At 67.9% G+C, this 108,749-nt stretch carries 107 protein-coding genes, 2 tRNA genes, 1 other RNA gene and 1 riboswitch; of the genes, 50 read left to right on the top strand and 60 right to left on the bottom strand.

The annotated features are described in order from the left end of the window. Window positions 1–113 precede the first annotated feature (113 nt). Both KQ310_RS02140 and KQ310_RS02135 read left to right on the top strand, forming a co-directional pair. Window positions 114–662: an ISAs1 family transposase gene (locus tag KQ310_RS02140; RefSeq protein ID WP_259720136.1), complete on the top strand. Its 549-nt coding sequence runs from the start codon at window positions 114–116 to the stop codon at window positions 660–662. Between the two features lie 299 nt (window positions 663–961). Beyond that, complete coding sequence (locus KQ310_RS02135) at window positions 962–2,140, top strand: HD domain-containing phosphohydrolase (protein WP_259720135.1); 1,179 nt, start codon at window positions 962–964, stop codon at window positions 2,138–2,140. A 162-nt stretch (window positions 2,141–2,302) separates the two neighbouring features. On the opposite strand, the gene KQ310_RS02130 is transcribed toward KQ310_RS02135, so the two are convergent. After that, window positions 2,303–2,854, bottom strand: a complete 552-nt coding sequence (locus KQ310_RS02130) for a manganese efflux pump MntP family protein (protein ID WP_259720134.1) — start codon at window positions 2,852–2,854, stop codon at window positions 2,303–2,305. 179 nt (window positions 2,855–3,033) lie between these two features. On the opposite strand from KQ310_RS02130, the gene KQ310_RS02125 reads away from it, so the two are divergent. The 3 genes from KQ310_RS02125 to KQ310_RS02115 all read left to right on the top strand — a co-directional run bounded on the left by KQ310_RS02125 (window position 3,034) and on the right by KQ310_RS02115 (window position 4,421). Beyond that, window positions 3,034–3,267, top strand: coding sequence for a cation transporting ATPase C-terminal domain-containing protein (locus tag KQ310_RS02125; RefSeq protein ID WP_259720147.1), 234 nt, complete (start codon window positions 3,034–3,036; stop codon window positions 3,265–3,267). A gap of 16 nt (window positions 3,268–3,283) precedes the next feature. Beyond that, the gene (locus KQ310_RS02120) at window positions 3,284–3,943 is read left to right on the top strand and encodes a DedA family protein (RefSeq protein ID WP_259720133.1); all 660 of its coding nucleotides are present in this window, start codon (window positions 3,284–3,286) and stop codon (window positions 3,941–3,943) included. A gap of 226 nt (window positions 3,944–4,169) precedes the next feature. Then, entirely contained in the window at window positions 4,170–4,421 is a 252-nt protein-coding gene (locus KQ310_RS02115; protein WP_259720132.1) for a hypothetical protein, read from the top strand. A gap of 1,129 nt (window positions 4,422–5,550) precedes the next feature. Here KQ310_RS02115 and KQ310_RS02110 read toward each other — a convergent pair. The 3 genes from KQ310_RS02110 to KQ310_RS02100 form a co-directional block, all read right to left on the bottom strand. Further along, entirely contained in the window at window positions 5,551–6,036 is a 486-nt protein-coding gene (locus KQ310_RS02110) for a hypothetical protein (protein WP_259720131.1), read from the bottom strand. Window positions 6,037–6,403: 367 nt separating this feature from the next. After that, window positions 6,404–6,476 (bottom strand) — tRNA-Ile (locus KQ310_RS02105). A 163-nt stretch (window positions 6,477–6,639) separates the two neighbouring features. Then, a complete protein-coding gene (locus tag KQ310_RS02100; RefSeq protein ID WP_311134683.1) occupies window positions 6,640–7,050 on the bottom strand; it encodes a hypothetical protein in 411 nt (136 codons plus the stop codon). Window positions 7,051–7,253: 203 nt separating this feature from the next. Between KQ310_RS02100 and pyrE the strand changes: the two genes are divergently transcribed. Together pyrE and KQ310_RS02090 are read left to right on the top strand one after the other, a co-directional pair. Beyond that, a complete protein-coding gene (pyrE, locus tag KQ310_RS02095; RefSeq protein ID WP_259720146.1) occupies window positions 7,254–7,847 on the top strand; it encodes an orotate phosphoribosyltransferase in 594 nt (197 codons plus the stop codon). A 130-nt stretch (window positions 7,848–7,977) separates the two neighbouring features. Next, window positions 7,978–9,018, top strand: coding sequence for a folate-binding protein YgfZ (locus KQ310_RS02090; protein WP_259720130.1), 1,041 nt, complete (start codon window positions 7,978–7,980; stop codon window positions 9,016–9,018). 51 nt (window positions 9,019–9,069) lie between these two features. Here KQ310_RS02090 and KQ310_RS02085 read toward each other — a convergent pair whose 3' ends face one another. Further along, window positions 9,070–10,662, bottom strand: a complete 1,593-nt coding sequence (locus KQ310_RS02085) for a TM0106 family RecB-like putative nuclease (protein ID WP_259720129.1) — start codon at window positions 10,660–10,662, stop codon at window positions 9,070–9,072. Window positions 10,663–10,770: 108 nt separating this feature from the next. Here KQ310_RS02085 and KQ310_RS02080 point away from each other — a divergent pair, with 108 nt between their 5' ends. The 4 genes from KQ310_RS02080 to KQ310_RS02065 all read left to right on the top strand — a co-directional run bounded on the left by KQ310_RS02080 (window position 10,771) and on the right by KQ310_RS02065 (window position 15,070). Continuing rightward, window positions 10,771–12,237, top strand: coding sequence for a phosphoglucomutase/phosphomannomutase family protein (locus KQ310_RS02080; protein WP_259720128.1), 1,467 nt, complete (start codon window positions 10,771–10,773; stop codon window positions 12,235–12,237). 11 nt (window positions 12,238–12,248) lie between these two features. Beyond that, the gene (gene rdgB, locus KQ310_RS02075) at window positions 12,249–12,950 is read left to right on the top strand and encodes an RdgB/HAM1 family non-canonical purine NTP pyrophosphatase (RefSeq protein WP_259720127.1); all 702 of its coding nucleotides are present in this window, start codon (window positions 12,249–12,251) and stop codon (window positions 12,948–12,950) included. Between the two features lie 14 nt (window positions 12,951–12,964). Beyond that, complete coding sequence (locus KQ310_RS02070; RefSeq protein ID WP_259720126.1) at window positions 12,965–13,210, top strand: hypothetical protein; 246 nt, start codon at window positions 12,965–12,967, stop codon at window positions 13,208–13,210. Between the two features lie 87 nt (window positions 13,211–13,297). Continuing rightward, entirely contained in the window at window positions 13,298–15,070 is a 1,773-nt protein-coding gene (locus KQ310_RS02065) for a SpoIIE family protein phosphatase (protein ID WP_259720125.1), read from the top strand. Window positions 15,071–15,094: 24 nt separating this feature from the next. Here KQ310_RS02065 and KQ310_RS02060 read toward each other — a convergent pair whose 3' ends face one another. Further along, window positions 15,095–15,598, bottom strand: a complete 504-nt coding sequence (locus KQ310_RS02060) for a DM13 domain-containing protein (RefSeq protein WP_259720124.1) — start codon at window positions 15,596–15,598, stop codon at window positions 15,095–15,097. 335 nt (window positions 15,599–15,933) lie between these two features. Here KQ310_RS02060 and KQ310_RS02055 point away from each other — a divergent pair, with 335 nt between their 5' ends. The 6 genes from KQ310_RS02055 (at window position 15,934) to KQ310_RS02030 (ending at window position 19,851) form a co-directional block, all read left to right on the top strand. Then, window positions 15,934–16,518 (top strand): sigma-70 family RNA polymerase sigma factor, encoded by a 585-nt coding sequence (locus KQ310_RS02055; protein ID WP_259720123.1) that lies wholly within the window; start codon window positions 15,934–15,936, stop codon window positions 16,516–16,518. Next, window positions 16,515–17,246 (top strand): anti-sigma factor domain-containing protein, encoded by a 732-nt coding sequence (locus tag KQ310_RS02050; RefSeq protein WP_259720122.1) that lies wholly within the window; start codon window positions 16,515–16,517, stop codon window positions 17,244–17,246. The genes KQ310_RS02055 and KQ310_RS02050 overlap by 4 nt, the downstream gene beginning before the upstream one ends. 9 nt (window positions 17,247–17,255) lie before the next feature. Then, entirely contained in the window at window positions 17,256–17,753 is a 498-nt protein-coding gene (locus KQ310_RS02045; protein WP_259720121.1) for a hypothetical protein, read from the top strand. 183 nt (window positions 17,754–17,936) lie between these two features. Continuing rightward, complete coding sequence (locus KQ310_RS02040; protein ID WP_259720120.1) at window positions 17,937–18,776, top strand: hypothetical protein; 840 nt, start codon at window positions 17,937–17,939, stop codon at window positions 18,774–18,776. Between the two features lie 9 nt (window positions 18,777–18,785). Beyond that, window positions 18,786–19,184, top strand: coding sequence for a hypothetical protein (locus KQ310_RS02035; protein WP_259720119.1), 399 nt, complete (start codon window positions 18,786–18,788; stop codon window positions 19,182–19,184). 58 nt (window positions 19,185–19,242) lie between these two features. After that, window positions 19,243–19,851: a hypothetical protein gene (locus KQ310_RS02030; protein WP_259720118.1), complete on the top strand. Its 609-nt coding sequence runs from the start codon at window positions 19,243–19,245 to the stop codon at window positions 19,849–19,851. Window positions 19,852–19,887: 36 nt separating this feature from the next. Here the strand turns inward: KQ310_RS02030 and KQ310_RS02025 are convergent, their stop codons facing one another. Next, window positions 19,888–21,447, bottom strand: a complete 1,560-nt coding sequence (locus tag KQ310_RS02025) for a carotenoid oxygenase family protein (RefSeq protein ID WP_259720117.1) — start codon at window positions 21,445–21,447, stop codon at window positions 19,888–19,890. Between the two features lie 98 nt (window positions 21,448–21,545). On the opposite strand from KQ310_RS02025, the gene KQ310_RS02020 reads away from it, so the two are divergent. Continuing rightward, entirely contained in the window at window positions 21,546–22,193 is a 648-nt protein-coding gene (locus KQ310_RS02020) for a hypothetical protein (RefSeq protein WP_259720116.1), read from the top strand. Window positions 22,194–22,236: 43 nt separating this feature from the next. Here the strand turns inward: KQ310_RS02020 and hisB are convergent, their stop codons facing one another. Then, entirely contained in the window at window positions 22,237–22,878 is a 642-nt protein-coding gene (gene hisB, locus KQ310_RS02015) for an imidazoleglycerol-phosphate dehydratase HisB (RefSeq protein ID WP_259720115.1), read from the bottom strand. 96 nt (window positions 22,879–22,974) lie between these two features. Here hisB and KQ310_RS02010 point away from each other — a divergent pair, with 96 nt between their 5' ends. After that, entirely contained in the window at window positions 22,975–23,610 is a 636-nt protein-coding gene (locus tag KQ310_RS02010; RefSeq protein WP_259720114.1) for a carbonic anhydrase, read from the top strand. Here KQ310_RS02010 and fabI read toward each other — a convergent pair. Then, a complete protein-coding gene (gene fabI, locus KQ310_RS02005; RefSeq protein WP_259720113.1) occupies window positions 23,589–24,371 on the bottom strand; it encodes an enoyl-ACP reductase FabI in 783 nt (260 codons plus the stop codon). The genes KQ310_RS02010 and fabI overlap by 22 nt on opposite strands. A gap of 168 nt (window positions 24,372–24,539) precedes the next feature. Between fabI and KQ310_RS15920 the strand changes: the two genes are divergently transcribed. Next, window positions 24,540–26,081: an FAD-binding domain-containing protein gene (locus KQ310_RS15920; protein WP_399237415.1), complete on the top strand. Its 1,542-nt coding sequence runs from the start codon at window positions 24,540–24,542 to the stop codon at window positions 26,079–26,081. A gap of 40 nt (window positions 26,082–26,121) precedes the next feature. Here KQ310_RS15920 and KQ310_RS01990 read toward each other — a convergent pair whose 3' ends face one another. After that, window positions 26,122–26,703 carry a hypothetical protein gene (locus tag KQ310_RS01990; RefSeq protein ID WP_259720112.1) on the bottom strand — a complete coding sequence of 194 codons (582 nt, stop codon included), beginning with the start codon at window positions 26,701–26,703 and terminating at the stop codon, window positions 26,122–26,124. An 89-nt stretch (window positions 26,704–26,792) separates the two neighbouring features. Here KQ310_RS01990 and KQ310_RS01985 point away from each other — a divergent pair, with 89 nt between their 5' ends. Together KQ310_RS01985 and KQ310_RS01980 are read left to right on the top strand one after the other, a co-directional pair. Continuing rightward, window positions 26,793–27,392, top strand: a complete 600-nt coding sequence (locus tag KQ310_RS01985) for a thioredoxin family protein (protein ID WP_259720144.1) — start codon at window positions 26,793–26,795, stop codon at window positions 27,390–27,392. A gap of 53 nt (window positions 27,393–27,445) precedes the next feature. Then, window positions 27,446–28,708: a DegT/DnrJ/EryC1/StrS aminotransferase family protein gene (locus KQ310_RS01980; RefSeq protein ID WP_259720111.1), complete on the top strand. Its 1,263-nt coding sequence runs from the start codon at window positions 27,446–27,448 to the stop codon at window positions 28,706–28,708. Between the two features lie 60 nt (window positions 28,709–28,768). Here KQ310_RS01980 and KQ310_RS01975 read toward each other — a convergent pair whose 3' ends face one another. Beyond that, a complete protein-coding gene (locus KQ310_RS01975; protein WP_259720110.1) occupies window positions 28,769–30,304 on the bottom strand; it encodes an FAD-binding domain-containing protein in 1,536 nt (511 codons plus the stop codon). Beyond that, a complete protein-coding gene (locus tag KQ310_RS01970) occupies window positions 30,304–30,864 on the bottom strand; it encodes an NUDIX domain-containing protein (RefSeq protein WP_197157992.1) in 561 nt (186 codons plus the stop codon). The genes KQ310_RS01975 and KQ310_RS01970 overlap by 1 nt, the downstream gene beginning before the upstream one ends. Window positions 30,865–31,160: 296 nt before the next feature. Here KQ310_RS01970 and bchD point away from each other — a divergent pair, with 296 nt between their 5' ends. Continuing rightward, window positions 31,161–33,296: a magnesium chelatase ATPase subunit D gene (bchD, locus tag KQ310_RS01965; RefSeq protein WP_259720109.1), complete on the top strand. Its 2,136-nt coding sequence runs from the start codon at window positions 31,161–31,163 to the stop codon at window positions 33,294–33,296. A gap of 18 nt (window positions 33,297–33,314) precedes the next feature. Here bchD and KQ310_RS01960 read toward each other — a convergent pair whose 3' ends face one another. Both KQ310_RS01960 and KQ310_RS01955 read right to left on the bottom strand, forming a co-directional pair. Continuing rightward, window positions 33,315–34,355, bottom strand: coding sequence for an MlaD family protein (locus tag KQ310_RS01960; protein WP_259720108.1), 1,041 nt, complete (start codon window positions 34,353–34,355; stop codon window positions 33,315–33,317). A 3-nt stretch (window positions 34,356–34,358) separates the two neighbouring features. Continuing rightward, entirely contained in the window at window positions 34,359–35,102 is a 744-nt protein-coding gene (locus tag KQ310_RS01955; RefSeq protein ID WP_259720143.1) for an ABC transporter ATP-binding protein, read from the bottom strand. 427 nt (window positions 35,103–35,529) lie between these two features. Between KQ310_RS01955 and yvcK the strand changes: the two genes are divergently transcribed. Next, window positions 35,530–36,885 (top strand): gluconeogenesis factor YvcK family protein, encoded by a 1,356-nt coding sequence (gene yvcK, locus KQ310_RS01950; protein WP_259720107.1) that lies wholly within the window; start codon window positions 35,530–35,532, stop codon window positions 36,883–36,885. 209 nt (window positions 36,886–37,094) lie between these two features. On the opposite strand, the gene KQ310_RS01945 is transcribed toward yvcK, so the two are convergent. Genes KQ310_RS01945 through KQ310_RS01935 form a run of 3 tightly spaced genes read right to left on the bottom strand, consistent with a single transcriptional unit; the run spans window position 37,095 to window position 38,869 of the window. Then, the gene (locus tag KQ310_RS01945) at window positions 37,095–37,694 is read right to left on the bottom strand and encodes an NAD(P)H-quinone oxidoreductase subunit J (protein WP_259720106.1); all 600 of its coding nucleotides are present in this window, start codon (window positions 37,692–37,694) and stop codon (window positions 37,095–37,097) included. A 7-nt stretch (window positions 37,695–37,701) separates the two neighbouring features. Next, entirely contained in the window at window positions 37,702–38,472 is a 771-nt protein-coding gene (gene nuoB / locus KQ310_RS01940) for an NADH-quinone oxidoreductase subunit NuoB (RefSeq protein WP_259720105.1), read from the bottom strand. A gap of 34 nt (window positions 38,473–38,506) precedes the next feature. Beyond that, window positions 38,507–38,869, bottom strand: coding sequence for an NAD(P)H-quinone oxidoreductase subunit 3 (locus tag KQ310_RS01935; RefSeq protein WP_259720104.1), 363 nt, complete (start codon window positions 38,867–38,869; stop codon window positions 38,507–38,509). Between the two features lie 117 nt (window positions 38,870–38,986). Between KQ310_RS01935 and KQ310_RS01930 the strand changes: the two genes are divergently transcribed. The 6 genes from KQ310_RS01930 to KQ310_RS01905 all read left to right on the top strand — a co-directional run bounded on the left by KQ310_RS01930 (window position 38,987) and on the right by KQ310_RS01905 (window position 41,332). Then, window positions 38,987–39,400, top strand: a complete 414-nt coding sequence (locus KQ310_RS01930) for a rubredoxin (RefSeq protein WP_259720103.1) — start codon at window positions 38,987–38,989, stop codon at window positions 39,398–39,400. A 78-nt stretch (window positions 39,401–39,478) separates the two neighbouring features. After that, window positions 39,479–40,492: a photosynthesis system II assembly factor Ycf48 gene (locus KQ310_RS01925; RefSeq protein ID WP_259720102.1), complete on the top strand. Its 1,014-nt coding sequence runs from the start codon at window positions 39,479–39,481 to the stop codon at window positions 40,490–40,492. A gap of 104 nt (window positions 40,493–40,596) precedes the next feature. Continuing rightward, window positions 40,597–40,845: a cytochrome b559 subunit alpha gene (gene psbE, locus KQ310_RS01920; protein ID WP_197158008.1), complete on the top strand. Its 249-nt coding sequence runs from the start codon at window positions 40,597–40,599 to the stop codon at window positions 40,843–40,845. A 3-nt stretch (window positions 40,846–40,848) separates the two neighbouring features. Further along, window positions 40,849–40,986, top strand: coding sequence for a cytochrome b559 subunit beta (psbF, locus tag KQ310_RS01915; RefSeq protein WP_197158010.1), 138 nt, complete (start codon window positions 40,849–40,851; stop codon window positions 40,984–40,986). Window positions 40,987–40,996: 10 nt separating this feature from the next. Next, window positions 40,997–41,116, top strand: coding sequence for a photosystem II reaction center protein L (locus KQ310_RS01910; protein ID WP_197158012.1), 120 nt, complete (start codon window positions 40,997–40,999; stop codon window positions 41,114–41,116). Window positions 41,117–41,131: 15 nt separating this feature from the next. Then, window positions 41,132–41,332, top strand: coding sequence for a photosystem II reaction center protein J (locus tag KQ310_RS01905; protein ID WP_197158014.1), 201 nt, complete (start codon window positions 41,132–41,134; stop codon window positions 41,330–41,332). A gap of 132 nt (window positions 41,333–41,464) precedes the next feature. On the opposite strand, the gene KQ310_RS01900 is transcribed toward KQ310_RS01905, so the two are convergent. The 4 genes from KQ310_RS01900 to hisS all read right to left on the bottom strand — a co-directional run bounded on the left by KQ310_RS01900 (window position 41,465) and on the right by hisS (window position 46,410). Continuing rightward, window positions 41,465–42,496, bottom strand: coding sequence for an NAD-dependent epimerase (locus KQ310_RS01900; RefSeq protein WP_259720101.1), 1,032 nt, complete (start codon window positions 42,494–42,496; stop codon window positions 41,465–41,467). A gap of 132 nt (window positions 42,497–42,628) precedes the next feature. Continuing rightward, entirely contained in the window at window positions 42,629–43,594 is a 966-nt protein-coding gene (locus KQ310_RS01895; protein ID WP_399237407.1) for a UDP-glucuronic acid decarboxylase family protein, read from the bottom strand. Window position 43,595: 1 nt separating this feature from the next. After that, window positions 43,596–45,044, bottom strand: a complete 1,449-nt coding sequence (locus KQ310_RS01890; RefSeq protein WP_259720100.1) for a nucleotide sugar dehydrogenase — start codon at window positions 45,042–45,044, stop codon at window positions 43,596–43,598. Between the two features lie 49 nt (window positions 45,045–45,093). After that, a complete protein-coding gene (hisS, locus tag KQ310_RS01885; protein WP_259720141.1) occupies window positions 45,094–46,410 on the bottom strand; it encodes a histidine--tRNA ligase in 1,317 nt (438 codons plus the stop codon). 92 nt (window positions 46,411–46,502) lie between these two features. Between hisS and galE the strand changes: the two genes are divergently transcribed. Both galE and KQ310_RS01875 read left to right on the top strand, forming a co-directional pair. Beyond that, complete coding sequence (gene galE, locus KQ310_RS01880; RefSeq protein WP_259720099.1) at window positions 46,503–47,573, top strand: UDP-glucose 4-epimerase GalE; 1,071 nt, start codon at window positions 46,503–46,505, stop codon at window positions 47,571–47,573. Beyond that, window positions 47,563–49,767, top strand: coding sequence for an AIR synthase-related protein (locus KQ310_RS01875; RefSeq protein WP_259720098.1), 2,205 nt, complete (start codon window positions 47,563–47,565; stop codon window positions 49,765–49,767). The genes galE and KQ310_RS01875 overlap by 11 nt, the downstream gene beginning before the upstream one ends. Before the next feature lie 1,348 nt (window positions 49,768–51,115). Here KQ310_RS01875 and KQ310_RS01870 read toward each other — a convergent pair. After that, complete coding sequence (locus KQ310_RS01870; RefSeq protein WP_259720097.1) at window positions 51,116–52,504, bottom strand: CCA tRNA nucleotidyltransferase; 1,389 nt, start codon at window positions 52,502–52,504, stop codon at window positions 51,116–51,118. 64 nt (window positions 52,505–52,568) lie between these two features. On the opposite strand from KQ310_RS01870, the gene KQ310_RS01865 reads away from it, so the two are divergent. Together KQ310_RS01865 and KQ310_RS01860 are read left to right on the top strand one after the other, a co-directional pair. Then, window positions 52,569–53,591, top strand: a complete 1,023-nt coding sequence (locus KQ310_RS01865; protein ID WP_259720096.1) for an SIS domain-containing protein — start codon at window positions 52,569–52,571, stop codon at window positions 53,589–53,591. Beyond that, complete coding sequence (locus tag KQ310_RS01860; RefSeq protein ID WP_259720095.1) at window positions 53,588–54,163, top strand: HAD family hydrolase; 576 nt, start codon at window positions 53,588–53,590, stop codon at window positions 54,161–54,163. Before KQ310_RS01865 ends, KQ310_RS01860 begins: the two co-directional genes overlap by 4 nt. Here the strand turns inward: KQ310_RS01860 and kdsB are convergent. Both kdsB and KQ310_RS01850 read right to left on the bottom strand, forming a co-directional pair. Beyond that, window positions 54,124–55,002 (bottom strand): 3-deoxy-manno-octulosonate cytidylyltransferase, encoded by an 879-nt coding sequence (kdsB, locus tag KQ310_RS01855; protein ID WP_259720094.1) that lies wholly within the window; start codon window positions 55,000–55,002, stop codon window positions 54,124–54,126. The genes KQ310_RS01860 and kdsB overlap by 40 nt on opposite strands. Window positions 55,003–55,007: 5 nt before the next feature. Further along, on the bottom strand, window positions 55,008–55,718 hold the full coding sequence (locus KQ310_RS01850) for a glycosyltransferase (RefSeq protein ID WP_259720093.1): 711 nt from the start codon (window positions 55,716–55,718) through the stop codon (window positions 55,008–55,010). 57 nt (window positions 55,719–55,775) lie between these two features. Here KQ310_RS01850 and kdsA point away from each other — a divergent pair, with 57 nt between their 5' ends. Then, the gene (gene kdsA, locus KQ310_RS01845) at window positions 55,776–56,585 is read left to right on the top strand and encodes a 3-deoxy-8-phosphooctulonate synthase (protein WP_259720092.1); all 810 of its coding nucleotides are present in this window, start codon (window positions 55,776–55,778) and stop codon (window positions 56,583–56,585) included. On the opposite strand, the gene KQ310_RS01840 is transcribed toward kdsA, so the two are convergent. The 14 genes from KQ310_RS01840 to KQ310_RS01775 form a co-directional block, all read right to left on the bottom strand. Beyond that, window positions 56,567–57,061, bottom strand: coding sequence for a hypothetical protein (locus KQ310_RS01840; RefSeq protein WP_259720091.1), 495 nt, complete (start codon window positions 57,059–57,061; stop codon window positions 56,567–56,569). The genes kdsA and KQ310_RS01840 overlap by 19 nt on opposite strands. A gap of 245 nt (window positions 57,062–57,306) precedes the next feature. Continuing rightward, a complete protein-coding gene (locus tag KQ310_RS01835; protein ID WP_259720090.1) occupies window positions 57,307–57,909 on the bottom strand; it encodes a glycosyltransferase family 39 protein in 603 nt (200 codons plus the stop codon). Beyond that, complete coding sequence (locus KQ310_RS01830) at window positions 57,893–60,292, bottom strand: UvrD-helicase domain-containing protein (protein ID WP_259720089.1); 2,400 nt, start codon at window positions 60,290–60,292, stop codon at window positions 57,893–57,895. The genes KQ310_RS01835 and KQ310_RS01830 overlap by 17 nt, the downstream gene beginning before the upstream one ends. Then, a complete protein-coding gene (locus KQ310_RS01825) occupies window positions 60,289–61,479 on the bottom strand; it encodes a glycosyltransferase (RefSeq protein WP_259720088.1) in 1,191 nt (396 codons plus the stop codon). Before KQ310_RS01825 ends, KQ310_RS01830 begins: the two co-directional genes overlap by 4 nt. Window position 61,480: 1 nt before the next feature. After that, window positions 61,481–62,812 carry a glycosyltransferase gene (locus KQ310_RS01820; RefSeq protein ID WP_259720087.1) on the bottom strand — a complete coding sequence of 444 codons (1,332 nt, stop codon included), beginning with the start codon at window positions 62,810–62,812 and terminating at the stop codon, window positions 61,481–61,483. Between the two features lie 14 nt (window positions 62,813–62,826). Then, window positions 62,827–63,999, bottom strand: coding sequence for a glycosyltransferase (locus tag KQ310_RS01815; RefSeq protein ID WP_259720086.1), 1,173 nt, complete (start codon window positions 63,997–63,999; stop codon window positions 62,827–62,829). Further along, window positions 63,999–64,931, bottom strand: coding sequence for a sulfotransferase (locus KQ310_RS01810; RefSeq protein WP_259720085.1), 933 nt, complete (start codon window positions 64,929–64,931; stop codon window positions 63,999–64,001). The genes KQ310_RS01815 and KQ310_RS01810 overlap by 1 nt, the downstream gene beginning before the upstream one ends. Beyond that, a complete protein-coding gene (locus KQ310_RS01805; RefSeq protein WP_259720084.1) occupies window positions 64,931–65,959 on the bottom strand; it encodes a hypothetical protein in 1,029 nt (342 codons plus the stop codon). The genes KQ310_RS01810 and KQ310_RS01805 overlap by 1 nt, the downstream gene beginning before the upstream one ends. Before the next feature lies 1 nt (window position 65,960). Continuing rightward, window positions 65,961–66,776, bottom strand: a complete 816-nt coding sequence (locus tag KQ310_RS01800) for a hypothetical protein (protein WP_259720083.1) — start codon at window positions 66,774–66,776, stop codon at window positions 65,961–65,963. A gap of 50 nt (window positions 66,777–66,826) precedes the next feature. Then, a complete protein-coding gene (locus KQ310_RS01795) occupies window positions 66,827–68,008 on the bottom strand; it encodes a glycosyltransferase (protein ID WP_259720082.1) in 1,182 nt (393 codons plus the stop codon). Then, window positions 68,005–69,861, bottom strand: a complete 1,857-nt coding sequence (locus KQ310_RS01790) for an ABC transporter ATP-binding protein (RefSeq protein ID WP_259720081.1) — start codon at window positions 69,859–69,861, stop codon at window positions 68,005–68,007. Before KQ310_RS01790 ends, KQ310_RS01795 begins: the two co-directional genes overlap by 4 nt. Before the next feature lie 71 nt (window positions 69,862–69,932). After that, window positions 69,933–71,027, bottom strand: coding sequence for a glycosyltransferase (locus KQ310_RS01785; RefSeq protein ID WP_259720140.1), 1,095 nt, complete (start codon window positions 71,025–71,027; stop codon window positions 69,933–69,935). Window positions 71,028–71,103: 76 nt separating this feature from the next. Further along, on the bottom strand, window positions 71,104–71,817 hold the full coding sequence (locus tag KQ310_RS01780; RefSeq protein ID WP_259720080.1) for a heme oxygenase (biliverdin-producing): 714 nt from the start codon (window positions 71,815–71,817) through the stop codon (window positions 71,104–71,106). 132 nt (window positions 71,818–71,949) lie between these two features. Continuing rightward, window positions 71,950–72,459, bottom strand: coding sequence for a hypothetical protein (locus KQ310_RS01775; protein WP_259720079.1), 510 nt, complete (start codon window positions 72,457–72,459; stop codon window positions 71,950–71,952). A gap of 138 nt (window positions 72,460–72,597) precedes the next feature. Between KQ310_RS01775 and KQ310_RS01770 the strand changes: the two genes are divergently transcribed. From KQ310_RS01770 to KQ310_RS01755, 4 genes are all read left to right on the top strand, one after another. After that, the gene (locus KQ310_RS01770) at window positions 72,598–74,028 is read left to right on the top strand and encodes an NADP-dependent isocitrate dehydrogenase (protein WP_259720078.1); all 1,431 of its coding nucleotides are present in this window, start codon (window positions 72,598–72,600) and stop codon (window positions 74,026–74,028) included. A gap of 518 nt (window positions 74,029–74,546) precedes the next feature. After that, window positions 74,547–75,260 (top strand): sulfotransferase family 2 domain-containing protein, encoded by a 714-nt coding sequence (locus KQ310_RS01765; RefSeq protein ID WP_259720077.1) that lies wholly within the window; start codon window positions 74,547–74,549, stop codon window positions 75,258–75,260. 35 nt (window positions 75,261–75,295) lie between these two features. Then, window positions 75,296–76,678 (top strand): (Fe-S)-binding protein, encoded by a 1,383-nt coding sequence (locus KQ310_RS01760; RefSeq protein WP_259720076.1) that lies wholly within the window; start codon window positions 75,296–75,298, stop codon window positions 76,676–76,678. 69 nt (window positions 76,679–76,747) lie between these two features. Then, a complete protein-coding gene (locus KQ310_RS01755) occupies window positions 76,748–77,746 on the top strand; it encodes a glutathione S-transferase family protein (RefSeq protein WP_259720075.1) in 999 nt (332 codons plus the stop codon). Here KQ310_RS01755 and KQ310_RS01750 read toward each other — a convergent pair. After that, window positions 77,694–79,190 carry a four-carbon acid sugar kinase family protein gene (locus tag KQ310_RS01750; protein ID WP_259720074.1) on the bottom strand — a complete coding sequence of 499 codons (1,497 nt, stop codon included), beginning with the start codon at window positions 79,188–79,190 and terminating at the stop codon, window positions 77,694–77,696. The genes KQ310_RS01755 and KQ310_RS01750 overlap by 53 nt on opposite strands. Before the next feature lie 14 nt (window positions 79,191–79,204). Here KQ310_RS01750 and KQ310_RS01745 point away from each other — a divergent pair, with 14 nt between their 5' ends. Next, complete coding sequence (locus tag KQ310_RS01745; RefSeq protein WP_259720073.1) at window positions 79,205–80,386, top strand: FAD-binding oxidoreductase; 1,182 nt, start codon at window positions 79,205–79,207, stop codon at window positions 80,384–80,386. Here KQ310_RS01745 and KQ310_RS01740 read toward each other — a convergent pair. Together KQ310_RS01740 and KQ310_RS01735 are read right to left on the bottom strand one after the other, a co-directional pair. Then, window positions 80,383–81,276: a galactose mutarotase gene (locus KQ310_RS01740; protein ID WP_259720072.1), complete on the bottom strand. Its 894-nt coding sequence runs from the start codon at window positions 81,274–81,276 to the stop codon at window positions 80,383–80,385. The genes KQ310_RS01745 and KQ310_RS01740 overlap by 4 nt on opposite strands. After that, a complete protein-coding gene (locus tag KQ310_RS01735) occupies window positions 81,257–82,216 on the bottom strand; it encodes an alpha/beta fold hydrolase (RefSeq protein WP_399237426.1) in 960 nt (319 codons plus the stop codon). Before KQ310_RS01735 ends, KQ310_RS01740 begins: the two co-directional genes overlap by 20 nt. Before the next feature lie 82 nt (window positions 82,217–82,298). Here KQ310_RS01735 and KQ310_RS01730 point away from each other — a divergent pair, with 82 nt between their 5' ends. Beyond that, window positions 82,299–82,652: a hypothetical protein gene (locus KQ310_RS01730; protein WP_399237395.1), complete on the top strand. Its 354-nt coding sequence runs from the start codon at window positions 82,299–82,301 to the stop codon at window positions 82,650–82,652. A 15-nt stretch (window positions 82,653–82,667) separates the two neighbouring features. On the opposite strand, the gene KQ310_RS01725 is transcribed toward KQ310_RS01730, so the two are convergent. Both KQ310_RS01725 and KQ310_RS01720 read right to left on the bottom strand, forming a co-directional pair. After that, on the bottom strand, window positions 82,668–83,192 hold the full coding sequence (locus KQ310_RS01725; RefSeq protein WP_259720070.1) for an isoprenylcysteine carboxylmethyltransferase family protein: 525 nt from the start codon (window positions 83,190–83,192) through the stop codon (window positions 82,668–82,670). 57 nt (window positions 83,193–83,249) lie between these two features. Next, a complete protein-coding gene (locus KQ310_RS01720; protein WP_259720069.1) occupies window positions 83,250–84,587 on the bottom strand; it encodes a cation:proton antiporter in 1,338 nt (445 codons plus the stop codon). Window positions 84,588–84,766: 179 nt separating this feature from the next. Here KQ310_RS01720 and KQ310_RS01715 point away from each other — a divergent pair, with 179 nt between their 5' ends. Continuing rightward, window positions 84,767–87,289, top strand: a complete 2,523-nt coding sequence (locus KQ310_RS01715) for a glycogen/starch/alpha-glucan phosphorylase (RefSeq protein ID WP_259720068.1) — start codon at window positions 84,767–84,769, stop codon at window positions 87,287–87,289. 38 nt (window positions 87,290–87,327) lie between these two features. On the opposite strand, the gene KQ310_RS01710 is transcribed toward KQ310_RS01715, so the two are convergent. Beyond that, window positions 87,328–87,792 carry a hypothetical protein gene (locus KQ310_RS01710; RefSeq protein ID WP_259720067.1) on the bottom strand — a complete coding sequence of 155 codons (465 nt, stop codon included), beginning with the start codon at window positions 87,790–87,792 and terminating at the stop codon, window positions 87,328–87,330. A gap of 76 nt (window positions 87,793–87,868) precedes the next feature. After that, entirely contained in the window at window positions 87,869–88,207 is a 339-nt protein-coding gene (locus KQ310_RS01705; protein ID WP_259720066.1) for a hypothetical protein, read from the bottom strand. Window positions 88,208–88,406: 199 nt separating this feature from the next. Here KQ310_RS01705 and KQ310_RS01700 point away from each other — a divergent pair, with 199 nt between their 5' ends. Further along, window positions 88,407–88,889, top strand: coding sequence for a hypothetical protein (locus tag KQ310_RS01700; protein WP_259720065.1), 483 nt, complete (start codon window positions 88,407–88,409; stop codon window positions 88,887–88,889). Window positions 88,890–88,901: 12 nt separating this feature from the next. On the opposite strand, the gene KQ310_RS01695 is transcribed toward KQ310_RS01700, so the two are convergent. From KQ310_RS01695 to KQ310_RS01665, 7 genes are all read right to left on the bottom strand, one after another. After that, on the bottom strand, window positions 88,902–89,117 hold the full coding sequence (locus tag KQ310_RS01695) for a hypothetical protein (protein WP_259720064.1): 216 nt from the start codon (window positions 89,115–89,117) through the stop codon (window positions 88,902–88,904). 128 nt (window positions 89,118–89,245) lie between these two features. Next, the gene (locus KQ310_RS01690) at window positions 89,246–90,064 is read right to left on the bottom strand and encodes an ABC transporter permease (protein WP_259720063.1); all 819 of its coding nucleotides are present in this window, start codon (window positions 90,062–90,064) and stop codon (window positions 89,246–89,248) included. After that, on the bottom strand, window positions 90,061–90,714 hold the full coding sequence (locus KQ310_RS01685) for an ATP-binding cassette domain-containing protein (protein ID WP_259720062.1): 654 nt from the start codon (window positions 90,712–90,714) through the stop codon (window positions 90,061–90,063). Before KQ310_RS01685 ends, KQ310_RS01690 begins: the two co-directional genes overlap by 4 nt. A gap of 68 nt (window positions 90,715–90,782) precedes the next feature. Next, window positions 90,783–91,745, bottom strand: coding sequence for an EamA family transporter (locus KQ310_RS01680; protein WP_259720061.1), 963 nt, complete (start codon window positions 91,743–91,745; stop codon window positions 90,783–90,785). Window positions 91,746–91,835: 90 nt separating this feature from the next. Beyond that, window positions 91,836–92,852 carry a retropepsin-like aspartic protease gene (locus KQ310_RS01675; protein WP_259720060.1) on the bottom strand — a complete coding sequence of 339 codons (1,017 nt, stop codon included), beginning with the start codon at window positions 92,850–92,852 and terminating at the stop codon, window positions 91,836–91,838. Beyond that, window positions 92,852–93,655, bottom strand: a complete 804-nt coding sequence (locus KQ310_RS01670) for a prohibitin family protein (RefSeq protein ID WP_259720059.1) — start codon at window positions 93,653–93,655, stop codon at window positions 92,852–92,854. The genes KQ310_RS01675 and KQ310_RS01670 overlap by 1 nt, the downstream gene beginning before the upstream one ends. 98 nt (window positions 93,656–93,753) lie before the next feature. Next, a tRNA-Arg gene (locus tag KQ310_RS01665) sits at window positions 93,754–93,827 on the bottom strand. A gap of 102 nt (window positions 93,828–93,929) precedes the next feature. Here KQ310_RS01665 and rnpB point away from each other — a divergent pair. Then, an RNA gene (rnpB, locus tag KQ310_RS01660) (RNase P RNA component class A) lies at window positions 93,930–94,344 on the top strand. A 38-nt stretch (window positions 94,345–94,382) separates the two neighbouring features. Continuing rightward, window positions 94,383–95,168: a ribonuclease III family protein gene (locus KQ310_RS01655; protein ID WP_259720058.1), complete on the top strand. Its 786-nt coding sequence runs from the start codon at window positions 94,383–94,385 to the stop codon at window positions 95,166–95,168. Between the two features lie 72 nt (window positions 95,169–95,240). Here the strand turns inward: KQ310_RS01655 and KQ310_RS01650 are convergent, their stop codons facing one another. Beyond that, window positions 95,241–95,420: an NAD(P)H dehydrogenase subunit NdhS gene (locus KQ310_RS01650; RefSeq protein WP_259720057.1), complete on the bottom strand. Its 180-nt coding sequence runs from the start codon at window positions 95,418–95,420 to the stop codon at window positions 95,241–95,243. A 64-nt stretch (window positions 95,421–95,484) separates the two neighbouring features. Between KQ310_RS01650 and rimM the strand changes: the two genes are divergently transcribed. Both rimM and KQ310_RS01640 read left to right on the top strand, forming a co-directional pair. Next, window positions 95,485–96,027, top strand: a complete 543-nt coding sequence (gene rimM, locus KQ310_RS01645; RefSeq protein WP_259720056.1) for a ribosome maturation factor RimM — start codon at window positions 95,485–95,487, stop codon at window positions 96,025–96,027. A gap of 103 nt (window positions 96,028–96,130) precedes the next feature. Next, window positions 96,131–97,648: a mannose-1-phosphate guanylyltransferase/mannose-6-phosphate isomerase gene (locus KQ310_RS01640; protein WP_259720055.1), complete on the top strand. Its 1,518-nt coding sequence runs from the start codon at window positions 96,131–96,133 to the stop codon at window positions 97,646–97,648. Between the two features lie 13 nt (window positions 97,649–97,661). Here KQ310_RS01640 and glmS read toward each other — a convergent pair whose 3' ends face one another. Further along, the gene (glmS, locus tag KQ310_RS01635) at window positions 97,662–99,674 is read right to left on the bottom strand and encodes a glutamine--fructose-6-phosphate transaminase (isomerizing) (protein WP_259720054.1); all 2,013 of its coding nucleotides are present in this window, start codon (window positions 99,672–99,674) and stop codon (window positions 97,662–97,664) included. A gap of 205 nt (window positions 99,675–99,879) precedes the next feature. Beyond that, complete coding sequence (psaC, locus tag KQ310_RS01630) at window positions 99,880–100,125, bottom strand: photosystem I iron-sulfur center protein PsaC (RefSeq protein WP_131592693.1); 246 nt, start codon at window positions 100,123–100,125, stop codon at window positions 99,880–99,882. Window positions 100,126–100,289: 164 nt separating this feature from the next. Between psaC and acpP the strand changes: the two genes are divergently transcribed. The 3 genes from acpP to tkt all read left to right on the top strand — a co-directional run bounded on the left by acpP (window position 100,290) and on the right by tkt (window position 103,856). Further along, window positions 100,290–100,532, top strand: a complete 243-nt coding sequence (acpP, locus tag KQ310_RS01625; RefSeq protein WP_197158099.1) for an acyl carrier protein — start codon at window positions 100,290–100,292, stop codon at window positions 100,530–100,532. 8 nt (window positions 100,533–100,540) lie between these two features. Continuing rightward, on the top strand, window positions 100,541–101,788 hold the full coding sequence (gene fabF / locus KQ310_RS01620) for a beta-ketoacyl-ACP synthase II (RefSeq protein ID WP_259720053.1): 1,248 nt from the start codon (window positions 100,541–100,543) through the stop codon (window positions 101,786–101,788). Between the two features lie 61 nt (window positions 101,789–101,849). Continuing rightward, window positions 101,850–103,856 (top strand): transketolase, encoded by a 2,007-nt coding sequence (gene tkt, locus KQ310_RS01615; protein WP_259720052.1) that lies wholly within the window; start codon window positions 101,850–101,852, stop codon window positions 103,854–103,856. Between the two features lie 281 nt (window positions 103,857–104,137). Here tkt and thiC read toward each other — a convergent pair whose 3' ends face one another. From thiC to KQ310_RS01590, 5 genes are all read right to left on the bottom strand, one after another. Beyond that, a complete protein-coding gene (thiC, locus tag KQ310_RS01610; RefSeq protein WP_259720138.1) occupies window positions 104,138–105,520 on the bottom strand; it encodes a phosphomethylpyrimidine synthase ThiC in 1,383 nt (460 codons plus the stop codon). A gap of 76 nt (window positions 105,521–105,596) precedes the next feature. Further along, window positions 105,597–105,712, bottom strand: a riboswitch (TPP riboswitch). 58 nt (window positions 105,713–105,770) lie between these two features. Next, window positions 105,771–106,397, bottom strand: a complete 627-nt coding sequence (locus KQ310_RS01605; RefSeq protein WP_259720051.1) for a HEAT repeat domain-containing protein — start codon at window positions 106,395–106,397, stop codon at window positions 105,771–105,773. Continuing rightward, window positions 106,390–106,623 (bottom strand): DUF3188 domain-containing protein, encoded by a 234-nt coding sequence (locus KQ310_RS01600; protein WP_197157640.1) that lies wholly within the window; start codon window positions 106,621–106,623, stop codon window positions 106,390–106,392. Before KQ310_RS01600 ends, KQ310_RS01605 begins: the two co-directional genes overlap by 8 nt. After that, window positions 106,620–107,897 carry an amidohydrolase gene (locus KQ310_RS01595; protein ID WP_259720050.1) on the bottom strand — a complete coding sequence of 426 codons (1,278 nt, stop codon included), beginning with the start codon at window positions 107,895–107,897 and terminating at the stop codon, window positions 106,620–106,622. The genes KQ310_RS01600 and KQ310_RS01595 overlap by 4 nt, the downstream gene beginning before the upstream one ends. A gap of 11 nt (window positions 107,898–107,908) precedes the next feature. Beyond that, on the bottom strand, window positions 107,909–108,694 hold the full coding sequence (locus KQ310_RS01590) for a tetratricopeptide repeat protein (RefSeq protein WP_259720137.1): 786 nt from the start codon (window positions 108,692–108,694) through the stop codon (window positions 107,909–107,911). Window positions 108,695–108,749 lie beyond the last annotated feature (55 nt).

The raw sequence follows: 108,749 nt of genomic DNA, 5'->3' as shown, positions 1-108,749 counted from the left end.
TTAAACGCAGCAGCATGGGGCGGTTTGGAGCCTGCCCCTGCAGGCCGGCTCCGGGAGGCCAAACTCCCATCCTCGATACAGTTGCGTCAGTGTTCATAGAGAACGTTTGACTCGTGGCACAAATAGACGAAGTCTTCTCCGAAGGAGTAGCCAACCAGAAGACGCTGCACCGCCAGATCCGCAGCCAGTTCCAGGGAAAGCAGAAGATCCCTTTCGTGGCAACGGATCACGAGATCAGCCATGGCCGCACCATCACCTGGACCCTGCGTGCCAAAGCGGCCCCAGAGCACATCGCTGAGGCCTGGATCGGCACCAGCTGGATCGTGGAGGTGGTGGCCACCGGCACCCGCGACGGCAAGCCCTTTCAGGCCATCCATCTCTTCCTCACCAGCCTGAGCACCACCCCAGAAGCCCTGCTGCAACTGGTGCGAGACCGCTGGAGTATCGAGGGCTGGCACTGGATTCGGGACACCCAGCTCCATGAGGACGGCCACCGCTATCGGGGCAATGGCGCCGGCGCGATGGCCACGCTGCGAACCGCAGCGATGAACCTGCTGAGGCTGGCCGGATGTCGGTCGATTCGGGCCGGGATGCAGGCGGTGATGCACGACATCACGGCATTGCTGGCGATGGCCACGCGCCAGCCATCCCCGGACCCATAGTGAGACTTTGAATCAGCCCTGCTGCTGAAGTAGACACCGAAACCGCTTCATTTGCCATGGCCACCTGATCAGGGGGCAGGGGCGTCATCTTTCCTGGTAGTCACCGCACCGGCCACCCGACCCCAGCTGGAAAAGCATCCGATCTCAGCCAACCCACCAAGAAGCGTTATCCGGCAGCATTCATCATTTCTCGATATGCCTGCTCACGACCTACAGCAGCCCATCGGTTTTCCGCAGATCGGACTGTTAAGTTTGACTGAACCTTTTACGCGGACCAGCAGGACGCTCCAAGACATTCAATGAAGAAAACTAATAATGACGAAGCATCCGATGAGCAATTAGCGCACCTTTACCAAGGGTTGCATCAAGTCTGCTCGGCGATAGTTAATAGCACAAGCGAAGATGAGCTGTTCCCAAGAATTTGTGAGGCGGTGGTGAATTCAGGCCTATTTCGGCTCGCGTGGATTGGAATGGTAGAGGATTCAACCGATCAGGTAAGGATTGTGGCCCAGTTCGGTGCCGGTTCGGAATATCTTGACAGTCTCTCGATATCAACCAATCCGGGCAGCAAATTTTCGAGGGGCCCAACAGGTACAGCGATCCGCGAGGGGCGTGCAGTGTGGTGCCAGGATTTCCAGAGCGACCCCACGACAGAGCCTTGGCACGAGCGCGGCATGAGATTCGGTTGGCGCTCATCTGCCGCTTTACCGCTTTTTCGCGACGGTAGGGCCGTTGGTACGCTTACTTTATATGCGCACACAACCAATGCATTTACCGAGCAAGCGCAAAAACTGCTTCTTGCGACTGCACGCGACGTTGACCAAGCATTGAAGCTGTTCTCAATTGAGATCCTGAAAGACAAGGCACTAGAGGATCTCAAGAATTCCTTCAAGCGTTTGCATCGAAGCTGGTTGCAAACGGTGGAGATGACAATGGCGATAACTGACGCGCGTGACCCATACACGTCAGGGCATGAGCGGCGTGTGGCTGAGATTGCAGTCGCAATTGCAAATGAAATGGGGCTGGATACCGGAACAATTGAAGGAATAAGAGTCTCTGGCTACCTGCATGACCTAGGAAAAATTGGCGTACCGGCAGAAATACTTACAAGGCCAGGAAGACTTAGCGAACCGGAGTTCGAATTAGTCAAGACCCATTCGGAAAGGGGTTACAAGATTCTGAAAGAAGTGGATTTCCCCTGGCCGGTTGCTGAGGTTGCCTACCAGCACCACGAGCGCCTAGACGGAAGCGGCTACCCGCGTGGGCTAAAGGGCGACGAGATTCTGCTAGAGGCACGCATCATGGCCGTGGCGGACGTGGTCGAGTCGATGGCTTCGCACCGGCCCTACAGGGCAGGACTTGGTATAGAAAGAGCACTTACGGAGATCGAGCGCGGGCGTGGCACGGCCTACGCCCCTACGGTAGCCGATACCTGCATGGCCCTATTCCGTGAAAAGGGCTTTCGGATTCCAGACTGACCGCAGCCCCGCGAACGGCAGCTTTCGGGCGAGTTTGAGGATGGCCGCGAAGGTCTGGTTGTCGCAGCAAGTAGACAAAATGGATCCATGGAGTACACGATCAATTGCCGTATAACGAACAAGGATAGATCGTGCGCAGCCACGATCATCTATTCTTGCTCGCTAGACGGAAAGCATCTTGAAGCCAAGAACAATCAGAACACCACCGCCAATAATCTCAAGTCGGCTACCGAATGCTGGGGGCATTCGCCTGGCAAGACCTAGGCCCAAATAGGTAGCAACAAAGGCAGCAAGAGCAATAGGAACTGAGTAATCAAGAATCGGCTTGCCTGCTAAACCAAGAGTTACGCCGACGCCCAGTGAATCAATACTGGTTACGGTTGAAATAAACAGAATCTTCAGAAAACTATGAGTACGAGAGTCCTCTGACTCAGTGGCCTCGTCCGAGCTATGGTGATATGCCTCCCAGCACATATGAGCACCAACGGAAACCAATAAGGTGAACGCCACCCAATGGTCATAGTTGACAATCAGGTCCTTTGCAACATGACCAAGGAAGAATCCAATAGCGGTTGCAGCGCCTTCAGCAAATGCTGAACTGAGCGCAAAGGAGAATGCCCGCTGCGCTGAAAAGCGACGAAAACCCATCGCAAAAGCAGCAGAGAATGAATCAATACTTAAAACCACTGCGAAAAGAATTATTTCCCAAGTCATGACAGAAGAAATTGGTCATGCCATACTATCTGCTCGTCCTCGCAGCAATCAGTGGGCGGTGGGCTCATCCGCCTTCTCACATCAGCCTTGACGGCCTCGCTGTAGCGACGCATTGATCCTTTCCATCAAGCCCCCAGGGGTACGGATGAGAGCGATGACATCTGTCCTGAACCCGGGGGCTGCTTCAGGTCAAACCTTTCTCCAACCCGGCTCTTCTGGCAGCTGTGGTTCTCACCACAGGACTTAAGCTGATGTTGCTCTACGTGGCGCCGATCGCACAGTTCTTCGGGGCCCAGCCCCTGGATGGAAACGACCTGCTGCTCTACAGCGGTTTCAGCCTGCTGTTGTTCCTGTACCTTGAGCGGGAGAAGCTCTGGCGGGTTCGACGACGCACGGCAAACACTCACGCCTGATCCTCACTCTTCCGTCATGTCGCTGAGCGATGCCATAGATGCGCTGCCGGGCCTGATCAGCCAGGCGGTGGACACCAATCCCCTGCTGGGCTATCTGGTGATTGCCGGTGTGATGCTGCTCGAAAATGTGATCCCTCCCATTCCCTCCGAGGTGGTGATGCCTCTGGCGGGTTTTCTGGTGCACCAGGGGAAGCTGCAACTGATCCCCGCCGTGTTTGCTGGATTGGTGGGCACCGTGCTGGGGGCCTGGTTCTGGTACGGCATCGGCCGGCTGGTGAATGAGGAGCACCTGGAGCGCTGGTTGAGCCGCCACGGCCGCTGGCTTGGTCTACAACCCCAGGATCTTGCCAGGAGTCGCCGCTGGTTCAACCGCCATGGTGCGGCGGTGGTGTTCTGGGGGCGGATCATCCCCGGGATCCGCACCCTGGTTTCGGTGCCGGCGGGCATGGAACTGATGCCGCAGCGCGCCTTCCTGGCCTGGACAACGGCTGGCAGCCTTCTCTGGGTGCTGATTCTCACGCTGATTGGCAATCTGCTGGGCGAGGGATATCAACGGGTGGCAATCTGGCTGGAACCATTTGCCGAACTCATCAAGCTGATGGTGCTGATGGTGCTGGTTGCAGGGGTGGCGTGGCTGGCGCTGAAAGCGGTGAAGCAATGGCAATCCAACCGCTGAAAACCTCTACCCCTGACTCAAAGCCTGGAGAAGATCGGCATAACGATCATCCTTAGGGACGGATTCACGGATCCTGCCGCGCGAGAAGACGCAGCACATCTACAGGCCTGAAGTGTCAGAAAGGATGACAAATGATCATTGGCCTGGATCTATGCCTTCAGACTTGAGCCAGTATTGAGAGTGCAATTCCATGTAGAATCGCCCTATCAATCTCTTGTCATCCTCTGTGAACCGACTGCTTCTCTTCACAGTCCTGCTGGGGGTCGCCGGCTGTGCGGCACCCGATGCGAAGGCTCTGAAGAAAATTGCCTGTGAGCATGCTGCCACCACAATCGATCTGCAATCCGTTGCGCAGCTCGATGCCCTGCGCAAGGCTCTTGGTGTGGCGCCGGATGTGGATCCGATCCGTACCTGCAGGGAGCTGGGAGCGAACATGGAGCCCAGCAAAGAGGCTCCGGTCAATTCCGAATCCAATTGAGAGCGTCTGTGGATGCAACGCTTTTCGCTCCTCTGGAGAGCTATGCATCAACGCAGGCTTGGAGCCGGGACGTGTCACTGGGGCTGGTGACCTGTTCGGACAGGTAACGGTTTAGCCGGTTATCTCGTCTCACCAGCACTTCTCTTGATGGCGCTGAGCAATGTCAGCCTGGCACCGGCCCATGCCACTCCCCGCCAAGTGATTCTGCTCCGCCATGGTGACAAGGTGGAGTCGGGGGACGGAAACAACAACCTCTCGATCAACGGTTTTGTGCGCGCGATCAATCTGGCCCGCCTGATCCCCTCCCTGCTTCGGGCCCGCTACCCACATCCGGACGTTCTTCCTCAACCCCGTTTCCAGCAAGAACGCTCGCAGTGTCCAGAGCGCTGTTCCTCTGGGTGTGGCTACCGGGATCAATAGTTCCATTGCCCAGGTGTCGCGGGTCGATTCCCTTCTGGATGGCCAGGAGCTCCTCCGGATGCCCGAGCTGGCCAGGGGGATTGGCTGGCCCTCGATGCCCACCATCGGACCGATGGAGTTCGACCAGATCTTTGTGCTGCGCTATGAGACGCCAGGTGCTCCCCCCTGCCTCCGGTTCCCTTGCCTCCATTTCCCCTGCCCACTGGAGACACAGCCCCATCGCTCGGCGCATGGGATTTCGACCGCAGCGCTGATGCAGATCCAGGTACGGCTTCCAGCTGCAATATTTTAATCCAGACCTGTTCCGATTGACAGCAGCGAAGGCCCTGACACCGCAAGACACTGAACGAACTGCTGGGCACCCATGTCGCCAAGCCGCCGTCGGATTCCACCTTCCAACTGCTGCTGGCTCAGTTGGACGTGGAGGGCTTTGAGAACCTGCTCCAGGACTGGATGAGCACCCAGCTCGGCGATGCCGAACCCGTCGGGTGGAGCTCGAGGGGCTGCTGGTCCAGGCGGATGCGCTGCATGCGAACCGCCCTTTTTTCTCGACCTTGAAGAGCGTGGAGCCGACGTCCTGATCGCGGTGAAACACAGCCGCCGCAAGGGTTTTCAGGTGATCAAGGATCGCCTGACTTACGGGAGGAGGGCACCGCTGCGGCTACCGGGCTGGCAAGAACTTCTGCGGCCACTGGCATCTGGATCACTTCTAATCAGCCCTGCCGTACGTGGCGCACACCCCTGCCACCCACTGCCAATCCGCAGGAAGCTTGTCGATCACCTCGACGATCACCGCATCGCTGGGCAGATCCCTTGGTGCCGCGTCCTTGCCGGGGCTGTAGCCCTTACCCAGATCCCGGAGTTGCTGCACAGACTCCAGTCCAAGTTCCATGGCCTGGGCAGTGGCAGAAGCCGCCTGGGCGGCTCTTCTCCGCGTACGGCTTCCTGGCTCGCACGCGCTGACGAGAGCCTTGAGGCTCTCCAACGTGACCACCCGCAGATCTCGCAAGGGTGCCAGTGGTTCGGCATAGTCCTTGGCCCAGGTCGTGGGCGCGCTGGGCCCGCGCTTGCGTTGCGCCTGCCACCACTGCTCAGTGAGACGGATCGCCTCCATGCCACTGATCGTGGATTCCTGTGCGCTCGCAGCGACTGCACCAGCCTTCCATTGCTGAAAGGGAAAGGTCTCAATCCCCATCCGATGCATCTGGAGGTCACGTCCAAGCTGCTCAGCCAGCTGCCTTTCTTGCTGAAGGCCCGCCGGGTAAGGCAATGGGGTGCTGATGCGTTGCCGTGTCCACTGGCCTTCGGGGGTAGGCAGCATGCCGCGAAGCCGAATGGTGCGTCCGGATGGGGAGACTTCCAGGCTCACCGCACACCCGAGGTCCTTGAGGGCCCGGTTCAACTTCGACAGGTAGGGGTCGCCAGCCACCGGTCACCGTGCCCGAAATCGTGATCACCATGCCCTCAAATGACCGCATTTGTGCCCGAATGGGAGGCCAAGGTGGGCGCTTCATCCAAGGAGAATCTGGCCGAAACCGCTTGCTATGAAGGAAAGACTTGAATGGGGGTCGCGAGGATCGAACTCGCCTAAGGCGGATTATGAGTCCGCTGCATTCACCAGATTGCTAGACCCCCGGATCTGGCCACGGCGTGCCGAAGCCCGCACCCTGGACAGAACCACGATTACCAGAGGCCGCGAATCGGCGGCGGCGACCAATAGGGTTCGGCCGGTCGGTCCACCGGAATCACCGCTGCACCGCCGGTCCCGATGCTGGAGGAAAAGCCGTTGTGCACGTCTTCAGTGCGCCAGTAGAGCGGGTTGCTCTGCTGGCGCAGAAGTTCGGTGTAGGTGTTGTTCAGCGCCGAGGCATCCCAGATGATCCGCTGATCCGGGAAGCCCAGACCCATTCACCCGCGTGCCGCCCTCGCCCCCCATGGCGATGCCGAACAGATCGGTGATCTGGTTGGTGATGTCAACGCTGCGGGCAAACGTGGGGGTGTAGGTGAAGAACCTGCTCTCCACCAGCTCGGCGGTGGTCTGCACCACGGCGCAGCGGGTCACCTCGACGGGCCCGGCGGCGTTCATCCCACCCGGGCCACTGCCCGCCAGCGGCGCCTCCAGGGTGGTGGTGCACACCACTGGGCCGGTCTGCGCCTGCGCCGGCAACAACGGCAGCACCAGAGTGGCAGCAGCACTGAAGCCAACCACTCGCTGCCCGAGGCGTGCTGACCAAGTTGTGGCTCCGATGCCTCCCCGATCGGGGGCTCGCCTGCGTTGCATCGCTCTACCGGCCTGTGCCGGGGGGACCCGTTTCGCGCTCAAACTAGGCAGGTTCGGGCTTCCCCACCAGCCCCCGTCAGCCACCTCCGCGACCGATGCCCTTTCCGTCCCATCCCGCCGCCGCCACCGCCATGGGCGCGATCGCCGGAACCACGGCGGAGCAACGGGCTGCCCTGCTGCCCCTGCTGGCCTCCAAGGCCTACCGGCACGGCACGTTCACCCTGGCCTCGGGCCGCATCAGCAACCACTACGTGAACTGCAAGCCGGTGAGCCTGGCCGGCACGGGGCTGGCCCTGCTCGGTGCCCTGCTGCTCGACCAGGTGGAACCGGAAGCGGTGGCGGTGGCGGGTCTCACCCTGGGGGCCGATCCGCTGGTGAGTGCGGTGGCGATGCGCGCTGCCCTGAATGGCCGCGCGCTCGACGCCCTGATCGTGCGCAAGGAAGCCAAGGGCCATGGCACCGGCGCCTGGCTGGAGGGCCCGCTGCCGGCCGCGGGCAGCCGCATCACGGTGCTGGAAGACGTGGTCACCACCGGCGGCTCGTCACGCAAGGCCGTGACCCAGCTGCGCGAAGCGGGCTATGTGGTGGACCGGGTGGTGACGATCGTGGACCGGCAGGAGGGAGGCCTTGAGGCGATGACCGCCGCCGGCCTGGAGCTGCGCAGCCTGTTTCTGCTGGAGGAGGTGGCCGCCAGCGCCGCGGGCTCCAGCGCCGCAAGCAGCTGAACTGCAGGCACCTGGGCTGCTGCTCTGCCCGCTGTCGCAGGCTCGAACATTGCTGTCGCAGGCTGGAACCTTTGCGACCCGGTCATCCACCATGGCCGCAAAGCCGGTCCGCCATCCCCCACCCCCTCCCATGAGCACCGCCACCAGCCCCTGGGACCAGCCCCGCCACAGCGGTCGCCTCGTCCAGCCCGTCAGCCTGCTGCGGCTGGACGGGCCCGACACGCGTTCCTTCCTGCATGGCCAGACCAGCCAGGCGGTGGCCCAGGCCGCGCCTGGCCAGTGGCTGCGCACCTGCTGCATCAGCCCCACCGGCCGGATGCGGGCCCTGGCGGAGGTGCTGGTGGATGAATCCGGCGCCTGGCTGGCGATCACCGCCGGCGAAGGCGGCGCGGTTCGGGCCGCCTTCGATCGGGTGCTCTTCCCTGCGGATCAGGTCCACCTGGGCCCGCTGCAGTCGGGCTGGCTGATCACGCCGCTCAGCCCCGGCACCCCGGCGGAACGTCCAGAGCCGGAGGGGGGAAGCTGGAGGGCCGTTGGCGAGCCGCAGGCTGAACTGCAGGCCTGGCTGCTCGGAGAAGAGCGGCTGCTGGTGCAAGGCGACGCCCCCCTGCCACCCGCCCTGGCGGCGGATCTGCCCGCTGCCTTCTCCAGCGGCGATCAGCTCAACGCCAGCGACAGCGAGCACTGGCGGATCCAGCGGGGCCTGCCGGCCGCTCCCCATGAACTGAACGACGACACCAATCCTTTCGAGCTGGGCCTGGCCGAACGGGTCAGCCTCAGCAAAGGCTGCTATGTGGGCCAGGAGACCCTGGCCAAGCTCGCCACCTACGACGGCGTCAAGCAGCAACTGCGGCGCTGGCACCTGGCGGCTGCCACGGGGGCCACGGAGGCGAGGGCGGCGGCGGCCTGCACCGAACCCGGCAGCGACCTGCAGGGCGCCGATGGCAGCCGCGCCGGGCTGATCACCTCCTCCCTGGAGCTTGCCGAGGGCCAGGGGCGGATCGGCCTGGCCCTGGTGCGCCGCCGCCACCTGGAGGCGGTGGAGCTGCGGGCCCTCGGCAGCGCCGGCCAGGAGGAGGCTGGCCCTGAGGCTGGGGCGATGGTGACGCTGTCCTGCCCCGAGGCCTTCGCGCCACCACCGGTGGGAGCCGGCTCTGCCGCCAGGCTCTGAGCGGAACGCAGCGGGAGGGGCCGTGCCGGGCGGTCCAGTGGCGGGCGGGCGTCAGTCCCGATCCAGGAGCCAGCGGGCCACCGCCCAGGTGGCGAGGCTGTCGTCGCGGTTGTATTGGAAGATCCGCTGCAGCCGCCCGGGGCTGTGGCGACCGCGGACGCGATCCTGATGCCAGTGGCGCCACTGCCGCCACCACAGCAGGCAGCGGGCTCCATCAACGCCGGGCTGGCTCCAACGGAAACCGAGCCAGCCCGCCACCGGCTTGAGGCCATAGCCGTTCACCGGCAGGCGCCAGTGGCGCCGCAGCCGCGCATGCACGTCCACCAGGCGGCTGCGAAGACGCAGCACCTCCGCCTCGCTGGCGCCCTGGCGCTGGGCCAGGCGCACGAGGGCCAGCGACTCGGTTTCGCCGTAGTGGAGCAGGGGCCAGTCGGAGTAGCGCGCCAGCAGGCTCCTCAGCCGGGCCCAGAGCCGGGGCTCACCGTGTTCCTGCAGGGCCAGTACAGCCAGATAGCGGCCTGCACGGTCTGCGGCGGTTCCGTTTGCGGCGAATCCGTTTGCGGCGAATCCGTCTGCGGCGGTTCCGTCTGCAGTGGTCCCATCGGCCTCCGGAACGTTGGCCACCGGCCAGCACCCATCGGCGCCGCGGGGCAGCAGCAGGAAGCCGTGCAGGAAATCGTCGCGGGCGTCGGGGTCGGATTCGATGTCGTAGAGCAGAACCCCCGGAGCGCGTGCCAGCTCCGGCAGGGCCGGTGCGGGATCGAGCCGCTCCGGGATGCCACTGGCCTGCACCCGCGCCTGAGCCACCAGGGTGGCCGCGATCTCGCGGTGCTGCTCGCCATGGGCCTCGAGCTGATCGGCCAGGCGTTCGGGGTCGGTGGCCGCCAGGTCGGTGAGGCGGGCGATGCCGAGGCCCAGCAGCAGCTCGCGGCGTTTGCCGCCGATGCCGCTCACCTCACTGAGATGGCCCTCCCGGGCCGCCTCCCGGTCGCACAGCCCCCGCCAGCAGCAGAGGGTGCATTTCTTGCGGTCGTTCACCAGCGGCGGCGGCTGGTCGTGGTCCAGCTCCTGGCCAAGGCGCTCGAGGCTGTCGTCCAGTTGGCGCATCAAACCACTGCTGAGGGCGAGCCGCTCCCTCTCCAGGCGCCGCCCCTCACCCGCCACCACCAGCCCCTCGGGCACCGGAGCCTGCTGGTGCTCGGCCAGCAGCCGGCCCCAGAGGGCGAGCAGCAATCGGTGCTCACGCGTCACCCGGCGCCCCTGCCGAGCCAGCACCGGCCGGTAGCGAAAGGCGCCCCAGCGGCTGTCGCCCTCCAACCGCTGCAGCAGGCTGGGGTGGGCTTCAACGGCCTGGCCGTCGCGGGTCCGTCCCCGCAGGCGCACGCCCACCACGCCGGCCTCCCCACGGGCACAGGCCGCCTCACCGTGGCCGGGCCGGCTGGGCAGCAGGGTCTGGAAACTGCGCAGCTGGTCTTGCAGGGCCAAAGCCCGATGGGCGCTCCAGAGACGCTCGCCGCTGGGGCCGTGCCGATCGAGCCAGGCCCGCCGCCGGCAGCGCAGCCAGCCCCGCAGCAATCGGTCAGTGAGCGGAGCGCAAGTGAGCGGAGTGTCAGTGAGCGGAGCGGATCCAGTCGGCTGGGCCATCGCCGCAGGCTAGGGAGGCGGTGGCCTGCCCACCGGCCGGCACCCGGGAAGGCACCAGCAGGCGGACGGGCTGCTACGACCAGGGCAGCGCGCCTCGATTTCGCCCCCATGGTCTCTGCCCCCCTGCCCCTGGAGGCCAGCCCGATCGTCTTCGGCACCGATGGCTGGCGCGGCATCCTCGGGGTGGACATCACCGTGGAGCGCCTGCTGCCGGTGGCGGCCGCCGCGGCCCGCGAACTCGAGCATGCCGCGCCCGAAGGCCTCAACAGCCGCGAGGTGGTGATCGGCTACGACCGCCGCTTCCTGGCCCCTGAACTGGCCGAAGCGATCGCAGCGGCGGTGCGCGGCGCCGAACTGGTGCCGGTGCTGACGGACAGCGCCATCCCCACCCCCGCCGCCAGCTGGGCCGTGGTGGAGCGCGGCGCCCTCGGGGCCCTGGTGATCACCGCCAGCCACAACCCGCCCGAATGGCTGGGCCTGAAGATCAAGGGCCCCTTCGGCGGATCGGTGGAAGGCAGCTTCACCAAGCGGGTGGAGCAGCGGCTGGCGGCGGGCGGCATCACCGTGCCGATCCCGGGCGCCACCCTGCGCTTCGATGCGATGGGCACCTACCTGGCGGGCCTGCAGGCGAAGGTGGACACGGCCGCCCTGAGCTCCGGTCTGGAGCGGCTGGGGCTGCAGGTGATCGTCGACCCGATGCACGGGTCGGCGGCGGGTGGCCTGTCCCGTCTGCTGCCGGAGGCCGCAGCAGCAGGCCACCTCCGCGAAATCCGCTCCCATAGGGATCCCCTGTTCGGTGGCAACCCACCCGAGCCGCTGGCCCCCTACCTGGGCGAGCTGATCGCCGAGGTGCGCGCCTCCACCCTGGCGGGCCGGCCGGCGGTGGGCATCGTCTTCGACGGCGACGGCGACCGCATCGCCGCGGTGGATGAACACGGCCGCTTCTGCAGCACCCAGCTGCTGATGCCCCTGTTCATCGACCACCTGGCCCGTGCCCGCCAGTTGCCGGGCATGGTGATCAAGACCGTGAGCGGCTCGGATCTGATGCAGCAGGTGGCCGAAGATCTGGGCCGCCCCGTGCTGGAGAAGGCCGTGGGCTTCAAGTACATCGCCGCCGAGATGCTCAGCGGCACGGTGCTGGTGGGCGGCGAGGAATCGGGCGGGGTGGGCTTCGGCATGCACCTGCCGGAGCGGGATGCCCTGTTCGCGGCCCTGCTGCTGATCGAGGCCCTAGTGGAAGGCGGCTTGCCCCTGGGGGCACGCATCGATGCCCTGCAGCAGCGCTGCGGCGGCGCCGCGGCCTACGACCGCCTCGATCTGCGCCTGCCGGACATGGCGACCCGCGGCCGTCTGGAGGCCTTCCTGGCGGCCACCCCGCCGGCAGAGGTGGCCGGCGCCGCCGTGCAGGAGGTGATCACCACCGATGGCGTCAAGCTGCGCCTCGGCCCCAGCCACTGGCTGATGCTGCGGTTTTCGGGCACCGAACCGCTGCTGCGCCTCTACTGCGAGGCCCCGAGCCAGGACCGGGTGGCCGCGGTGCTGCACTGGGCGCGGCAGCTCGCCGAGGGGATCTGAGGCCACCGCCGATGGCTGCCCCTGTTCCCTCCCCCACGGTGCTCGTGATCGCCAGCGGTAACGCCGGCAAGCTGCGGGAGTTCACCACCCTGCTGGGGGACCTGCGCCTCGGCGTTCCCCTTGAGGTGCGGCCCCAGCCGCAGGGGCTGGAGGTGGAGGAAACCGGCACCACCTTTGCCGAGAATGCGCGGCTCAAAGCCGAGGCTGTGGCCCGCGCCACCGGCCACTGGGCCCTGGCGGATGATTCGGGCCTCTCGGTGCTTGCCCTGGGGGGTGCCCCCGGGGTGTATTCGGCCCGCTATGCCGCCACCGATGCCGGCCGGATCGAGCGGTTGCTGCGGGAACTGGCAGAGGCTGCTCCGCGCGGAGGCGATAACCCCGACCGCCGGGCCCACTTCACCGCGGCCCTGGCCCTCGCCGATCCGGCCGGTCGCACGGTGCTGGAGGTCGAGGGGGTGTGCGAGGGGGAGATCCTGCCGGCACCGCGCGGCAGCGGCGGCTTCGGCTACGACCCGGTGTTCCTGGTGCCGGAGCTGGGGCTCACCTTCGCCGAGATGGTTCCCGAACAGAAGCGGCAGCGGGGCCACCGCGGCCGAGCCCTGGCGGCGCTGCTGCCTCGGCTGGCGGCAGTGCTGAAGGCGCGGGGGGCGGCGGATCAGGGCAGGCCGGCTTCCCCCATGCCTGGCGTGAGGCCGCCCGCCACTCTTCGCTGAAGGTTTCCTCGGCCATGGCCCCGTCTTGTTTTCCGCTTCCCCTGCTGGTCCTGCTTCTAGCGGCGGCCCTGCCGGTGGAGAACGGAGTGCCGGTGTGCCTCGCCACTCCAATCAAGCTGGGCTACAAGCTCAGCACTTGGGTCACCGCGATGACGGTGGCGGCCACCCTCGGGGAGCGGCGGGGTGCCTGGGCGGTTCCCGCGATTCCGCTGAGGTCTCGCGTGGCTTTGCAACGGTTTCCCTGGGCCTTTGAACGGTGAACGTAGAGTTACCTTGGCACCAGGAGTCCTCGGTGATGGGCGATTGCCGGTCCCTGCTGCTCGTGCTGGCGGCCAGTGAGGGGATCCATGCCTTCTAGCGTTCCTGTTGATCGCCTGCGTGCCTATCTGCGGCACGAACTCTGTACTCCCATCAACGCAATCACGGGCTACGCCGAGATGGTGCAGGAAGATCTTCAGGACCTGGGTTCTCCCCTGGCGGAGGATTGTGGGCGCCTGAGGGAGGCGGGTCATCAGTTGCTCTCCCTGGTGCATCACGGCCTGCTCTCGGAGGATCCCGAGACTGCATCGATGCCCCTGCAGGAGCGGCTGGCGCGACTACCTGACCTGATGGCCGTTTCTCTGGAGGCCGTGAGGGCGGAGGTGAATCAACTGCTGGCAGCCAGCGAGGGCCTCGCCGTGGTCGCCGACCTTGTGAAGGTAGGTCAGGCGGCGCAGACCCTGGACCATCTGGTGCATCACCTCGACGTTCTGGCCGCAGGCTTTTCTCCTGCTTCTCCTGCTTCTCCCCCCGCCGGAGCAGGCACCCCCACCCAACCCAGCCCTTCGAAAGGCCCTCGGGAGCTGGAGGTCCCCCAGAAGAACGCGACCTGCCTGGAGGAATCGATCGCGGCCCACATCCTGGTGGTGGATGACACCCCCAGCAATCTTGAGGTGCTGGAGCGCCAGTTGATCCGCAAGGGTCATCAGGTCACCACCTGCCTGAATGCCGAGGCGGCTCTGGAGCAACTGCGCCAGCAGGCCTTTGATCTGATTCTGCTGGATCTGTTGATGCCAAGCATGAACGGAGATGAGTTCCTCCGATATCTGAAGAGTGATCCGGAATTGAGATTCATTCCGGTCATCATGATCTCGGCCCTGGAGGATTATGGCCAGATGGTGAAGTGCATCGAGATCGGTGCCGAAGACTTTCTGCCCAAGCCCTTTGAATCCACCCTTCTCAAGGCCCGCATCGGCTCCTCCCTGGAGCGCAAGCGAGCCAGGGACAAGGAGGCGATCTATACCAAGCAAGTGGAAGCCCTCTCGGCCCTTCTGCAGCAGGAACTGGATCAAGGGAGGCTGATGCAGAGAAATTTTCTGCCCGCCCAGCTGCTGGAGAAGCCCGGCTGGGAATTCGCTGCCTTCTTCAGTCCGGCAAAGCAACTGGCGGGAGACTTCTACGACCTGTTCGAATTGCCCGACGGTGCCGTGGGGATCATCATCGCCGATGTCTGTGACAAGGGTGTCGGTGCGGCGCTGTTCATGGGCTTGTTTCGCAGTCTGCTCCGCATCTTCTCGGGCCAGACGCTGCTGGACGGGCTGCCTCTGCATCGTTCAGAGACAACGGCTCCCCCGCCAGGCCCTGAGCCTGGCGGGGGAGCCCAGAGCCATCTCCGCCCTCTGGATGCGATCGGGCTGACGAACAGCTACATCGCCATAAATCATGGCGAAACCGGGATGTTCGCCACAGTCTTCTTTGGCATCCTTGAACTGGAGACGGGCCGGATGAGCTACATCAATGCCGGCCATGATCCGATCTATGTTCTCGATTCCGACGCCCGGATCAAGCAGGTACTGGACGTCACGGGCCCAGCGGTGGGAATGCTGGCCCAGACGCGCTTCGCCGTGAAGGAGATGCATCTCGATCGGGGGGATCTGATGCTCGCCTACACGGATGGGATCACCGAGGCCAGGGCCACCAGCGGCGAATTTTTCGGCAACACCCGCCTGCAGACTCTCCTGAGCCAGGGCCATGCGTCTGCTCGCAGGCTCACCGAGGCGATCACCGAGGCGGTGTTCGCCCACACCGGCGAAGCCGAGCAGTTCGACGACATCACCCTGGTGGCCGTCAAGCGCCTGTAGCCGGTACCGTGGCTGCGGCCCGGATCAGGGCTTCAGCGGCGCCCAGGCCATTGTGGCGTTGAACTTCTGGCACCAGATCAGCACCGAGCCCTGCTTGCTGAGGTCAATCGAGGCGGGAATGGTGTAGCTCTGTCCCCCCATGCTGGTTTTCAGCGGCGCCAGGATCGTGTAGGTACCGGGCTTGAGCGGGTAGCCGGGGGCCTTGGTGCTGGCCAGGGGCTTGGTCGAGGGGCTGAAGACGATCTTCAGATCGGGGGCCATGTCGCTGGTCTTGAAGTCCTTGCTGAGCGTGAGGACCTGCTTGCCGCCTTCGCTGTGGATCGAGAAGCCACCGCTCACGGGTTTCTCCGCCATCCGGAAACTTCCCTTGGCCATGTCACCGGCCATCGCCCCGGCAGCCTCTTTCTGCATGGGTTTGGTCATCGGCTTGGACATGGATTCGGCGTGGAGCGCCGCACCCGAGAGCAGGGAGGCACCGACCAGAACCAGGGCAGCGGAGCGGGCCAGGGTGGATGACAACACGGTCATGACGAACGAGGAGTGGGGGCGTGTGTGGTGCGCAGAGGGGGTGACCCAACGGGGTTGAACCGAACGGGCTCAGCCCCTGCGTCCAGAGATACCGATGGGCCTCGGGTTCGGATTGGAACGTCCTTCACTCCCGACTCCAGGTCCCAGGTTCAAGGTCGTCCTGCAGCCGCTGCTCGTTCCCTCAATCCGATCAGCCTGCTCAGCGGTATCCCCATCAGACGGTGCCCGTTGACGGCACCTACTGACAGCAACAGCTGGCAGCGACTGCTGGTAGTGCCCGCTGACTGTGCCTGCTGACTGTGCCCGCCGAGAGTGCCTGAACGGCCATCCCCCCTGTGGACTTTCCTCCCCAACAACCGGATGCCGCTGCCACCAGGCCGCTGCTGCAGGGGCTCGCGTCCGATCCGCCGAGCACCACCGATCTCGGCGCGCTCTACGACGCCTACGGCGGGCCCGTGTACCGCCTGGCGCTGCGGTTGTGCCGCTCGAGCCAGGAGGCGGAAGACCTCTGCCACGACGTCTTCCTGCGGTACTGGAAGCAAGACCGCTACGAGCCCTCCCGCGGGCCGGTGCTGGCCTATCTGCTGCTGCTGACCCGCTCGATGGCGATCAACCGCCTCAACCAGCGGAGCAATCGCTGGCAGCTGGTGCAACGCTGGTCGGAGCAGCTGTTTCCGCAGGCCGTGCGCAGCCCCCAGGAGTCCGCCGAAGCGGATGACCTCAGCCAACAGGTGCGCCATGCCCTCGAGACGATCCCCGCCAATCAGCGGCAGGTGCTGGAGCTGGCCTACTACGAAGGGCTGAGCCAGTCAGCGATCGGGCAGCGGCTGAACCTGCCCCTGGGCACCGTCAAGACCCGTTCCCGCCAGGGCCTGATCCGCCTGCGGGAGTTGCTGATCGATTTCCGGAGCACACCATGACACCGCACGACGCCAACGCAGGGGCCGCCAACCCTGACGCCGCCATCGATGCCCTGCTGGCCGGCCATGCCCTGGGGGATCTGGACGAAGAGGAACGGGAGCAGCTGACGCTGCTGCTGCTGCAACGCCCGGAGCTGCGCCAGCGGCTGGAGGAATTCCGCACCACACTTGAGCTGCTGCCCCTGGCCCTGCCGGCGACAGAGCCGGCACCAGAGGGCGTGCGCCGCCGCCTGCTGAGCCCGGCAACAGAACCCCAGGTCAGCCGCCGCGTGGCCGCTCCGTCCTGGCTGGTGCCTGGCCTGCTCTCCCTGGGGCTGCTGATCCTCGGCATGGAGCTGCACCAGACACGCCAGCAGCTGGCGCAATTGCAGTTGAGGATGGATCCGGCGCCTGCCTTGACGCCGGTCAGCCGGCGTCTTCCCCTGCGGGCGATGCAGGGGAACGACCAGGGGTTCGGCGAGGTGCTCGTGACTGGCAGTCCCACCAACAACATCCTGATGCTCAATGATCTGCCGCCGCCGCCGCCGAACCACGTCTATCGGCTCTGGGCCACTGTGAACGGCCGGCAGGTGGGCTGCGTTGCCTTCAAACCCACCGCCCAGGGCCATGTGGCCATGCTGATCCCCCCCTTCCCCACCAGCCAGGCCAGCAGCCTCAGTGTCAGCGTGGAGGCCGACCCCCTCGGCGCTGAACCCACCGGCCCTCGGGTGTTGACCAGCACGATCTGAGAGAACGCGATGCTTCCCGGCTATCTCCATCAGGTACGGCGCCAGCCCCTGCCTCCGCAGCTGAGCCGACTGCTGCGCCGGCCTCCAGGCCACCTTGCTTGCCCCCTGCTGCCGGCCCTGATGCTGCTACTGCCGGCCCTGGCTGCGCCGCTCACCGCCTCAGCGGAGCCCCTGCCCCTGAAACAGGGGGAGTGCCGCCGCACCACGGTGAAGGAGGTTCTCTACCGCCTCAGCTCCATGGATGACAACGGGGTGTACATCCCGCTGCCCGACTCTGGCTCGGCGATCTCCTACACCAACGGCGGCTATCAGGTGTCGTACGACATGGTGCCCGCCATTCACCGCAGCCGCGAAGACGACCCGATCGAACTCTGTCTGGAGATGATTCCGGATTGCAGCGAGGCCCCCAAGGGCGACGTGCGGGGCCGCATCTACGGGGCCCGCAATCTGCGCACCGGCGAATCGTGGTCGCTGCCGGACAGTCAGCACAGCTGCGGCGGGGCCTGAATGGAATCACCCAGGCGGGAGATCACCCTGGCAGGACCGTCATCACAGCAGACAGCCTTTCGGCAAACAGCCTTTCGACAGCTCACTGAAACTCTTCATCTCCCCTTCACCCTCCTCATTTTGCGTAAAGGCCTAGTCGCGAGCTACTGTCAAAAATAAAATCAATCCTGGGCGGAGAGGCGAATGGGACAGCTCTTGGCGGTTTTAATCGCAACGGTGATCATGGGCCTGATGGCGCCGCCGATGATGCGGCTGGCCCTTTTACCCGTCGAGACGGCTCGGCAGAAAAGCAATTTCTCCCTGGCCGAATCCAACGCGATTGCCGTTCGAAAGCAGGCTGCAGCCTCCGACAGCCTCCAGGGACTCACCCTGCCCGAGGGTTGCATCCAGAAGGCCAATGCGATTCCCACCGGTGCGAACAAGGTGGTGGATCACTTTGTGGAATGCAGCTCCGGCGAGGACAAATTCACCGCTCTGGCCTGGCAGCCCCTGTACCTGAGCAGCGAACTCAGCGCAGACAACAGCGACGAAACCGAGGACGAAGCCACCATCTGCTACAGCCTCTACGACAATACCGGTGACTGGCAAAGCGACTCCAACGCCAAAAAGCGCCTGGAGTTCGGTGGCCAGAACGTGTTCCGCGGCTCAGCATCAGAGGTTGGCAGAGTTGCCTTGGCCGCCAAGGTCACTCCCGGGGAAAGTGTTTCCAGCCAGAAGCCCTTGCTTCTACGGGTTCACGACATCAGCGACAGCGAGTGCTCCAAGGTGGATGCCTCGGTCAAGCCGCCACAGATCAGCTCCGGAAGCGATGATGACAATGACGAGAAAAAACTCTGCGAGGTGCCTTACTACGAAGGCGACAAGTTCGACAAGGACCCCGCCGGCACCATCTGGAACAAAGATGGGCCAGGCTTTATTTTAACCGAGAAATGGCCGTCGAAGAAACGCGAGGTTGACAAACAGGATCCATCCCCAGGGGGCAAGGTGAATTGCAAGGACAATCTCACTCTGAACTTCAAATGAGACCAGGATATGAATCTTGTCGCCCTGCTGATCGCCGCCGCCCTGCTGGGCATCGGAGCCCCCTTCATCGTGCAGTTGCTGTCGACGCCGATGCGCAGTACCACCGACCTCACCGGCCAGACCGCCGCCGATGCCTTCGCCCAACGGCTGCAGATCGAGCTGCGCCGCTCCGAAGGCCAACTGGATCTGAAGGATGGAGCTCTATCGCTGGACCACAACGACGGCAGCAGCGAGGTGATCGCAGCCCCTGAAGGCTGCAGCTTCACCAACAGCCACAACGGGGCCATCGGGATCTTCGTGAGTTGCCCCAACGCAGCACGGCCCGAGACCCCTCCTGGCGTAGCCGCCTTGGTCACGGCAGCCCCCTGCGAGTCCGACCTCTTTCCCGGCAGCTGTCCCAAACCCTGAAGTCTCGGTTTGATTCCGCCATGGCAGAGCAACATGACCCCACTGCGGCAACACTCTGATGACTGCGGACCGATCCCCTGGCTGTGTGATCTGTGGCAAAGCAGAGGCGACGCCGGGAGCGCCGCTCTGCCGGAACCACCTGCAGCGTTGGCATACCTATCTGGTCGACTGTGACGCCTCCTGCCGGCCGGTGGATCCAGGCCGCTGGCGGCGTGATGTGCTTCTGCCTGGCCGGCAGAAAGCAGGCGGGCTCCCTGCCTGGCTGAAGCGGATCGTGGTGCTGGGGGGTGGCGACTTCCGCAACTGGAACAAGAGTGAAGATCCCCCGTTGCAACTGGAGGCCAGTCCCGATCCCGCCCTTGCTCACTGGTGCGACAAAACGGTGACAGATCGCATCCGTCTGGCCGAGACCTGGTCGAGTGTGCTGGTGTACGTGGGCGGCGTCGTACTGGCGCTGTTGATGCTGCTCGCGATCGTCTACGCCTTTGGGCCGGAACCCAACCTGGCCTTGGTGCAAGTGGCGCTGATGGGCTTCGGGGCCGGACTCTTGCTGTTCTACGGCGGCATCTACAAAGAACAGCTCTGTCACATGCGCTATCACCGCACCCGATTGACACGGGAGCTGATCGACGCCTTGCAGCGCCCCCCGCTCCGCGAAGACAACTGAATGGGATCCCTGAATCAATGGGCCCCGGGCCTGGGCCTAACCCAGAGCAGCCCAGCTGCCATGCAGCCCATAGGGGATCGCCAGTGGCAGTTCCAGCACGGCCTGCTCGCTCAGGTCGGCGGCATTGAGGATGACCAGATCGCTGGCAGAGCGGGCCCCGTTCCAGACCAGGACCAGCACCCAGCCGTCGTCTTCTGAAGGGGCGGCACTGGTCTGGGTCGCAGGGCGCGGCACCATCACCGGCTCGCTCACGAAGCCCCGCGGCGCCGCACTCCAGACCCGGCGCTCGCTGGTGTGCAGATCGAGCTTCTCGATCGCCTGCAGGGGAGCGTTGCCCCGCTCGCATTCGGCCACCGCCGTCCAGCCGTAGCGGGCATCGAGACCCTGGCGCTCGGGGTTGACCATGGCGAACTCGCAGCAGCGCTCCTCCAGCACGGTGCTGGTGGCGGTGCGGTGCTCCAGATTGAGGCGGGTGCGCACCAGACGGCCGGCGGGGAGGGTGTCGAAGTCCACGGAGCGGAAATCCACGCCCGGACCGATCGACGGGAAGTCGTCGTAGAAGATCGAATCGACCACCAGCTCGCCCGTGGCGGCATCCTCGAAGGCGTTGAGGTGGTGGAACACGAAGCCCTCAGGGGCCGGCACCACGATCGGTGCCGCGGGTTCCGCGCTGGAGTCGCCGGCGCCAGGACGCGGCACGATCAGGAAGTGGCCCTGCTCGCCGGGCTTGGAGGCCAGGCACTGGGCCGCACCCTTGAGGCCCACCACGAAGGGGATGGGGTTGAAGGCGACGGCGTTCTGGAGGAACACGGCGTAGCGCGGCGTGATCGCAAAGTCGTGCAGGAAGGCGAAGCCGGCCACGCTGTCGTGACGCTCAGCCAGCAGCTGGCCGGCTCGCGGTCCGCTGGCGGCGAATTCCATCACGCGGATCGTGCTGCGCGGGCCGGCCTTGACCCCGAAGGTGACCATGCGGGGCTCGCCGTGGTGACCGGGATCGAAGCGGGGATGGGCACTGAAGGCCTCACCCTTGCCCAGCACCCCGTCCAGCAGGGTGAGGCCACGGGTCTCGAGCGTGTCGGGATCGAGGGCGTGGGGGGAGCTGGCTTCCCACAGGGCCAGTAACTGATCGCCGAGCCGCACCACATGGGTGTTGGCGATGTTCTTCATGCGCAGATCGAAGGCATTGGCCAGCAGGCCGCCGGGCTTCTGGCTGCCGAAGACGCCGCGGTAAAGGAAGCGGCCCGCAGCCTCCTCCTCCAGCCAGCCCTCGGTGCGCACATAGCGGTTGGTGAGCACGGCCTGCCCCGCCTCGAAGCGCAGGGCGGTGATCATGCCGTCGCCATCGAAGGGATGGTGCAACCAGTGGCCACCACGCTCCAGCCGGCCCGGCCCGTTGCGATAGAGGCTGCCGGCCAGGTCCGGCGGGATCGTGCCGCGCGCGGCGACCAGCGGCACCTGATCCAGTTCGCCGAGCACATTGCGGAAGGAACTGGCCCAGTCGGCACGGTCGTAGGCAGCTCCCGATCGGCCGGCGGCCGTTTCGGCAGCAGCCGATCCTGTGGGGGATCCGGAATCACGACTGGGGGCGATGGTCATGGGGAGGCGGGAGACGCGGGGGTATGGAGCGGGCTGACACCATCATCCCGTAACGGAGTGTGACAACGCGAGGCCGCGCCAGGCGGTCGGTCGCGGCCATGATTCCCCGCAACGGCATCGGCGCCATGCAGCAGAGCAGCGAGTCCCCTGCCGCAGCGGATTCCCCGCCTGGGGCGGCGATCGACTGGGACGCCCTCGGCCGGATCCGGGAACTGGAGGAGTACTTCTCCGCCGACGCGGAAGGTTTCCAGGCGGCCATCAGCGCCGAGATGGCCACCATCACCGCCCTCCCAGCGGAGCAGCTCGACAAGCTGGCATTGCTGCGGGTGCTGGAGGTGACCAATGGCTGCCTGCAGTGGGGCTTCCGCCGCGGTGACGCTGAAGCCCTGTCCGCCGACCGCACCCGCGACTGCATGCGGACCGTGATCAGCTTCATCAACGACCGCAGCATCACCCTGCCGGATGGCAGCCGCGTCAGCTTTTCGCCGGCCGTGATCCGGATGATCGGCGAAGGCCAGGCCCTCTACCGCGAAGCCTTCAAACGCAACGATGCCGAGGCCCGGCGCCGCTATTTCGCCGCCTCCACCGCCCAGTTCCTTGTCTACGGCAAGCCCCGCATGGAGGCCGCCATGGAGCAGATCGCCACGGCCTTCGAGCCCCTGTTCGATCGCTTCTGGCTGGAGCGGGGCCAGCGTTGGATCCGCCCCTATCTGGCCGCCCAAACCGCGGGAGACACGGCGAGCTGAACACCGCCCGAGCCGCCTGCGACTTCGCGGCCCGATCAGCCGCTCAGGCGCCGGCGCGCTCGAGCACGCCCTTGCTGCTGGGCACGGCCCCGGCGCGGCGTGGGTCAATTTCCACCGCCAGCCGCAGGGCGCGGGCAAAGGCCTTGAAGCAGGCCTCGACGATGTGGTGGGAATTGGCGCCATCGAGCTGGCGGATGTGCAGGGTGAGGCCGGAGTTGTTGACCACGGCCACGAAGAACTCCTTCACCAGTTCGGTGTCGTAGCTGCCGATCTTCTGGGCTGGGATCTGCAGGCTGTAGCTGAGGTGAGGCCGGCCGGAGCAATCCAGGGCCACCTGCACCAGGGCCTCATCCAGGGGCGCCACGAAGTGGCCGAAGCGGTGGATGCCGCGCCGATCGCCCAGGGCCTTCGCCAGGGCCTGACCCACGGCGATACCCACGTCCTCGTTGGTGTGGTGGTCGTCGATGTGGGTGTCGCCCACGGCATGGATCTCCAGGTCGACCAGGCCGTGGCTGGCGATCTGATGGAGCATGTGATCGAGAAACGGCACCCCCGTGGCGGCCTTGCAGCGGCCGCTGCCGTCGAGGTTGAGGCTGACGCGCACATCGGTCTCGCCGGTGACGCGATGGACGCTGCCGCTGCGGCCAGTGGCGGCGACGTGATCAGGGTCCAGGGGGGCGGACACAGGGAAGAGCACAGGAGTGTGGCAATCATGCCGAAACCGGGGGCACCGATCAGCGCACAATCGCCGTCAGATCCGCACCGGCATGTCCTGGCCGACATGCCCCCCGCCCGCCCCATGAACAACTGCCCCGAAGCGGTGCTCGCGGACCTTCGCGGCGGGCACCAGCGCTTTCTCAACGGGGAGTCGCTGCATCCCCACAGCAGCCGGGAGCGGATGCTGGAGGTGGAAACGGGCCAGCACCCGATTGCGGCCGTGCTCGGCTGCGCCGATTCCCGCGTGCCGGTGGAGCTGCTGTTCGACACCGGCTTCGGCGATCTGTTCGTGGTGCGCAACGCCGGCACCCTCTCCACCACCGCGGCGATCGCCTCGTTGGAATACGCGGTGGCGCACCTGGGCGTGCCCGTGATCGTGGTGCTGGGCCATGAACGCTGCGGGGCTGTAGAGGCGGCCCTGAACCCGGGACTGCCGCTCACCCCGAGCCTGGCCCAGGTGGTGGGGCAACTGCGGATGGAGCTGTTCCACCTGGGGGCCCGTGAGGATCTGGAGCAGGCCTCCCGCCACCACACCCTCAACGCGGCCCGCAACCTGGTGGATTCCAGCGTGCTGCTCACCGATCGGATGCGCAGCGGCCGCCTACAGGTGGAGGCGGCCTTCTACAACCTCCATTCCACCACGATCGACTGGATGGGAACGGTGATGCCGATGCGGCCTCACATGCCGGTGATGCAGTAGCCGGCGTCGACGTAGAGCACCTGGCCAGTGATGCCGCTGGCCAGGGGGCTGGCCAGAAAGGCGGCGGTGGCGCCGACTTCGTCCTGCGTCACCGTGCGGCGCAGGGGGGCCTTCTCCTCGACGTTGTGGATCATGTCGAGGATGCCGCCGATGGCGGAGCTGGCCAGGGTGCGGATCGGGCCGGCGCTGATCGCGTTCACCCGCACCTGCTGCTCCGGGCCCAGCTCGGCGGCGAGATAACGCACCGATGCCTCCAGGGCCGCCTTGGCGACGCCCATCACGTTGTAGTTGGGGATGGCGCGCTCGGCGCCGAGGTAGCTGAGCGTGATCACGCTGCCGCCCGGGTTGAACAGGGGCTTGGCCCAGCGGCACAGGGGCGCCAGGGAATAGGCACTCACCTCCAGGGCCCGGCCGAAGCCCTCGGGGCTGATGTCGGAGTAGTTGCCGATCAGTTCGTCCTTGCCGGCGAAGGCGAGGCAGTGCACCAGCACATCGATCGAGCCCCACTGCTCCTTCACCCGCGCAAACACCGCCTCGATCTGGGCCGGATCCTGCACGTTCAGGGGCTCGAACAGACTGGGGTTCAGGGGCGCGGTGAGCTCCCGCACCTTGCCTTCGAAGCGGCCCTTCTCATCCGGCAGATAGGTGACGCCCAGCTCGGCCCCAGCCGCCGCCAGCTGCTGGGCAATGCCCCAGGCGATCGAGCGGTTGTTGGCGATGCCGGTGACGAGGGCCTTCTTGCCGCGCAGATCGAGGAGCATGCGGAGACGGATCGGGAGCGATCGGGGGATTCTCTCCCACCCGCTTCTCCAGCTCGCTCCTTCAGCCCGGCCCGCGCCAACATCAGCCGCCAGGGCCGGGCCACCGCCCAGGTCGCTCGCGGCCCAGGCCATCGCCGCCAGGATCAGCGCCAACCCCACCCTGCCGCCGTGGACGCGCGCGCCCCCACCCCCCCTGAGCCCGCCACCACCACCGGCGACGGCGACCTACCGCGCCACTTCACCTCCAGAGCCGCCCTGGCAGAGGAGCTGCGCCCCCTGCTCCCCAACCCTCCAGCGGACCTCAGCCCTGCGGGTGACCTGAGCCCCGCCAGTGGCCTGAGCCCCGCCAGTGGCCTGAGCCCAATCCATGGCGGCCGAGCCGCCGCCGAGCGACGCCTGGCAGCGATCGATCCAGGGGCCTATGGCCGCAGCCGCAATGCCCTCGATGGCGCCGTCACGCGCCTGTCGCCCTACATCCGCCACGGCGTGCTCACCCTGGCCGAGGTGCGCGACGCGGTGTTCGCCTGGCTGGAAACCAGCGGCGCCACCCACGCCGCTGCCGCCAAGCTGATCGCCGAACTGGGCTGGCGCGACTACTGGCAACGCCTCTGGCACCAGCTGGGCGACGGCATCTGGCACGACCGCGAACCGCTCAAGACCGGCCACCCCCCCGCCAGCTACGCCGCCGTGCTGCCAGCCGACATCCAAGGCGGCAGCACCGGCCTGACCTGCATCGATGCCTTTGCCGCCGAGCTGATCGGCTGCGGCTGGCTGCACAACCACGCCCGCCTCTGGCTGGCCTCCTATGTGGTGCACTGGCGCCGGGTGCGCTGGCAGGCCGGTGCCCAGTGGTTCCTGCAGCACCTGCTGGATGGCGACCCCGCCAGTAACGCCCTCAGCTGGCAGTGGGTGGCCAGCAGCTTCAGCGCCAAGCCCTACATCTTCAACCGGGCCAACCTGGAGCGCCACGGCGGCCAGAGCCTCTGCGCCCGCTGTCCTGCCGCCAGCCGCGGCGGCCCGGACGCCCCCGGGGGCTGCCCCTTCGACGCCGAGTACGAGCAGCTGCAGCAGCAGCTGTTCCCAATGGCCACTGAGGCGCCGCCGGCTCCAGCTCCAGCTCCAGCTCCAGCTCCGCAGACTCCCAGCCCTCCAACCCCGGCGCCAGAGCCTGCCGCTGCCACTCCCAATGCCTCTGGCCTCACCCTTTCAGCGGAACCACTGGCGCCAGCGGACACCAGCCGCCCCGCCCCGGATCCACCCCAGCGACCGATCCTCTGGATCCACGGCGAAGCCCTCGGCCCCGCCAACCCCGCCCTGCGGGCCTATCCGGGCCGGCCGGCCCTGTTCGTCTTCGACAGCGCCTGGCTGGCCGGCAGCACGACCAGCGGCCCGCCCCCCAGCCTGAAGCGGCTTGGCTTTCTGGCGGAGTGCCTGCTGGAGCTGCCGGTCACGATCCGCCACGGCGACCCAGCGGCCGAGGTGCTGGCGTTCGCGCAACGCCACGGCGCCGATGGGATCGTCACCAGCGCCGCCGTGGAGCCGCGCCTCGCGGCGATCCAGACCCAGCTCGCCGGCGCCCTGCCCCTCACGGTGCTGCCGCCCGAACCCTTCGTTGTGCTTGAGCAGGCGGTGGATCTGGGGCGCTTCAGCCGTTACTGGCGCCGCGCCGAGGCGAGGGTCTGGGCCGCCGCTGGCCGCGAAAGTCCCTGACCCGCAGGCCCCCGCGCAAACCGAACCCCGAGGCGGCAGCTCAGGGCACGCCCGCTGGCGGAGGCCCCATCGGCGGATCCTCGCCGAGCAGCTTGCGTTCCTGCTGCAGCACCGCTTCCGGATCGCTGAGCAGGTCGGCTTCCTCCAGCTGCGGGTAGGCCTCGGGCTTGATGTCCTGGGGGCGGCGGGGCGGTTCCACCCAGGTGAAGCTGCTGCGTGGGGCCCGGGCCGCACAGAGGGCCTCGAGCTCGCTCCTCAGCAGGCGCTGCACATCGGGGCGGGCCACCGCCGCGAAGAACTCCTGCTGGGTCGCCAGCCCGGAGCTGAACGGCGCCGTGCCGTTGCCGTTGAACAGCCGCGCCGGATTGGGATTCCAGCGCGGCTTGCAGACCCCCTCCTGGCGGGTGTCGGTGTCCAGCCAGAGATGGAGGCCGTAGCCATCGGGCTGGCTCACCACCGCCAGGCCGTCGTGGGGCACGCGGCGCTGCAGGGCATAGAGGGCCCAGCTGGGATGGCGATGGGCGGGAACACAGCCGCCGATCAACGCCACCAGCCCCCCCAGGCAGAGCAGAGCCGCCAGGCGGGAACGCTGGGGCGGCAGGTCACTGGGGCGGCAGGTCATCCGTCAATCCAGGCCGATCTCAAGTGGGCCGATCCTCCCCGAACGGCGGGCGACTGCTGCAGCATCGGCGTCAGAACGCCGCCCCGGCCATGGCCCTCACCCCCTCGACGATGCTGCCGCTGGGGACCCCCCTGCCCCGGGCGGAACTGGCCGAGGCCCTGACCAGCGGCAGCCTCGAGCCGGTCGCCGGTACCCCGTTGGAGCCGGCGGCCCTGGGTGGCCAGCCGCTGCTGGTGCTGTTTCTCTGCGCCCACTGCCCCTTCGTGAAGCACATCGAACCGGAGCTGAGCCGGCTCCAGGCCGACTACGGCGGGCGGCTGCAGCTGATCGGGATCTCGAGCAACAGCACCCTCACCCATCCGCAGGACGGCCCGGCGGGACTCCAGGACCAGGCGCAGCGCAACGGCTGGAGCTTCCCCTACCTGCTCGACCAGGACCAGCGACTGGCCCACGCCTTGCGGGCCGCCTGCACGCCGGATCCGTTTCTGTTTGATGCCGATCTGCGCCTCGCCTACCGCGGCCAGCTGGACGGCAGCCGCCCCGGCAACGCCGTGCCCCTCGATGGGCGGGATCTGCGGGCGGCGATCGAGGCGCTGCTGGCCGGCCGACCCGTCGCAGCGGAGCAGACCGCCTCGATCGGCTGCAACATCAAATGGCCTCCAGGCCAGGAGCCGGCCTGGGCCCGCTGAGGGGCCCGCAATCGCGGTTCCTGCAGGCTGGAACTGGCCTTAAGGTGTCCGCCATGCAAGTGCCTCCCTTCAGTCTCAGCGAGCAGCTCCAGGAGCTCGGGGAGGAACTCGACGCTGCCGTACTGCAGGTTCTGCGCAGTGGCCAATACATCGGCGGCGCCGGCATCGCCCGCTTCGAGGAGGCCTTCGCCAGGGCCTGCGGCGTGCCCCACGCGATGGGCTGCAACAGCGGCACCGATGCCCTGATCCTGGCCTTGAGGGCCCTGGGCATCGGTCCCGGCGATGAGGTGATCACCTGCTCCTTCAGCTTCTTCGCCACCGCCGAGGCGATCAGCGCCGTGGGCGCCACACCCGTGTTCGTGGACGTGGACCCGGACACCTATCTGATCGATCTGGATCAGATCGAGGCGGCGATCACCCCCGCCAGCCGTGCCCTGATGCCGGTGCATCTGTTCGGCCGCCCGGTGGACATGGAGCGGGTCTGCGCCATCGCCAGTCGCCACGGCCTGCGGGTGATCGAGGATTGCGCCCAGGCCACCGGTGCCCAGTGGGCCGGGCAACCGGTGGGCAGCTGGGGGGATGCAGGCTGCTTCAGCTTCTTCCCCACCAAGAACCTCGGCGCCGCCGGCGACGGTGGCGCCGTGACCTGCCGCGATGCCGCCGTGGCCCAGGCGGTGCGGGAGCTGGCCGTGCATGGCATGCCGCGCCGCTATCTGCACACGACCCTCGGCTACAACAGCCGTCTCGATGCCATGCAGGCGGCGGTGCTGAACGTCAAGCTGCCCCACCTGGAGCGCTGGATCGAGCGCCGCCGCGGCGTCGCCGCCACCTACGACGGGGCCCTGGCCGATCTGGAGGGCATCCAACTGCCGCAGACCGGGCCGGCGGGGCACAGCTGGAACCAGTTCGTGGTGCGGGTCCCCAGCTGCCCCGGAGGCCAGGCCGCCTGCGGCGGCCACTGCACCCCCGCCGCCGACAGCGCCGACTTCGGCCTGCCGGAGGCCTGCTGCCGCGACTGGCTCAAGCAGCAGCTCCAGGACGCCGGCGTGACCACGATCATTTACTACCCCATCCCGATCCATCGCCAGCCCGCCTACGCCGCCCTGGGCTACGGCCCCGGCAGCCTGCCGGTCACCGAGCGCCTCTGCGCCGAAGTGCTGAGCCTGCCGATCTTCCCGGAGCTGCGTGCGGAGCAGCAGCAGCAGGTGATCCGGGTTCTGCGCCAGCTGGTGGAGGCCTTCACCGCCGGCAGCAGCACCAGCTCCGAGGCCAAAGGCACCGCCGCCCCAGCGACCGTGACCTCTGCCGCAGCCTGAGAACTGAGGTCTGAGGTCAGAAGTCAGAAGTCAGAAGTCATCGTGGCGCGGAGCGATGCCCTAGGCGCTGTCGACCCTGACGCGCAGGGCCGCGTGGAGCGCCTTGAAGTGGGCCTGCTGCTGCTTGTGGCTCACGATCGGCGCGGGGTAGCCGCGACGCTCCAGGGGAGCGATCTCGCCGCGGATCAGATCGGCTGTGGCCACGTGGCGCAGCTCCGGCAGCCAGGTGCGGATGTAAACCGCCTCCGGATCGAACTTGGCGGCCTGGGTGGCGGGATTGAAGATGCGCAGCGGCTTGGGATCCATGCCGCTGCTGGCGCTCCACTGCCAGCCGCCGTTGTTGGCGGCCAGATCGCCATCCACCAGCCGTTCCATGAAGGCACGCTCCCCCAGGCGCCAGTCGCAGATCAGGTCCTTGACCAGGAAGGAGGCCACGATCATGCGGCAACGGTTGTGCATCCAGCCGCTGGCATTGAGCTGCCGCATCGCCGCATCGACGATCGGCACCCCGGTGAGCCCCTGCTGCCAGGCCTCGAGGCGCTCCGGGTCGTTCTCCCAGGGGAAGTGGCGCCACTGGGGCCGGTAGGGCCCCTCCGCCAGCTCCGGGAAATGGAACAGCGCCTGCTGGTAGAACTCGCGCCAGGCCAGTTCCTGCTCCCAGACGCTGATCGCCGTGCGCTCCTCCTCGCTGCGGATGAACTCGCGGGCTACGCCGGCCGCCGCCCAGGCCTGACGCGGGCTGAGGGTGCCGAAGGCGAGCGCGGCACTGAGGCCTGAGGTGCCGGCGATGCCCGGCAGGTTGCGCTGGGGCTCATAGGCCAGCAGCGGAGCCCCCTGGCCGCGGCCACTGGCAGGCCCCTGACAGAAGGCCTCAAGCTGGGCCAGGGCCGCCGCCTCGCCAGGACGGCAGGGACAGAGGTCGACTCCGGAGAAGGCCGCTCCGAAGCGGGTAGCCTCCGGAACCGCCCCCAGACGCGGCAGGGCCGCCCACAGATCAGGCCGGGGCAGCGTCGCCAGGTCCAGATCCAGCAGGCCGGTCGGTGCCGCCAGTGGCTCGATGCCCCCGGCGGTGCCCGGGGCCGCGAGGGCCTGCTTGCGCTCCACCTGGCCGCGCCAGTTGCGCAGGAAGGGGCCGTAGACGCGATAGGGATCCCCCGCCCCGGTGCGCAGCGCCTCCGGGGCGACCAGCAGCTGGTCCCAGTCGGCCAGCACGCCGCGGCCATCGGCCTGCAGGGCGGCGGCCACCGCCCGGTCGCGGGCTCGCCCGCTGGGCTCCACATCGCGGTTCCAGGCCACCACCTCGGCACCGAGGGCGGCAGCCAGCCGCGGCAGCAGCACCAGCGGGTCTCCCTCCAGCAGCACCAGCCGCGACCCGCAGGCCCGCCAGGAGGCGGCCAGCTCCCGCAGGCTTTCGAGCAGGAACCAGCGCCGGGCCGGTGCCATCACCGGGTCGGCCAGGATCGCCGGGTCCAGCACGAACACGCCGGTCAGGGCGGGGGTCGCCGCCGCGGCCGCCGCCAGGCCGAGGTTGTCGGCCAGCCGCAGATCCCGGCGATGCCAGAACAGCCAGCGGCGGGCGGCCTCTGGGGAGGCCATCAGAGCCCCAGCAGCTGCTTGGCCCGGAACCAGGCGGTCACGCTCTTGCCGTCGAGGGCCTCGTCGCCACTGGCGAGGGCCGCATCGAGCGCGGCGGGCTCCATCAGCAGCACCTCCAGGTCCTCGTCGTCGTCGCCGGCCGGAGGAGCCTCCAGGGGGGTGAGCCCCCGGGCCAGGAACAGGTGGATCACTTCATCGGAATAGCCGGGGCAGGGCAGCATCAGGCCGAGCGGATCCCAGCGGCAGGCGCTGTAGCCCGCCTCCTCCTGCAACTCCCGCTCCATCGTGGCCAGGGGCTCCTCGCCGGGATCCAGGGTGCCAGCGGGGAATTCGAGGATGCGGGCCGCCACCGCGAAGCGGTACTGGCGCAGCACCACCACGCGGCCGTCATCGAGCACGGGCACCGCCAGCGAAGCACCGGGATGGCGGATGATCCCGAAACTGCCCTCCACCCCCATCGGCAGCTCCACCCGGTTGATCTCGAAGCGGATCTTGCGGGCATCGAGGGCTTCGAGGGTCTCGAGATGGCGCGCGGGCTCGGGGGGCGGCAGGGGCGCCATGGCGGGGATCAACGGCTGCGGCGGACGCTAAACCGGCCAGCCGGAGCCAGGAGGCAGCAGCTCGGGCGGCCGGAGCCAGGCGGCAGCGGCGCGGGCGGCCGGCACCACGGCCTTGCAGCAGGGCTTTGCAGCACGGTCTTGCAGCAGGGCGCCAAGGCTCGGCAGGAGCCGATCCAGCAGGCTGGCCGGGAGAGTGAGGAGTTGCCTCGGCGACGTGTGGCCAAAGTGCCGCGGCGCAGCCGGTCAGCGAGACTGGACGTCAGACAACGTCCCCGCGCGGGCCCTCCTCATCCCCCATGGTCGCCAGCGCCCACGGCCCCTCCGGTTCCCCCACCACGGCCAGTGCCTGGGCCAGCGCCGACCAGGCCGCCCGCTCCTTCCCCCTGGCCGCGATCACGGGCCACGGCACCCTGAAGCTGGCCCTGCTGCTGGCGGCGGTGGATCCGGGTCTGGGCGGGGTGGTGATCGCCGGTGGTCGCGGCACAGGCAAATCGGTGCTGGCCCGGGGCCTGCATGCCTTGCTGCCACCGATCGACGTGATCGTGGACAGCCTTAACGCCGATCCGACCCGACCGGAGGACTGGGACGAGGCCACCCGCCGGCGCATCACCGAACTGGGGGGTGATGCCAGCGGCACCGATCCCAGCGCCCTGCTGCCCACCCGGGTGGTGCCGGCGCCCTTCGTGCAGGTACCGCTGGGCGTCACCGAAGACCGGCTTGTGGGCTCGGTCGACGTGACGGCCTCCCTGGCCAGCGGCCAGGCCGTGTTTCAGCCGGGCCTGCTGGCGGAAGCCCACCGCGGCGTGCTCTATGTCGACGAGCTCAACCTGCTGGACGACGGCATCACCAACCTCCTGCTGGCGGCGGTGGGCAGCGGTGAGAACCGGATCGAGCGGGAAGGGCTCAGCCTCAGCCACCCCTGCCGCTGCCTGCTGATCGCCACCTACAACCCCGAGGAGGGGGCGGTGCGGGACCACCTGCTGGATCGTTTCGCCATCGCCCTGAGCGCCAACCAGTCGCTGGATCTCGAGCAGCGGGTGGAGATCACCCGCTCCGCCCTGGACCACGGCGAATCCAGCGATGCCTTCCGCCAGCGGTGGCAGGAGGAGACCGACGCCCTCGCCACCCAGCTGCTGCTGGCCCGCCAGTGGTTGCCGGACGTGACCATCAGCCGCGAGCAGATCACCTACCTGGTGACTGAGGCCCTGCGCGGTGGCGTTGAAGGGCACCGCTCCGAGCTCTATGCGGTGCGGGTGGCCCGCGCCCACGCCGCCCTGAGCGGCCGCGACCGAGTGGAAGCCGACGACCTGCAGGTGGCCGTGCGCCTGGTGATCGCGCCGCGGGCCCTGCAGCTGCCGCCGCCGGATCCGGAGCAGCCGATGGAGCCGCCACCGCCGCCGCCCCAGGGAGAGCAACCGCCGCAGGAGCCGGAACAGCCCGTCGAACCCGACTCGAACGACGACAGCGACGACAGCGACGACAACCAGGATGACGACCAGGACGAGGACGACACGCCGGACGACCAGCCGCCTCCCCAGGTTCCGGAAGAATTCCTGCTCGACCCCGAAGCCGTCGCCATCGACCCCGACCTGCTGCTGTTCTCCACCGCCAAGGCCCGGAGCGGCGGCAGCGGCAACCGCACCGTGGTGCTCAGCGACTCCCGCGGCCGCTACGTGAAACCGATGCTGCCCCGCGGCCCGGTGAGGCGCATCGCCGTGGACGCCACCCTGCGGGCCGCCGCCCCGTATCAGAAAGCCCGCCGGGAGCGGGAGCCGCAACGCCGGGTGATCGTCGAAGACGGCGACCTGCGGGCCAAGCAACTGCAACGCAAAGCCGGCGCCCTGGTGATCTTCCTGGTGGATGCCAGCGGCTCGATGGCGCTCAACCGCATGCAGAGCGCCAAGGGGGCCGTGATACGGCTGCTCACCGAGGCCTACGAAAACCGCGACGAAGTCGCCCTGATCCCCTTCCGCGGCGAGCAGGCCGAGGTGCTGCTGCCCCCCACCCGCTCGATCACTGCGGCCCGGCGCCGGCTGGAATCGATGCCCTGCGGCGGCGGTTCGCCCCTTGCCCATGGTCTTTCCCAGGCAGCGCGGGTGGGCGCCAATGCCCTCGCCACCGGCGATCTGGGCCAGGTGGTGGTGGTGGCGATCACCGATGGCCGCGGCAACGTGCCGTTGAGCCGCTCCCTCGGCCAACCCGAGCTGGAGGGCGAGGAGCCGGTGGATCTCAAGGAGGAGGTGAAGCAGGTGGCCAGCCGTTACCGCGCCCTGGGGCTGAAGCTGCTGGTGATCGACACCGAGCGCAAGTTCATCGGCAGCGGCATGGGCAAGGAGCTGGCCGAGGCCGCCGGCGGCAAGTACGTGCAGTTGCCCAAGGCCAGCGATCAGGCGATCGCCGCCATCGCCCTGGAGGCGATCAACGGTGTCTGAGATCCAGCGGTCCCGGTATCACTGGCTCACGGTGCGAGCCTGGTTGGTTCGGGCCCGAGAGACCGACGGGCTGTCAGCTTTTTCACGATCCGCCTGTCCACGAACAGCCTGTTCGCGCTTCTCACGTTCGGCCTTCTCCCGGGCTGCCTTGTCCGGTGCCTGGCCGGTCTGGGCGGGGTAGAGCTCTTCGAAGAACTTGCCCAGGCCGATGGCCAGGCTGCGGATCCCATCGACAAACTGGGGATCGCCCGTGAGCTTGTTCACGTCGCCACCCACCGCCTCCCAGCGGGCCGTGAGCTTCTCGGCATTGGTCACGGTGCCTTTGAGCTGGCTCACGGTCTGGGGGTTGTCCAGGGCGGCGGTGAGGTTGCGCACGTGCCGGCCGGCCTGCGCCGCCTCAACGGTGGCGGTGTTGAGGTTGGCCAGAATCGGATCGGCCTTCTTCACGGCGGTGTTGAGTTCCTGCACCAGCTTCTGGGCCTCGCGCAGGAAGCGATCCGCCTCGTTGGAGGTGCGATCGAAACTCACGGTGGTTCCCACCAGCTTGTCGACCAGCTTCTGGCGCTCGCTCTCGGCCAGGATCCGCTGCATCGTCTCGGTGACGGTGCCGAGGCTCGCCTGGGCACCACCCTTGATGTGGCTGCCGTTGCAGAGCATCAGCTTGGTGTTGCACCCCGGACTCCGCGGCCCGGGCGTGCTGGCCGGCAGGGGCTTACCGCTGCTCACCAGCGCCACCACCGCATCCCCACCCAATAACGAGCCGGTGCCCACCAGGGCCTGGGTGGGCTGGGCCAGACGCAGCTCAGGATCGGTGATCTCCAGATCAGCCAGCACCGCCTCCGGGGTGACCCGCACCCGGCGCACATTGCCCACCAGCACCCCCCGGAAGGAGACCGGCGAGCGATCCGCCAGGCCGGCGGCATCCTGGAAGCTGGCCTGCACCGTCCAGGTGTCGCGGCGCAGGGAGATGCCCTTCAGCCAGAGCCAGAGCGCGCCACCACCCACGATGGCGGCGAGAAGGGAAAAGCCCACCAGGGCTTCACGGACACTGCGGCGCATCGTTCAGACCTCCTTGGGCTGCATGGGTCCGCGCAAGCTGCCGCTCCGGAACTGCTCGACGTAGGGATTATCGGTGCTGCGGAACTGGGCCACGGTGCCCTGCCAACGAAAGCGGCCGTCGTAGAGGAGCACGAGCCGTTCACCGGAGCGCTCGATCGTGCTCATCACGTGGCTCACCACCACCGAGGAGGCCTGGGCCATGTCGGTGGTGGTGACGATCAGATCCTCAATGCGGGTGCAGGCGACGGGATCGAGCCCGGCGGTGGGCTCATCGAACAACAGCAGCGGCTCCTGGACATCGGCCCGGGAGGGGTCCTGGATGATCGCGCGGGCAAAGCTGACCCGTTTCTGCATGCCACCGCTGAGTTCGCCGGGCATCTTCTCTTCAATGCCGGCCAGTCCGACGGCCGCCAGAGCATCGCCCACCCGGCGGCGAATCTCGGCCTCGCCAAGCCGCCCGTAGCGATAGAGCAGAAAGCCGACGTTTTCGCCCACCGTGAGCGAGGCCAGCAGGGCAGGGTTCTGAAACACCAGGCGCACATCCGGTGGCTGGCGCTGATCCAGGCGCAGGTAGCGCTGCTCCAGCCCGTGGATCCGCAGGCTGCCGGCGCTGGGCAGCAGCAGGCCGGCCAGCAGCCGCAGGATCGTTGATTTGCCCGATCCGGAGGGCCCCACCACCACCAGGCGCTCGCCCGGATGCACCACCAGGTTGATGTCGTCGAGCACGAGGCTCTCACCCCAGCGCATCGACACCCCCTGCATCTGGGCCACGGGCAGCTTCCCCACGGGCCCATCGACAGCCAACCCATCTACAGACAACCCATCAACAGCCGAGCCATCCGCCGCAGCCCCAGCGGCCTTCATCGCCACACCCCCATCAGGCTGGGAGCGTCGGGATGCCGGAGGAGGAACAGCATCCGGCACGGACGACAGCGCAAGGCCCCCATCCTGCCCACAACCAGCCAAGGTTTCACCCTCCCGCCGTTTCATCCGTACAGTTCGAACAGCCCGGTTTGCCGATGGCGTCCTGCTCCCCGCCCTTGCCCTGCCTCCTCATCTGCGGGGAGCCCTGGCGGAGCCGTTCGGGCCAGGCAGGCGGCCACAGAGACGACAGGGGAGGCCACGGGCGATGAGCACCCGGCACGCCCCACGCCCACCCCGACGACCCGGCTGGATGGGCCGGGGCGACATGCGCCGCCGTGATCTGGTGAGCCGCTCCCGCCGGGCCGCCCGCTGGCTCCAGCCCGGCCTGGTGGTGAAGCGCTGGGTGCTCACCTCCGGTCTGGGTCTGATGATCGCCCTGCTCGGAGCAGCGGTCTGGGCGGATTTCAAACCGATCTACTGGACGATCGAAACGCTCACCTGGCTGCTGGCTCAGCTCACCCAGGTGCTGCCGCGGGGCATCACCGGGCCGTTGGTGCTGCTCCTGGGGGCGGCCCTGGTGATCTGGGGTCAGAGCCGCAGCTTCGGGTCGATCCAGCGGGCCCTGGCCCCTGAGAAGGGCACGGTTCTGGTGGATGCCCTGGTGGCGCAGCGCCGGCTCAACCGCGGCCCGAACATCGTGGCGATCGGCGGCGGCACCGGGCTCTCCACCCTGCTCTCCGGCCTGAAGCGCTACAGCGGCAACATCACCGCGATCGTCACGGTGGCCGACGACGGCGGCAGCAGCGGCGTGCTGCGGCGAGAGCTGGGCGTCCAGCCGCCGGGCGACATCCGCAACTGCCTGGCGGCCCTGGCCCGCGAGGAGCCTCTGCTCACTCGCCTGTTCCAATACCGCTTCCAGGCGGGCAGTGGTCTCGAAGGCCATAGCTTCGGCAATCTCTTCCTCTCGGCCCTCACGGCCATCACCGGCAGCCTCGAATCGGCGATCACCGCCAGCAGCCGGGTGCTGGCGGTGCAGGGCCAGGTGGTGCCGGCCACCAACGCCGACGTTCGCCTATGGGCCGAGCTGGAGAACGGCGATCGGATCGAGGGGGAATCGGCGATCGGCCATGCCTCCAGCCCGATCGTGCGGCTCGGCTGCATCCCTGAACGGCCGCCCGCCCTGCCCCGTGCCATCGAGGCGATCGCCCATGCCGATCTGATCGTGCTGGGCCCCGGCAGCCTCTACACCTCCCTGCTGCCGAACCTGCTGGTGCCGGAACTGGTGGCGGCGATTCGCCAGAGCCGCGCCCCACGGCTCTACATCTGCAACCTGATGACCCAGCCCGGCGAGACCGACGGGCTCGATGTGGAAGGCCACCTTCGAGCGATTGAGGCCCAGCTCGCCACCCTGGGGGTGGACCAGAGGCTGTTCGATGCGGTGCTTGCCCAGGAGGAGCTCAGCCCTTCACCGTTGGTGGAGGCTTACCGCCGCCGCGGCGCCGAACCGGTGGAATGCGACACCCACCGCCTGACCAGTGAGGGCTATGAGGTGATGCTGGCGCCGATGCAGGGAAGCCGTCCAGGGGCCACCCTGCGCCACGATTCTAAGAGCGTGGCGCTGGCGGTGATGCGGTTCTACCGGCAGCATCAGCGACGGACGAACTGATAATTCAGTCGCCAAATCTTCAGGCGATTCGTGATGAACGTCTCCGCCAGGAACTGCCGGGCACCTAAACCAAGAACTGCCGGGCAGCTCAATAAATCCGATACCGAGGGATCCAGCGCTGGAAACGCATTGCCTCGTCAGGCGAGGATTGAGCACTCAGTCTTGGTTAAAAGCCATTTTTCAAGGTCTCCACTCAATCCAGAAAGGAATCAGTAAGCGTCCTGGAGTTCGTAGAAATCAGGCTGCACATAGTCTTTGCGCAGCGGGTAACCCTTCCAGTCTTCCGGCATCAGCAGGCGCTTGGGATGGGGATGGCCGGCATAGCGAATGCCGTACATGTCGAAGGTCTCGCGCTCCTGCCAGTCGGCGCCACGGAACAGACCGTAGAGCGTGGGGATGGTGAGATCGCCATCGCGGGCCAGGAACACCTTGAGACGAATCTCCTCCGGCTTCACATCGGCCGCGAGAACCCGATCCACCGCCATGGGATCAGCCAGCGCCGCAAGCTTGATCAGGTGGTAGAAGCTCACCAGCCGACCACCCGGGCCTTCGTCATAGCCGCCCTGGCATTGGAGATAATCAAAGCCCGTGGCTTTGAGCGCCGCCACGATCACCGGCAGGAAGTCGGGCTCCACGCCGAGCACCTCGACACCGAGATGGTCGGCCTCCAGCACGGCATGTTCAAAGCCCTGGCTGCTCAGCCACTGGCTGATCGGACCGGCCGCAGGGGCTGTGATCGCTGGCGTTATAGCTGGAGTGGCGGCTGCTGAACCGCTGGACTCGGCGGGGCTGATGATTTCCTCGGGCATGGTGTCCTCAGGCGTCGGCCTGGCTGGTGGTGGCGGCTATGACCGCCGCTGGATCGGAGACAGCAGCCCCCACCGGCAGACCGGCGGCGGCGGCAAGGGCGGCCTTCTGGGTCTCGGCCCGCAGGTAGCGGCCGTCGACGATCGGGGCCACCGCCTTGAGCTGATGTGGAATCGTGCAATAACGGTGCGTGGGACGCAGGTTGCCGCGCTCGGCCAAGGCTTCATTGCCAACCTTCTTGCGCAGCTTGATCACCGCATCAAAGATCGCTTCCGGTCGCGGCGGGCAGCCCGGCAGGTAGAGGTCCACGGGGATCAGCTTGTCGACGCCGCGCACGGCGGTGGTCGAGTCGGCCGAGAACATGCCACCAGTGATCGTGCAGGCCCCCATGGCGATCACGTACTTGGGCTCGGGCATCTGCTCGTAGAGCCGCACCAGGGCCGGGCCCATCTTCATGGTCACGGTGCCTGCCACGATCAGCAGGTCGGCCTGACGGGGGCTGGAGCGGGGCACCAGACCGAAGCGGTCGAAATCGAAGCGGGAGCCGATCAGGGCCGCAAACTCGATGAAGCAGCAGGCGGTGCCATAAAGCAACGGCCAGAGGCTGCTCAACCGGGCCCAGTTGTGCAGGTCATCGAGGCTGGTGAGGATCACGTTCTCGGACAGATCCGAGGTGATCGTGGGGGCACCCGTGGGGCTGCAGCTGGCGGCGCGCAGATCGCGCAGAGCCCCGATCGAGGGGAGCTCACCGCTGGAAGGGGAGGAAGGCGTGAGGGTCATGGCAACACGTCGGCGTCGGGGCCGTAACGACGAATCAGCTCCACTCGAGGGCACCCTTGCGCCAGGCGTAGGCCAGGGCCACCACCAGGATGGAGATGAAGATGAGGGCCTCGATGAAGGCGAGTAGTCCGAGGCGATGGAACGCCACGGCCCAGGGGTAGAGGAACACGGTCTCGACGTCGAAGACGACGAAGACAAGCGCGAACATGTAGTAGCGGATATTGAACTGAATCCAGGCGCCACCCATCGGCTCCATGCCGGATTCGTAGGTGAGCTCACGCTCGCCCTGCCGGCTCTTAGGAGACAGCACCTTGTTGGCCACAAGCGCCAGCACGGGAACGGCTGCTGAAATCAGCAGAAACCCCAGAAAAGCGTCGTAGCCGGAGAGCACGAACATGCGGGCTGGACCAACCTGGGCGGCAGTCTGGCATCCACCTCACGGCGCTGACGAGTTCCGGCGGGATCGGCGTTGGAACGCGGTCGATAGAGTTTTGCGACCGTCGGCTGGCAGGTGATGAGTCCGGAGTTCGAGAGCAGCGACAGCATCGCCTCACCAGGGACGGGCGCCACGGCCGAATCCCTCCCCACGACGGAGCCGCCAACGGCCTCCGACCCCGACACCCATCGCTACGAATGCCGCAGCTGCGGCTTCGTCTACGACCCCGCCGAGGGCGTGCGCAAGGTGGGCATCGAAGCGGGCACCCCCTTCACCGCCCTGGATCCCGCCAGCTTTCGCTGTCCGGTCTGCCGCAGCAAGGTGGGTGCCTTCATGGACATCGGCCCCCGTGACAAGCCGAGCGGCTTTGAGGAGAACCTCAACTTCGGCCTGGGGGTCAACCGGCTGACGCCCGGTCAGAAGAATGTGCTGATCTTCGGCAGCTTCGCCCTGGCGATCGCCTTTTTCCTCTCCCTGTATTCGCTGCGCTGAACTCCTCCGGCTGCCCTGATCTCACCGCCCCTCAGCAGCCGGCCCCGCGCCTCCCACCGCTCTTCCCTCGCCCCTGCCATGCACCTGCATCGTCTGACTCGACGCCTGCTCAGTCCCCTGCTGAGCCTGCTCCTGCTCGTGGGCCTCGGCTTCGGGCTCTCCGGTTGCGTCACCACGGGCCTGCCGATCGCCAGTGCCAGCCCCTGGCAGCCCGTGCCCCTCGACACCCGCGCCAATCCCCTCGATCTGGCCTTCACAGACCAGAGCCACGGCTTCCTGGTGGGCAGCAACCGGCTGATCCTCGAAACCGACGACGGAGGCGCCAGCTGGGCCAAGCGCGCCCTGGATCTGCCGGAGGAGGAGAACTTCCGCCTGCTCAGCATCGACTTCAACGGCAAAGAGGGCTGGATCGCCGGCCAGCCCGGCCTGCTGCTGCACAGCACCGACGCCGGCCAGAACTGGAGCCGCCTCTTCCTCGATACCAAGCTGCCCGGGGAGCCGTATCTGATCACCGCCCTGGGCAAGGGGGAGGCCGAACTGGCCACCAACGTGGGCGCCGTGTACAACACCCGCGATGGTGGCCAGAGCTGGCAGGCCGAGGTGAGTGACGCCGCCGGTGCCGTGCGTGATCTGCGCCGCAGCCCCGACGGCCGCTACGTGAGCGTCAGCAGCCTCGGCAACTTCTTCGCCACCTGGGATCCGGGTCAGGCCACCTGGCAACCCCACCAGCGGGTGAGCAGCCAACGGGTGCAGTCCCTCGGCTTCCAGCCGAACGGCAACCTCTGGATGGTGACCCGCGGCGCCCAGCTGCGCTTCAACTCCGATGCCGCCAACGTGGACGACTGGAGCAAGCCGGTGATCCCGATCACCAACGGCTACGGCTACCTCGACATGGCCTGGGATCCGAGCGGCGCCATCTGGACCGGCGGTGGCAGCGGCACCCTGCTCACCAGCCCAGACGGCGGCCAGACCTGGCAGAAGGATCCGGTGGGTGCCGCCCAGCCCACCAACTTCAGCCGCATCGCCTTCCTGCCGGACGGCAAGGGCTTCGTGCTGGGCGAGCGGGGATCGCTGCTGCGCTGGGTGGGCTGAGCCGCGCCAGGCAGAGCCCCGCCAACCTTTGTAACCAAGGCAGGCGGGGGCTCCCGTCCCCTGCCGCCATCCCCCTAGGATCGCCGAGCTGAACGCTTGTCGCCATGGCTGCCGGCTCTACAGGAGAACGCCCGTTCTTCGAAATCATCACGAGCATCCGTTACTGGGTCATCCACGCGGTGACCCTGCCCGCCATCTTCCTGGCCGGCTTCATGTTCGTGTCCACGGGCCTGGCCTATGACGCCTTCGGGACGCCCCGTCCGGATGCCTACTTCCAGGCCCAGGAAAGCAAGGCTCCGGTTGTGAGCCAGCGCTACGAGGGCAAGAGCCAACTCGACCTGCGCCTGCAGTAAGTCATGACCCAGACTCCCGCCCCCACCACGCCACGCAATTACCCGATCTTCACGGTGCGCTGGCTTTCGGTTCACGCCCTCGGCATCCCCACGGTGTTTTTCCTGGGCGCCCTGGCTGCCATGCAGTTCGTCCGCCGCTGAGGTCGTCCCCATGCAACGCAATCCCAATCCGAACAACCTGCCGGTCGAACTGAACCGCACCAGCCTTTATCTGGGCCTGCTGTTCGTGTTCGTCACCGGTGTGCTGTTCAGCAGCTACTTCTTCAACTGATCGGGAGGTTTCACGATGAGCGGCAAGAAAATGTCCATGCCCGACGGTCGGATCCCCGATCGTCTACCCGATGGCCGCCCTGCCGTGGCCTGGCGTTCCCGCTGGACCGAGGGAACCCTTCCCCTCTGGCTGGTCGCCACTGCCGGCGGCATGGCAGTGATCTTTGTGGTGGGCCTGTTCTTCTACGGTTCCTACGTGGGTGTCGGTTCCGCCTGAGCGGAGCTGAGCACTCGATTCATCTCGCATGGCCCATTGGGCCGATGCATGATCCAGGGGCCTGAGGGCCCCTTTTTTGATGGGATGACTCCCTGACTGCCACAAACCACCGGGCTGCCGGCCGAGGCAGGGTCAGAGCCCGTGGTACTCCCGATACCACTGGGCGAACCGCTCCAGCCCCAGCTCGATCGGGGTGGCGGGCTGGAACCCAACCCAGGCCTCCAGGGCCGTGGTGTCGGCGGCGGTGGCGGGCACATCACCCGGCTGCATCGGCTGCAGGTCCTGGATCGCCTGACGCCCGAGGGCCTGCTCCAGCACAGCGATGAAACGCAGCAGCTCGGTGGGCTGGGAATTGCCGATGTTGAACACCCGGTGCGGCACCGCCGCGGTGGCCGGGTTCGGATGAAGGGGATCGAAGTCGGGATCCGCAGTGGCCGGCTTGTCGCTGCAGCGGATCACCCCCTCGACGATGTCATCGATGTAGGTGAAATCGCGCTGCATGCGGCCGTGGTTGAACACCCGGATCGGCTCACCCGCCAGGATCGCGCGCGCAAACAGCATCGGGGCCATGTCCGGCCGGCCCCAGGGGCCATACACGGTGAAGAAGCGCAGACCGGTGGCCGGCAGGCCGTAGAGATGGCTGTAGGTGTGAGCCATCAGTTCATTCGCCTTCTTGGTGGCCGCATACAGGCTCACCGGATGATTGACGGCGTGCTGCTCCGAGAACGGCATCTCGCGGTTGCCGCCATACACCGAGCTGCTGGAGGCATAGACCAGATGCTCAACGCCGTGATGGCGGCAACCCTCAAGAATGTGGCCGAAACCGACCAGATTGCTCTGGATATAGGCGGCCGGATTCTCCAGCGAATAGCGCACCCCCGCCTGGGCGGCGAGGTGCACCACCCGCCGCGGCCGCTGCTCGGCGAACAGGCCCTCCATGGCAGCCCGATCCTCCAGATCCATCCGCACGAAGCGAAAGAAAGCGGCGGCGGGATGCTGCTGCAGCCGCTCCAGGCGGGCCTGCTTGAGGGCCGGGTCGTAGTAGGTGTTGAGGTTGTCGAGCCCCACCACCGGCTCACCCCGCTCAAGCAGCCGCAACACCACCTCGGCGCCGATGAAGCCGGCCGCGCCGGTCACGAGGGTGGGACGCTGGGCGGCGGGCATGGGCAGAGAAGGCAGGGGAAGGGCGGATCTCCGGCAAGTGCTCCGGCGACGGCCGCCCCTCAGCCTGCCACTCCGTGACGATGCCCGATCGAGGCCTCCTCCCCAGAGAACTCGTGCTCAGAAACCTCGTGCTCAGAGGGCGAGCTGGCGGCGGAAATCAGCGATGGTGGGCTCAAGGCCCTGTTCCAGAGAGATCGTGGGCTCCCAACCCAGCAACTCCCGAGCCCGATCGATCATCGGCTGACGTTGGCGAGGATCATCCTGGGGGAGGGGCTGCAGCACGAGTTCAAGGCCAGGATTGATGCGAGCGCGCACCAGTTCGGCCAACTCGCGAATGGTGAACTCGCCGGGATTGCCCAGGTTGATCGGGCCGGTGTGGGCACCGTTCATCAGGCGGATCAGTCCTTCCACCAGGTCATCCACGTAGCAGAACGAACGCGTCTGCTGGCCATCGCCGTAGAGCGTCAGGGGCTGACCCTGCAGCGCCTGCACGATGAAGTTGCTCACCACCCGACCGTCGTCCGGCAGCATGCGCGGCCCGTAGGTGTTGAAGATGCGCGCCACCCGCACCTCGGTGCCGTGCATGCGCAGATAGTCAAAGCAGAGCGTTTCCGCCACCCGCTTGCCCTCGTCGTAGCAGGAGCGAATGCCGATCGTGTTGACGCAGCCCCGGTAGCTCTCGGGCTGGGGATGGACCTCCGGATCGCCATAGATCTCGCTGGTGCTGGCGAGCAGAAGCCTGGCCCCCACCCGCCGGGCCAGGCCGAGCATGTTGTAGGTGCCGAGAAAACTCGTTTTGGCGGTCTTGATGGGATTGAACTGGTAGTGCACCGGCGACGCCGGACAGGCCAGGTGCCAGATCCGGTCCACCTCCAGCCGGATCGGCTCGGTCACATCGTGACGGATCAGCTCGAAGCGGGGATGGCCGATCCACTGGGCAATGTTGACCTTGCGGCCAGTGAAGTAGTTGTCGAGGCAGAGCACCTCCTCGCCCGCCTGCATCAGCCGATCGACCAGATGGGAGCCCACGAAGCCGGCACCGCCGGTCACCAGATGGCGCAGGGGACCAGAGCGCAGTGACGGGGTCGGGATCAACACCTCAGCCCTCGCCCACGCGCCACACCCGCAGGCCCGCGGCCCGGGCCGCCGCCGCATCGGCAATGGCGCGGGCATCGAACAACCAGGCCGGCTGCCGCATCCCAGCCACCAGGGCAGGCCAGTCGAGCTGGCGGTACTCACCCCATTCGGTGAGCAGCAGCACCGCATCGGCGCCCTGGACCGCCTCCTGGACGGTCTCTGCACGCCGCCAGCTCCCCTCCCCCGCCTGCGCCACGGCTGCCACCGCCTCCGGCGCCACCGCCGCCTGGCCCAGATCACGCTCGATCTGCTGGCTGCTCACCTTGGGGTCATGCAGGCTCAGCTGCGCCCCCTCCTCGAGCAGATCGCGGCAGATCCGGATCGCCGGCGCTTCGCGGGTGTCGTTGGTGTCGGCCTTGAAGGCGAAGCCGAGCACGGCCAGCCGCTTGCCGGTCACGGTGCCGAACAGCTTCTGCACCACCAGCCGGCTGATGCGGTGCTGCTGCCAGGTGTTGAGCTGCACCACCTGCTCCCAGTACGCCGCCACCTCCGGCAGGCCGTAGTGATGGCAGAGGTACACCAGGTTGAGAATGTCCTTCTGAAAGCAGCTGCCGCCAAAGCCGGGGCCTGCCGCCAGGAAGCGGCCGCCGATGCGGCTGTCGGTGCCGATCGCCCGGGCCACCTCCTGCACGTCGGCCCCCGTGGCCTCGCAGAAGGCGGCGATGCTGTTGATCGAGCTGATCCGCTGCGCCAGAAACGCATTGGCCGTGAGCTTGGACAGCTCGCTGCTCCAGAGGTTGGTGCGCAGGATCTTCTGAGGGGCCACCCAGTGGCCATAGATCGAAGCCAGGGCCTCGATCGCCTCTGCATCCTCACCGCCGATCAACACCCGATCCGGCTGCTCCAGATCGCCGATCGCCGTGCCTTCCGCCAGGAATTCGGGGTTGGACAGCACCGCAAAGCTCTTGGCGGCCGGTCCACCGGCATCCTCGCGGGCCTCGGCCTCACCCTCGGCTGCCTCCAGGATCGCCTTCACCGCCTCGGCGGTGCGCACCGGCAGGGTGCTCTTCTCCACCACGATCGTGTGGCCCCGGGCGCAGCGGGCCACCTGCCGGGCCGAGGCTTCGATCCAGCGCAGGTCACTGGCCTGGCCCGCCCCCAGGCCGCGGGTCTTGGTGGGGGTGTTCACCGAGAGGAACACCATGTCCGCCGCCGCGATCGCGGCGTCCACCTCGGTGCTGAAGTGGAGGTTGCGGCCGCGGGCGCGGCCCACCACCGCATCGAGACCCGGTTCATAGACGGGCAGCCGGCTGAGATCGGCATCGTTCCAGGCGGCGATGCGGGCAGCGTTGAGATCCACCACCGTGACCTGCAGGTGGGGGCAGCGATCGGCGATCACCGCCATGGTCGGGCCGCCCACGTAGCCCGCACCGATGCAGCAGATGGTGCGGATCCCTGAAGCGGCAGTCATCGCAGCGGTTCGCGGTGGGGCGAGGTTAAGGGGAGCTGAGGCCCGGAGCTCAGCCAGCCAGCAGATGCGCCAACTGCGCTGGAATCTCGGCCAGGTCCAGCCGCTGACCCGGACCCGCCCGATCTGGCGCCGCTCCACCCTCGTCTCCAGTCTCCTCTGCGCGCCGCAGGTCCTTGAGCAGGGCCACACCGCCGGCCGCTTCCTCGTCGCCGATGACCAAGGCCCAGGCGGCTCCCTGACGATCCGCCCGGCGGAGCTGCTTACCGAAAGCAGAGCCACTGGCATCGAGCTCTACCGCAATTCCCGTGCGGCGCAGTTCACGGCACAACTGCAGCGCCACCGCCTCGGCCCGCTCGCCGCGGTTCACCAGATACACCTGCGGCGCTGCGGCCGCCATCCAGGGCTGGGCCTCCGATTGCTGCAGCAACAACACCAGCCGCTCCATGCCGAGGGCCCAGCCGATCGCCGGCGTCGCCGGCCCGCCCAGTTGCTGCACCAGGCCGTCGTAGCGGCCGCCGCCACAGACGGTGGCCTGGGCGCCCAGCTGGTCACTGGTGATCTCGAAGGCGGTGTGGCTGTAGTAATCGAGGCCGCGCACCAGCCGCGGGTTGAGGGTGAAGGGAATCCCGAGCGCCTCGAGCCCATGGCGCACCTGGCTGAAGCGCTCATGGCTCTCACCACTGAGGGCGTCGGCCAGTTCCGGAGCACCCGCCAGCAGCTCCTGGGTACCGGGGTGCTTGGAATCGAGCACCCGTAGGGGGTTCGTCTGGATGCGGGCCTGGGAGTCGGGATCGAGCTGCTGCCGATGGGCCTCCAGCCAGGCCACCAGCTCGGTGCGGTAGCGGGTCCGGTCCTCGGGGGCTCCAAGGGTGTTGAGCTCCAGGGCCAGACCCCCCACCCCCAGAGCGGCGAGCAGATCCCAGGCGATGGCGATCGCCTCCACGTCGCTGCGGGCGTCGGCGAAGCCGAGCAGCTCCACGCCGATCTGATGGAACTGGCGCTGCCGGCCCGCCTGGGGGCGTTCGTAGCGGAACATCGGGCCGCCATACCAAAGACGTTGCGGCCCCTGGCTAAGCAGGCCGTGCTGGATCGCGGCGCGCACCACCGAAGCAGTGCCCTCGGGACGCAGGGTGCAGCTGCGCTCGCCCCGGTCGAGGAAGGTGTACATCTCCTTGCCCACCACATCGGTGGCCTCGCCGATGCCGCGGGCGAACAGCTCCGTCACCTCCAGCAGGGGGGTGCGGATCTCGGCGATGCGGGCGCGGCGGAAATGGTCGCGGGCCGTGGCCTCCACGTGCTGCCACAAGGCGATGGAAGCGGGCAGCAGATCAACCATGCCCCGCAGACTCTGCAGCTTCTCCGCCATCGCCCCTTGCCGGCCCGCCCCGTCGTTGCGGCCAGTCTGCGGGATCACCGGCTGTCCGTACCCTGAAGACAGGCCCGCTTCCCCTGCCCGCCATGGCCCATCTGCTGATCACTGGCGGCGCCGGCTTCATTGGCAGCCACTGCTGCGTGGCCCTGCTCGAGGCGGGGCATGGGCTGGTGGTGCTCGACAACTTCGACAACAGCTCGCCGGAAGCACTGCGGCGGGTAGCGGAGCTGGGCGGCCTGCAGGGAGAGGCGCGCGGACCCTGGCGCGATGGCCACGGCGCGGTGCGACTGCAGCTGGTGGAAGGGGATGTGCGCTGTGCCGACGATCTGGACGCGGCCTTCACCACCAGCCCGGAGGGAATCGGGGCCGTGGTGCATTGCGCCGGCCTCAAGGCGGTGGGGGAATCGGTGGCGGAGCCCCTGCGCTACTGGGACACGAACCTGGGCGGCAGCCTGCGGCTGCTGGAGGCGATGCGCCGTCATGGCTGCCGCACGATCGTGTTCAGCAGCAGCGCCACCCTCTACGGCTATCCGGACACGGTGCCGATCCCGGAAACGGCCCCGATCCAGCCGATCAACCCCTACGGCCACTCCAAGGCGGCGGTGGAGCAGGTGCTGGCTGATGTGGCCGCCAGCGAGGCGGGCTGGCGCATCGCCCGGCTGCGCTACTTCAACCCGGTGGGGTCCCACCCCAGCGGCCGCATCGGCGAGGACCCCGAAGGGATCCCCAACAACCTCTTCCCCTACCTCAGCCAGGTGGCGGTGGGCCGGCGCCAGGCCCTGCACATCTTCGGCAGCGACTGGCCCACCCCGGACGGCACCGGCGTGCGCGATTACATCCACGTGATGGATCTGGCGGATGGGCACCGGGCCGCCCTCGACACGCTGCTGCGGGAGGAGCCCCAGCTGCTCACGGTGAACCTCGGCAGTGGCCAGGGCCATTCGGTGCTGGACGTGGTGCACGCCTTCGAGGCGGCCTGCGGCCATCGCCTGCCCTATGAGCTGGTCGATCGCCGACCGGGAGACGCCGCCACCACGGTGGCGGATCCAGGCCTGGCCAGCGCGCGGCTTGACTGGCGCACCCGCCGCAGCCTGGCGGACATCTGCCGGGATGGCTGGGCCTGGCAGAGCGCCAACCCCCGCGGCTATGGCCCCTGAGAGCCGCAGACTCCCGCAGCAGCACCTGGTGATGGCCGGCGGCGGCCACAGCCATGCCCTGGTGCTGCGGAGCTGGGCGATGCGGCCCGAGCGGCGACCGGCCGCCCTGGTCACCCTGGTGAGCCGCTCCGGCACGGCCTTCTATTCGGGCATGGTGCCGGGGCTGGTGGCCGGCTGGTACGACCGCCACGCCTGTGCCATCGACCTGCGGCGACTCTGCTACCTGGCGGGGGCGGCCTTCGTGGAGGCGGAGATCACAGGGCTGGATCTCCAGAAGAAGGAGGTGCAACTGGCCGGCCGGCCGGCGCTGCGCTGGGACCGGCTCAGCCTCGATGTGGGAGCCGTGACCGCATCAGCGGCAGGCGTGGAGGCTGTCGATGGAGGGGTGACAGAGGCTCCCGTGCCAGTGAAACCATTGGAGCCCTTTCTCGACTATTGCGACGGCCTGACCCCCAGCGCCGGGGGCACCCTACGGATTCGCGGCGGTGGTGCCGCCGCCGTGGAGCTGGCCCTGGCGCTGCGAGGGCGGGGGATCGCCTGCTCACTGCTGCTGCGCGGAACGGAGCTCCATCTCGGCTCAGGCGCCGCCAACCGTCTGGGCGAACGGCTGCTGGCGGCCGCCGGCATCGGCGTGCAGCGCCATCAGCCGGAGAACGCCCCGGCCGATCTGGCCTGCACCGGCAGCCGGGCTCCGGCCTGGCTGGCTGCCGCGGGACTGCCGGTGGAGCCGACCTCGGGACGGGTGATCACCAATGCCTGCCTGCAGGTGATCGATGAGGCGGCAATTTTCGCCAGCGGCGATTGCGGCCTGATCGGAGCGGATCCGCGCGCGGCCTCGGGGGTCTGGGCCGTGCGGGCCGCGCCGGTGCTGGCCACCAACCTGGAACGCGCCCTGCGCGGGCGGCCCCTACGGCCCTGGCGACCCCAGCGGCGAGCGCTGCAGCTGCTGGGGCTGCCCGGGCCTCCCCCCCAGGCCGTGGCGCTGTGGGGCCCTCTTGCGATCGGGCCGGCGGGGTGGCTCTGGCGCGGGAAGGAGCAGATCGACCGGCGATTTCTGGATCTGTTCACGGCCCTGCAGCCGATGCAGACCGCTGATGGCGAGCCGATGGCCTGTCGCGGCTGCGCCGCCAAGCTGGCCGCCGCACCACTGACCGCCGCCCTGGCCCGTGTCAGCGGCAGCCGCCATCCACCGGCCCCGGAGGATGCGGCGGAGCTGGGCCGCGGCGCCAACGGTGAGCACTGGCTGCAGAGCGTGGATGGGTTCCCGGCCCTGCTGAGTGACCCCTGGCTGAATGCCCGACTCACCACCCTGCATGCCTGCAGCGATCTCTGGGCCTGCGGTGCTTCGGTGCGCAGTGTTCAGGCGGCCGTGACCCTGCCGGCTGTGGGGTCGACCCTGCAGGAGGAGCTGCTGGTCCAGTCTCTGGCCGGGATCCGTTCGGTGCTGGAGCCGATGGGAGCCTGTCTGATCGGCGGCCACACCCTTGAGGAGCGCCAGATGCCTGCCAGCAGGGCCGCTGGGACGGGGCAGCCGCAGACCAACGGCCCGCCCAGCCAGCAGATCACCCTGGTGCTCACCGTGAACGGCTCAGCGCCGCCGGAGCGGTTGTGGCCCAAGGGCGGCCTGCGCCCTGGCGATCGGTTGCTGCTGACGCGTCCGATCGGCAGTGGCGTGCTGTTTGCCGCCGCCATGGCCGGCGCGGCCCGGCCGGAGTGGATCGCCGCGGCCCTGGCCGAGATGCAGCGCAGCCAGGCGGATCTGGTGCCACTGCTGGCGCGCCACGGCTGCCGGGCCTGCACCGACATCACCGGCTTCGGCTTGCTGGGGCATCTGGGCGAGATGCTCGGGTTCGGTCGTGGCGCCTCGCCTCTCCCCCTGGCCGTGCGGCTGAGGGCCACCGCGGTGCCGGCCCTGGCCGGAGCCCTGGAGCTGCTGGAGCAGGGCTTCGCCAGCAGCCTCGCCCCCGCCAATGCGGCCGCCCTAGCCGCGCTCGACGGCCCAATCCGGCTGGACCAGCCAGCCCCAGGCTCCCGGCTGGGGCTGCTGATCGATCCGCAGACCTGTGGTCCCCTCCTGGCCGCTCTGCCGGCCGCAAAGGCCGCCGATGCCCTCGAGGACCTGGCAGCAGCCGGCTTTGGCCAGGCCAGCGTGATCGGCGAAGTGATCGAAGCCCAGGCTCCCGAGCAGATGTGACCGCAGAAGCGGCGCCCAGGGCCTGTGCTGGAATCCTCCGAGATCGAAGCGTCCAGACCTGATCTCCGCGCAGCTCCGCCTATGGCCACGACGACTGCCGCGATCGCGTCCCGGGACGCCGCTCCGCACGGCAGGAGTCCACGCCGGTGGGGTTGGCCGGGCGAGGGGGCGACGGATTGGCTGGATGCCCTGCTGCCGCTGATCTTCGCCCTGCAACTGTTCCGCTCCCAGGAGCTGCTCGCCACCGGCCTGCTGCTGATCTGGCTGGCCCTGCGGCTGGTCAGCCAGGCGGTGCGGCAGGTGCGGCAGAGGCCGGCCGGAACCCCCTGGGCGGCGCTCATGCTCGGGCTGCTGCTGGTGAACGTGCGGGTGGTGCTGTTCGGCGAGGAGAGCAGCCCCTCCGGTCCCAGCGACATGCTGATGGTGGTGCTGGGTCTGGCCGCCGGTGCCGGTCGGCGGCCAGCCTCCTGGCGGGCCTCGCTGCAGTGGATCGGCCTGGCGACCGTGCCGGTGGTGCTGCTGCTGGCCCTGCACTGGCCCGGCAGCCTCGACTTCAGCACCCCCCTGGACGTCGTGATCCAACAGAAGAAGGTGGGGATCGGCGGGCTGAATCGCCTCGCCACCCTGGCGATGCTGTTCAGTGTCTGTGCCGCCTATGGCGGGCTGCTGGAAAAAACGGGCTGGAAGCGCCTGGCACTCCTGGCGACGGCGCTGCTGGGCTACGGGCTCTGCCTGCGCACGGGATCACGCCTGGCCCTGCTGGCACCGCTGCTGGCCATGGCGATGGCGTATCTGATCAGCCGGGCCAGGGGACGGCTGAAGGCCGGCCAGGCAGCGCTGCTGGCTCTTGGTGGCTCCGCGGCCCTGGCCGCCGTGATGAGCCTGTGGTGGTTCGTGCTGGCCCCCAGCAGCGGCCGCAATCTTCTCTCCGACCTGGGCCGCCTCAAAGCAGCTGCGTGCTACGGCGGCATCGCCTTTTCCGGCCAGAATCGCTTCCTGTACGGCATCGGCTTCGGCACGCGGGCACGGGAGTTCTGCACCGCAGCCACCGCCCAGGCGCGCGGCGACGGCTGGCGGCCGATGGGCCATGCCCACAACAGCGTCGCTCAGATCCTGGGCGAAACCGGCAGTCTCGGCCTGCTGGCGCTGGTGCTGCTGCTGGTGATCCTGGCGATGGCGATCCGGTTGCGGCTGCGGCACACACCCTTGCGACTCGCCTGGGGGCGCGAAGGCACCACCCTCACGGAAGCGGCGATCGCCCTGGATCTGCTGCTGCTGTTCAACGCCCTGGCCACCACGGTGTTCCTGATCAATCCCGCCAGCCAGTGCCTGATCGGCTATCTGGCCGTCACCGCCCTGTGGGGGCTGCCAGCCGCCGCTGCACCCGAGCCTGCTCCAGCTGGTCGATGGCCTCCAGCCGAGCCTGGCGCAACCGCATCCCCAGCTGGGGACCAGGCCTCACCCCCTGAGCCAGCAGATCCTCCGCTGACAACGGCGACCTGACATGGCGCCAGCGCAGCCACCAGCACAACAGCGGCCGCCGCTGGGTACTGCCGCAGGCCAGGGCCAGGGCGACCGCCTCGGCTGAGAGACCCGGACTCTCCAGCAGCTGGGTCCACTGGGATGCCGCCGCTGGGCCATCCGCCAGAGACGCTGCTGCATCCGCCAGCCGCTGCCTCAACAGCAGCCACTGACTGAGCAGCTTGTGCTGGCGATGGGGCAACTGCAGCCGCTCCGCCAGGGCGAGCGGATCGGCGGCGCCGGCCACCAGGGCCGCCGGCAGGGGCAACCCGAAGCGCTGGGCCCACGCCAGCCGCCGCGGCCAGGTTCGATCCGCCTGGATCCGGGCATCGAACAGCAGCAACGCCCCCCACCCCTGCAGCGCCGCCAGGGCCCGGCTCCAGGCCTCCCGCTCCAGCAGCAGCTCCAGTTCCATGCGCAGCCGGGTGCCCAGGGCCGAGGGAGCCTGCCCCGGCGGATCACCCGGCCGCCACCCCCAGGGCCAGGTGGCCAGGGTGCTCTGCAGCTGTTGCAGGCTCTCCGGGGCCAGCGTGAAACCGAGGCGGGCCACGTAGCGGGCACCGCGCAGCACCCGGGTGGGGTCATCGCGGACGCTGGCGGCGTGGAGGAAGCGCAGCTGGCGCAAAGCCAGATCCCGTTGGCCGCCATGGGGATCCAGCAGACAGCTGACATCCGGCGGGCAGGCGGGATCACCTCGGCAGGGCACCAGCAGCAGGGCCATCGCGTTGATCGTGAAGTCGCGCCGGGCCAGGTCGTCGTCGAGGCTGCCGTAGCGCACCCGGGGGTTCTCGCCAGGCACGGGATAGCTCTCCCGCCGCGCACTGGCCAGATCAAGCAGCAGCGGCTGGTCAACCGCCTGGAGGGCCGCACCGTGAAAGGCGCCGAGATCCAGCTCCAGCTCCACCGTGCCGTAGGCACCGTGCTCCTGGAGATAGGGCACCAGCCGCGGCCCCAGCTGCTGCCGCAACCGGCGGGCGAGCCGATGGGCCGCCGGCGGCTGAGGCTCCTCGCCGGAATCCTGATCCGGCTGGGAAACGTTGTCCAGACTGGCCTCCTCCACCACCAGATCCAGATCGGGCAGGCCCCGCCAGGGATCGTGGTGCACCCGGTGCAGCAGCAGATCGCGCACGGCACCGCCCACCAGGGCGAGGCGATGGTGGGCGGCGGCCTGGCGCAGCAGGGGCAGCAACTGGGGCGGCAGGCCCGGGATCTCCATGACGCGCAAGCTCCGTCCGGGATGGAGATGGGGAGAATGGGCGCATCATGGTGGAACTGCGCCGGTGTCGGCCCTGACGCGCTGTCTGGAGGAGGAGGCCGGGGCGATCGCCGCCGCGGCCGGTCGCCTCGATGCCGGCCAGGTGGAGGCGGCCCTCGAGCTGCTTGATCGCTGCGCCGAGCAGCGGGCCAAGCTGGTGATCACCGGCGTGGGCAAAAGTGGCATCGTGGCCCGCAAGATCGCGGCCACCTTCTCCTCGATCGGCCTGATGGCGATCTACCTCAGCCCCCTCGATGCCCTGCACGGCGACCTGGGGGTGGTGGCTCCGCAGGACGTGGTCCTGTTGCTCTCCAACAGCGGCGAAACCCAGGAGCTGCTGGAAATCCTGCCCCATCTGCAGCGCCGCGGCAGCGCCCGCATCGCCCTGGTGGGCCGGCTGGCCTCCAGCCTGGCCCGGGGCTGCGATGTGGTGCTGGATGGCTCGGTGGACCGGGAGGCCTGTCCGCTCAACCTTGCCCCCACCGCCAGCACGGCGGTGGCGATGGCGATCGGCGATGCCCTGGCGGCGGTGTGGATGGAGCGGCGCGGCATCTCCCCCCAGGACTTCGCCCTCAACCATCCGGCCGGCAGCCTCGGCCGCCAGCTCACCCTGCGCGTCAGCGATCTGATGGTGCCGGCCGCCCGTCTCCACCCCCTGGCTCCATCGGCGGACCTGCCGGCGGTGATTGCCCAACTGACCCAGGACGCGATCGGCGCCTGCTGGGTCGCCCACCCGGACGAACCCGAACGGCTGGCGGGGCTGATCACCGATGGTGACCTGCGCCGCGCCCTGCAGGCCCATGGCCCCGGCACCTGGGCCACGCTCACGGCCCGCGACCTGATGACCGCCGATCCGATCACGGTGGGGCCGGGCCTGCTGGCGGTGGAGGCCCTGGAGCGGATGGAGCGGAACCGCCGCAAACCGATCTCGATCCTGCCGGTGCTGGCCAACACCGGCGCCGATGAGGACAGGCAGCTGCAGGGGCTGCTGCGGCTGCACGATCTGGTGCAGGCCGGCCTCACCAGTGGCCGGAGCCCCCAGCCATGATCGCCGCCCTCGACAGGATGCGGCAGCGGCGGCGCTGGCGGCAGCTCGGGCCCCGCCTGGATCAGCTGCGCCTGGTGGTGCTCGATGTGGACGGGGTGCTGACCGACGGCGGCCTCTGGTACGGCCCCAACGGCGAGCTGTTCAAGCGCTTCGATGTGCGGGACGGACTGGGGATCCGCCTGCTGCAACAGGCGGGGCTGGAGGTGGCCCTGCTCAGCGGCGGCATGGGCGGTGCCACCGAGGCGCGGGCGCGCCATCTCGGCATCCGCCACTGCCTGGTGGGGGTGAAGGACAAACCCGCCGCCCTGACGCGGCTGCTGGAGCAGCTCGACCTGGAGCCGGCCAGCACCGCCTTTGTGGGCGACGACTTCAACGACCTGGCGGTGCGCCCCTGCGTGGGGCTGCTGCTGGCCCCGGCCGATGCGGCCCCGCCCCTGCGGCGGCAAGCCGATGCCGTGCTGGAACGCTGCGGCGGCAACGGCGCCGTGCGGGAGCTGGTGGAGCGGATCCTGGGGCGGCGACCGCAGTGGCGTCAGCTCTGTGCCGAGGGCTGGCGCGACCGCAACGACTGAGCCGCGATCCCCTGAGCCGCGAGGCCTCCTGCGGCGATCTGGCGCGCCTGTTCGAGTTGCTCGGCCGTATCCACCGACAGGGAGTCGCCCTCCACCGGGAAGGTGCCGATGCCGATGCCCGCTTCGATCAGCCGCAGCTGTTCCAGCTTCTCGAACTGCTCCAGCGGCGAGTGGGGCAGCGCCGCCCAACCGGCCAGCACATCGGCGCGGTAGCCGTAGAGGCCCACATGCCCCCAGTACGGGGCGTGGTCGGGCCAGGCGGCGGGATCCACATCACGCACGTGCGGGATCGCCGAGCGGGAGAAGTAAAGGGCCCGGCCATCGGCGGCCAGCAGGGTCTTCACCACGTTGGGATTGTGGACCTTGGCGGCGCTGAGGCGATAGACGGGCGTGAGCACCTGCGGCAGCGGCCGGCGCCGGCCGAACTCGGCCGCCATGGCATCGATCACGGCGGGATCGAGGAAGGGCTGATCGCCCTGCACATTGATCACCAGGGCGGTTTCGGCGTTCAGGGGCGCCGTCTCGGTGCCGGCCATGGTCAACAGGGTCTGCACCACCGAGGCGATCCGGTCACTGCCGGAGGGGCAGTCGGCGGCGGTGAGCAGCGCCGGGAAGCCCCAGGCGGCGGCGGCCTCCACCAGCTCCTGGCTGTCGGTGCAGAGCACCACGGCGGCGGGGGTCTCGGCGGCGGCGCAGCGCTCCAGCACCCGCCGCAGCATCGGCTGGCCGCCGATGTCGGCCATCACCTTGCCGGGCAGGCGGCTGGAGGCGAGCCGGGCCGGCACCGCCACGATCGTGGGCAGCGGTGAGGCGGGATCAGGACTGACGGAACGAGGCACGCGGATCACTCCCACAGACGGGAGGCGGCATCGCGGGCCGCGAACCACTCCGCCGCCAGGGCCTCTCCCATGGTGCGTTGCTCCCGGAACCAGGGACCGCCCAGGGTCCAGTGCAGCAGCACAGGTCCCCCCTCGCCGGCCGATCGCTGCGGCGGCGGCTGCACGGCCACCAGATGGTTCCAGCGATCGGGAAGGGCGCCGATCTCGTGGTCACCGGCCAGCCAGTGGAAGCGGTGCAGGTCGAGGCCCGTGGCCGTGTTCACGTACTCGGGCGTGAGGGCGGTGCAGCGGCCGGCCTGGAACAGCATCAGCGAACTCCAGTTCTTCTTCGGGTAGGCGCTCTGCACTTCGCCCTGGAACTTGCGGGTTTCGGCCGGCACGTGCTCGTGCTGCACACACATCACGGCATAGCGCTCGTCGCGCAGCGCCCAGAGTTCGGCGATGTCGCCGCGGCAGAGTATGTCGCAGTCCATGAAGATCCCCCAGCCGCGATAGTCCATCAGCCGCGGCACCAGGAAGCGGCTGAAGGAGAAGGCGGTGCTCTGCTTCGAATCCCGGGCGCGCCAGTAGAGCCCTTGGGCCTCCAGCTGCGGCGTGACCAGCGGCGTGATCGCCAAGGGAGCCGAGCTGTGCTGATACAGGCTGTCGATCAGCACAGTCACGGCGGCCCGCTCCCGCGGATCCACGCCGATGAAGATCGGGATGGGCTGGGTCATGGGGCGAGGCTAGGGCGATCATCCACCTGGCCCGACCTGAGGCCCGCCCCTGCCGCCATGACCTTCACCCTGATCGCCGGCCCCTGTGTGATCGAGAGCCGCGAGCTGGTTCTGGAGATCGCTGAGCAGGTGAAGGCCATCACCGACCGGCTGGGCATCCGCTACATCTTCAAGGCCAGCTACGACAAGGCCAACCGCAGCTCCGGCGGCTCCTTCCGCGGTCCCGGCGTGGGCGATGGCCTGGAGGTGCTGGCGGAGGTGAAGCAACGCTTTGGCCTGCCGTTGCTCACCGACATCCACGAGAGCCACCAGGCCGCGCCCGTAGCCGCCGTGGTGGACGTGCTGCAGATCCCCGCTTTTCTTTGCCGCCAGACCGACCTGCTGCTGGCCGCCGCCGCCGCGGTGCAGGGCACAGACAAGACAATCAACGTCAAGAAAGGCCAGTTCCTCGCCCCCTGGGACATGGCCCAGGTGGTGCGGAAGCTGCGGGAGGCCGGCGTGGAGAACCTCTGGCTGACCGAGCGCGGCACCAGCTTCGGCTACAACACGCTGGTGGTGGATTACCGCAGCCTGCCCCAGCTGCGGGAGCTGGGCTGCCCGGTGATCTTCGATGCCACCCATTCGGTGCAGCAGCCCGGCGGCCGGGGCAGCAGCACCGGCGGGCAGCGGGAGTTCGTGGCGCCCCTGGCCCGGGCGGCGGTGGCCGTTGGAGTGGATGGGCTGTTCATGGAGGTGCATCCCGACCCCGATCAGGCCCTCAGCGACGGGCCCAACATGGTGCCGCTACACCGCCTTGAGCCGCTGCTGGAGCAGCTGCTGGCGATCCGTGCGGCGGTAGCGGCAGGCTTTCAGCCCTCCAGCCTCTGAGCGGCTGCGGGCCAGCGGCAGCGATAGAGGCGCAGGTGGGGCCGGCCGGGCAGATCGCGGCGGCAGGCATAGCCCAGCTCCTCGACCCAGGCCAGGGCCGGATCGATGCGGCGCTGCACCGAGTCCGGGCCCCCGGTCTCGGCCAGCACTAGGCGATCTGGAGGGTGCTGGCGGCGCAGCAGGCGGCGCAGATCGCGCAGATCGCCCCAGGAGTCCAGGCCCGGCGGGGCAGCACTGGACAGCACGGGGCCTGGTGACACCTGGGCTGGATTCACCGTGCCGGCGTTGCGCAGCAGCCGCTCGGCCGTGCGGAAATGATGGGCCCGTGGGCTGATCCGAACGGCCGTGTCCTGACTGGCCAGCACCAGCAGGCGAAAGTCGTTCGTCTCGCGCGATCCCTGGAACACCCCGCCCGGTTGCAAGGGGGGGAAGGAATCGGCCCAGAAGGAGAGCACCAGGGCTGCAGCCAGGGCCAAACGACACCCCCACCACCATCAACACCAGCACGCCGCCGGAGAGCAGGACAGACCCGTCCAGCCAGGCCAGCCAGGGGCGTTGGTTGCCAACTGGAAGGCCAACCTCCGCCGTGACACGCCGGCGGCACAGCACCAGATCAAACGCTCCCATCACCAGGAGCAGGGCCAGCTTCGGCAGCGGCCAGGGTCCCAGGGCCCGCGCCAGCACCTCCTCAGCCATGCCGCCATCGGGCCTGCCGATCCAGTCACCGGCCTCCGATCCCTCCAGCAGATAGCGGCGGCTGTGCCAGATCCAGGCCAGGCAGGGCAGCGCTGTCAACAGGCAGACTTCCCACACTTTGCAACCGCAGTCGCAGGGGCCGCCAGGTCGCCGCCAGCTCGGTGAGCGCCAGGGCGATCCCGTAGAAGAGGCCGTAGTAGTGGGTAAGGCCGGCAGCGGCCAGGGCCAGTCCGTAGCCGATGCCATCAGCCAGCTTGCCCTCCTGGTGCCAGCGGCGCCGGCAGAGAAGGGCCAGGGCGATCCAGAGCACCAGCAGCGCATAGCCCTTGGCCTCGATCGAGAAGCGAATCGGGAAGGGACTGCAGAAGGCCAGGATCACGACCAACCCCACAGCCAGATGGCGCCGTGGGGGCGCCAGGGGCCGGGCCATCTGAGCCACCTGGGCCACGATCACCCCCTCGCCCAACAGGTAGGCCCCCCAGGAGAACAGCCGCAGGAACCGGGCCGTGCCGGGCACCAACTGGCCCAAGAGCCAGAGCAGGCCGTAATAGAGGGGCGGGTGGCAGGCACAGGCGGATCCGAGTGCATGGCCAGATCTCCGCAATCGCCGCTCAGACCAGCGGCTCAATCGGCGCCAGGCGCGGATCGAGGATCTTCGGGCCCATGCCTTCGAACTTCACGGCGATCGAGATCTTCTCGCCACTGCCGAACAGATGGGTCACATGGCCGTCCCCGAAGGCGGCATGGCGCAGCCGGTCACCCACCACCCAGCTCCGGGCCACACCGGCGCGGCGCCGCACCGCATTGGCGGCGACGCCGGCCTCCCCACCACCCTCCACGCGGCGGGACTCCACTCGATCGACACGGGTGAGCCGATCAAGCCGCTGCTCCCGGCGCAGGGCCGCACCGCCGGAGCGCGGGATGTCGCCCTGCACCAGTTCCTCAGGCAGCTCCGAGAGAAACACCGAGGGCACCGCCGGCTCGCGCATGCCGCCCCAGAGGCGCCTTTCGCTGGCATGGGAGAGAAACAGACGCTCCTTGGCACGGGTGATGCCCACGTAGCAGAGGCGGCGCTCCTCCTCCAGGGCGGCGGGATCCTCCAGAGAGCGGTAGCTGGGGAAGAGGCCCTGCTCCATCCCCACCAGAAACACCACCGGGAACTCCAGCCCCTTGCTGGCGTGCAGGGTCATCAGGGTGACGCGGTCCTGGTCGGTGTCCTTGCTGTCGGCGTCGCTGGCCAGGGCGGCCGAGGCCAGGAACCCCTCCAGATCCCCCTCCTCGTTCTCCTCCTGATACTGCAAACCGGCATTCACCAGTTCGTTGAGGTTGCGGCGCCGGTCTTCGGCTTCATCGGTGCCGGCGGCGATCAGCTCGGCCAGATAGCCGCTCTGCTCCAGCACCCGCTGCACCAGCTCAGAGGGTGGAGCGTCCTGGACGCGGCGCTGCAGATCACTGATCAGTTCATGGAACTGCAGCAGCCCCTTGGCCGAACGCCCGCCGAGGGAGCGCACCGCCTCGGCATCGCTCACCACCTCCCACAACGGAATCCCCAGCTGATTGGAGGCATCAGTGAGCCGCTCGATCGTGGTCTTGCCGATGCCGCGGCGGGGCACATTCAGCACCCGCAGCAGGCTCACCGTGTCGGCCGGATTGACCAGCAGCCGCAGGTAGGCGAGCACATCTTTGATCTCGCGCCGGTCGTAGAAGCGCAGCCCACCCACCACGATGTAAGGAATCCCCCAGCGCACCAGGGCCTCCTCCATCGCCCGGCTCTGGGCATTGGTGCGATACAGCACCGCCATGTCGCCCCAGCGCAGATCGGGATGGGCGGCCTCGAGCATGCGCATGCGGTGCACCACCGCCTCGGCCTCGGCGATCTCGTCGTCACAGCGGGTGAGGGTGATCAACTCCCCTTCGCCGCGGGTGGGGCGGAGGATCTTGTCGATCCGCTCGCTGTTGTGGGCGATCAGGGCGTTGGCCGCCTCCAGGATCGTGGCGGTGGAGCGGTAGTTCTCCTCCAGCTTCACCATGGTGCTGGTGGCCTCATCGGCAGCGCCGTCGCCGAAATCGTCCTGAAAACCCATCAGGATCGTGAAGTCGGCGGCGCGGAAGCTGTAGATGCTCTGATCGGCGTCGCCCACCACGAACACCGAGCGGCCTGCCCAGTCGTCATAGGCGGCAGGGTCCCGACCATTGGTGACCAGCAGCTTGATCAGGTCGTACTGGGTGCGGTTGGTGTCCTGGTATTCGTCCACCAGCACATGGCGGAAGCGACGGTGCCAGTAGTTCCGCACCTGCTCGTTCTGGCGCAGCAGCTGCACCGGCAGCAGCAGCAGATCATCGAAATCGAGGGCGTTGTTGGCGGCCAGGGCGCGGCGATAGAGGCGATAGGCCTCGGCCTCCTTGCGGCCCCGCACCCCCTCCGCCTTGGCCTCCAGCTGCTCCGGCAGCCAGCCCTGGTTCTTGGCGTTGCTGATCGCCCAGCGCACTTTCTTGGGTTCGAAGCGCTTCGGGTCCAGCCCCAGCTCCTGGGTCACGATCTCCTTCACCAGCGTCTGGGCGTCGCTCTCGTCGTAGATCGAGAACTGCCGCGTCCAGCGCAGGCCTTCGGGGTCGTGGAACTTGTCGATATCGAAGCGCAGCAGCCGCGCGAACAGGGCATGAAAGGTGCCGATCCACAGCTCCTTGATCACCTCCCGGTAGATGCGGCTGCGCAGCTGCTTCTGCTGCACCAGTGGCAGGGTGCTCCAGGGCTGGCCGAACTGGCTCTGGGCCAGCTTCTGGGCCAGCAGCAGCTCCAGCCGCTCCTTCATCTCCCGGGCGGCCTTGTTGGTGAAGGTCACCGCCAGCAGATCGGCCGGATCGACGCCGTGGTGGCCGATCAGGTGGGCGATGCGATGGGTGAGGGCGCGGGTCTTGCCGCTGCCGGCCCCCGCCACCACCAGCAGGGGACCGGTGTGGTGGTCCACCGCCCGGCGCTGGGCGTCGTTGAGGCCGGCAAGAAAGCTCACGGGCTGAGGCTATCGCCGGGCGGCGACGTCGGCGCGGCAGCCACCTGCTCGATCAGGCCCTGCAGGGCCTGCAGGTGGTGCTGCACCGTGAAGTGCTCCTGGCAACGGCGCTGCCCCGCCGCCCCCAGCCGGCCGGCCAGGGCTGGGTCCTCCCCCAGACGGCGGATCGCCTCCGCCATCGCCGCCACGTCGCCCTCCTCCACCAGCAGGCCCGTCACCCCGTGCTGCACCACCTCAGGGATGCCGGCGTGGCGGGTCGCCACCACCGGCAGGCCGCTGAGCTGGGCCTCCAGCACCGCCACCGGCGATCCCTCCTGATCCCCGTCCGGTGCGGTGAGCGAATGCTGCAGGAAGGCCCGCGCCCCCCGCAGGCGCTCGGCGATGGCCGCCGGCGGCAGCAGGCCGGCGAAAATCACCCGATCGCCGAGGCCGAGGTCGCTGGCCCGCTGGCGGGCCAGGGCCAGCAGGGGCCCCTCTCCCACCATCTCCAGCCGCCAGTCGGGATGGCCTGAGCTGGCGCGGGCGAAGGCCTCGAGGCTGAGCAGCGGCCCCTTCTTGGCCACGAACCGGCCCACCGCCAGAAAGTGGGGCGGGGCCGCGGCGGGATCGGCGCCGGCGAAGCGGGCGGGATCGGCCCCCGAGGGACTGATCAGCACCGGCAGGGGTCGCTGGCGCTGCGTCGCCAGGGCCAGCAAGGTGACGCGCATCGGCTCCGACTTGACCACCACCGCCGCCACCAGCTGCAGCAGGCGGCGATAGCGGGGCCGCAGCGTGTCGAGGTAGCGGCGGGAGGAGGCATCGGAGCCACGGAAATGGACGATCAGAGGCAGGCCGGTGGCCGGCACCAGCTCCATCACCCGCACCGCGTGGAAGCCGAATTCGGCCAGCACCAGATCGGGCCTCTCGTAGCGGCAGATGCGGATCGCCACCCGGGAGGGCAGCCAGGTGCCGAAGCGCTGCAACACCTCCAGCGGCACCAGGGCGGCCAGGCGGTAGCAGGCCTTGCTGACCAGGATCGCCAGGCCGTAGGCGAGGCGCAGGGGCGGGCCACCCCAGGGCCGTTCGTCGCCGCAGTAGGCCACCGTGTCGCAGGCGAGGCCGGCCAGATTGGCGCGGATGAAGGTCTCCGAGGGCGCCCGCCGCGAGGGGGCGAACACCAGCAGGCGCAGGGGCGTAGGGGCGGCCACCTCAGGCGAGGTTGAGCAGGTCGCGCCAGACCGGCTCGAGCACCGGCCAGTCGTGCCGGCGCAGCAGCTCCGCCGCCGCCGCGCCGCAGCGCTGCTGCAGCTCCGGATCCTCCACCAGCTGCTGCAGAGCCGCCGCCAGAGCCGCCGCGTCGCCGCTGCGCACCACCAGCCCGGTGACACCCGGCTCCACCAGCTCCAGGGGGCCGGGCGAGGCATCGGTGACCACCGACGCCAAGCCGAAGCCCATCGCCTCCAGCAGGGCATTGGGCATGCCTTCGAAGCGGGAGGGCAGCACGAAGATCGGCGCCTGGCGAAAGAAGCGGGGCGGATCGCTGCAGAAGCCCTCGAAGCTCACCTGCGCGGCGATCCCCAGCTGGCGGGCCTGCCGCTCCAGGGCGGCGCGCTCGGGGCCATCGCCCACGATCCGCAACCGCCATTCCTGACGGATCGGCAGCGGCAGCAGGGCAAAGGCCTCCAGCAGCACGTCCACCCCCTTCTGGGGCACCAGCCGGCAGACCGTGAGGAACTCGCGCGAGCGCTCCGCCAGGGGCAGCCGCTCACCGGGGCGCTGGGTCTGGGGCAGGGGATTGGCCAGCAGCTCCAGCCGCCGGAACGGCTGCGGGAACTGGCGCAGCACCGCCAGCACCCCGCTGGTGTTGGCGGTCACCACATCGGCGCGGCCATAGAGCAGAGGCCGCAGCCGGTTCCAGGGGAAGGGCAGGTGCTGCAGGCGGGGATCGTTCCGCTCCGACACCACCAGATGGATCGGCAGATCCCAGACCGCCAGAGCGGACAACATGTTGGTGCGGCTCAGCAGGGCTAGCAGCCGCTGGGGCCGCTGCCGCTGCACCAGCTGGCGCAGGCGAGCCCCCTGGGGGCCTCCCACGTTGCGGGTCAGCCGCAGCAACAGGCGCTGCAGGCCGCCACGCCAACCCGTCGCGGGCGGCCAGAGGGGAAGCTGCAGCCCGAGCAGCAGGCGCAGGCCCAGCGGCGAAAGGCGGCGCCGGATCCGGCCGATCCAGAGGACCGCCACCCGCCGAGCGATCGCCAGCGGCGAGCGATCCGAGACATCCACCCAGGGGCCCTGCCGCTGCCGGTCGCTGGCCACCAGCGGGCCCAGGTCGATGTGCTCCACCCCGGGCGGAGGCTCCAGCACGGCCGGCTGATCGGGCAGCAGGGTGATCAGCCGCACCCGCAGACCGCAGGCCGCGAAGTGGCCCGCCGCCAGCACCGCCACCTTCTGGGCACCGCCGGGGCCCAGATGGGGCAGCACGATCCAGAGATCGTCACCCTGCGACGACGGGGGCGCGGTGATCGGTAGGGGCGCGGACATGGCGGAGGCGCGGCTCAGGGCATCAGGGGCTGAAGGGCTGCAAGAAACTGCTCACGCACCGTGGCGTCGCCGTAGCGCTGCCGCACGGCGCCGGCCTCGCTGCCGAGGCGGCGCCGCACAAGGGGATCGTCGATCAGCCGCTCCAGTTCACGCTCCAGCAACGCCGCATCGGCCTCGGCCGGCACCAGCCAGCCATCCTGCCCATGGCGCACGATCTCCTCCGGTCCGGTGGGGCAGGCGCAGGCCAGGCAGGCACAGCCGCTCACCATGGCCTCAAGCAACACGTTCGGAAACCCCTCGTAGCGGGAGCTGAGCACAAACAGATCGCAGGCCCCGTACCAATCGGCCACGTTGCCCACCGGGCCCGGCAGATGCACCCGCTGGCGCAGCAGCGGGTCGGCCTGCCACTGCGCCACCAGATCCGCCACGGCGCGGCGATGGCTGCCGCTGGCCGGATCGAGGCCGAGGATCACCAGATGCCAGCTGGGATGGCGCGGCGCCAGGCGGGCAAAGGCCGCCAGCAGCCGGTCGAATCCCTTCTGGTGGGGCTTGGTGCCCACCGCCAGCATCAGCGAGGCGCCGACGGGGATCAGGGCGGCGGGGGCGAGCCGTGGCGGGAAATCGGCCAGGGGCCAGCCGATCGGGTTGGGCACCAGATGGCAGCGCGACTCCGGCACGGCCTGGGTGGAGACCAGCCAGGCCAGGGTGCGGCGGGTCTGCACGAGATGGGCCGCCGCGCGCGGATAGGTGAGCCGGCGCAGCCAGCGCCAGGGCAGGGCGGGCGGCTTGGCCGGCGGATAGTTGCGCTCCGACACCACCACGGCCCAGGGCAGACCGGCGCTGACCAGCAGCAGCTTGATCGCCGGCAGGGTGGTGATCCCAAGCACCAGGCAGGGGCGCAGCTGGCGCAGCAGCCTGCGCAGCCGCAGCAATCGCCACGGGAAGCCCCACCAGCCGAGGGCCTTGAGCCAGCGGGGCTCGGGCGGCTCGACGCGGCGATCAAGCCCGGCGGGCAGGGGGTAGAAATCACGCTCCGGCCCGTGGCGGGTGAGCAGCAGCACCGGCCGGCCGGCCTGCTGCAACCACTGGGCCCACTGCAGCGTGATCCGCTCGGCACCACCGGCCTTGAGCGCATCGATGTACAGCACCACCGGCCCGGGCGACGGCTGCAACGGGGGATCGCCCATCAATCCGGCCGGCTGCCTGAGGCCATGGCAGTGGGCTTGTAACGCAGCCGCCAGAGCCGCATCAGGCGCCGACTGGTGAGCCGCCGCTGCCGCAGGCGCACCGGCAAGGTGAACCACAGCACCTGCAGGATCTGCAGCGGGGTGAGGCCAAGCCTCCAGGAGCGATCGAGCCGGATCGGTCCGCCCGCCTTGAAGCGCATGTCGTTGCCATGGATGTTGCGGCGCGGTCCGCGGCCCCAGTCCATCTGGGCCTGCTCGAAGGGCAGGCCGATCGCCGCCATCAGCCGCTGCAGTTCACGGCGCGGCTGGCCGGCGAGGCGCTCGTAGTGCACCAACAGATGGCGGCGGCGATGGAGCAGATCATCAGCACGAAAATAGCCATTGGCGTAGTTGTAACAAACCTCGCGCAGATCATCCCCCCTCCTGACATAGCTGTGCACCAGCCCCAGCGGCCCCCGCAGCAGATGAATCGGCAGCAGCGCATAGCCGCCGTAGAGCTCCTGGCCCTGGAGAAGATCACGCAACCGCGGCAGACTCTTGGAGGAATCCACGATGATTCGGCAACCGCTCACCGCCGCCACACTCTCGTAGAGCGCCAGGTTGTGGCCATGGTTCACCCAGGGGTCGACGCTGTCGAGCCGCAGGTCGGCGAAACGCAGGCCGGTGCTGGCCTGCAGCTGGTCCTGCACCGAACTCCAGTAGGGACACTCCAGCGGATCGAGGCCGTGGCAGCTGCAGCGCTTGCGGCTGCGATCGGCGGCGGTGAGCATCTTGATCTCGCCCACGCTGGTGAGGCCGGAGTGCCCACTGAGCAGCAGATCCAGCAGCGTCGAACCGCTGTGGCCGCGACTGGTGATGTAGAGCACCCGCAGGGGCGGGACCGAGAGCCGTGGCGAAGGCGGCGACAGAGGCGGCATCAACGAAACCGTCATCAGGACGAAGCGGGCAACCCGGGCAGAGCGGCATCGCGGTAGCGCTGCAGCGCCGGGGCGATCCGGGTGCGAAAGCCGTGGCCATCCACTTTTTTCTTGAACAGCAGCGCCACCAGGGGATAGAGGGGCTCCAGTCGCCGGTCCTCCAGGCTGAGCCCCTCCAGGGCAGCTGCCACCTGGCGCGCGAAACCGGCATGGTCTTCGCGGGCTGAGGAGTCCTGGTGCCGGGGCGACTGGGCCTCCCGCACCACCGCCTCGATGCGGGCCGTCACCTGGGCCAGAGCCGCTGCGTCCTGGCGCGACCAGGCCTCCAGCCAGGCACAGCCCAGGCAGCGCAGCAAATTGCTGAGCAGGCGGTAGCTCACATCGGCGTCGATCCGATCGGGATCGAGCTGCTCCGCCAACTGGGCAGAACGCCGCGCCACAGATGAAAAGGCCGGAAAATCCTCCAGGGAGAAGTGCAGCCGCCCCAGCACCGTGTAACAGGAGATCAGCAGCTTGGCCCTGTTCTCCCGATCCGCCCGCCCACAGCTGGGCGTTCCGGGATCCGCCTCCAGCTCTTCGGCCAGCCGGGCGATCGGCTCCACTGCCGCCGCCATCGACTCGGGATCCTGGGCTTCCAGGGTGCGGTAGGCCCAGGCGATGGCGCCATAGGCGCGGAAGTGGGCCGGCAGGGGCTCAGCCGCCGCGATCCTCTGCAGCAGAAGGGCATGGTCACGGGCGTGGGCGGAGCGGAAGCGGCGGCGGAACAGCAGGCGATACAACAGCTCGCTGCTGCCCCAGTCGCACCAGAGGCGGATGAACAGATCCAGAGCCACTTCGACGTCGCCATCAGCGCAACAGCGCAAGGCCAGGGCTTCCAGCAACAGGGGGGCAGCAGCGGGGGCGCAGCACCAGCGCTCCAGCCAACGCCGGCCCCGGCGCGGCTGATCCAGCCGCTCGCAGACGATCACCGCAGCCAGCCGCAGCCAGGCCAGTGCCCAGCTCCAGGGGGCCAGGCGCCGCATGCCGGTGGGCCTCACACCCATCTCAGAGGGGCCGCGGCCAGAGCCCGAACCGCAGCAGCAACCGCAGGCGGAAGCGCGCCTGGGCCAGCCGGATCGCCAGGCGCTGGCGGCGGGAAAGCTGACGACGCCAGCGCTCATCCAGACGGATCGTGGAGGCGCGGCTGGTGCGGGTGCGCTTGTTGCCGTTGACGTTGTGATGCTCGTGCCGGGTCCAGTCCAGCTGGTCGGGCTCAAAGGCAAGTCCGGCCGCCTGCATGATCCGTCCCAGCACCTGCTCCGGTTGGCGGCAGAGGCTCTCGTAGGACACGAGCAGATGGGGGTGATGGCGGAGCAGGTCGTAGCGGGGCCAGAGATTGCGGTGGTAGATCTCCAGCTCCTCACCCCAGGGGCGTCCCTTGGCGATGTTGGAGCACACCACGCCTTCCGGCCGCCGCACGATGTGCACCGGCAGCACCTGCAGATCGGGATCCTGAAGCAGCAGCTTCAGGCGGGAGAGTTTCTTGGAGGAATCGACGAACACCGCGCAGCCTGTCTTCTGCTGCAACACCGTGAGCAGGCAACGATTGGCATCACGAAACGCAACCGGATCGGTGGCATGAATCTGCAGGTCGGCCAAGGGTGGCGAGCCGGAGGCCTCAAGCCGGCTGGACACGTCCTGCCAGAATAGGCAGGTGGCAAAACTGGATGCCCCACAGGCACATTCCCCTTCCGATTTGGCGGTGAGCTTATGGATTTCACCCAGCGTCAGGCAGGCGGAATGGGAGCCGATCAACATGTCCAGCAAGGTGGAACCGCTATGGCTATTGCTGGTGATGTAGATCAGCTTTAACGGGGGCATCGACGCGCCAGTAACAGAACGAATGAACAGGAAATCGACAGCAGTGGAGGCTAGCAGTGCCCCTGCGGCTCGCTCTCCAGAAACGCCAGCATGCGGCGACTGCGCTCGCTGTAGGTGACGGTACCGGCAAGCCGCAGGCGCTCGGCGGCAGCCACAGGATCCGGCACCAGAGCCTTCGCCACCGCTGCGGCAAAGGCTTCGGCCTCGGCCGCCAGGGCCACCACACCGTCGTAGGGAGCGAGGGCCGGCAGCGGCGTGGCCACCACGGGCAGGCCAGCCGCCAGGTACTCGAAGAACTTCATCGGGAACATGGCCTGGGTATAGGCATTGATCCGCGCCGGGATCAACCCCACCGCCGCCCCCTTGAGATAGGCCGGCAAGGCCCCATAGGGCCGCGGGCCGAGGCGGTGGATGTTGGGGCAATCCAGCAGGGGGGTGATCAGCGTGGCGGGATCCCCTTCACCCACCGCCCCGATCAGCACGATCGACCAGTCCGGATGGCAGCGGGCCACTGCCGCCAGCAGCTCCATGTTCATCTTGTAGGCCGCGATCGCCCCCACGAACAGAAGCCGCGGTGCCGGGATGCAGGCCAGATCGGCCGGCAGGGGCAAGGCGGGATCCAGCGCCTGGCGGAAATGCTCCACATCCACCGCATTGGGCAGCAAGGTGCAGCGCCGAGCCAGCGGCCGGCAGCGTTCCAGCAACACCGGGGTGGTGGCAACGACCCCATCCACCTGGCGGCAGAGCTGCTGTTCGTCGCGCCGGATCCGGGGGCCATCCATCCCCGGCTGCGTATCGATCGCATCGACACAGTGATAGAGCGAACGCCGGTAGGCCTGCACCGGCAGCACAGTCGCCGTGCGGGGGTTGTAGGTCCAGAGCAGGTCGCGGCGCAGGCCCAGCTGCAGCCGGGCCAGGGCCAGGGTGGCGCGCAGCACCAGGCTGTTGAGGCGGTCCACCCATGGACCCGCTGGCAGGGGCAACTGCAGCGGCGAGATCACCCAGATTCCAGGGCGCACAGGCCGCGGCCTGGGAAAGGCCAACCGCAGGCGCCGCCACAGCCGGCCCCGATCCCGCTGCCCCAGGGTGGGGGGCCGCAGGCCGAGGGAATCCACGTAGAGCACCCGATGCCCCAGCTCCGCCAGACTCACAGCCACGTGCTGTTTGTTGGTCCAGAAGGGATGGTCCCAGTCGGCCGTGGCCAGCAGGGTGATATCGAGGCCGGGGCTCACGAGGCGGCCGCGAGGCTGCGCTCCAGGGTGGCCACCAGCTCTTCAAAGCTGGCGGAAGCAGCCCGCAGCTGTTCGAAATTGCCGGCTGCCTTGATCCGGCCCGCCTCGAATTCGTAGATCCGATCGCAGCGCACGATGGTGGAGAGGCGGTGGGCGATCACGATCGTGGTGCAGCGGCGGCCGATGATCTCGAGCGCCTCGATCACCTCCGATTCCGTCTTGTTGTCGAGGGCACTGGTCGCCTCATCGAGCAGCAGCACCTCGGTGCGTCGGTAGAAGGCCCGCGCCAGAGCAAGCCGCTGGCGCTGGCCGCCTGAGAGCCGCAGGCCATCGCGACCGATCGGCGTGTAGAGGCCATAGGGCAGTTCGGCCACCACCTCGGCGAGCTGGGCCGATTCCAGCGACTCCCAGACCAGGTTGAGATCCACCTGATCGGGATCTTCGCCGAAGGCGATGTTTTCCAGCACGCTGCCGCGGGTGAAGCTGACGATCTGGGGCACGTAGGAACAGCAGGACTGCCAGGCACGCCGATCCTGCGCATCCAGGGGGGTGCCATCGATCAGCAGCTGTCCTTTCTGGGGCGTGAGCAGCGAGAGCAACAGCAGGCCCGTGGTGGTTTTGCCGCTGCCGGTGGACCCCACGAAGGCCACGCGGGACCCCACCGGAATGGTGAGGGTGAGGTCGGTGATTGTGGAGTGGTTGGTTGCGGGATAGGCGTAGGTGATCCGATCCAGCCGGATCGTGCGGCGGGGAATGAAGGCCTGCCGGCTCATGGGGGTGCCTCCCGGCCCCAGAACCGCCGCGGGGATCTCACTGCCCTCATCGGCGATCTTCATCAGCTTCAGCAGGCTGGAGATGTTCGGCAGACCGGAGCGGAGCTTGGTGATCGAGGCGAAGGTTTCCTGCAGGGCTGGGGTGAGGCGCAGCGAGGCCAGGGCCAGGGTGGCCAGGAAGGGGATGACCTGCTTCAGATCAGAGAAACCACCGCCAAGCAGGGCCGGAAAGATGGCGAAGGAAAAAATCAGCGTGATGCCAAGCGGCTCAATCGTGAGCTTGGGGAACCAAGGCAGCAGAGTATTGAGGAACTCGAACTTCTTGGCCTCCTGAGCCTTGTCGCGGAAGGAATCGCCATAGAAATCTTCGGCGGCGTAAAGCTGGATCTCGCGGATCATCGTCATCGAGTCGATGAACGTCTGCTTCATCTGAGAAGCCAGGTAGAGCTTCTGCCGCTCGGCATGGCGCAGATAGGGCGTCATGAACACCGAGAACAGGCCGTAGGCGAGCGTGAGGCCAGCGAACAAACCGAGCGCATACCAGCGCCCCACGTAGAGGATGCCGCCAGTGAGCAACACCACCGAGAAGAACGACGAAAACAACGGCAGACAGGGCCGCAGAATACCGCGTGTCACCTTGGTGACATTGGTGAGCAGTTGCGTCGCCAGCTTGGAGTCATCCTGGGCGAGATGAAACTCGTAGGGAAGGTAGAGAATGCCGCGATAGAGATGATCGGTCAGATAGAGCCACATGCGTTCGATATACTGCTCCTGCGAAATCACCAGCCACAGACGCGCCAGAGAGCGTAGCCATGAGATCAGGATGAAGGCGCCGATCAGGAAGAGGACAAACTCAAAGCGATCTGAGCCGGGAATATGTATCGGAATAATCTGCCGCTTCGCCTTCGACATCAACAGCGAAGACATCAGCTGGGCCAGAATGCCCACCGACAAGATATCAAGAACGCCCGGCAACACTGCCAACGGCAGCAGCCAATAAAACTGCCGCCTGAGTGATTTCGGGAGGGTCAGAAGGAGCTGCCGAAGCTGATCGAGTGTCTGGCTTTTCGGCAGCCGCACGGGGAAGACCTTTGATCCGGTTCAGCCTATGGGAGCTCTCCTGCCCAGCCCCCAGGCAACGGGCCAGCCACTTAACCGATCGACCCAAGCTGGCGGGAAAGCAGGCGCCGCAAGCGATCCGCCCGCTGTCGCCAGCGCAGCTGCCAGCGGGGTGGAGCCAGTAGCGGCGGCTCGCCGGCGCCGATCCGGTCCCAGTGGCGGTTGATCTCCTCGAGGGCATGGCGCCAGCGCTGCCGCAGCACCGGCTCACTGCAGGCCTCCAGCAGGGGCTGGAGGCGGGCAGGGTCAGCGCGCCAGGTCGTGGGATGCTGCACGGCGGCAGTGATCCGCTCCAGGTCAGCGGCCAGGCTGCCGGCGCCGATCTGATGGGCGATCAGCCCGGGATCGAGGCTGTCGGCCAGGGCGTGGTTGAGGCTGCTGAACACAACACAGCCGCAGGCCAGAGCCTCCAGCGGCGGCAGCCCGAACCCTTCGGTCACGCCCCGCCCCCGCCAGTAGTCGGCCGAGTCGTAGAGCACCACCGTGGCCCGGTTGAACAGATCCACCAGATCGTCCACCCAGCCGCTCTGGACCTCCACCCGCAGCCCCTGGCGGCGCAGGGCCGGCACCAGTTGCGTGAGCACGTAGGCACTGCTCTTGCGCTGCTGCACCAGCACATCAATCGGGCGGCGGCCCTCCAGCCCATTGCCTTCGGTCCCGTCAGCACCGGTCCGATCGCCGCCAGCGGCAGGGCCGCCTGGCCGGAGGCCGCGCGCCATCCAGTCGCCCTCGAGGGCATTCGGCACCAGAAACAGGGGCTGGCGCGGCGCCGCATCGCCCCAGTAGCCGAGCGTGTTTCGGCTCACCGCCAACACCGGCACGGCGGCGGGCAAGGAGAACCCGTAACCGCTGCTGTGGGCGTGATAGGCCACAGGCCGGCCGCGCAGCTGGCGCAACTGGCGCGGCACCTCGAACCCCCAGCTCACGATCCAGAGGGCCTCACCGGGTGGCTCCTCTGCCGCCAGCAGATCATCCAGAAAGGCCAGACCCTCCTCCCGCTTGCGGTAGGTCACCACCTCCGCCGGCACGATCTCCTGCAGCAGGCGCAGGGTCTGCAGCTCGACCAGCAGGCCGCCGCAGCGGAACCGGCCGGTGGTGCCGGGCAGCAGGAATCTCAGGGGACGCAAGCGCACGGGCTCCAGCAAGGGCGAGTGTGTCGCATCCAGGCCCCGCCCAGCGGCAGGGCCCGCTCTGAGCCGAGCCTCAGGCCGCCACCACTTCGGTGCTGCCGCTGCGCTGGCGGCGGGTGAGGAAGCCGAACAGCACCTTGCCGATGGCGGCGATGAGGTTGCCCTCCAGTTCCTGGAACATCACCATGTTGAGGTGGAAAGCATGGTTGGCCTCCTCGACGATGCGATCGGCCGTGGCCTGATCGATCGGCAGATGATCCAGGGTGGCGCGGTAATTGACCTTGAAGGCCTTCTCGTCGTCGATGGCGTCGAACTCGTAGAAGCGGAGGCCGTCGTGCTCGCCCAGGTTCATCGCCTTCTGGGCGATGTTCTTGAGGATCTGCCCACCGGAGAGATCACCGATGTAGCGGGTGTAGTGATGGCCCACCAACAGCTCGGGGGTCTCCCGAGCCACCTGACGCACCCGGTTGACGTACTCCACGGCGCCGGGGGTGGGCTGCAGCTGCTGGCGCCAATCGGAGCCGAAGTAGAAGGCCATGTCCTGCTCCAGCACCGCCTTGCGGTTGAGAGCGTCGAAGGCGATCGGGCCCACCACCGGATGGTCCTTGAGGCGGCCGATCTCCTCTTCCATGGCGCTGTAGAGGACGTAGAGGTTGGCGACGAGCCGGCGATAGCTCATCTTGTCGACCACCCCCTTGAGGAAGCAGCTCACGAAACCGGTGTTCTCGGCCATGGTGTGGGACTTCTTGGTTCCCTCACGCAACTGAGAAGCAAGCGCGACAGACATCGATCCGGAAAGCTGCATAGCCAGACCAAGCAAGTTAGGCGCAGCCTTCCCAGCGGTGGCGACAAGGTTGCGAAGGATTACGTGAACAGCACCTGCCCCAGCCCTGCGCCGCAGCCCCAAACCCAGCGTGGATCAGGCGGCCTGGCGATCGTCACCGGCTTCCGGAGAGCCGCCATCGGCATCGGAGTCGCTGCCGCCCAGGGCCTGAGCGCCACCACCGAACAGATCGAACAGTTCGCGGCAGAGCAGCTGCAGGGTCTGGACCACCTCAGGACTGGGCAGGTGGCTGCCGGAGGGCTGCCACGCCCCCAGCGTGGCCAGTCGCCAGCGCTCCGATTCATAGGTGAGGCCGCGGATCAGCACCCCCAGCAACCGCGGTCGGCTGCGGGCGACCGCCGCCTCCGGCGCCCGCTCCAGCCGCAGCTGCAGCAGCAGCGAGCGGCACTGGGTGCGGGGGCTCCAGCCGGGGAAATGGAAGGAGAGATCCAGCGACTCCCGCTCGTCGAAGGCACGGGTGAGGGGATCGTCCCGCCAGGGGGTGAGGTTGGCGCGGGCCGCGGGGAAATGGCCCCGCACCAGGGTGACCACCGAGGCGATCGCCTGAGCCAGTTCCAGCGATCGTGCCTGATCGGCGGCGTTCATGCCGTTCCCCGGGAGCAGAACCAAATCATGGCCAAAACCTAGGCTCAGCCGGTCGGTCCATGCTGCTGCGCCCCGGACGGTCGCGCCAGCCATGGTGGGCTGATCCCCATCAACCCCGCTCCCCTCACCCCCTCGCGCATGGCCACGTACGAGAAGCTCACCGCCCCCAGCAGCGGCACCGCCATCCGCTTCGAGAACGGCCTGCCGGTGGTGCCCAGCGACCCGATCATTCCCTTCATCCGCGGCGACGGCACCGGTGTGGACATCTGGCCCGCCACCCAGCGGGTGCTGGATGCGGCGGTGGCCAAGGCCTACGGCGGTGAGCGCCGCATCGAGTGGTTCAAGGTGTTTGCCGGCGATGAGGCCTGCGAGCTCTACGGCACGTATCAGTACCTGCCCCAGGACACGCTCACGGCGATCGAGGAGTACGGCGTGGCGATCAAGGGGCCCCTCACGACACCGATCGGCGGCGGCATCCGCTCCCTCAACGTGGCCCTGCGCCAGATCTTCGATCTTTACTGCTGCGTGCGTCCCTGCCGCTACTACAACGGCACCCCCAGCCCCCACAAACGGCCCCAGGACCTGGATGTGATCGTCTATCGGGAGAACACCGAAGACATCTACATGGGGATCGAGTGGGAGGCCACCGATCCGGTCTGCATCGAGCTGATCGAGCACCTCAACGACACGGTGATTCCCGCCAACGGCAAGCTCGGCAAGCGCCGCATCCCGACCGGCTCAGGCATCGGCATCAAGCCGGTCAGCAAGGACGGCACCCAGCGCCACGTGCGCAAGGCGATCCAGCACGCCCTGGGCCTGGAGGGCGCCAAGCGCCACGTAACCCTGGTGCACAAGGGCAACATCATGAAGTTCACCGAGGGGGCCTTCCGCGACTGGGGCTACGAGCTGGCCACCACCGAGTTCCGCGATGTCTGCGTGACCGAGCGGGAAAGCTGGATCCTCGACAACCTTGCCCGCAACCACGGCCTCACGATTCAGGACAATGCCCGCCTGATCGAGCCCGGCTACGACAGCCTCACGCCCGAGAAGAAGGCAGCGGTGGATGCGGAGGTGAAGCAGGTGCTCGACGCGATCGGCGAGAGCCACGGCTACGGCAAGTGGAAGAGCATGGTGCTGGTGGACGACCGCATCGCCGACAGCATCTTCCAGCAGATCCAGACGCGGCCCCAGGAGTATTCGGTGCTCTGCACCCTCAACCTCAACGGCGACTACATCTCCGATGCCGCCGCGGCCGTGGTGGGTGGTCTGGGCATGGCTCCTGGCGCCAACATCGGTGACAACGCCGCGATCTTCGAAGCCACCCACGGCACGGCGCCCAAACACGCCGGCCTCGATCGGATCAACCCCGGCTCGGTGATTCTCTCGGGCGTGATGATGCTCGAATACATGGGCTGGCAGGAAGCCGCCGACCTGATCACCGCGGGGATCAGCGCCGCCATCGCCAACGGAGAGGTCACCTATGACCTGGCCCGGCTGATGGAACCGCGGGTGGAGCCGGTGAGCTGCTCGGGCTTCGCCGAAGCGGTGGTGCGACATTTTTCAGGCTAGAGCGGGCAGGCCAGATCAGCCAGGTTCGCCAATCGCGTCCTGGCCGAGGCTACAAAAGCACTGGGCCATCCTTGGCCCCAGGATCGTGTTGACGATCAATCACCCCCTGGATCTCAGGCGCAACAGCCTGCCAATCGCAGCTGCTGCATCAAGAGCGAGCGTCACCGAAACTCAGGCGAAAGGAAGAAGCATCGAGCATCCCAAGGATTCCAGACCTTCCGTGGCGCAGATCAGGGGGTCCTGATTGCCCATCGGGCCTCGAAATCAATCCGAGCAGAATCCCCGGAATTGCTGGCCAACATCACAGCGGAGGCATGGAGGAAGCCCGCCAGGCGCACCAGGCTCAGCGATCCACCATCCATCCGATGGGCACAATCCGACAGGACCTCATCTTGTGACCAACCAGAGCGGCGCCACTTCAACCGCGAACGAGAGAGCCCCCTGCCTCACCACCTTCCATCTAAGCCACCATCCTCAAAAGCGACCCATCAGACTCCAACAGCAAGCCTGCAGAGCCGATGATCATTTCTCATAGCAATCGCTTTATCTTCCTCGCCAACCGCAAGACGGCATCCACCTCGATCGGGATCGCCTTTTCCAGCTGCTGCAGCCAGAAAGACGTGATCGCACCGCTGGGCCGCGACGAAAAAATCCGCAGAGAGCTTGGCTATCCCTGCCCACGAAACTACATACCATGGCAGAGCCTACCCGCCCACATAGGATTAAGACTGCGCCGGAAGCTGGCCGGAAAGCCTATCGAAAGGGACTTGAAAAAGATCAGCTATCACACCCACATCACGGCCGCACAGGTTCTCGAGTACCTCCCGCGGCGGCACTGGGACTCCTGTTTCAGATTCTGCTTTGTTCGGAATCCCTGGGATCGAGCAATCTCTCACTATTTCTGGACCACCCGCTCTCAACCCGAGCCCATCAGCCTTGATCAATTCATCGAAGGAAAGCAACTGCGCAACGCCGCGGAGAAAAGCCGTGCCATCTATAGCCTTAACGGAGAAATTGCGGTACATCGTCTTTGCCAGTTCGAAAACGCCCAGTCAGAGGTCAATCGGATTTTTGAGGAGCTCAATCTCAGCGGTAATCCTCTTCTACCCGAGACCAAGCGCCAATTCCGCAGTGACCGTCGCCATTACCGCGAGGTGCTCAATGACAATCAGGCGGCCAGGATAGCCACCATCTTTGACCGTGAAATCGCCTTAGCGGGCTATACCTACTAAGCACCTCGCAAGACCTTGCGAGTCAGGACCAAGCAATGATGCTCCCATCCCCTGCGCAGACCAGTCGATTGACGGCCGTAACCGACCCCTGCGTGCACTGCGGCTTCTGCCTGCCCACCTGTGCCAGCTACCGGGTGCTGGGCACGGAGATGGATTCACCGCGGGGTCGCATCCACGCCCTCAAGGCGATCGCGGCCGGAGAACTGGAGCTCGATGCCACGGTGGCGAGCCATTTCGACAGCTGCCTCGGCTGCTTCGCCTGCGTCAGCGCCTGTCCCTCCGGCGTGCGCTACGACGAGCTGATCGAGGCGACCCGGCCCCAGCTCAACGCCCCGGAGCTGCGCACACCGGCCCAGCGCAGCTTCCGTCGTCTGCTGTTCGCCCTGCTGCCCTACCCCCAACGGCTGCGGGCCCTGCTCACGCCCCTGCGGGCCTATGCCGGCACCCCCCTGCAGGCGATGGCGCGCCGCAGTGGCCTGCTCCGCCTGCTGGGCCCCCAGATCGAGGCGATGGAGCGGCTGCTGCCGCCCCTGCCCGCCGAAGGCTTCGCGGACGGCTTCCCGGTGGTGGTGCCGGCGATCGGTCAGCGCCGCTACCGGGTGGGGCTGGTGCTCGGCTGTGTGCAACGCCTCTTTGATCCGGCGGTGAATGCGGCGGCGGTGCGGGTGCTGCGTGCCAACGGCATCGAGGTGGTGATCCCGCCGGCCCAGGGCTGCTGCGGCGCCATGACCCAACACCAGGGCGAAGAAGTGCTGACCCGCAGCCATGCCACGGCCCTGATCGACAGTTTCGCGGCGGTGGTGGGCCCAGGGCGGCCCGCCGGAGCCGAGCCGCTTGATGCGGTGCTGGTGGCGGCCTCCGGCTGCGGCCACACCCTCAAGCACTACGACGCGCTGCTGGCCAGCGAACCGGCCTGGGCCGCCCGTGGCTCCGCCTTCGCCGCCGGTGTGGCCGACTTGCAGGAGTTCCTCGAACGGGTGGGCCTGAGCGAGGCGTTCCGGCAAGGCCTGCAGCCCCTGGACCATGCCGACGGCAGCCGGGCCAGCGCCGATCGTCCCCTGCGACTGGCCTATCACGATGCCTGTCACATGCTCCATGGCCAGGGCATCCGCGAGCAGCCCCGGGCCCTGCTGCGCGCCATCCCCCATGTGGAGATCCGTGAGGCGGTGGAGGCGGGGGTGTGCTGCGGCAGCGCCGGCATCTACAACCTGGTCCAACCGGAGGAGGCCGCCGCCCTCGGACGGATCAAGGCCGACGACCTGCGCGGCACCGGGGCCGATCTGGTGGTGAGCGCCAACATCGGCTGCAGCCTCCAGATCCGCCGTCACCTCGACGACACACCCGGTGAGGCGGCCCCACTGCCGGTGCTCCATCCGGTGCAACTGCTGGAGCGGAGCTTTCGCGCCACCCCTGCCTGACACGGCTCGGCCTGGGCGGCTGCAACCCGCCTAGCTTTCACCTCCCCGATCAAGCAGACGGAGCAGCACGTGGGCGTTCTGGTGGATGGGGTGTGGAAGGATCGCTGGTACGACACCAGTGCCAGCGGCGGCCACTTCGTGCGGGACAGCGCCCGTTTTCGCAACTGGATCACACCGGACGGTTCCGCCGGCCCGAGCGGTGAGGGCGGTTTCCCCGCCGAAGCGGGCCGCTACCACCTGTACGTCTCGCTGGCCTGCCCCTGGGCGCACCGCACCCTGATCGTCCGGGCGTTGAAGGGCCTTGAAGATCTGCTGCCGATCTCGGTGGTGCACTGGTACATGGGCGAGCACGGCTGGAGCTTCGATCCAGGCCCCGGCGTCATCCCCGACCCTGTGCGCCAGGCGCGCTTCCTGCACCAGCTCTATACCCAGGCCGATCCTCACTGCAGCGGCCGCGTCACGGTGCCGCTGCTGTGGGACCGGCAGCGGGACACGATCGTCAGCAATGAGTCGTCCGAGATCATTCGGATGCTCAACTCCGCCTTCGACCAGCTCGGGGCCCGGCCAGGCGACTACTACCACGAGCCCCTGCGCCCCGCGATCGACCGGCTCAATGCCCGGATCTACGACACCGTGAACAACGGCGTCTACAAGTGCGGCTTCGCCACCAGCCAGGCCGCCTACGAGGAGGCATTCGAGCCCCTGTTCGCCACGCTCGACTGGCTGGAGCAGCACCTCAGCCAGCACCGCTATCTGCTCGGAACCGAATGCACCGAAGCCGACTGGCGCCTGTTCACCACCCTGGTGCGCTTCGATCCGGTCTACGTGGGGCACTTCAAGTGCAACCGCCGCCGCCTGGTCGATTACCCCCACCTCTTCGCCTACGTGCGCGAGCTCTACCAGATGCCCGGCATCGCCGCCACGGTGGACTTCGATCACATCAAGCGGCACTACTACCAGAGCCACGCCACGATCAATCCCTCCGGCGTGGTGCCCCTGGGTCCATCCATCGATTTCACGGCTCCCCATGGAAGGGAGAGGCTCGCCCCTCCATCCACAGCCAACTGAGGTGCAGGGTGTCCGCGTCGCCGAGATTGCCCGGGAAGGTGAGCAGCGGCAGCCCCGCCAGTGGACCACAGGCACCCGCCGGCTGCACCAGGGACAACCCCGGCATCAGCTGGCCGCGCAGGTCCACCGCCGCCAGATCCAGTCCATCGGCCAGCAGGGTGTGGGTGGTGATGCCGCCCTTGCTGATCAGATAGCCGAGATCCGGCGCCAGGGCCGCTGCCAGCCGGGCCATCAGGGCCGCCAGCGCCAGCCCGAAGGCGCGGCGCTCGGCGGCACTGCGGCAGACCAGCTCCCCGCGGCTGCTGAACAGCACCGGCGTGCGACCGCTGGCGAGGATCCGCCGCAAGGCCTGGTGCCAGTCCTGCTCGAGCGAGGCCAGCAGCGGCGCCGGCAGCGGCCCCTCCAGCACACGGGCCAGGCGGCGCACCTCCACCTCCACACCGGCGCAGGCCGGATCCGCCAGCAACCGCTCCAGCTGGGCATCGGCCAGGGGCACGTGGGAGCCCACCAGCACTAGCCCCGGCAGCGCTGTGCCGGCGCGATCGCAGCGGCGCAGGGCCGCCAGGCCGGCGGCATCGAGTGGTGGCGGCGGCAGCTCCGCCAGTCCGTTCAGCAGGCTGGCGGCCGACTGGAACAGGAACCGCCGCGGCCGCCCCCAACGCTCTGCCGCGGCTGGAGCCGTGAGCTCCCGCACCGCGGCTCCCAGGACCAACAGGTGCTGCGGCCGCTCCGCATCCACCACCACCACCGGATTCCCCTGCAACGCCGCAAGCCTCCGCAGCAGGGCCTCGTCTCCTCCATGCCCAGCACCATCCTCTGCATCACGTTCTTCTGCATCAAGTTCTTCTGCAGAACCCTCTGCTGCCTGAGCTCCTGCCGCCGCCTCCAGCTCCCGCCAGCCGATGCGCTCCACCTGATCAGCACGGATCCGCCCGGCGCTCTTCTCCTCCACCCAGGCCGGCAGGTCGCTGGTGCCATAGCCGAACAGGCCATCGCGGGCGAAGGCCGTGCGGTGCACCGGCTCCCCATGCAGGAGATGCACCCCATCCACCGTGGTGCGTCCCCCCGGCAGAAAGGCGGGTGCCAGAAGCGTGGCATCGAAGGGACCCAGTTCCGCCGCGATCACCTCCACCTCCAGGGGGAAATGGCTGCGCAGGGTGGAATCGCCGCGGCTCACGATCAGCCAGGCACCGATCCGGCCGGCAGCCACCGCCTCCGCCAGCAGCGGCCGCAGGCAGCGGCACAGCTCCGTCACGCGCTGCCGCGCCGCCTCGGGATCCAGGGCGCGGGTGTTGGCCAGCAGAAACAGCAGCGGCGAGGGGTGAGCCAGCGCGGCCCGCAGAGTCTCGGCGTCCCAGCGCAGCAGCAGGGGGCAGCTGTGCACCGTCTGGGATCCGGTGGGATCGTCGTCGAGCACAACGATCTTCAGGGGTGCGTCCGCCATGGCACCATCGTGCCGTGATCAGTCCTGAGCCCCACGAGCTGCCCGATCTGGTGCGGGATCTGCATCAGCGGGCGTTGCCGTGGCTGCCGGCGGGCCAGGCCAGCCGGCTGAGCTGGGGGCCAGCGGTAGAGCCGGGCAGCACGGTGCTGAGCTGCCGGCGGCTGAACCGGGTGCTGGAGCACAACCCCGGCGATTTCACCATCACCGTGCAGGCCGGCACACCACTGATGGAGGTGCAGGAGGCACTCAACCACCACCGGCAGTGGCTGGCCGTCGACTCACCCTGGGGCCGAGGCTCGTCCGGCTCGATCGGGGGCCTGGTGGCCCGCGGCCTGGCCGGCGGCTTCCGCCACCGCTACCTCGGCATCCGCGACCAACTGATCGGCATCGGCCTGCTGCGGGCCGATGGGGTGGCGGCCCGGGCCGGCGGCAAGGTCGTGAAGAACGTGGCCGGCTACGACCTGATGCGGCTGTTCTGCGGCAGCTGGGGATCCCTCGGCCTGATCACGGAGCTCACCCTGCGCACCCTGCCCCTGCCGCCCCAGCGCCGCGGGCTCTGGATCCAGGGGGATCTGGCGGCCCTGGGGCGGCTGAGCCGCTGGCTGCTGCGCTCCAGCCTCACCCCCGAGCGGGTCGACTGGTGGAGCGGCCCCCTGGCCGCCCAGGCCGGCCTGGCCGATCAACCGCTGTTGTTGCTCTGCCTGGCCAGCGTCAGCCCCCAGACCCTGGAGGAGCAGATCGCCTGCCTGAGCGAGCAGGCCCTGCAGGCCGGCCCACTGCACTGCCAGCCCCTCGATGGCGAGCGGCTCGAGGCCCTGCAGGCGATCGGCCAGGGCCAGACCGCCGCCGAACCGGCCTGGCTGCTGCGGCTGGGGGTGCTGCCCGCACAGGCGGAGCAGCTCCTGGCCGCCCCCTGCCTGCGGCAGCTGCCCCTGGTGCTGGGCGCCGGCAGCGGACTCGGCCTGGCCTGGGCCGCACCAGACGCGTGCCTGCCCGCTTATCGGGTCGAGGAGCTGCGCCGCCTCTGCAAGGAGCTGGGCGGTTACCTCACGGTGCTGCTGCAACCTCCCGGCGCCGGCCTGGCCGCCTGGGAAGATGCCGCCTCCCGCCCCCTGATCGAAGCGGTGAAGCGCCAGTTCGACCCCCGACAGCTGCTGGCCCGCGGCCGCCTGCCGGGGGTGAGGCCCCAGGCCTAGGTAGCCGCCGGCTGCACCACATAGCGGCAGCGCAGCGTCTGGGAGGTGCCGGGCGCCAGGTCCAGCCGCCGCTGGGAGGCCGGATGGCCGGGCTCCAGGGCGCCGCGCTCCGCCGTCCAGGGCTCCAGGCAGACCATCGCTCGCGGCGGATCGCTCCACACCACCGCCAGATCAAAGGGCGGCTCGGCCTCCAGCACCACCGCCGGCGCGCCGCCGCCGGGGTGGAGCGTCACCGGCCCCGCGGGATGGGCCAACAGATCCACCCCGGCCGCCATCCGGCCGAGCAGGGCCTCGGTGCTGGCCTCGGCGCCGGCCGCCTGGTCGCGGCAACGGGGTGGCAGGCCCGTGAGGCTCGCCTGGGCCAGGGCCGGCACCGCCAGATAGGGGTGCAGCCCGAAGGCGAAGGGCATGGGCGGCTCCAGGGGCCCGCCCGTGTGGGTGATCGTGACCTCGATCGCCAGGGCTCCTGGTTGCAGCCGCAGCTCCAACGCCAGCTCGAAGGCAAAGGGAAAGTGGGCTCGGGTGGTGCTGGGCCCATCCGCCAGGGTCAGGCGAACACCGCAGCCATCCGGCAGGGGATCGAGGCTCCAGGGCAGATCGCGGGCGAAGCCATGCTGGGAGAGCGGATAGCACCCTTGGGGCAGCACCAGTTCGTTGCCGGCCATGTTGCCGCAGATGGGGAACAGCACCGGCATCCCTCCACGCACCGACAGGGCGGGATCGGCGAACCGTTCAGCGTCGAAGTAGAGGATCTCGCGGTCGCCCCAGGGCCCATGGCAGAGCCAGCCGGTCAGCAGACCACCCCGTTCCGGCACCAGGCGCAGGGCATCGCCGCTGATCGGGTCGGTGAGGAGCCAGTGGGGATAGGGCTCAGAGCACGGGCGCAGCATCCGGCCGGGGATCCGCGGGCTCACAGACCGTAGGCGGAGCCAGCGCTGCCGGCAGCGAGGCCAGCCATTCGAGCAGGGCCCGGTTCACCTGCTCGGGCACCTCATCGTGGGGGCAGTGGCCGGCTTCCAGCACCACCTCGCTGGTGGCCGCAGGCGCGTGGCGCTGGAAGGCCGCGCGGCGACCGGCGGCGTTGATCCAGGGATCGCGGATGCCCCAGAGCAGCAGCAGGGGTGCTTCCAGCTGGGCGAACAGCTCATCCAGCGGCTGACCGCGGGGGATGTCGAACACGGTGCGGAACACGCCGAAGGCACCGGGATCGAGTGACGGGCGCCGGATCGCTTCGACCAGCTCCTCATCGACGTTGGTGCGATCCACATACACCTGCCGCAGGGTGCGGCGGATCGTGGACGGTCGCCGCAGATTCTCGAACAGCAGGCGCTGCAGCACGGGGCTGCGCAGCAGGGCGCCGCCGATGGTGCGGCGGGCAATCGCGCCCCAGCCGGCGGGGGGGACCTGCTCGTCGCTGAAGGGGCCTGCCGCATTCAGGAGCACCACTCCAGCGGCCTGATCCCCCAGGGCCACCCCAGCCGCCAGGACCGCGAAGCCACCCAGCGAGTTGCCCACAAGCACGGTGGGGCGTCCGATGCGCTCCTGCACGTAGGCGCAGAGCTGGTCGCGCCAGAGGGCGCCGCCGTATTCCGGCCCGGCCGGCTTGGCGCTGCGGCCGAAGCCCAGCAGGTCAATGGCATGCACCTCGTACTGCTCCGCCAGCACCGGGATGTTGTGGCGCCAGTGATCGGTGGAAGCCCCGAAGCCATGCACCAGCAGGATCGCCGGCCCCTGCGGCCTGGCTGGAGAGCGGCGCAGGCAATGGATCGCATGGCCGCGGAACGACCAAGGCGACGGGCAAGACCGCTCGGGTTCGGCCGGAGAGAACACCACGGCAAGGCGTTGGGTGGTCGATGCTAGGCAGCACCGACAGGCTCACGCTCTGCCTGCCTTCCCCCTGATTGCCTGCCCGTTGCACTCCTTCCTTGCGCCGGTCCCCATCGCCGCCGCGGTGTACAGCCCAGGATTCGACTGGGGTGGCCTGCTGCCCGGCATCGCCCTCTGGGCCCTGGCCCTCTATCTCCCGCTCAGCCGGCCCCTGGCCCGGTTCGAGCAGGCCCTGGCGGAGGGCCCCCTGGGCGAGATTGCGCAACAGGTCGTGCTCGCCCTCAGCAGCCTGGTCCTGGCCCTGGCGGTGGGCCTGCTCACGGAACTGGGGCTGGGCTGGGCCCTGGGACCCAGCTGGGCCACGAGCCTCGGTCTGATGGGCGTGCTCTCCGGCCTGTTCTGGACCCTGGCCAGCCGTCGCGATGAACCCAGCCCCTGAGGGCCCAGGCAGCGATCAGCGCCAGTCCAGCCAAGGCAGGTGCGGCACGATTGCTGCGGTCGAGGCGCGGTAAGCGGCGTAGTCGGAATGCACGGACAGGAGCTGACGCTCCTCCCGCCGGGCCTTGCCGCCCAGCACGGCGCAGAGGGCAAGCAGCAGTCCAAGGTGCAGCAGGCTGCCCAGGGCCACGGTCACCCCGAGGGAACAGACCAAGACGGCCTGATACATCGGATGGCGGCAGCGGGCGTAGGCCCCGCTGATCACCAGGGCGGCGCCGGGGATGGGATCGGGCAGGGGGCTGAGGCTCGACCCCAGACGCCAGAAAGCCTGGGCGGCGAGGGCCAGGCCCAGGATGAACAGACCCCAGCCCAGCAACTGCAGGTGCCAGGGCCAGACCAGACCCAACCTGGCCGGAGCAGGCCAGGCTGGCAAGGCATGGGCGGCGATCAGGACGAGCTGGGCAATCAGCCACCACTCGCCGTGACGGTTATCAAGCCAGCCTCTCCAGCTGAAGCCCCAGCGCCGCAGGAAAGAATCCATCAACAGATTCCCCGCATCGCAGACAGTCGCCGATGAGCCAGCTTCTGATCGCTTGAATCAGGCCGGCTGTTCAGCCGTTTCTGGTTTGGCAGCGAGCACAAAGCGCAGCAGGATCGGAGCCAGGAAGGTGGTGCCGATCACCATCAACAGGATGGCAGCATCGAGTGCTGGTGTCAGCAGACCGGCCTGGGTACCGAGCCCCAGGAAGATCAGACCCACCTCTCCGCGCGGCATCATGCCGATACCCACCACGAGGCGATTGGTCTTCTCCTTGCTGAAGTAGCTCCAGCCGGAGGCCAATTTGCCGAGGATCGCCACCGTAAGCAGGAAGGCTGCCACGATCAGACCCTCGTGATTTTCGGGGTTCATTGGGTTGAGCACCGAAAGATCCATGCCGGTGCCGATCAGCACGAAGAAAATGGTGGCGAACAGGGCCACCAGCGGCTTCACCGTTTCCTGAATGGCATGGGTGTGCTTGGAGCTGCTCAGGATCAGGCCGGCCGCAAACGCTCCAAGAGCAGCTTCCAGGCCGATCGCCTGGGCCGCGAAGCACGACAGGGAGAGCACCACAAAGGAGGCCACCACCACTTCTCCTGGGGCCTTGAGCTGATCCAGCAACCAGTCGAACAGGGGAGCGGCGGTGCGGCTGAGGAACAGGGCCGCTGCCACGAACACCCCAGCCGCCACCACAAGCTTGAGGATCGGGCCGATCGAGAGGGTGCCGCCACCGGCCACGGCCACCACCACCGCCAGGATGACGATGCCGAGGATGTCGTCGAGCACGGCGGCTCCGATCACCGTCTGCCCTTCGCGGGTCTTGAGGTACTTGAGTTCGCCGAACACACTGGCGGTGATGCCGATGCTGGTGGCTGTCATGGCCGCGCCGGCGAAGACCGCCGGGATCAGCGGCACATGGAAGAAAAAGAGCAGGCCAGCAGTGCCAAGGGCAAAGGGCAGCACCACGCCGGTCACGGCCACCGTGGTGGCCTGCATGCCCACAGCCACCAGTTCATCGAGCTCGCTCTCGAGGCCGGTGAGGAAGAGCAGGGCATAGAGGCCGATCTGGGAGACAGCCGCGAGATTGGGGAAGGTCTCGGCGTAGATCTCCCGGATCTGCTCGGGGGTCACCTCCGCCAAGGAACTGAGCAGATTGACGCCGAAATCGCTCAGCTGCGCGTGCGTTTCGGGGGGCACGATCAGATGCAGGCCGGACACGCCCACCAGCACCCCCGCGACCAGCTCGCCGAGGATGGTGGGCAACTGCAGCCGCACCATCAGCTCGGCCAGGGCGCGGGCGGCCACAAAGATCACCAGGAAACGTCCGACGGAGATCAGGGTTTCCGCCACCTCCATCTGGTGGTTGCCGATCTCGATCAGCAGCGGTGGAAAAGGCATGGAAGGACTGAAGTGGCGCGACGTTAAGCCGAATGCCAGGGCATGTGGGTTTGCGGATCTCTACCGAACCATCAGGACTGGCTATGGCAGTCATCGCTACCGTCTTGTGGAGGACCTGTGTCGGTCCCTGCGGACTTGGCAAAGCCCGCCACCCGGTCGTCCGTCCCCGGCAGCCCCCCATGACCGAGCACCAGCCCCTGACCCTGCGTCTCCCGACCCCGGGCTGCTACGCCGACCCGGATCGCAGCGGCCTCACCGCTGACGACGTGTTCGACGGCATGACCGAGCACCTCTTCTACACGCTCGGCAAGCTCGCGCCTACAGCCAGCCGCCATGACCTCTACATGGCCCTGAGCTACGCGGTGCGCGACCGGCTGATGACCCGCTACCTGGCCGGCATCGAGGCGATCGGCGCCAGCCCCGCCCGGGTGGTGGCCTATCTCTCGGCCGAGTTCCTGGTGGGACCCCAGCTCGGCAACAACCTGCTGATGCTCGGCATCCGAGAGGAGGCCGCCGAAGCCCTGCGTCGCTTCGGCATCGACGACTTTGAAGACATCCTGGAGGTGGAGGAGGAGCCCGGCCTTGGTAACGGTGGCCTCGGCCGCCTGGCGGCCTGCTTCCTTGAATCGCTCGCCTCCCTGGAGATCCCGGCCACCGGCTACGGCATCCGCTACGAATTCGGCATCTTCGATCAGATCATCCGCGATGGCTGGCAGGTCGAAATCACCGACAAATGGCTCAAGGGCGGCTGGCCCTGGGAGATCCCCCACCCCGATCAGGCCTGCTTCGTGGGCTTCGGTGGCCACACCGAGAGCTACCGCGACACCAACGGCTCCTCCAGGGTGCGCTGGGTGCCCGAGGAAACCGCGATCGGGGTTCCCCACGATGTACCGGTGCTCGGGTATCGGGTCAACACCTGCGATCGCCTGCGCCTCTGGCGCGCCGAAGCCACCGAGACCTTCGATTTCTACGCCTTCAACATCGGCGACTATTACGGCGCCGTGGAAGAGAAGGTGGGCTCGGAGAATCTCTCCAAGGTGCTCTATCCCAACGACGGCACCGACGAGGGTCGCCGTCTGCGCCTCAAACAGCAGCACTTCTTTGTGAGCTGCTCCCTGCAGGACATGTTGCGCTCCCTTGAGGCCCGCGCCATTCCGGTGCAGGAGTTTCCGGTCCACTGGGCTGTGCAGCTCAACGACACCCATCCAGCCATCGCCGTGGCCGAGCTGATGAGGCTTCTGCTGGATGAGAAACAGCTCGAGTGGGAGGAGGCCTGGCGCATCACCAGCCAGTCGGTGGCCTACACCAACCACACCCTCTTGCCGGAAGCCCTCGAAAAATGGGGCATTGATCTGTTCGGCTCCCTGCTGCCCCGCCACCTGGAGCTGATCTACGAGATCAACCGCCGCTTCCTGCAGCAGGTGCGGCTGCGCTACCCCGGCGACAATGACATCCTGCGTCGGGTGTCGATCATCGACGAGGACGGCCCCAAGGCCGTGCGCATGGCCCATCTCGCCACCGTGGCCTCGCACCATGTCAATGGCGTGGCGAAATTACACAGCAGCCTGGTGAAGACCCAGCTGTTCCCGGATTTCGCCGCCCTCTGGCCGGAGAAGTTCACCAATGTCACCAATGGCGTCACACCACGTCGCTGGGTGGCCCTCTCCAATCCCCAGCTCTCGGAACTGATCACCGAGGCGATCGGCGAAGGCTGGATCCGTGACTTCAGCCGCATCCAGGAGTTGGAACGCTTCGCAGACGACACCGCCTTCCTGGAGCGCTGGGGTGCCACCAAGCTGGCGGTGAAGCATCACCTGGCCCACTACATCCACCGCCACACCGGCGTACTGGTGGATCCGGCCTCGATGTTCGACGTGCAGGTGAAGCGGATCCATGAGTACAAGCGCCAACACCTCAATGCCCTGCAGGTGATTGCTCTGTACCTGCGCATCAAGAACGGCACCGCCGATGGCGAAGCACCGCGCACAGTCATCTTCGGCGGCAAGGCGGCACCGGGCTACTACATGGCGAAGCTGATCATCCGCTTCCTCAACGCCATCGCCGAGACCGTGAATGCCGATCCCGACATGCAGGGACGCCTGCGGGTGATCTTCCTGGCTGATTACAACGTCAAACTCGGGGAAAAGGTCTATCCAGCCGCAGATCTTTCCGAGCAGATCTCCACCGCCGGCAAGGAAGCATCCGGCACGGGCAACATGAAGTTCGCCATGAATGGAGCCCTCACGATCGGCACTCTCGATGGTGCCAATGTGGAGATCCGCGAGCAGGTTGGCGCCGCTAATTTCTTCCTGTTCGGCAAGACCACCGAGGAGCTGGCCGAGCTGCACGATCGCGGCTACCGCCCCTGGGAGCTGGTGAACGACATCGTCGAACTGCCCGAGGTGCTGCGCCTGGTGGAACAGGGCCACTTCAGCAGCGGTGACACCGATCTGTTCCGCCCCCTGCTGCAGAACCTCACCGGCCGCGACCCGTTCTATGTGCTGGCCGATTTCGAGGCCTACCTCAAGGCGCAGGCTGCAGTGAGCCAGGCCTGGGCTGATCCGGGCCGCTGGAATCGCATGGCCCTGCTGAACGCTGCCCGCAGCGGCTACTTCTCGTCGGATCGCTCCGTGGGCGAATACGCCGCAACCATCTGGAAGGCCGAACCGTTCCCGGTCACGATCAGCTGTGAGCTGGACTGATCGACGGGGGCTCGAGCAAGGGGATGGATGCCCGAAGCTCAGCCCCGGTGATCGGGGAGGTCGGGGGTCTGATGCAGCAAGCGGTTCAGCCGCAGACGATCGGCATTGAGGGGGTCTGGAGCCAGCTCACCGGCCAATTCGCGGAACTTGCGCTCCACTTCCTCAGGCACGCGCACATCGAAAATGCGCTCCATCAGGGCCTCGATCGAGAACAGATGGGCGTTGATGTTCTCCAGATCGGCCATGGCCTGCTGGATGGCTTCGTTCTCGGCCACCGGCGCCGTACCGCCGCCGGCCTCCACCGCCGGGGCCGCAGGGGGCTCCAGGTCGCCGTACTGCTTCTGAAGGTCTTCGAGCACCCGGCCCGCCAGGGTGCGGAACGACTGCAGGGCCGCCCAGTTCAGCTCCTGCTGCTGGCGCAGGGTCGGATTCTCGCGGATCAATCGGTCGTGTTCCCGATAGAAACGCTGGCAATCAGGGCATTGGCAGGGCTCTTCCGGCACCGCACTCCCCAGGGCTCATCAACGTCCATCATGGCACCGGACTGCCGAAGCGGACGATCTCAGCCTCATTGGAGGCTCAGATCGAGGGCAATTCCCCGGCACCCCAGTCCCCCAGGGGCCCATCGTCGATCTCGAGATCGGCCATGCCGGGCAGCGGGATCTCGATCGACGACACCACGTGGATCACATCGCGCAGCCGCATCGAATCGGCGAACCAACCCATGGCCTGCTCCAGATCGCAGCGGCGCTCGGCATCGGTGGCCTGGTCTTCATGGGCCTCGGCCAGCAACGCCAGCCAGCAGAGGCAGCGGGCCTGCACGATCGAGAGATCCAGCTCGTCGGGCTGGGACGCGGCGATCCTTTCGCTTTCCTGCTGCACGAGCAGGCGTAGGCGCAGGTCGTGGAGCTGGGTCATGGGTGCGACGCACGACTCGAAACACGCTAGCCCCGGTGCCCGGAAACATCCAGTGCGCTACCTGTAGTGGTTGCTACGGCTGGCGCCGACGCTACCGGTGGCAGTGCCAGACCCGCTTCCGGCCGGGGGCCGTTCTGGCGATCCTGAAACTGGAACGGGGCACGCGGACATGACAGGGCCAGCACTTTCCCACCCCCTGATGGCAGCGCTGGCCTGTGCCCTTGGCTGGATGGGCTGGTGCGTGCTGATCGGCTGGATCGGGCACCGTCTGCCGATGCCGCTGCTGCGCCACGACAACCTGCTGACCCGGCCGCGGCCCTGGGGCGAGGCGGCTGGGGCTTACGAGAAGCGGCTGGGAATCCGGCACTGGAAGGGCTGGCTGCCCGATGCGGGCAACGCGTTTCCAGGGGGCGTGCGCAAGGCCAGCCTGGTGAGCCGCGATCCGGCCCGGCTGGAGCGTCTGATCGCCGAAACCCGCCGTGCCGAGCTGGTGCATCTGAGCGTGTGGCCCTTCTGGCTGGCCACGCTGGCCTGGATGCCGCCCTGGGGGGTGCTGATCAATCTGCTGTTCGCCACCGCCTTCAACCTTCCCTGCATCTGGCTGCAGCGGTTCAATCGCCTGCGCCTCCAAAGCGCCCTGACCCGGGTCGCGAGCACGCCACAGGCCCGCCCCAGCCCATAACCGCTGCCCCCTTCACCCATCCGGCTCAGCGCGGCGGCCCAGGGAGGAGCAGAGGGCATGGGCCGCCGGAAGATTGGCGGCGTTCCATTGACCTTCTGGGAAGGCGTCGTGATGCACGAGATAGCCGCCCTGTTCGTTACGCAGAATCGAGCAGCGTTCATACATCGCCACCAGAAAACCGCAGCTGGAGCCCTCCGCTGAGCTTCGGTTCGTCGTGTTGCGAGCCATGGCGATCACAGCCTTTTGATCTACGATCGGATGGCCGCCCAAAGAGCTGGCACAGGCGGGTCATTTCTTCATGCCGGCTCTTCATGCCGACCACTGTGCTGATCAGAGGCGCTGATCAGGCGGGCCGATCAGGGGCGCTCGCGCAGGGATGAGAGCCGGTCCAGCCGCAACTGATGGTCCTGGCTGGTGAGGCTGCGGTAGCCCAGCAAGACCACCCCGAACACCCCAAGGGCGGTGGCAGCGGAAATCATGAACAGGATCACGATCTGATAACGAACGGCAGCCGCAGGTGCGGCACCTTCCAGGATCTGGCCGGTCATCATGCCGGGCAGGCTGACCAGACCCATCACCATCATCGAATTGATCGTGGGGATCATGGCGATGCGGATCGCATCCCGCACCACGGAATTACAGGCCTCCCAGCGGCTGCCGCCCAGGGCCAACCACGCCTCCACCTGCTCCCGCCGGCTCAGCAACCCCTCCATCAGGCGATCCAGGCCGAGGGAGATGCCGTTGAGGGTGTTGCCCAGCACCATGCCCAGCAGCGGGATCAGATATTGGGGGGTGAACCAGGGCTCGGGCTGGATGATCGCCACGATCGCCAGACCGGTGACCAGGGCCGAGGATCCAATCACGGAAACCAGGCTGTTGCGATAGATCCCGGCAAAGCGCCGCCGGGTGCGCTGCACAGCCGAGATGCCGGCGATCACGGCCATCACCAGAGCCAGCAGCAGGATGGCGGGGGCATTGTCCTGGCGGAACAGCCACTCCAGCACCGACCCCACCAGCAGCAGCTGCACCACCATCCGGGTGGAGGCGATCAGCAACGTGCGGCCCAGGCCCAGCCGCAGCAAGGCGGACAGACCCACATTCACCAGGATCAGCAGGGTCGCCAGGGCGAGGCGGCCGTCGCTGATGGTGAGAGCCCCGCTGGTGATCGGCGTCATACGGCCAGCTCCAGGCGGCGGTTGCCGAAGCGGCGCAGCTGCTCGCCGTCGTGGCTGGTGATCACGCAGGCCCGGTCGCCCGCCTCCAGCCAGCCGGCCAGCAGGTCCTCCACCGCCGCCGTGGAGGCCGGATCCAGGGAGGCGGTGGGTTCATCCAGCAGCAGGATGTCGGGATCGAGCTGCAGAGCCCGCAGCAGATTGAGCAGCTGGGCTTCGCCACCGGAGAGCCGCTCGGCATCGAGGTCGAGAAACGTCTCGTCGCGCCCCAGGCTCTCCAGCCAGCCCGCCAGGGTCTCCGGCTGCCAGTGGCGTTGCTGATGCACGGCCAGCTGAAACACCGCCTGCAGGTTGTCCCGCACCGTGCCGGGAAACAGCACCGGCCGCTGGGCCAGATAGATCAGGCGTGAACGCCACACGGGCAGGCCCCAGGCCGCAGGCGTGCGGCCCCGAAGAAAAAGCTCACCCTGCTGCAGCGGATCCAGCAGGGCCAGGCTGCGCAGCAGCAGGGTCTTGCCCGCACCGGAGGGTGCCACCAGGGCCAAGCGGTCACCGGGCTGCAACTGCAGCGCGAGATCCCGCCAGAGCCAGCGTGGCCCCAGCTGTCGATCCAGCCCCTGGGCCTGCAGGAGCAGCGTGTCGTCGTTGCCCATCCCCCGTCCTGCTGGGTGGTGATGCACCGGCCGCAGCCCCTCGATGATCGCGCCTCAGGCCGGCTTGGTCAGCCGTCTGTCCGCAGGGTTGCCGCCCCACTGGAGGAGGCCGCGCTGGATGCAGCCGCGATCGGAGCCGCGCGAACCGCCAGCATCACGCCCAGCAGCACCAGCCCCGAGCCCAGCAGCACCGGCATGCGCAGCGGCTCGGCCAGCACCACCGCCGCACTGACCACCGAAACTGCCAGGCTCAACGACCCGACGATGGCCACGGTGGCCACGCTGAAGCGCCGGTAACAGAGGCGCAGGCTGCACTCACTGCCCAGCACCACGGTGATGGCATAGAGCCCGATCACCCCAGCCACCCACCAGAGCTGCAGATGCATGAAGTGCCCTGGGCCGTAGAGCACCAGACCGATCAGCAGAAACAGCAGCGCCGCCAGCAGCGACGGCAGACCGGTGGTGAGCCCGATACCGAGGCCGTCCCGATTCAGCCGCCGGGCCGTGACCGCACTGCAGGAGAACCCCGCCACACCCACGCCCCCCCAGGCCAGGCCCGACAACCGGTCCATCCCCCTCGGCACCCCGCTGCCGAGGGAGGCCAATCCCAGCCCCAGGCCGATCACGACAGTGGTGAGCCAGAAGCGGCGGGGCAGCGGCTCGCCCAGCCACAGCCACGACAGCAGCGCCGAAGCAGGCAGCACCAGGCTGAACACCAGGGTCTTCTCGATCACAGCCAGAGCCTCGATGGCCATGAAGCTGCCGAGGGGGCCCAGCAGGCTGCCGGCCAGCATGTCGAGAGCCAGCAGCTGCCACTGGCGGCGATGCAGCAGCGGCAGCTGCCGCTGCAGGGTGCTCCGGTCGGCCAGCACCAGACTCGTACCCACCACCACCAGGGCGAAGAAAAACAGATTGCAGGCACTGATCGGGTTGATGCCATCCACCGGATGGCGGGCGCCCTGGAGCTGCAGCGCCCGCACGACGGTGCTCTCCAGACCCTTCAGCACCACATAGACCAGCAGTGCCACCATTCGCGTCGGGAGCTCACGTGGGCCTCAAGCCTTGCAGCTTCCGGCAGACTCTGGCCTCGCTCCGGACTGGCTCCGGACTGGAGCGGGCCGTTACCAGAGGCGCAGCGTCGGCGGCGTGGCTTCAAGGCGCCAGAGCTGGCGATGGGGGCGGAGCAGCTCCTGCCCCACGATCGCCTCCACCCCCAGGGCCTGGAACACCGGGTTGGCCGTGAGGATGGCCTGCACCGGTGCGGCTGGCCTGCGGCCGCTGAGGCTCGGTCCCTGAACCCGCGTCCAGCTGGCCGGTTGCTCGCCGCAGAAGCCCGCCACCCGCAGGGGCTGGCTGGATCCGAGGGCCGGCAGCACCATGGCCAGCTCCGGCGTGACGAACAACCCCTCGGCGCCGGTGTCGGCCAGGGCCTGGACCGTGCCGGCCCGGCTGCCGGTGACCAGGGACAGCAGCGGCACGCCGCGGTGCCAGCGGAGGGGGAGCGTCACCTCGCCTGAGGCCCCGGAGCCCCGATTCGATGCCCGACCATCAGAGGCCTGATCCGCAGCCTGCAGGGCACTGCGACCGAAGGCCAGCACACTGCCGCGGGGATCGATCCAGAGAGGCAACTGGCGCAGCTGTGGGGCCCCCAGCACGCCGTCCACGTCCGGCGGCAGGCCCCCCACCGGCAACACCAGGGCCTCGGCGCCGATGAGGCTGAGGGTTCCCGGCGCCTCGGAAGGCGGGCTCTGGGTGGGCAGACGCTGCGTTGCCAGGGACTGTGTCGACAGGCTCAGAGGCGGCAGGGACGTGCGCCGCGGCTGCAGAGTGCCGCAGCCGTTGCCAGCGCCGGCAAGGCCGAAATCGGCCGGCGGGATCGGGGTGCTGGCCAGACCCAGCCGCTTCACCAGATCCGGCGACACCAGGGTGGACGAGGCGCCGGTATCGACCAGGAAGCGCACCGGCCGCCCATCGCTGCGCAGGCTGAGCACCGGTGTGTCACCGCCGGCGGCGCGCTCCAGCGGCAGGGTCACCGAGCCCGCCAGGATTCCAGGCCTCAGTGCCGGGCCCTGGAGCTGAATCAGGGCCGCAACCAACCCCGCCCCCAGCCCCGAGGCCAGCCCCGCCGCCTGCAGCATCAGCGCCGGCCCTGCACGATCACCGGCGGGGTACCGCCCGCAGTTCCCGGAAGAGCCGGAACCACGGAGGTCTGCCCGTCCCACTTGTCGAGGAAGAGCTTGTAGAGCACCTGGTCATCGAGGCTCTTGTTGAGGATCTCGTAGCGGAGGGCCTCCTGCTCGGCGATCTTCACCTCGGTCTGGGAGCGCAGCAACCGCTGATCCGCGATCTGCTTCTGCTCAATGGCGGCGCGGTATTCCTCGGCGATCTGCAGGCCGGTGAGATCCAGGCCCTGCACCGTCACGTAATCGAACTTCTTGAGTTCCTCCGCCACCTTGTCCTGCACCAATGCGGAGATGCTGTTCCACTCGGTGGCGATCGTGACCAGCTCGTACTGGGAAAACACCGACTTGAGGGCCTTGAGCAGCGAGGGCTGAATCACCCGCGGGTAGATCTGCTGGTTGTCGGTGGCGATCGTCTCGAACACCCGGCCCGCTTCGCTGGGCCGGATCGCGTACTTCATCGTGGCCGTGGCCTCGATCACCTGCAGATCCTTGGTCAGGGTGGAGAACTGCTCCGGCCGCACCTGGGTGCGCACATCAAAGAACGACGTGGCCTGGATCAGGGGAATCTTCAGGTTGGGGCCTGGCCGGCGCTCCCCACCGGTCACCCGGCCCAGGGTCGTCACCACCGCCACATTGCCGGCGGGCACGATGAAAATCGTCTGGCTCAACAGGATCAGCAGGGCCACCAGCCCGGCCAGGATCAGCTGAAACGTTGTCCCAAGCCCATCACCACCGGCCGGTCGCATCGAACCTTGCATGAAGACCTTGATTGCCTGGATGAGCTCGAACCCTAGGCAGCTCGAAGAACGGGCCCGGCAGGGCGAGAGCTGCCAAGCGCAACGGACCAGGTCCTGAACGGGGCTGGCGGGACTCGAACCCACGACCTACGGTTTAGGAAACCGTCGCTCTATCCGGCTGAGCTACAGCCCCAGGGGTTGACCTGGGAGCCCCATTATCGGCAACGCCCCCCGACAGGGCTGTGCCTCAGAAAGGGCAATGCCTCAGACATGGCGGTGCCTAGAGTCGCGGCGGAAAGCAGGCGAGGTGGTCGCGATCGGAGACGCTGGGCCTTTCGGGGTGCGGTGGCGTCCGGTTGAGGAAAGTCCGGGCTCCCCAATGGCCAGGCTTGCTGGGTAACGCCCAGTGCGGGTGACCGTGAGGAGAGTGCCACAGAAACACACCGCCGATGGCCGGGCACCGGGGCAACCCGACCCGTGCACAGGTAAGGGTGCAAAGGTGCGGTAAGAGCGCACCAGCAGCATCGAGAGGTGCTGGCTCGGTAAACCCCGGCTGGGAGCAAGGCCCAGGGACAACGGTTGGCCATGGCACCCGTCCCGCCCCAAGTGCGCCGCTCGAGGCCGCCGGTAACGGCGGTCCCAGACAGATGATCACCCTCCCCGCCTCCGGGCGGTGGAGAACAGAACCCGGCTTATGTCCTGCTTTCCCTCCTTGCCCCCGATCCCGCCCAAGCCCTGACGCCCGCACATGCCTGCGACGCCCCGGCCGCAGCCCGCCCTTGCGCCGCAACGACGGCACCAGCTGCTGGCCCTGCTGCAGAGGCTCGGCCTGGATCCCACCGCTGCCGGCGGTCCCGGTGACGGCCCCGAGGCGCTGGCCCTGATCGATGAAGCCCTGACCCACACCTCCGCCGGTCTGGCGCATCACCACGACCGGCTGGAGTTTCTTGGCGATGCGGTGCTGCGGCTGGCTGCGGCGGAATACCTGCAGCGGCAGCATCCCAATCTGAGCGTGGGTCAGTGCTCGGCCTTGCGCGCCCAGCTGGTGAGCGACCGCTGGCTGGCAGACCTGGCGGAGCGCTGCGGCCTGGCGGATGTGGTGCGGATCGGCGCCATGGCCGAGGGCGACCTCGCCGGCCGCCGCACCGTGCTGGCCGAAACCTGCGAGGCCCTGATCGGCGGCCTCTACGACAGCTGGGGAGGGAGCCTCGTGCCCGTGCATCTCTGGCTGGATTCCCACTGGCGGCAGACCACCGCCGAGCTGCTGGCTGATCCGGATCAGCACAACTGGAAATCCGCCCTGCAGGAATGGAGCCAGGGCCAGGGCCTGGGCCTGCCCGTCTACCGCTGCCTGGAGCGCAACCGCCGCCACGCCGACCCCCGACGCTTCCACTGCCGCGTCAGCCTGCCTGCCACCCATGAAGCCAAGCCGGTAGCGCAGCCCCTGGGTGAGGGCTGGGGGGGTTCCCGCCGCGAAGCCGAGCAACAGGCCGCCCGAGCTGCCCTGGAGCACATTCGTCAACAACCGTCCTGAAGGCACGGCCCGCAGGACACTCAGATCACGACACGGAGGTTCAGGCTGGGAGGCTCAGGCAGAGCGCAGGCGTCAGGCCTGAGCCAGGGCCGTGAGGGGCATGGTCACGAGCTTGTCCCAGTTGCCGCCCTCAAACAGGACTGCCGCCCGGCTGCCGCTGATCCGCTGCACAAAGCCCCGGTAGCCGTTGTAGATCGAGCGGGCATCGTTCACCACCACGGTGGAGCCGGGCAGGATCGGAAGGTCAGCCATGGAAGAAGCCCGGATCGGGCCGGCGCGTGGCGTCATTATCGGGGGTTCGGGGGCAAGAGAGGCGATGAGCGAAACCGAGATGCTCGTGGTGGGTCGGGTGGTGGCCGCCCAGGGCCTGCAGGGGGAGGTGCGGGTGTTGCCCCTGAGCGATTTCCCGGAGCGATTCACCCGCCCCGGTGCCCGCTGGATGAAGGGCCGCCAGGGCCAGCCACGGCAGCTGGTGCTGCAACGGGGCCGGCAGCTACCGGGCAAGGAGCTGTTCGTGGTGTGTTTTGAGGGCATCCACAGCCGCGAAGCCGCCGAGGCGCTGGTGGGCGAAGAGATGCTGGTGCCCTCCAGCGACCGTCCGCCGCTGGAGGAGGGCGAGTTCCACGTGCTCGATCTGGTGGGGCTGGAGGTGCGGCTGCTGCCGAGCGGGGAGGTGATCGGCACCGTGCGCGACCTGATCCATGCCGGCAACGATCTGCTCGAGGTGGAACGCACCACTGGTGGAGACACGGCGGCTCGCCCCCTGCTGATTCCCTTCGTGGAGGCGATCGTTCCGGAGGTGAACCTCGCCCAGGGCTGGATCGGCCTTACCCCGCCCCCGGGCCTGCTCGATCTCTGAGACGGCACCTCTGAGGCTGCACGGCTGATGCCAGCCGGGGCGGCAAGACGCCATCGGGTCCGATTGAATGGAACGAACCCACGACTGCAGCGGGATCCTCCCCATGGCGCCCTCCTCCTCAGCCCCCCTCGTGCCGGTGATCCTCTGCGGCGGCACGGGCACGCGGCTGTGGCCGCTGTCGCGGGCGAGCTATCCCAAGCAGTACTGGGCCCTGGCTGGGGATGCCGAGGAGACCTTGCTGCAGCAGACCCAGCAGCGGCTGGCGGGTCTGCCGGGCCTGGCAGCGCCGCTGTTGATCTGCAACGAAGACCACCGCTTCATCGTGGCCGAGCAGATGCGCCAGATCGGTGTGGAGCCGGCGGCGATCCTGCTGGAACCGGTGGCACGCAACACGGCACCGGCGGTGGCGGTGGCGGCGCTGCAGGCCACCAGCCGGGGAGAGGACCCCCTGCTGCTGGTGCTGGCGGCCGACCATGTGATCCGTGATCCGGTCCGCTTCCGCGCCACGGTGCTGGCGGGCCTGCCGGCGGCGGCGGCGGGCCAGCTGGTCACCTTCGGGATCGTGCCGAGCGCTCCGGAAACCGGCTACGGCTATATCGAATCCGAGGTCCAGGAGCCGATGCCGTCCAACGCCACGGCTGGGACCTCCAGCGCCACCCAAGCGAGCGGGGCAGGGGCGATTCTGGCCCCCCTGCCGATCCGGCGGTTCGTGGAGAAGCCGGATCGGGCCACCGCCGAGCAGTTTCTGGCCAGCGGCCACTTCACCTGGAACAGCGGCATGTTTCTGTTCCGCGCCAGCTCGATCCTGGCGGAACTGGACCGGCTGGCCCCTGAGGTGGTGAGCGCCTGCCGGGCCGCCCTGGAGCACGACAGCAGCGACCTGGAATTCCTGCGGCTGGAGCGGGAAGCCTTCGCCGGCTGCCCAAACGTGGCGATCGATGTGGCGGTGATGGAGAAGACGAAGCTGGGGGCGGTGCTGCCGTTGGCGGCGGGCTGGAGCGATGTGGGCAGCTGGAGCGCCCTGTGGGAAACCGGAGACCAGGACGAGGCCGGCAACGTGCTGCGGGGCCGGGTGATCAGCCAGGACAGCCGCAACTGCTATCTGCGCAGCGAACACCGGCTGGTGGTGGGGCTGGGGGTGGACGACCTGGTGGTGGTGGAAACGGACGATGTGGTGCTGGTGGCCCATCGGGACCGGGCCCAGGAGGTCAAAGCGGTGGTGGGACTACTGGAGCGGGCCGGTGCGCCGGAAAGCAAGGCCCACCGCCGCATCTACCGCCCCTGGGGGCACTACGACGGGGTCACGGAAGGGGAGCGCTGGCAGGTGAAGAAGATCCAGGTGAAGCCCGGCGCGAGCCTGTCGCTGCAGATGCACCACCACCGGGCCGAGCACTGGGTGGTGGTGCAGGGAACGGCGATGGTGGAGAAAAACGGCGTGGAGGAGCTGGTGGGGGAGAACCAGAGCACCTACATCCCGCTGGGTGCGAAGCACCGCCTGACCAACCCGGGCAAGATCCCGGTGGAGCTGATCGAGGTGCAGAGCGGCCCGTACCTGGGGGAAGACGACATCGTCCGCTTCGAGGATCGCTATGGCCGCAGCGATCTGCGCGTGGTCAGCTGACTGACTTGATGACTCACTCGACCGTGACGCTCTTGGCCAGATTGCGCGGCTGATCCACATCCAGCCCCCTGTGGGCAGCGATGTGATAACTGAGCAACTGCATCGGGATCACGGTGAGCAGGGGGCTGAGCATCTCCTCCACCTCCGGCATGGGCAGCAGCTGGTCGAACAGGGTGGTGTCCGGACCTTCCGGTGCCACGCCGATCAGCTGGGCATCGCGGGCCTTGGCCTCCTGGGCATTGCTGAGCACCTTCTCGAACACCGGACCGGGCATGGCGATCGACACCACCGGCACCCGGGCATCGAGCAGGGCAATCGGGCCATGCTTCATCTCGCCGGCCGGGTAGCCCTCGGCATGGATGTAGCTGATCTCCTTGAGTTTCAGAGCACCCTCCAGAGCGATCGGATAGTTGATGCCCCGGCCCAGGAAGATCACGTCCTGGGTGTCGGCGAACAGGTGGGCCAGCTCCTCACAGCGGCGGTCATGATCGATCACCAAGTCCTGGAGCAGGGCCGGGATCTGGCGCAGCCCTTCCGCCAGAGAGCGCAGCTGATCCGGAGGGCAACCGGCCCGACCGCCGCCACGGCGCTCCGCGAAGGCCAGAGCCAGCCCATAGAAGGCCAGCAGCTGGCCGAGGAAGGTCTTGGTGGCCGCCACCCCCACTTCGATGCCGGCGCCGATGTCGAGGATGTGGGGCACCAGACGGCCCAGGGAGCTCTCCGGACGGTTGGTGATGCCCAGCAGCTTCGGGGCATAGGCCGGATCGGCCACCAGCCGGCGCCGGTCCCGCTCCATCGCCAGTGCCGCCAGGGTGTCTGCCGTCTCGCCAGACTGGGTCACCCCGATCGTGAGCGTGTGGGGGACCAACGGCGGCGGTGCATACCGAAACTCGCTGGCGTAGTAGACGCTGGTGGGGATGCCGGCCAGCTGCTCCAGCAGGTGGGCTCCCACCTGGGCGGCATGGCGACTGGTGCCGCAGGCCAGGATCTGGATCCGCTCCACCTCCTCGTACACCGCCTCATCCAGCGGTAACGCCACCAGGGCCAGACCATCGGCACCGGGGTCCGCCCCGCCATCGGCCTGCAGCTCAGGGCTGGGCTGCAGCAGATGCCGGGCCACCCACAGGGCCGCCGTTTCCGGCTGCTCGTGGATCTCCTTGAGCATGAAGTGGCGGAAGCTGCGCTTGTCCGCCACGTGCTCGGTGCCGCTCAGCAGCGATGGGGTGCGCTCCACCCGCTCCCGCTGGGCGTCATAGAGCTCGATGCCCAGGGGCGTCAGCAGCGCCACCTCGCCATCTTCAAGAGGCAGGATCGTGCGGGTGAAGCCGGCCAGGGCAGGGGTGTCGCTGGCGCAGAGAAACTCCCCCTCGCCCAGGCCGATCAGCAGCGGCGCCGCCCGCCGGGCCACCACCAGGGCCCCAGGAGCCTCGGCCCAGACCAGGGCCAGGGCATAGGCGCCATGCAGGAGCGGCAGCACGTCCTGCACAGCCTCAAGCAACAGCTGCCCACCGACGCGGCGGCCCTGGTGACGCAGCTCCGACAGGCGGCGTGCGACGAGGTGCGGAATCACCTCGGTGTCGGTGTCGGAGCGGAACACGACGCCGCCGGCCTGAAGCTCCTCCCGCAGGCTGCGATGGTTCTCAATGATGCCGTTCTGCACCACCGCCAGACGGCCGCTGCCATCGAGATGGGGATGGGCGTTGCGCTCCTCCGGCTTGCCATGGGTGGCCCAGCGGGTGTGGCCGATGCCGCAGTGGCCCGGGGCCCCCTCAGCCTCGTAACGGGCCGTGAGATTGACCAGCTTCCCCTCGGCCCGGAGGCAGTGCAGCAGGCCCTGAGTGGCACGCCCATCCGAGCGCGGGCCACCATCCACCCTGCCGGCATCCACGGCGGCCGCATCTGTGGAGACCGCCTCCACTGTGGCGATCCCAGCCGAGTCGTAGCCCCGGTATTCCAGCTGACGCAGCCCTTCCAGCAGCTGGGGAGCCACCTCCCGCGATCCGATCAGGGCAACGATGCCGCACATAGGGGCGTCTGCAGCGGGAAGGGCAAAAAAAAGCCCGGCGATGGGCCGAGCTGAGCTTATGGGAGCCGATTCTTCTGATCCATCACTGCAAGAGCAGCCCCTCTGCTGCAGTGCTGGAAAGTGACTCATTCAGCTGTAGAGCTGAGTGGTCGCAACAGAAATGGAAGGCAGAGTCGCCGCAGCGGCACGCCCAGACCAGCCCGACTCAGTAGGCCAGGCCCATGGAGCGGCTGGTCTCATCGCCCAGGTAGACGCGGATCGAGAGGAAGTCCGTGGGGCAAGCGGTTTCACAGCGCTTGCAGCCGACACAATCCTCGGTGCGGGGAGAGGAGGCAATCTGGCTGGCCTTGCAGCCATCCCAGGGCACCATCTCGAGCACGTCGAGGGGGCAGGCGCGCACACACTGGGTGCAGCCGATGCAGGTGTCGTAGATCTTGACGGCGTGTGACATGTGCCTCGGTGGGGAGGTGGCCGGTAACGGACGGCGTGGCCACGAACGTACCGACACCGGCAGGAGAGCAGGCCGGCAGGGTGCGAGGCCGTCACCCTTGTTCATAAGACCGGGGGGACCGGTTCAGGGCGACCCGTAGGATGCGGCCTCCCTCCCCAGCGGCCATGTCCCAGGAAGCGATCTTCGAGAAAGTCCGTTCGATCGTTGCCGAGCAGCTCAGCGTCGACGCCGGCGAGGTGAAGCCCGAATCCAACTTCCAGAACGATCTGGGCGCCGACTCACTCGATACCGTCGAGCTGGTCATGGCCCTGGAAGAGGCCTTTGACATCGAGATTCCCGACGAGGCTGCTGAAGGCATCACCACCGTTGGTGATGCGGTCAAGTACATCCTGGACAAGCAAGCCTGAGGCGATTGATGGTGGAGGGATTCCACCGCGTCGTCGTCACAGGTCTCGGCGCGGTCACACCGATCGGTAATGACGTTTCCCAGTACTGGGAAGGGTTGAGCGCAGCGCGCAATGGGGTGGCACCGATCACCCTGTTCGATGCGGCGCGCCATGCCTGCCGCTTCGCCGCGGAAGTCAAGAACTTCGATTCCAAAGGTTGGCTGGAGCCCAAGGAAGTCAAGCGCTGGGACCGTTTCTGCCAGTTCGGTGTTGTGGCGGCCAAACAGGCCGTGGGCCATGCCGGCCTCGTGGTCGACGAGAGCAATCAGCACCGCGTCGGCGTTGCGATCGGCTCCGGCGTGGGCGGTCTGCTGATGATGGAGACCCAGGCGCACGTGCTCAAGGATCGCGGCCCGGATCGGGTCAGCCCCTTCTGCGTGCCGATGATGATCCCCAACATGGCCACCGGCCTGGCGGCGATCGCCCTGGGGGCCAAGGGTCCGAGCAGCGCCGTGGCCACGGCCTGCGCCGCCGGCTCCAACGCCATCGGCGATGCCTACCGCCTGATCCAGATGGGCCTGGCGGACGTGATGATCTGCGGTGGCGCCGAATCGGCGATCACTCCCCTGGGAGTGGCTGGCTTTGCCAGCGCCAAGGCGCTCTCGTTCCGCAACGATGATCCCGCCACCGCCAGCCGCCCCTTCGACGCCGAGCGCAACGGTTTCGTGATCGGCGAAGGCTCCGGCATCCTGGTGCTGGAAAGCCTCGAACACGCCAAAGCCCGGGGCGCCGAAATCCTGGCCGAGGTCGTGGGTTACGGCATGACCTGTGATGCCCATCACATCACCTCCCCATCTCCGGGTGGCGTCGGTGGCGCCGAGGCCATGCGGCTTGCCCTGCGCGATGGCGGCCTCGAGCCCGAGCAGGTCGACTACGTCAATGCCCACGGCACCAGCACCCAGGCCAATGACAGCAACGAGACCTCGGCCATCAAGGCGGCCCTCGGTGATCACGCCTACCGGATTCCGGTGAGCTCCACCAAGTCGATGACCGGCCATCTGCTCGGCGGCAGCGGCGGCATCGAAGCCGTGGCGGCGGTGCTGGCGATTGGCCACGACCTCGTACCCCCTACGATCAATTACCAAAATCCGGATCCAGCCTGTGATCTGGATGTCGTTCCCAATCAGGCCAGGGAACAGAAGCTGAACGTGGTGCTCTCGAACTCCTTCGGTTTCGGTGGTCACAACGTCTGTCTCGCCTTCCGTCGGATGAGCTGATCCCAGCTCTCCCGGGCTCGGCCCACGGATTCCTCTCCCCCTTATCCCTCAGCTGCCACCCATGGTCGTCGCCACCCCCACGTCGGTCGAAAGCCTCTGCATCAACAGCATCCGCTTCCTGGCGGTCGACGCGATCAACAAGTCCAACTCAGGCCACCCCGGCCTGCCCATGGGCTGCGCACCGATGGCCTTCGCCCTGTGGGACAAGGTGCTGAAGCACAACCCCCGGAATCCGAAGTGGTTCAACCGGGATCGCTTCGTGCTCTCGGCCGGCCACGGTTGCATGCTGCTGTACGCGCTGCTGCACCTCACCGGCTACGACTCGGTGAGCATTGACGACATCAAGCAGTTCCGCCAGTGGGGCTCCAAGACTCCGGGCCACCCCGAAACCTTCGAGACTCCCGGAGTTGAGGTGACCACCGGCCCCCTGGGCCAGGGCATCTCCAACGCGGTGGGCCTGGCGATCGCCGAAGCTCATATGGCCGCCAAGTTCAACAAGCCCGGCTGCACGCTTGTTGATCACACCACCTACGTGATCATGGGCGATGGCTGCCATCAGGAGGGCGTCAGCAGCGAAGCCGCCTCCCTGGCCGGCCACCTGGGCCTGGGCAAGCTGATTGCCCTCTACGACGACAACCACATCACCATCGACGGCAACACCGCGGTGTCGTTCACCGAGGATGTGCTGAAGCGCTACGAAGCATATGGCTGGCATGTGATTCACGTGCCCGACGGCAACACCGATGTGGCCGCCATCGCCAAGGCGATTGAAGAGGCCAAGGCGGTCACCGACAAGCCGTCGATGATCAAGGTGACCACCACGATCGGCTATGGCTCTCCCAACAAGGCCAACACCGCCGGTGTTCACGGCGCAGCCCTCGGCGCCGACGAAGCCGAGCTGACCCGCAAGGCCCTCGACTGGAGCTACGGCGCTTTCGAAGTACCTCAAGAGGCCTACGACCACTGGCGCCAGGCGATCAGCCGCGGTGAAGCCGCTGAAGCGGAGTGGACCGCGAACCTGAGCGACTACCGCAGCCAGTACCCGGCTGAAGCCGCCGAGTTCGAGCGGATGTTGCGCGGTGAACTGCCCCAAGGCTGGGACGCCAAGCTGCCGACCTACACCGTGGCCGACAAGGGTCTGGCCACGCGGCAGCACTCCTACAACTGCCTCAACGCGATCGGCCCTGCCCTGCCCGAACTGATCGGCGGTTCCGCCGACCTAACCCACTCCAACCTCACCGACATCAAGGGTGAGGCCAGCTTCCAGAAGGGCGGCGAAGGCAATCGCTACCTCCACTTCGGTGTGCGCGAGCACGCCATGGCCGCGATCCTGAATGGCATTGCGTATCACGGCAGTGGTCTGATCCCCTATGGCGGCACCTTCCTGGTGTTCGCGGGGTACATGGTGGGCGCCATGCGCCTCTCGGCCCTGAGTGAACTGGGTGTGATCTACGTGCTGACGCACGATTCGATCGGCCTCGGCGAAGACGGTCCCACCCACCAGCCCGTGGAAACGCTCGCCAGCCTCCGCTCGATCCCCAACCTGCTGGTGATGCGCCCTGGTGATGGCAACGAAACCAGCGGCGCCTACCAGGTGGCTGTGACCAACCGCAACCGCCCCACCGTGCTTGCCCTCAGCCGTCAGGCCATGGCCAACCAGGCAGGCTCCAGCCTCGCCGCTGTGGCCAAGGGTGGCTACATCCTGGAAGACAGCGACGGCACCCCCGAGCTGATCCTGATCGGCTCCGGCACCGAGCTTGAGCTCTGCACCAAGGCCGCCGCCCAGCTGCGTGCCGACGGCAAGAACGTGCGCGTCGTGTCGATGCCCTGCGTCGAACTGTTTGAGGAGCAGGACGCCGCCTATCGCGAAACCGTGCTGCCTGCCGCCGTGCGCAAACGCCTGGTGGTGGAAGCCTCCAGCTCCTTTGGCTGGCACAAATTCGTGGGCCTCGATGGCGACACCGTCTCGATCGACCGTTTCGGCGCCTCGGCCCCCGGGCCTGTGTGCCTGGAGAAGTTCGGCTTCACCGTCGATAACGTGGTGGCCAAGGCCAAAGCTCTGGGGTGATCTTTCTTCCCCGACCAGCCCCCAGCCCCGCCTTCAGGCGGGGCTTTTTTTGTAAGGCATCACTAACAGGAGGCAGGGCGCAGGTAGCGCCATCGATGAACATTGATCGACCAACAGGAAGCAGAACTGTCACGACAATCATTCAGGCCAACCCATCAACAACGGATCAGTGCCCTTCACCTCTACGAGCACAGAAAACCAATTCTGGCTCATAGCCAACAAATCCAGGGACAATCAAAAACCCGGGGGAAACCCGGGTCTGCAAGGTCTATCGACCTGATTCACACCGTCGCTGCTTCACCAACCTTCTGCTCTTTGAGCACTTCGGCCAGACCAGCCAGATCCTCGTCGGTGATCTTGGTCTGCATCGGGCAGTGCTTCGGCCCACACATTGAGCAGAATTCGGCCTGCTTGTAGATGTCCGCTGGCAGGGTCTCGTCGTGATACTCGCGAGCCCGCTCCGGATCCAGGGACAGATCAAACTGCCTGTTCCAGTCGAAGGCGTAGCGGGCACGGCTGAGCTCGTCGTCGCGGTCGCGGGCACCGGGACGATGGCGGGCGATGTCGGCGGCGTGGGCGGCGATCTTGTAGGCGATCAGGCCGTTGCGCACGTCTTCCGGATTGGGCAAGCCCAGGTGCTCCTTGGGCGTCACGTAGCAGAGCATGGCCGTGCCATACCAACCGGCCATGGCGGCGCCGATGGCGCTGGTGATGTGGTCATAGCCAGGGGCGATATCGGTCACCAACGGGCCGAGCACGTAGAAGGGGGCTTCGGCACATTCCTCCATCTGCTTACGCACGTTGAACTCGATCTGATCCATGGGCACATGGCCCGGACCCTCCACCATCACCTGGATATCGTGGGCCCAGGCCCGGCGGGTGAGTTCCCCGAGGGTCTTGAGTTCGGCCAGCTGGGCCTCATCGGAGGCATCGTGCAGGCAGCCGGGCCGCAGGGAATCACCGAGTGAGAAGCTGCAGTCGTAGCGCTTGAAAATCTCGCAGATGTCGTCGAAGCGCGTGAACAGAGGATTCTGCTTGTGGTGGTAGAGCATCCACTGGGCCAGGATGCCCCCGCCCCGGCTCACGATGCCGGTGAGGCGTCCCTTCACCTTGGGCAGGTGCTCAATCAGCAGACCGGCGTGGATGGTCTGGTAGTCAACCCCCTGCTGGCAGTGCTTTTCGATGATTTGGAGGAAATCATCTTCCGAGAGCTTCTCGATCGAGCCGTGCACACTCTCGAGCGCCTGATAGACGGGCACCGTGCCAATCGGCACCGGTGATGCCTGGATGATCGCCGTGCGCACCTCATCAAGATTGACGCCACCGGTGGAAAGATCCATCACGGTATCGGCGCCGTACTTCACGGCCAGCTCGAGCTTCTTCAGCTCTTCGCTCACATCACTGGCGTTGGGGGAAGCGCCGATGTTGGCATTCACCTTGCACTTGCTGGCGATGCCGATCGCCATCGGCTCCAGATTCTCGTGGTTGATGTTGGCCGGGATGATCATGCGACCCCGCGCCACCTCCTCCATCACCAGCGATTCGGGCAGGTTCTCCCGCTGGGCCACAAAGGCCATTTCTTCCGTCACAACGCCCTGCCGGGCAAAGTGCATCTGGCTCACATTGGCGTGACCACGACGCTTCTCAATCCAGGCGCTGCGCATGAGGGGGCGGGCAAAGGTGGACAACATCCCATTGAACCGATGCAGAGCAACGGACACGGACGGATTGGGGCGCAGCTGGAGTTCGTTCTCACTTCCCTGCGCCGGCATGACCCGGATCAGGTTCGGAGGGTGTGATCTCAGCCCTGGGCAGACAAGCGTGAAGCCGTGTGCCGGGCACCCCTAGTGACTTTGGAAACCTAGCAAGGCTGAAACGAAGTGGCGCTGCGTCCTGCGCCGGAGCCACGGCTGATCAGCTGCCCTGCAGACCGTTGAGGGCCGCCGCGACGACCCGATGGTCGGGATCCTGCTGCAGTTCCACCAGCAGACGACGGGCCACGTCGCTGGACTGGGCCGCAGAGGGGGCCGGTGCCAATGGCAAGCCCGGCTTCTGCACCAGCCGTCCGAGGATCTCGGCACCCCCCACCCGCACGGTGCCGTCGCCATCGGCGATCGCCAGCTGGGCAAGATCCAGCAGCCAGGCATCCGGCATCTCCGGATGTTCCGCCAGGGCCGAGAGGATGCTGCAGCGCACCAGCCACTGGTGATCCACCACAAACGCTTGGCGCACCAGAGGCCAGGCCTCAACGTGGCCGTAGCTCACCAGGGAATTGGCGGCTTCGGCGCGCACATTGGCATCCTCATCATGCTGAAGGGCCTGCACCAGGGCCTGGCGGGCGGCATCGTTGCGTTTGACCCCCAGGCCGGCGCAACTGAGCGAGCGGATCATGAAGGTGGTCTGCTCCAGACCCAGCAGCAGCAGGGGGATCGCCTGCTCAGCAGGCACCTGCCTCAGCCCCGCCAGTGCCGGCATCGCCCGGCTGGGATCGCCGGAGGCAATGGCCTGGCGCAGAGCATTGAGATCGATCGGGTCAGCCATTGTCCTGTCTTAGGTCACCCAGCAGCTGGGCGCGACGCCGGCGGCGGCCCACCAGGCTGGAGGCCTGCAGCCCCACCCCGATCAACAGGGCCGGGATCGCCTGCATCCGGTCTGCCCCCTGGCGCAGCAGCAGCGCCACCAGAGCGAGCAGGATCAGCAGAAGCGATGACAGCGCCAGCAACGGGCGGACCGTTCGGGCAGGCGAGCCAGCGGGAGGAAGCGTCATGCCAACGGGCCGGCACTGGCCTGGCGCTCCATCCAGCGCAGCAGGCTGAGGGTGAGCACCTTCACCCCCACCGCCAGGGCTGCTTCATCCGGCGCGAAGGTGTTGCTGTGCAGGGGCGTGCACCCCGTGGCACCCGCCACCCCGAGGCGGAACATGGTGCCGCGGGTGCCCTGCTGCAGCTCGGCAAAATCCTCCGCCCCCAGCGAGGGCTGCTCCAACCAGCGCACCTGGTCGCGGCCCAGCAGCTCGGTGGCGGCCTCCGCCACCAGCTCGGTGAGTTCAGGATCGTTGTGCACCGGCGGCGAGATGCAGCGGTAGCGCACCCGGGCCTCGCCGCCATGGCCCCGGCAGAGCGCCTGGACCGTGTCCTCGATCCAGCCGGGCAGCTGGGCATGGAGCTCCAGATCGAGGCAGCGCACGGTGCCGAGCAGACGCACGTGATCGGCGATCACGTTGAAGGCCTTGCCCCCCTCGATCCGGCCGAAGCTCACCACCACAGGATGGAGGGCATCGAGCCGGCGGCTGATCGCCTCCTGCAGACCACTCACCACCCGCGCCGCGATCCAGATGGCATCGGTGGACTGGTGCGGGCGGGCGCCATGCCCCCCTTCCCCGAGCACCTCCACCTCCAGCTCTCCGGCTGCGGCGGTGAGGCTGCCGCAGCGCACCCCGATCGAACCGACCGCCAGGCTGGGGAAGACGTGCACGCCGAACAGGGCCTGCACCCCCTCCATGGCGCCATCGGCCCGCATCCAGGTCGCACCCTGGGCCGTCTCTTCGGCGGGCTGGAACAGCAGCCGTACCCGCGCCGTCAGCAGCCCGGCAAGGGGGGCCAGCACGTGCGCCACCCCCAGCCCCACGGCAGTGTGCAGATCGTGGCCGCAGGCATGCATCAACCCCTGGCGGGTGGAGGCGTAGTCAAGGCCGGTGCGCTCCTCCACCGGCAGGGCGTCCATATCGACCCGCAGGGCCACCAGAGGCACCTCCGGCCCCTCAGGCCCCAGTTCGGCCAGCACACCGGTGCGGCCCACCCCCTCACGCACCCGCCAGCCCCAGCGGCGCAGCTCGCCGGCCACCAGGGCAGCGGTCTGCTGCTCATGGCCGCTGAGCTCGGGATGGCGGTGGATGTGACGGCGCAGCTGAATCAGCTCCGGCAACACCTCGGCCAGGCTGGCCTCGAGGCCGAGACCCTGCCAGTCGGCCAGCGGATGGGCACCGCAACCATCCGTCGTGGAACGGGTGGTGTCGGATCCGGTGGCAAGGGGCAGGGGCATCGAGGTGGTTGTCAGGAGGCCAGGGCCAGGAACTGGGCCAGAGCCTGCACGGGCACGGGTGGCCAGCGCCGTATCCGCAACAGCCATTCTTCCTGGCGATAGCGCGGATCGAGACCGGAGGCCGCCGCCCAGTGGCTCTCGGCCTCCCCCTGCGCCCCCTGCCGCCAGAGCAGGGCGGTGAGACCGGCGCGGGCATCGGCGAACAGGGGGTAGCGGCGGATCAGCTGCCTGAACTGGCGTTCGGCGGTCTCGAGATCCCCCAGCTGGAAGGCGGCCAGGGCGGCGCTGGAGCGGGCCATGGCGAAACCGGGACGGGCCAGGTCTGCCGCGTCGTAACAGCGGCGCGCCTCTGTCCAGTCGCCCTGGGACCCACGCACGTTGCCAAGGTTGTAGAGCGCCGAGGCGTCAGCGGGATCCCGCTCCAGGATCCAGGTGTAGTCGTCGGCGGCGGCCTGCCAGCGCTGCAATGCCTCCTCGGCAGTTCCCCGGTTGAGGTGGGGATCGGGATTGAGCGGATCGAGCGCCATGGCCCGGCCCTGGTCTTCGATGGCACCCTCCGGATCGCCCAGGGCCAGCCGCACATTGCCGCGGTTGCTCCAGGCCGCGGCCTGGCTGGGGTCCTGCTCCAGCACTCCATCCCAGAGGGGCAGGGCTTCGCTGAAGCGGCCGTCGCGGCTGGCGGCCATGGCCTGTTCGAACTGCTCGGGCAGGCTCACGCCGGACCGGGCTGAGCTCTGAGTGACAGCGAGGGCAGGCAGGGGCAGCAACAGAATCAGGGCCAGCGCCACCGCCAGCATCAGCAGAGCCGCGGCCAGGTGACGCCCTGCCCCCCCCGGCGTCGCCGGCGACGCC

It is taken from the genome of Synechococcus sp. CS-1328 (assembly GCF_025128095.1).
Classification (GTDB): Bacteria; Cyanobacteriota; Cyanobacteriia; order PCC-6307; family Cyanobiaceae; genus CBW1002.
Note: the sequence above shows the minus strand (reverse complement) of the source record. Positions and strands in the feature narration are given on the sequence as shown.

Excerpts from the sequence above, each read along its gene's own strand:
- KQ310_RS01590 (WP_259720137.1), bottom strand. The coding sequence starts at position 108,694 with ATGCTGGCGGTGGCGCTGGCCCTGATTCTGTTGCTGCCCCTGCCTGCC.
- kdsA (WP_259720092.1), top strand. The coding sequence starts at position 55,776 with ATGACCTTCACCCTGATCGCCGGCCCCTGTGTGATCGAGAGCCGCGAG.
- acpP (WP_197158099.1), top strand. The coding sequence starts at position 100,290 with ATGTCCCAGGAAGCGATCTTCGAGAAAGTCCGTTCGATCGTTGCCGAG.
- fabI (WP_259720113.1), bottom strand. The coding sequence starts at position 24,371 with ATGCTCCTCGATCTGCGCGGCAAGAAGGCCCTCGTCACCGGCATCGCC.
- KQ310_RS01935 (WP_259720104.1), bottom strand. The coding sequence starts at position 38,869 with ATGTTCGTGCTCTCCGGCTACGACGCTTTTCTGGGGTTTCTGCTGATT.
- KQ310_RS02050 (WP_259720122.1), top strand. The coding sequence starts at position 16,515 with ATGACACCGCACGACGCCAACGCAGGGGCCGCCAACCCTGACGCCGCC.
- KQ310_RS01670 (WP_259720059.1), bottom strand. The coding sequence starts at position 93,655 with ATGCAAGGTTCGATGCGACCGGCCGGTGGTGATGGGCTTGGGACAACG.
- rimM (WP_259720056.1), top strand. The coding sequence starts at position 95,485 with ATGAGCGAAACCGAGATGCTCGTGGTGGGTCGGGTGGTGGCCGCCCAG.
- KQ310_RS01655 (WP_259720058.1), top strand. The coding sequence starts at position 94,383 with ATGCCTGCGACGCCCCGGCCGCAGCCCGCCCTTGCGCCGCAACGACGG.
- KQ310_RS01690 (WP_259720063.1), bottom strand. The coding sequence starts at position 90,064 with ATGACGCCGATCACCAGCGGGGCTCTCACCATCAGCGACGGCCGCCTC.
- rdgB (WP_259720127.1), top strand. The coding sequence starts at position 12,249 with ATGGCTGCCCCTGTTCCCTCCCCCACGGTGCTCGTGATCGCCAGCGGT.
- galE (WP_259720099.1), top strand. The coding sequence starts at position 46,503 with ATGGCCCATCTGCTGATCACTGGCGGCGCCGGCTTCATTGGCAGCCAC.
- KQ310_RS01985 (WP_259720144.1), top strand. The coding sequence starts at position 26,793 with ATGGCCCTCACCCCCTCGACGATGCTGCCGCTGGGGACCCCCCTGCCC.
- KQ310_RS01700 (WP_259720065.1), top strand. The coding sequence starts at position 88,407 with ATGGCAGCGCTGGCCTGTGCCCTTGGCTGGATGGGCTGGTGCGTGCTG.
- KQ310_RS01780 (WP_259720080.1), bottom strand. The coding sequence starts at position 71,817 with ATGTCTGTCGCGCTTGCTTCTCAGTTGCGTGAGGGAACCAAGAAGTCC.
- KQ310_RS01640 (WP_259720055.1), top strand. The coding sequence starts at position 96,131 with ATGGCGCCCTCCTCCTCAGCCCCCCTCGTGCCGGTGATCCTCTGCGGC.
- KQ310_RS01650 (WP_259720057.1), bottom strand. The coding sequence starts at position 95,420 with ATGGCTGACCTTCCGATCCTGCCCGGCTCCACCGTGGTGGTGAACGAT.
- KQ310_RS01680 (WP_259720061.1), bottom strand. The coding sequence starts at position 91,745 with ATGGTGGCACTGCTGGTCTATGTGGTGCTGAAGGGTCTGGAGAGCACC.
- KQ310_RS01605 (WP_259720051.1), bottom strand. The coding sequence starts at position 106,397 with ATGGCTGACCCGATCGATCTCAATGCTCTGCGCCAGGCCATTGCCTCC.
- KQ310_RS01750 (WP_259720074.1), bottom strand. The coding sequence starts at position 79,190 with ATGGCGGACGCACCCCTGAAGATCGTTGTGCTCGACGACGATCCCACC.
- nuoB (WP_259720105.1), bottom strand. The coding sequence starts at position 38,472 with ATGACCCTCACGCCTTCCTCCCCTTCCAGCGGTGAGCTCCCCTCGATC.
- KQ310_RS02010 (WP_259720114.1), top strand. The coding sequence starts at position 22,975 with ATGCCCCCCGCCCGCCCCATGAACAACTGCCCCGAAGCGGTGCTCGCG.
- KQ310_RS01925 (WP_259720102.1), top strand. The coding sequence starts at position 39,479 with ATGCACCTGCATCGTCTGACTCGACGCCTGCTCAGTCCCCTGCTGAGC.
- KQ310_RS02040 (WP_259720120.1), top strand. The coding sequence starts at position 17,937 with ATGGGACAGCTCTTGGCGGTTTTAATCGCAACGGTGATCATGGGCCTG.
- KQ310_RS02020 (WP_259720116.1), top strand. The coding sequence starts at position 21,546 with ATGATTCCCCGCAACGGCATCGGCGCCATGCAGCAGAGCAGCGAGTCC.
- KQ310_RS01695 (WP_259720064.1), bottom strand. The coding sequence starts at position 89,117 with ATGGCTCGCAACACGACGAACCGAAGCTCAGCGGAGGGCTCCAGCTGC.
- KQ310_RS01905 (WP_197158014.1), top strand. The coding sequence starts at position 41,132 with ATGAGCGGCAAGAAAATGTCCATGCCCGACGGTCGGATCCCCGATCGT.
- KQ310_RS02135 (WP_259720135.1), top strand. The coding sequence starts at position 962 with ATGAAGAAAACTAATAATGACGAAGCATCCGATGAGCAATTAGCGCAC.
- KQ310_RS01705 (WP_259720066.1), bottom strand. The coding sequence starts at position 88,207 with ATGACCCAGCTCCACGACCTGCGCCTACGCCTGCTCGTGCAGCAGGAA.
- KQ310_RS01890 (WP_259720100.1), bottom strand. The coding sequence starts at position 45,044 with ATGACTGCCGCTTCAGGGATCCGCACCATCTGCTGCATCGGTGCGGGC.
- KQ310_RS02110 (WP_259720131.1), bottom strand. The coding sequence starts at position 6,036 with ATGGGGATTGAGACCTTTCCCTTTCAGCAATGGAAGGCTGGTGCAGTC.
- KQ310_RS02060 (WP_259720124.1), bottom strand. The coding sequence starts at position 15,598 with ATGACCGTGTTGTCATCCACCCTGGCCCGCTCCGCTGCCCTGGTTCTG.
- pyrE (WP_259720146.1), top strand. The coding sequence starts at position 7,254 with ATGGGCGCGATCGCCGGAACCACGGCGGAGCAACGGGCTGCCCTGCTG.
- KQ310_RS01770 (WP_259720078.1), top strand. The coding sequence starts at position 72,598 with ATGGCCACGTACGAGAAGCTCACCGCCCCCAGCAGCGGCACCGCCATC.
- KQ310_RS01805 (WP_259720084.1), bottom strand. The coding sequence starts at position 65,959 with ATGGGTGTGAGGCCCACCGGCATGCGGCGCCTGGCCCCCTGGAGCTGG.
- KQ310_RS01900 (WP_259720101.1), bottom strand. The coding sequence starts at position 42,496 with ATGCCCGCCGCCCAGCGTCCCACCCTCGTGACCGGCGCGGCCGGCTTC.
- KQ310_RS02035 (WP_259720119.1), top strand. The coding sequence starts at position 18,786 with ATGAATCTTGTCGCCCTGCTGATCGCCGCCGCCCTGCTGGGCATCGGA.
- KQ310_RS01720 (WP_259720069.1), bottom strand. The coding sequence starts at position 84,587 with ATGCCTTTTCCACCGCTGCTGATCGAGATCGGCAACCACCAGATGGAG.
- KQ310_RS01810 (WP_259720085.1), bottom strand. The coding sequence starts at position 64,931 with ATGACGGTTTCGTTGATGCCGCCTCTGTCGCCGCCTTCGCCACGGCTC.
- KQ310_RS01870 (WP_259720097.1), bottom strand. The coding sequence starts at position 52,504 with ATGGAGATCCCGGGCCTGCCGCCCCAGTTGCTGCCCCTGCTGCGCCAG.
- psaC (WP_131592693.1), bottom strand. The coding sequence starts at position 100,125 with ATGTCACACGCCGTCAAGATCTACGACACCTGCATCGGCTGCACCCAG.
- KQ310_RS01970 (WP_197157992.1), bottom strand. The coding sequence starts at position 30,864 with ATGGCGCCCCTGCCGCCCCCCGAGCCCGCGCGCCATCTCGAGACCCTC.
- tkt (WP_259720052.1), top strand. The coding sequence starts at position 101,850 with ATGGTCGTCGCCACCCCCACGTCGGTCGAAAGCCTCTGCATCAACAGC.
- KQ310_RS01760 (WP_259720076.1), top strand. The coding sequence starts at position 75,296 with ATGATGCTCCCATCCCCTGCGCAGACCAGTCGATTGACGGCCGTAACC.
- KQ310_RS01955 (WP_259720143.1), bottom strand. The coding sequence starts at position 35,102 with ATGCGCTGGGGTGAGAGCCTCGTGCTCGACGACATCAACCTGGTGGTG.
- KQ310_RS01775 (WP_259720079.1), bottom strand. The coding sequence starts at position 72,459 with ATGAACGCCGCCGATCAGGCACGATCGCTGGAACTGGCTCAGGCGATC.
- hisS (WP_259720141.1), bottom strand. The coding sequence starts at position 46,410 with ATGGCGGAGAAGCTGCAGAGTCTGCGGGGCATGGTTGATCTGCTGCCC.
- psbF (WP_197158010.1), top strand. The coding sequence starts at position 40,849 with ATGACCCAGACTCCCGCCCCCACCACGCCACGCAATTACCCGATCTTC.
- KQ310_RS01990 (WP_259720112.1), bottom strand. The coding sequence starts at position 26,703 with ATGACCTGCCGCCCCAGTGACCTGCCGCCCCAGCGTTCCCGCCTGGCG.
- thiC (WP_259720138.1), bottom strand. The coding sequence starts at position 105,520 with ATGCGCAGCGCCTGGATTGAGAAGCGTCGTGGTCACGCCAATGTGAGC.
- KQ310_RS01765 (WP_259720077.1), top strand. The coding sequence starts at position 74,547 with ATGATCATTTCTCATAGCAATCGCTTTATCTTCCTCGCCAACCGCAAG.
- KQ310_RS01960 (WP_259720108.1), bottom strand. The coding sequence starts at position 34,355 with ATGCGCCGCAGTGTCCGTGAAGCCCTGGTGGGCTTTTCCCTTCTCGCC.
- KQ310_RS01800 (WP_259720083.1), bottom strand. The coding sequence starts at position 66,776 with ATGCCCCCGTTAAAGCTGATCTACATCACCAGCAATAGCCATAGCGGT.
- KQ310_RS01980 (WP_259720111.1), top strand. The coding sequence starts at position 27,446 with ATGCAAGTGCCTCCCTTCAGTCTCAGCGAGCAGCTCCAGGAGCTCGGG.
- KQ310_RS01715 (WP_259720068.1), top strand. The coding sequence starts at position 84,767 with ATGACCGAGCACCAGCCCCTGACCCTGCGTCTCCCGACCCCGGGCTGC.
- KQ310_RS02120 (WP_259720133.1), top strand. The coding sequence starts at position 3,284 with ATGTCGCTGAGCGATGCCATAGATGCGCTGCCGGGCCTGATCAGCCAG.
- KQ310_RS01595 (WP_259720050.1), bottom strand. The coding sequence starts at position 107,897 with ATGCCCCTGCCCCTTGCCACCGGATCCGACACCACCCGTTCCACGACG.
- KQ310_RS01910 (WP_197158012.1), top strand. The coding sequence starts at position 40,997 with ATGCAACGCAATCCCAATCCGAACAACCTGCCGGTCGAACTGAACCGC.
- KQ310_RS01725 (WP_259720070.1), bottom strand. The coding sequence starts at position 83,192 with ATGGATTCTTTCCTGCGGCGCTGGGGCTTCAGCTGGAGAGGCTGGCTT.
- KQ310_RS01875 (WP_259720098.1), top strand. The coding sequence starts at position 47,563 with ATGGCCCCTGAGAGCCGCAGACTCCCGCAGCAGCACCTGGTGATGGCC.
- glmS (WP_259720054.1), bottom strand. The coding sequence starts at position 99,674 with ATGTGCGGCATCGTTGCCCTGATCGGATCGCGGGAGGTGGCTCCCCAG.
- psbE (WP_197158008.1), top strand. The coding sequence starts at position 40,597 with ATGGCTGCCGGCTCTACAGGAGAACGCCCGTTCTTCGAAATCATCACG.
- KQ310_RS02085 (WP_259720129.1), bottom strand. The coding sequence starts at position 10,662 with ATGGCCCAGCCGACTGGATCCGCTCCGCTCACTGACACTCCGCTCACT.
- KQ310_RS01815 (WP_259720086.1), bottom strand. The coding sequence starts at position 63,999 with ATGGGCGATCCCCCGTTGCAGCCGTCGCCCGGGCCGGTGGTGCTGTAC.
- KQ310_RS02045 (WP_259720121.1), top strand. The coding sequence starts at position 17,256 with ATGCTTCCCGGCTATCTCCATCAGGTACGGCGCCAGCCCCTGCCTCCG.
- KQ310_RS02065 (WP_259720125.1), top strand. The coding sequence starts at position 13,298 with ATGCCTTCTAGCGTTCCTGTTGATCGCCTGCGTGCCTATCTGCGGCAC.
- KQ310_RS01820 (WP_259720087.1), bottom strand. The coding sequence starts at position 62,812 with ATGTCCGCGCCCCTACCGATCACCGCGCCCCCGTCGTCGCAGGGTGAC.
- KQ310_RS02030 (WP_259720118.1), top strand. The coding sequence starts at position 19,243 with ATGACTGCGGACCGATCCCCTGGCTGTGTGATCTGTGGCAAAGCAGAG.
- KQ310_RS01860 (WP_259720095.1), top strand. The coding sequence starts at position 53,588 with ATGATCGCCGCCCTCGACAGGATGCGGCAGCGGCGGCGCTGGCGGCAG.
- KQ310_RS02080 (WP_259720128.1), top strand. The coding sequence starts at position 10,771 with ATGGTCTCTGCCCCCCTGCCCCTGGAGGCCAGCCCGATCGTCTTCGGC.
- KQ310_RS01945 (WP_259720106.1), bottom strand. The coding sequence starts at position 37,694 with ATGCCCGAGGAAATCATCAGCCCCGCCGAGTCCAGCGGTTCAGCAGCC.
- KQ310_RS01975 (WP_259720110.1), bottom strand. The coding sequence starts at position 30,304 with ATGGCCTCCCCAGAGGCCGCCCGCCGCTGGCTGTTCTGGCATCGCCGG.
- KQ310_RS01850 (WP_259720093.1), bottom strand. The coding sequence starts at position 55,718 with ATGACCCAGCCCATCCCGATCTTCATCGGCGTGGATCCGCGGGAGCGG.
- bchD (WP_259720109.1), top strand. The coding sequence starts at position 31,161 with ATGGTCGCCAGCGCCCACGGCCCCTCCGGTTCCCCCACCACGGCCAGT.
- fabF (WP_259720053.1), top strand. The coding sequence starts at position 100,541 with ATGGTGGAGGGATTCCACCGCGTCGTCGTCACAGGTCTCGGCGCGGTC.
- KQ310_RS02070 (WP_259720126.1), top strand. The coding sequence starts at position 12,965 with ATGGCCCCGTCTTGTTTTCCGCTTCCCCTGCTGGTCCTGCTTCTAGCG.
- yvcK (WP_259720107.1), top strand. The coding sequence starts at position 35,530 with ATGGGCCGGGGCGACATGCGCCGCCGTGATCTGGTGAGCCGCTCCCGC.
- KQ310_RS02025 (WP_259720117.1), bottom strand. The coding sequence starts at position 21,447 with ATGACCATCGCCCCCAGTCGTGATTCCGGATCCCCCACAGGATCGGCT.
- KQ310_RS02090 (WP_259720130.1), top strand. The coding sequence starts at position 7,978 with ATGAGCACCGCCACCAGCCCCTGGGACCAGCCCCGCCACAGCGGTCGC.
- KQ310_RS01675 (WP_259720060.1), bottom strand. The coding sequence starts at position 92,852 with ATGCTGCAGGCGGCGGGGCTGGCCTCGGGGCTGGGGGCGGGGTTGGTT.
- KQ310_RS02130 (WP_259720134.1), bottom strand. The coding sequence starts at position 2,854 with ATGACTTGGGAAATAATTCTTTTCGCAGTGGTTTTAAGTATTGATTCA.
- KQ310_RS01740 (WP_259720072.1), bottom strand. The coding sequence starts at position 81,276 with ATGCTGCGCCCGTGCTCTGAGCCCTATCCCCACTGGCTCCTCACCGAC.
- KQ310_RS01685 (WP_259720062.1), bottom strand. The coding sequence starts at position 90,714 with ATGGGCAACGACGACACGCTGCTCCTGCAGGCCCAGGGGCTGGATCGA.
- KQ310_RS01600 (WP_197157640.1), bottom strand. The coding sequence starts at position 106,623 with ATGACGCTTCCTCCCGCTGGCTCGCCTGCCCGAACGGTCCGCCCGTTG.
- KQ310_RS01930 (WP_259720103.1), top strand. The coding sequence starts at position 38,987 with ATGAGTCCGGAGTTCGAGAGCAGCGACAGCATCGCCTCACCAGGGACG.